Genomic DNA, 109,901 nt, shown 5'->3' with positions numbered 1-109,901 from the left:
ATCCGAATTCGGACACCTTCGGCCGTCCCGCGGTCGTGGCCCAATATTCGACCGAGCAGAACGGTGAGGACGTGAACTCCACCGGCATCTGCCCGGCGGCTCTGGGCACGAAAGACCAGCAGCCGGCGGCCTATTCGCCGGATACGCAACTGTTCTATGTGCCGACCAACCACGTCTGCATGGACTACGAACCGTTCCGCGTCAGCTATACGGCCGGTCAACCCTATGTCGGCGCGACCCTTGCCATGTTCCCGGCGCCGGAAAGCCACGGCGGCATGGGCAACTTCATCGCATGGGACAATGTCAAGGGTGAAATCGCCTGGTCCATCCCCGAGAAGTTCTCGGTCTGGTCGGGCGCCCTGGCGACGGCCGGCGACATCGTGTTCTACGGCACGCTCGAAGGCCACCTGAAGGCGATCAACGCCACGACCGGTGAAGAGCTCTACCGCTTCAAGACCCCGTCGGGCATCATCGGCAACGTGATGACCTACACGGTGGACGGCAAGCAGTATGTCGGCATCCTGTCGGGCATCGGCGGATGGGCGGGTATCGGTCTCGCGGCCGGTCTGACCAACCCGAACGACGGTCTTGGCGCCGTGGGCGGCTATGCCGCGCTCAGCGACTATACGGCGCTGGGCGGTCAGTTGACTGTCTTTGCACTGCCGAACTGATCTGTCGATCAGACTGGGAAACCGGTTGGCGCGGCCCTTCAACGGGCCGCGCCAATCACGAAAAACAGGGGAGTGACATGAAAATACTGACACGTTTCATTGCGAGCGCCGCCTTGGCCGGCCTGCCAATGACCGTTCTCGCCGCCAACTGGTTCGACCAGCCGGTGGACCCGGGCGCCGATCACCCCGATGTGCCGGTGGCCTATTCCGAAGATGGGCGCTACTACACCGAAGATGACATCCCGACCTACAATGTCGGCGAAGACGGCACGGTGGATTGGCTGACCTTTTCCGGCTTTCGCCGCTATCATGCGGAATGCCATGTCTGCCACGGTCCGGATGGCGAAGGTTCGACCTATGCGCCGAAGATCAAGAATTCGGCGGTGCATATGGGCTACTACGATTTTTATGATGTCGTCGTGAATGGCCGCCAGGTGGGGAATTCGGTGATGCCTCATTTCGGTGAGAACCCGAACGTCATGTGTTATCTCGACGACATCTATGTCTATCTCAAGGCCCGTGGCATGGACGCCGTGCCGCGTGGGCGCCCGGCCCAGAAGGAAGCGAAAAGCGACAGCGTCCGAGAGGCCGAAGATGCCTGCATGGGGAGCTAGCGGCACCGTCGTCCCGATCCTGGCTGCCGCGCTCTGGGTTCTCGGGCCGGATACCGGCCTGTCGCAGACGTCGGACCTGGTGTCCAAAACCGCCTTTCGTGTCTGTGCCGACCCGGCCAACGATCCGATGTCCAGCAAGCAGGAGACGGGATACGAGAACAGGCTGGCCGATCTGTTCGCCGGCCAGCTTGGACTGCCGGTCGAATATACCTGGTATCCGATGGCGACCGGGTTCATCCGCAACACGCTGCGCGACAACAAATGCGACGTGGTGATCGGCTATGCCCAGGGTCACGAACTCGTGCTGAACACCAATCACTATTTCACCTCCGCCTATACGCTCGTAACGCGCAAGGGCAGTCCGATCGACGGGGTGGATACCCTGTCGGACCCGCGGCTGAAGGGGACGCACCTCGGGGTGGTGGCCGGATCGCCGCCGGCGACGCATATGGCGCGCAACGGCCTGATCGCGGGGGCGCGGCCCTATGACCTGATGGTCGATCGCCGGCACGAATCGCCGATCCTCGACATGCTGAACGATCTGAACGCGGGCGAGCTGGACGGCGCTCTCTTGTGGGGGCCGATCAGCGGCCCGCTGGTCAAGGCCGGTTATCCGGATCTTGTCGTGACGCCGCTGATCAAGGAAACGCTGCCGCCGCGCCTGTTCTTCCGGATCACGATGGGCGTGCGCCAGGGCGAAAAGGTCTGGGCGCGCAAGCTGAATTCGCTGATCCGCAGGAACCAGGCGGAGATCGATGCGATCCTGACAGAGGCGGGGGTGCCGCTGCTCAACGACATGGGGACCGGGCCGCTGGGAGAGGCGAATTGATCCGGGCGCTGGCAGTCATCCTTCTGACCCTGCCGGCGCCGGTTTCCGCGCAAACGGTTCCCGAACCCACCGACTATCGTCAGGACGATTACCGGTCCCCGGTTCCGGAGACCCTGCGCGGCGGAACCGTCGTGGATGCGCAGACGGCCCATGAACTCTGGCAGTCGGGCACGGTGGCCTTTGTCGACGTTCTGCCGCGGGCGCCAAAACCCGCCGGTCTTCCGGAAGGGACGATCTGGCGCGACAAGCCCAGGTATTCCATTCCCGGCGCGATCTGGCTGCCCAATGTCGGATACGGGGGGCTGGCGGCGGTCACGGATGCCTATTTCAGGGCCGGGCTTGCCAAGGCGACGGCGGGGCAGGCCGATGCGCCGGTCCTGTTCTTCTGCCTCGCGGATTGCTGGATGTCCTGGAACGCGGCCAAACGCGCCATCGAGGACTATGGCTACACCAACGTCTACTGGTTTCCCGAAGGCACCGATGCGTGGGAATTCCTGGACTATCCGACCGAAAAGGTCGAACCGGAACCCGAACCGTGAAGCCGGCTAGAAGCCCGCGACCGATGCCTGGCCGCGGGACACCGTGCCATCCGTATCCGTCATCGTCACGGCGACCGCCCGTGCCGCCGCCGGGATGGAGATCGCGACCTGCGGGTTCTCGCTCAGCGAGATGCTGCCGGTGATCCGCGCGAAGGGTGTGTCGTCGATGTCCACGTCGAGCGTGTGGACATAGCGGGCAGGGATGAACAGCAGCGATATCTGGTCCATCTGCATGCCGGAATGGCTGGGATGGCTGATCGCGATGCCCAGCGTCCCGGCGGCCTCCGTTCCCGCCTGGGTCAGCCGGGCGGTCAGGTCGGGCGCGGTCACGTCCAGCTGCATCCTGCCAAGACTGGCGAGCGCCTTCTCGGGGTCGGTTCCGGGCGGGGCGGCGCAGGCGCCGGTGCCCGAGGTCTTGACGAAACTTTCGCTCATCAGCAGCCGGTTGTCGCTGGTTCTCGCCACCACATGCACCGGCGTCGGTCCGTTGACCCGCATCGTCGCCTCGAAGTCGAACTGCGGCAGCGGCTGGTGCAGGTCGAAGACGGCGGAAACCGGCATCGGGTTTTCATCCAGAATGACCGTGACGCTTTGGATCGTCTGCCCTTCGGGCGCGCGCAGGCTGGCGGCGATCCGGGTCCGGGTGTCATCCTGCGTGCGATAGGGCGTGTCGATCCGGATCGCGTTCCCTGCCAGGGTCAGGCTCTGATCCGCATAAAGCGCCGCGCGCAGGTCCGGCCAGCTCGGGTCGTTGGCCTGCGCTGATGTGGCGAGCCCCGCCGTGGCGGTTGCGAGGACGATGAGAGGACGTTTCAGCATCAATTCATCCTTTCAGAAAGCGTGGCGACAAAACGTCCGAAGGCTCTTGGGCCATCGCCGGTTTCAATCTCGCCGACGACGGTCCGCTGCTCCACGTCGACGAGGCTGACCGTGTTGGAAAACCAGTTCGCAACGATAACCGTTTCTTCGTCGCCTGTCACGTCGATGCCTTCCGGGTATTCGCCCACCGGAATGGTCGACAGGGGGGTCAGAGTCGCCAGGTCAAACACCGTCACGTTGTCGCTGTACTGGTTGGTGACAAATCCCGCCCCCTTGGCAAAGGCGATGCCGTAAGGCCGGTCCCCCACGGGAACGGTGCCCAGGACGGTCCCCGACTCGGGGTCCAGCACCGTCACCGAATTGGAGCCGACATTGCCGGCAAAGACGCGGCCACCGGGTCCGAAGGCGATGCCGAAGGGGCGCAGGCCGACCGCGATCCGGTGGCGCAAGCCCAATGTGGCGAGATCGAAGACCGATACCTGGTTCGCATCCCGGTCCGCGGAGACGAGCAGGCGTCCATCGCCGGAAACGGCCAGGCCCGCCGGGGCGCTGCCCGTGGTCAGGGTTGCCAGAACCGCCATATCCGCCGATCCGATGACCCAGATCCGGGCGTTATACCAGTCGGACACGAAGATGCGCTCGCCTGACGGCGCGACGGCGATGCCGATCGGGCCGCCGTCCAGCACCACCTGGCCGAGTTCCGCGCCGCTCGCCGCATCCAGCTTGCGCACGGTCTTGCTGTCAGGGCTGACGGTGAAAAGGGTTTGCGACGGCGCATGGACCGCGATGCCTGCGGGCTGGCCCGGAATCGGAATGCGCCGGAGTTCCGCGCGTTCCGCAATGTCCAGGATGCTCAGTTCGCTGCTGTTCTGATTGGTCACGAAGGCAAGGTCCCCTGCCGCCACCGAAGTGGCGACAAGGGCGGGGAGAACCACGAAGGTCTTGAACCTAGTTGCTGGCAAATCGGGCGGCGAGCGCATCCAGTCCTGCCTGATAGACCGCAGTGACGGCGGCGACGGCCGCCTCGTCATTCAATTCGGGCGGGGGGTCGTTGTTCGGATAGCCACGGTAGAAAGCGCCCCGCCATTCGATCTGCGCCCCGCCTGCGGCCAGCGGCTTGACCGTCAGGTGCGAGGAATAGTTCGTGACCGGAAGCACTTCGACCGCCACATCGGTGATCCGGTAGGAATAGCTCATCTTCTCGTCGCTGAACTTGTAGAGCTCTTCCGAAATCGTCGGGCCGTCGGCAGCCCCGAGAGTCAGGACGCGGGTGGCTTCGATCTCGTTGCCGCCTTCGCCGGTGGTCGAATGCACCGCCGGATGCCAGCTCATGTCCTGAAAATTGCCGATGATCGCCCAGACCTCTTCCGGCGCCGCCGCCACATCGGTGGTCAGCGTGACCTTCTGGCGTGTCGGTCCATGCGCAAACGCCATGGCGGGGAGGAGGAGCCCGACAAGAATGGCGATTCGTCTGCTGGTTCTCATGCGCACCTCCCACTGCCTGACCGGTTGCCGGAGTCGGGAAACCGGATGCCCCGTCATGTGCTCCGTCGCGTTCCGGACACATACATCCTAGGCGGGAACGGCACGGCTGCAATGAGCCATAAGTATCGGTTTTGAACTGGCCCTCGTCTGGGGCAAGATACCGGGGGGAGGCATTCTGAAATGATGGGTCGGTTCCTTTTGGCGTTGGCTGGCTGCGCATTGATCGGGGCCGGTCCGGTCCGGGCGCTCGAAGTGGTTTCGGGTGTCCTGCGGGTGGACTATCCGTCCCAGCTGCCGATTTCCCGCTACGATCTGCGCCCCGACGATCTGGGGTTCGCCGGTGCGGTCCTGGCGACCGAGGACAACCAGACAACCGGACGGTTTCTCGGCATGGAGTTCCTTTCCGAAAGCGTCGCAGCGACACCCGAGTCCGCACCGGACGCGCTGGACCGGATGATCGCCGACGGAATCCGGCTGATCGTGGTCATGGCGGAAGCCGGCGATCTTCTCGCGCTGGCGGATCGGGCGGGCGACGACGTTCTGATCCTGAACGCCTCGGCCCGGGACACCGCGTTGCGCGACGACCAATGCCGCGCCAATATCCTGCATGTCGCACCCAGCGAAGCGATGATGGCGGATGCCGTCGCCCAGTTCGCGCTGTGGAAACAATGGCGGCGCTGGTTTCTTATCGAAGGTTCCAACCCTGCGGACCGGATGCTCGCGGACGCCTATCGGCGCGCTGCCGACAAGTTCGGCGCGACCATTGTCGAAACCCGCGTGTTCGAGGACACTGGCGGTTCGCGTCGCACCGATACCGGCCACGTTCTTGTGCAGCGGCAGATCCCGGTCCTGACCCAGAACGCCAGGGAACACGACCTGATCATCGCCGCCGACGCCTCTGACGTTTTCGGATTGTATCTGCCGTTTCACGCCTGGGATCCCCGGCCGGTGATGGGCGCCGGCGGCCTGCATCCGGTGACGTTTCATGCCGCGCACGAAGCCTGGGGCGCGACGCAGTTCCAGCGGCGCTTCGAAAAGCTCGCGACACGCTATGTCCAGGAAGAGGATTACCAGGTCTGGCTGGCCCTGAGGGTGATCGGCGAGGCGGTCATCCGCACCAACAGCAACGATCCCGGCGTCCTGCGGGACTATATCCTGAGCGACGCGTTCGAACTCGCGGCGTTCAAGGGACGACCGGTCGATTTCCGGCCCTGGAACGGGCAGATGCGCCAGCCGGTCCTGTTGACCGACAACAAGTTGACGGTCAGCGTGTCACCGCAGGAAGGATACCTGCACCAGAGATCGACGCTGGATACGCTGGGACTCGACGAACCGGAATCCGCCTGCATGGCATTTGAAGAATGAGGGTAGCGATGAAACAACTGGCCGCCTTGACCGCCCTGGGGCTTGCATTGGCGTCGCCCGCCTTTGCCAGCAAGGTCTATGTCAGCAATGAAAAGGGCAACACGATCACCGTGATCGACAGCGCCACATGGGAGGTTCTGACGGAATTTCCCGCAGGAAACCGCCCGCGCGGAATCGGGATCAGCCCGGACGGCAAGCATCTTTACGTCTGCGCGTCCGACGACGACACGGTGCGGGTCTTCGATGCCGAAACCTACGAGGAACTCTGGACCCTGCCATCCGGTCCCGACCCGGAACTGTTCACCATGCATCCCGACGGCAGCCTGCTCTACATCGCCAACGAGGATGACAATCTCGTCACGGTGGTGGACACGGCGAGCCACACGATCGTCGCGGAAATTCCGGTCGGCGTCGAACCGGAAGGCATGGCGATCAGCCCGGACACGCGGTTCGTGATCAATACCTCCGAAACCACGAACATGGCGCATTTCATCGACACGACCGATTACGAGATCAAGCACAACATCCTGGTCGATCAACGCCCGCGCTACGCGGTCTACACGGACGATGGCACGGGCCTGTTCGTCAGTTCGGAAATCGGTGGCACGGTCAGCGTCATCGATCCCAACGCCGATGGCGGTCCGCAGTTGCTGACCAAGATCGGATTCGAGGTCGCTGGCGTGCAGCCGGAGTGGTTGCAGCCGGTCGGAATGCAGGTCACGGCCGACAACAAGTGGCTGTTCGTGGCCCTCGGGCCGGCCAACAGGGTCGCGGTTGTCGATGTTGCAACCAACGAGGTGGTCAAATACATTCTCGTCGGACAGAGGGTCTGGCAATTGGGGTTCACCCCGGATCAGAAATACCTGATCACGACAAACGGCAACTCCAACGATGTGACGATCATTGATGTCGACGCCCAGAAGGCGGTGAAGTCCGTGCAGGTCGGGCAGCAACCCTGGGGCGTCGTGGTGGCCCCGGACTGATCCGGGCCGGAAAGGCAGGAGGTCGAGGTGAGACAGGTATTCGGCATCGTCGCGGCGCTGGTTCTCGGGATCTGGACGTCGGTGGCGGCGGCGGGGTCCGAGACACCCGTCGTGCGGGTTGCGGTGCTCCAGATCGGCACGGTCAACTGGGAACTCGACACGATCGAGCGCAACGGTTTCGACGCCGCGAACGGATTCGACCTGACAGTGCTGCCCTTTGCCGACAATGGCGCGACGCGGGTCGCCTTTGAAGGCGGAGAAGCCGATGCCGCCGTGGTCGACTGGATCTGGGTCGCCCGCCAGCGGGCGGCGGGCAAGGATTACGTGTTCATTCCCTATTCCAGGGCGGTCGGCGGGCTGGTGGTGCCCGACACCAGCCCTGCGCGAACCCTGGCGGACATGGCCGGAAAGAAGATCGGGATCGCCGGCGGCCCCCTGGACAAGAGCTGGCTGATCCTGCGGGCCTATGCGCGGCAGGAATTCGAACTGGACCTGGAAGGAGAGACCGAACAGGTCTACGGCGCGCCGCCGCTGATCTACAAGACCGCGGTGGCCGGAGAGACCGATGGCGCCATCAACTTCTGGCACTTTCTCGCCCGGATGAAAGCCGAAGGAATGCGCGAGCTGATCTCGGTCTCCGACGCGTCCGTGGCTTTGGGCCTTGATCCCGATGTGCCGCTTCTGGGCTACGTGATGAAAGAAAGCTTTCTCGCCGCGCATCCCGGCATCGCCGAAGCGTTCCATGCGGCGACGCGGCAGTCGAAGTCGCTGCTGGCGCGGGACGACGATGCCTGGCAGCCGCTGCGCGACAGGATGAATGCGCAAACCGAGGCTCAGTTCACGGCGCTGCGCGAGGATTTCCGCGCCGGCATTCCGCCGGATGCGCCGGTCGATGCGGACAGCGCGGACCGGCTGTTGCGCCTGATGGCGGAACTCGGCGGCGAGGCGCTGGTCGGCGCGGCGGTGACGCTGCCGCCCGGTGTCTTCGCAAGGACCCGGTGAAGGGGGCCAACGATCCGTGAACGTGCGCCTCGCGTCCCTGATCGGGCTGCTTCTGCTCTGGATCGCCGCCGCCTGGATCGGAAACGACCCCGAGGTCCTGCCGATGCCTGGCGCGCTCCTGTCGCCGTTCTGGGCCGAACTTGCATCGGGCACCTTGCCCTACCATCTGGCGATGACCCTGATCCGGGTGCTCTGGGCCTTTGCCCTGGCGATGGCCGCCGGTGTGACGTTGGGTCTGGTGATGGGGCTGTTTCCCAGGGTCGATGCCTGGCTCGATCCGTGGCTGGTGGTGTTCCTGAACCTGCCGGCGCTGGTCCTGATCGTGCTCTGCTACCTTTGGGTCGGGCTGAACGAGACCGCGTTGATCCTCGCCGTGACGCTCAACAAGATCCCGAACGTGACGACCATCGTGCGCGAGGGCGCGCGGGCGCTCGACCCTGACCTCAAGGCGATGGCGCAGGTCTACCGGATGCCGCGCGCAACCTATCTGCGCCATGTGGTGATGCCGCAGCTTGCGCCCTTCGTGGCGGCGGCCGCGCGGTCCGGAGTCGCGGTGATCTGGAAAATCGTTCTCGTCGCCGAATTCCTCGGCCGTTCCAGCGGCATAGGCTTTCAGATCCATCTCTATTTCCAGCTTTTCGATGTGGTGCACGTGCTGATCTATTCGCTGTCCTTCATCGCGGTGATGCTGCTGGTGGAATGGACGATGCTGCAACCCTGGGAACGCCGGGTGCGGCGCTGGAGAACTGCGTGATTTCCGTCGACGTGATCCGCAAGTCCTTTGGCGACTCTCATGTCCTGCGCGATATCCGGTTCGCGGTCGAAAAGGGCGAAACCGTCGCGATACGGGGGCCGTCCGGGATCGGCAAGACGACGCTGCTGCGTCTGATCGCGGGCATCGATACCGCGTTCGAAGGAGAAATACGACGTCCCGACGCCATGGCCATCGTGTTTCAGGAACCGACGCTATTGCCGTGGCGCACCGTGTCGCAGAATATCACGCTGGTGCATCCCGAGCTTGACCGCGACAGCGCCCGCGCCGCGTTGGAGAAAGTCGGCATCGGAGACAAGGCCGACCTGTTTCCGGGCCAGTTGTCGCTGGGGCAGCAACGCCGGCTGTCCCTGGCCCGCGCCTTCGCCGCGCGGCCCGACCTGCTGATTCTGGATGAACCCTTCGTGTCGCTGGACCCTCTGTTGGCCGAAGAGATGCTGACCCTGACCGAAGCGCTGATCCGCGAATACCGGCCGGCGACGATCTTCGTGACCCATGACGCTGACGAGGCCGCCCGGCTGAGCGACCGCATCCTGACGCTGGGCGGCGCCCCGGCGACGCTGGTCTAGGACCGCACCCCGGAGAACCGGTTTTCCCAGTCTTCGCGCTGCTCGTCGGTGATCTTGGCGAAGAGCACGTCCGGCACCGTGAACGCGTGTCCGGCGGGCAGGGTGGACAGGGCATCCGCCACATCGTCGGGCCAGCCGGTGTCCTGCGTGTTCATCGCACCGAGCATCGCTGCGCTCGCGGCCGGGATGAACGGCGCGCTGAGCACGGCGTAAAGCCGGATCAGGTTCAGACCCAGGCGCACCTGCATCGCCGCGCGGTCCGGGTCTTCCTTGATGGTGGACCAGGGGGCCGCGCTTTGCAGATATTCGTTTCCGGCAACCCATATAGCGCGCAGTTCCTGCGCCGACTTGCGCACTTCCATCGCGTCCATATGGCCCTCGTAGGCGCGGATGCGGCGGGTCAGTTCGGACAGAAGAGTTTCTTCCTGCGCGCCGTATGCGCCACCGTCCGGCACGGTCTCGCCGAACTTGCTGCGGCAGAACTTGGTGATCCGGCTGACGAAATTTCCCAGAACGTCGGCGAGATCCTTGTTCACCGACTGCTGGAAGTTCTCCCAGGTGAATTCGCTGTCGCTGCTTTCCGGCGCGTGGCTGAGCAGCCACCAGCGCCAGTAATCGGCCGGCAGGATGTCCAGCGCCTGGTCCATGAACACGCCGCGCCCCTGGCTGGTGGAGAACTGGCCGCCGTCATAGTTCAGATAGTTGAACGACTTCAGGTGATCGACCATCTTCCATGGCTCGCCCGATCCCAGCAGGGTGGTCGGGAAAGACAGCGTGTGGAAGGGCACGTTGTCCTTGCCCATGAACTGCACATAGCGCACGTCGCCGGCCCCCTTGTCGGTGCGCCACCAGCGTTCCCAGTCATTGCCGGTCGCCTCGGCCCATTCGGCGGCGCAGGCGATGTATTCGATGGGGGCGTCGAACCAGACATAGAACACCTTGCCTTCCATGCCCGGCCAGTCCTGATCGCCCTTTCGAACCGGGATGCCCCAGTCCAGATCGCGGGTGATGCCGCGGTCCTGCAAACCATCGCCGTCATGCAGCCATTTCCTGGCGATCGAGGTGGTCAGGATCGGCCAGTCGGTCTTGGTGTCGATCCACTTGTCCAGATCGTCCCGAAGCGCGGATTGGCGCAGGTAGAGATGCTTGGTCTCGCGCACCTCAAGGTCGGTCGAACCCGAAATCGCGCTGCGCGGATCGATCAGGTCGGTCGGGTCCAGCTGCTTGGTGCAGTTCTCGCACTGGTCGCCCCGCGCCTTGTCATAGCCGCAATTGGGGCAGGTGCCCTCGATATAGCGGTCGGGCAGGAAACGGCCATCGGCCCTGGAATAGACCTGTTTCTCGCTGACTTCGCGGATCAGGCCGTTCTCTGCCAGAACGCCCGCGAAATGTTGCGTCAGCCTGTGGTTCTGCGGGCTGGAGGAGCGACCGAAATGGTCGAAGCTCAGCCCGAAGCGGCGCGCGATATCGGCCTGCACCTCGTGCAGTTCGGCGCAATATTCCGCCACCGGCTTGCCCGCCTTGGCGGCGGCCAGTTCGGCAGGCGTGCCGTGTTCGTCGGTGGCGCAGAGAAACAGGACTTCATTGCCGCGCCCGCGCATGTATCGGGCGAAGAGATCGGCGGGCAACTGGCTGCCGACCAGGTTCCCGAGGTGCTTGATTCCATTGATATAGGGCAGGGCCGAGGTGATGAGAATGCGTGCCATGTGTCCGTCCGCGTATTGGTCGGCGTTGTGTAGCGCAGGCCGTGGTGGGCGTCACCCCGTCTTTTTCGACCGTGGGAGGGGCTTTGTCCGACATATCGGACGGCGGAACCGGAAATCCCTATACGCCCGGCCCCTGATCTCTGTCCCTTTGACGCCGGAACAGGCGGCCGACCAGGAACGAGGTGCGTGGCGAATAGATATAGGGCGTGCGCTCCGTGCTCGTCGGGCGCACCCACATCCGGGTCAGTCCGAAGATCACGAGGACCAGGTGCCCGGCCGCGATCATGGTGAACATGGCGTGCGGGCCGAACGCGCCAATCAGGACAGAGGCGACGGCGGGGGCGGCGATCGCCCCGAGGGCGAAGAAGAACATCAGCGCCGCCGACAGTTCCACCCGTTCGGAACTTTGGGCGAAATCATGCGCATGGGCCGCGGCCACCGAATAGATCGGAAAGGTCGTGGCGCCGAACACGAAGGCGCTGAACATGACGCCGGACTGTCCGAAATCCGGTGCGCCCATGGTCAGGACCGAACTGGCGATAGCGGCGACCGACAGCCAGATCAGCACCCATCGGCGGTCGAACCGGTCCGCCAGCCAGCCCACCGGGTATTGCGCCAGCGCCCCGCCAAGGACGAAGGTGGCGAGGAACCAGCCGATCTGGCCCGCCGACAGGCCGACTTCCTGCCCATAGACGGGGCCGACCATGCGGAACGATGCCGAAGACAGGGCCGCGACCACGACGCCCGCCGCCGCCAGCGGTGACATCTGCACGGCCAGCATCGGACGCAGGCGGGGGGCGTCCGGGGTGTCCGGCTGTTGCGCCGTGGTCAGCGTCAGCGGCAGCAGAGCGGCGCAACAGAGGATCGCGAGGATGTTGTAGGACACGTAGCTCGCCGGTTCGAGAACGCCGATCAGAAGCTGGGCGAAAAGCGATCCGGTCATGTCCACGACCCTGTAGGCGCCCATCGCCCGCCCGCGGCTTTCGTTCGTGACCTTGGATTGCAGCCATGCCTCGATGACCGTGTAGCAGCCGGCCACGCAGAGGCCCGACATGATCCGCATCAGGGCCCAGGCAAAGGGATCGACGATCAGCATATGCGCCAGCAGCCCGATCGCGCCGGTCGCGGTGAAGGCGGCGAAGGCGCGGGAATGGCCGACACTGCCCATCAGCCGCGGCGCCCACCAGCAGCCGATGAAAAAGCCGAGGAAATGCGCGGAGCCCAGCATCCCGATCTCGGTCGTCGTGAAGCCCAGGGCCAGCCCCGACAACGCATCCAGAGGGCCGACGCCGCCCGAGGACAGTTGCAACAGGACCACTGACAGAAACAGGGCGGCAAAGGAGATCAGCAATCGCATGTCGGACCCACCATGACCGCCGGGGGCGGGTTGGCTTGGTTGTTTTCGACGCAAGCGTGTCGTTTTCGTCCAAGGTCATTCCGCCGCCCGTATGACGGCCTTGATGTCGAGCGTCACCGCGTCGCCGACGAGGTCCGCGAAACCTGCGGCGCCAAAGGCGGACCGGCTGATCTGGCCGTCCAGCAGCACGGTCAGGCTGCGCAGGTCGTCAGGCGCGCTGCCGGGAGGACGGTAGAGACCAGCGTTCAGGGCGATGGGCCGGGTGACATCGCGCAGGGTCAGATCCCCGGCGATTTCCGCCCCGCCGGACAACCGCCCATCCGGCGCCAGCCGGACCGACCGGGAACGGAAGCGGATGAACGGAAACCGGGCCGCGTCCAGAACGTCGCGTCCGATCATGGCCTGGGTGGCGAAGACCAGACCGGTGCTGGCGCGGGCGACATCCAGCCAGACGTCGACACGCGAATTCGCCAGGTTCCGTGTGTCGATCTGCACATCCGCCTGTTTGACCGGCATCGACCCGGATTGCGGCAACCCGTTCAGCGAGAACCGGAAAGCGACGCTGGAGGCGGCCGCGTCCAGCAGGTAGCGCGTCCGTTCGGCGGCGGCGCGCCGACCGATGGTCAGGCTCCCCAGGGCAATCACCAGCGCGCGGCGGTTCAGGCGGATCATGCGAATCTCCTGCCCCGTCTTACGCGGTTTCGGGGCGGCGCGGTCGAATTATTTCGACCTTGCCGCGCCGCAGGCTTCGTGCACCCGCGCCATGGCAAGCGCGACCTCGGGATGCAGCGCAAGCGCCGGGCGGGGGCGTTCGGTGGAAGGTGACAGAAGATGAGTCGCCATGGTTTCAATCTGCGTGTTCATGTCTTGTTTTCAACGCATCATCCCGTTTTCGAATTGCCCCCGACGCGGCAGGCGGTAGGCTGCACACCGGCAGGAAAAGGAAGTTGACGATGAAAATGAACCCGCTGGGCCGCACCGGTCTGACCGTGACGGAACTGTGTCTGGGCACGATGACCTTTGGCACCCAGACGAGCGAGGCCGAAGCCCATGCCCAGATCGACCGGGCGCTGGCGGCGGGGATCAATTTCGTCGATACCGCCGAAATGTATCCGGTCAACCCGGTCTGCAGGGAAACCGTCGGCCGCACCGAGGAAATCATCGGCACCTGGAACGCGGCCAATGCGGGGCGGCGCGGCGACTATATCCTCGCCACGAAACACTCCGGCGAAGGACAGGGGTTCGTGCGCGACGGCGCACCGATCTCGGCGGCCACGATTCCGGCCACGATCGAGGGATCCCTGCGCCGGTTGCGGACCGGCTACATCGACCTCTACCAGTTCCACTGGCCGAACCGGGGCAGCTACATGTTCCGCAAGAACTGGACCTACGATCCGTCCGGGCAGAACCGCGCCGACACCATCGCAAACATGCGGGAATGCCTGGTGGCGCTACAGGACCAGGTGGACAAGGGCAACATACGCCATTTCGGGCTGAGCAACGAAAGCGCCTGGGGCACGGCGCAATGGCTGCGCCTGTCAGAGGACCATGGGCTGCCCCGTGTCGCGTCGATCCAGAACGAATACTCGCTGCTCTGCCGGCTCTACGACACGGATCTCGCCGAACTGAGCGTGAACGAGGATGTCGGCCTGCTGGCCTTCTCGCCGCTGGCGGTGGGGCTGTTGAGCGGCAAGTATCAGAACGGCGCCGTCCCGGACGGGTCGCGCAAATCTCTCAATCCGGGGCTCGGCGGGCGGGAAACCGACCGTGTGCATTGCGCGGTCACGGCTTATCTGGACATCGCGGCCCGGCACGGGATCGACCCGGTTCACATGGCGCTTGCCTGGTGCCGGACCCGGCCGTTCATGGCGTCGGCGATCTTTGGCGCGACCCGGATGGATCAGCTGGATCACGCGCTGGCATCGGTGGACGTCCACCTCGGCGACGACGTCCTGTCCGAGATCGACGCAGCCCACAGGGCGCATCCGATGCCGTTCTGACAAGGCTCAGGCGGCGGGTCTTCGCACCTGGCGCAAGGCGCGGGCGGACTCCCCATGCGCCGCCTGAAACGCGCGGGCGAAGGCCGCGGCCGAGGAAAACCCCGTCGCCAGCGCAATGTCGAGAACCGACAGGTCGGTATCGGTGACGAGACGGCGGGCCTCGGTCAGCCGCAGCGCGAGGTAATGGGCTTTCGGCGTCGTCCCGAGCCGCTGTCGAAACTGCATCTGGAGCGCACGCGGGCTGGTTCCCGCCCGCCGCGCCAGTTCGGGAATCGGCACTGGCGCGTCGAGTGTCTGTTCCATGATGGCGCTGGCCCGCGCCGTCAGCCGGGAATGATCCGGATGCGGCCCGCTTCGGATCTGGGCGCGGGACGGGTCGCTCGGGCTGTCATAGATGAACACGCCCGCAACCTGCGCCGCCAGCGTCGCCCCGCAGCGCCGTTTGATCAGATGCAGCATCATGTCGATCGCGGGCGCCGCGCCGCCGCTGGTCATGCGCGGCCCATCGATATGGAACCGGTCCTTCAGGGTGGTCACATCCGGAAAGGCCCGCGCGAAATCGTCGAGATCCTCCCAATGGGTCGTGGCGCGGTGGTGATCCAGCAGCCCGGCATCCGCCAGAACCCAGGGGCCGCCGTCGATCCCGGCCAGGGTCGCCCCGGTCGCCGCGATCCGGCGCAGGCCGGCGCGCAGGGACGGGGTCGACTGGCGTTTGAGGTCGAACCCCGCGATCACCATCAGGAAATCGCAGGACGCCAGGCGGCTGAGGGCGGCGCCCGGCACCGACAGGCCGCTGGTCAGCGTCGCCGGGGCACCGGTCGCCGTGACATAGCGCCAGTCGAACAGGCGCCGCCCGGCGATACGGTTGGCCGCCCGCATCGGATCGACACCCGCCGCGAAGCTCAGCGTGTTGCAGGCATCCAGCACCAGAACCGCTGTGTTCAGCGGATGAGAACTGGGCCGCAGGATGTTTTTTGCGGTTTTCATCAACTGCCATTCTTAAAACGTAAACTGATAGCCGCCAAGCTGGGACATTGTCGGCGCGGCGAAGGAAAGGAACCCGAGATGCCATTGGACATGAACAAAGAGGTTTTCATCACCTGCGCCGTCACCGGATCGGGCGGCACACAGGACCGAAGCCCGCATGTGCCCCGCAACCCGAAACAGATCGCCGACAGCGCCATCGCCGCGGCGAAGGCCGGGGCGGCCGTCGTCCATTGCCACGTCCGCGACCCGGACACGGGTGCGCCCAGCCGGGACGTGAAACTGTACCGCGAAGTTACCGACCGTATCCGGGATTCCGACACCGATGTGGTGCTGAACCTGACCGCGGGCATGGGGGGCGACATGGTGTTCGGTCCGACCGAGCGCCCGCTGCCGCTGCGGGAGGCGGGCACAGACATGGCGGGCGCGGCGGAGCGGGTCGCGCATGTGGCCGAATGCCTGCCGGAAATCTGCACGCTGGATTGCGGCACGATGAATTTCGCCGAAGCCGACTACGTGATGACCAACACGCCGGGCATGTTGCAGGCGATGGGGCGGATGATGACCGGCCTGGGCGTGAAACCCGAGATCGAAGCCTTTGACACCGGGCATCTCTGGTATGCGAAGCAACTGGTCAAGGACGGCGTTCTGGACAGCCCGGCGCTGGTGCAGCTCTGCATGGGGGTGCCCTGGGGCGCGCCGGACGATCTCAACACCTTCATGGCGATGGTCAACAACGTGCCCGAGGACTGGACCTTTTCGGCCTTCTCGCTCGGCCGCAACCAGATGGCCTATGTGGCGGCCGCGGTGCTGGCAGGGGGCAACGTGAGGGTCGGGCTGGAAGACAACCTGTGGTTGGACAAGGGCGTGCTGGCCGAGAACTGGCAACTGGTCGAACGTGCGTGCACGATCGTCGAGAACATGGGCGCGAGGGTGATCGGCCCGGCCGAGGTCCGCGAGAAGCTGGGGCTGGTGAAGCGGGCGCCGCTGTGATCGCCGCAAACCCGTCGACGCGACCACAACCGGGTCCATGGGGACATTGCCCCGAAGACGCACATCGCGGCGTCCGGACCGGGCGCGGGCGACGGACGTTTGCGGCCATTCTTCTGACCGCGATATCTGGAGCCTGTGCCGCGCCGAAGGACGGCGTCTATCGCGATACCGGCACGCCGATGGGGGCGACGACCCGGTTTCAGGCCGACCGCTTTGGCGGCGACTGGCAGGTCGTCGCCCGCTTCGGTGCGGTGCCGGACGGACCGCTGCGGTTCGACCCTGAACGGAGCACTTTGACGGAGGCCGCAAGCGGTCGCGTCTTTGCGGTGAACGAACGCAACGGGGTTGCTGTGATGTGGGTGGACGACGGGTTCCGCACTGCGGCGCTCGGGTCCGTCGACGGGCGGATCGGGTTCATCCTGAACCGGACGGCCCCCGTCGCGCCGGACCGGATCGCCGCGGCGCGGGACGTCATGGCCTTCTACGGCTGGAACGTCAGCCGTCTGGAAGCGTCGGACTGATCCGGCTGCGGCGGCGCGAAACCAATACCTTCCACCAACGGGGACTGAGACCATGACAGGGACTGCGGCAATCATCGGCGGGGGCGTCATCGGCGGCGGCTGGGCCGCCCGCTTTCTGCTGAACGGATGGGATGTGCGGGCGTTCGACCCCGATCCGGACGCGGAGCGCAAGATCGGCGAGGTGCTCGGCAACGCGCGCAGGTCGCTTCCGGGGCTGAGCGATGCGCCGCTGCCGCCCGAAGGCCGGCTGAGTTTTCACGACAACATCGCGTCGGCCGTGGCCGGCGCGGCCTGGATACAGGAAAGCGTGCCCGAACGGCTTGACCTGAAACACGTCACGCTCGCCGCGATCCAGGCGGCCTGCGCCGAGACGGCGATCATCGGGTCGTCCACGTCAGGATTCAGGCCGAGCCAGTTGCAGGACGGTGCCGCCCGGCCGGGCCAGATCGTCGTGGCGCACCCGTTCAACCCGGTCTACCTGCTGCCGCTGATCGAACTGGTGCCGACCGTGGCCAATCCGCCCGAGACCGTGGACGCGGCCAAAGCGCTGTTGACCTCGCTGGGGCTTTACCCGCTGCACGTCAGGCAGGAAATCGACGCCCATATCGCCGACCGGTTTCTGGAAGCGGTCTGGCGAGAAGCGCTCTGGCTGGTCAGGGATGGCGTCGCCACGACCGAGGAAATCGACAACGCGATCCGCTACGGCTTTGGCATCCGCTGGGCGCAGATGGGTCTGTTCGAAACCTATCGCGTGGCGGGCGGCGAAGCGGGGATGAAGCATTTCATCGCCCAGTTCGGTCCCTGTCTCAGCTGGCCCTGGACGAAACTGATGGATGTGCCGGAACTGACCGACGATCTGATCGGCCGGATCGCGGATCAGTCCGATGCCCAATCGGGCAGACATTCGATCCGCGATCTGGAACGCATCCGGGACAACAACCTCGTCGCGATGATGCGGGCATTGAAACAGCAGGACTGGGGCGCCGGCGCGCTGCTCAATGCGCATGATGCCGCCCTGAAACCGGGCGCGGGCCTGTCGGGAGGGGTCGACAAGCTGGAGACTCTGGACAGGCTGGTCCTGACCTTGTCCCGAGCCGTGCCGCTGGACTGGACGGATTACAACGGTCACATGACCGAATCGCGCTATCTCGATGCCTTCGCCTCTGCGACCGACCGGTTCATGGAACTGATCGGCTGCGACAGCGACTACATCGCAGACCCGGCGGGCGGCAGCTATTTCACCGCAGAAACCCATATCCGGCATCTGGACGAGGCGCTGGCGGGGACGCGGATCAGGGTCGAAACGCAGTTGCTTCTGGGGCAGGGCAAGAAACTGCACCTGTTTCACCGCATGTATGACGGCGACAGGCTGCTCGCGACGGGCGAACATTTCCTGCTGCATGTCAGCCTCGAAACCCGCAGGCCCTGCGCGCCCTCCGCCGCGATCGAGTCGGCGCTGGTCAGGCTCAGCGCCGCGCAATCAGGCCTTCCCTGGCCCGAGGGGGCCGGGGCCGCGATCCGCAAGCGGTCGTGACAGGGCGGGTTCTGATCACTGCCGGGGCATCGGACCCGCGATGGCGAAGGCCATTGACGCGGCGGGTCATGCGTTCCGGATCGCCGAGGTGGATGCCGTCGCGCCCGGGCGGGCGCCCGGCCATTGGCGCATGGGGCGGAACGACGTCGCCGACGAACCGGAAATGCGAGATCTCTTCGGGCAAGTGGCGGCGGATTGGGGCGGACTCGATACGCTCCGCGCCAATGCGGGGTTTGCCGGGCCGACCGCGCGGGTCGAGGACATTGCCCTGAGCGACTGGCGATCCTGCCTTGCGGTCAGGCTTGACAGTGTATTCCTCACCGTCAGATACGCGGCGCCACTGATGAAACCCGCCGGGCGCGGCGCGATCGTCCTGACCTCTTCCACCGCCGGGCATAGGGCCGATCGGGACCCGCAGCCGGCCCCGTGATCCCGCGCGCCCTGCTTCATCTTTGCTGAAATACTCCGGGGGTACGGGGGCTGGCCCCCGTTGAAAGGCTTGTCCGGGGTCGCCGGCCGCCCCGGATCCACTCTTCGGGCCGTCGGGTCAACCCATTCCCTGCCGCAACCGGCGCAATTCGCCCGGCAGGTCGCGGGCGGTCAGATCGGCCTCGCGCACAAGTGTGTCGAAATGCCGGGTAAAGACCTCGACCCGGTCGCGGTCGCGAAAGGCCATGTAATGCCCGCCGGCATAAAAGACGCAGAGCAGCGGTCCGAAGATCGTCAGGGGCGCGCTGTAGAGCCGCTGCGCGTCAAAGAGGTAGAGTCTCAGGCGCGGGTAAAGCTGTTCGGACAGGGCGAGAAACCGGTCGATCTGTTCCAGCCGCACCGCCAGCGGCAAGCCGCTGTAATAGCCGGTGCCCTGCGCGAAACTGGTCAGTTCGTAACGTGGAAGAGCGATCTCGTAATCCGACTGCGCGCCGCGCATCCATTCCAGCCGGTCCTCCGAGGCGCCGATGGCTTGGTCGGCGGTGCGGCCGAGATGGGGGGCGTATTCCCATTCCAGCAGGGCGCGGGTCTTCAGCATGTCCGGCAGCGCCGCCGGAACATGGCGGATCTTGTAGCCCGCCGCTTCCCCATGCCAGTCAAAGATGCGCTGATCCACCAGCGCACGCGGCGCTTCGGTCAGGCTGAGACTGCCGGCGAGCAGTTCGGCGGCGCTTTCCGGCCGGTCGGACAGGCTGAGCAGCCAGTCGGCGGACACCCCCAGCGTCGCCGCGCAGGCGCCGACCACATGTGCGTTGGGAAGCCGCGCGCCATCGCCGGTCAGCAATTGCGAGATCGTCGACCTGTCCACGCCGATCCGGCGGGCGAGGGCGCTCTGGCTGAGGTGCCTGTCCTGCATCGCACGGGCCAGCCGGGTGCGGAACCGCTCGGCTCTCTGATGTTTGTTCATTTTGTCTTGCATATGTTTATAAATATCACAATGTGGCGGGTTTGTGCACAATTATTGGAATGGTCACAGGCGTGCGACCGTGTTTACTGAATACCGGGACAATCGACAGGCTACGGAATGACGACACTGGCGGGAACGCCTCCGGCGGCGCGTGCGCGGATGGTGGAATGGGCGACTTTCGCCCTGATCACAGCCTGTTACGGCTTCTGGTTCCTTGCGGTGTTCTGGTTGGCCGACGTTTCGCTCCTGCTCACCATTGTCGTCACGATCCTGCTGGTGGCGCTGCATTCTTCGCTGACGCATGAAGCCCTGCATGGTCATCCGTTTCCGTCCAAAGCGATGAACGAGGCGCTGATGGCGCTGCCGTTGAGCCTGTTCATCCCCTACAACCGGTTCCGCGACCAGCATCTGGCGCACCATCGCGACAGCACCCTGACGGACCCCTACGACGACCCGGAAAGCAACTATCTGGACCCGGCGGTCTGGGCCGCGATGCCGCGCTGGAAGCGAGCCGTCTTAAAGGCGAACAACACGCTGCTCGGGCGGATGCTCCTGGGGCCGCTGATCGGGCAGATGACGTTCCTGAAAGCCGAATGGGCGGGCGCCCTGCAAGGCGACCGGGCGATCTGGCTGGCCTGGGGCTTGCATCTGCCCGGAGTCGCGGCGGTGCTCGCGCTGGTCATGGCGTCGGGGATGCCGGTCTGGGCCTATGTCACAGCCGCCTATTGCGCCCTGGGTGTCCTGAAGATCCGCACCTTCCTCGAACATCGCGCCCATGAACAGATCCGTGGCCGCACCGTCATCATCGAGGATCGCGGCCCGCTCGCCTTCCTGTTCCTGAACAACAACCTGCATGCGGTGCACCACATGCACCCCTCGGCGCCGTGGTATCGTCTTCCGGCGCTTTACCGCACTGGCCGGGACCGTTACCTGTCGGTGAACGACGGTTATGTCTTCCGGTCCTACGGCGAGGTGTTTCGCCGGTTTTTCTGGCGCGCGAAGGACCCGGTGCCACATCCGCTCTGGCCGAAGCCCTGAAACTGCGCCAATAGGGATCCATGGCACTCTGGATTCCCGTCACGCTGGCGGCCGCCGTCTTTCAGACGCTGCGGTTCATGCTGCAAAAAAGCCTCAGCACCACGAAGCTGTCGGCAGCGGGGGCGACCTTTGCCCGCTTCGCCTATTCGGCGCCGCTGATCGTTGCGCTTCTGGCAGGATATCTGTGGATCAGCGGCCGCGCCCTGCCGCCGCTGGTGCCGGCGTTCTGGACCTTTGCCGCGATCGGCGGGCTGTCGCAGATCCTGGCGACGATCTGCGTCGTCCTGCTGTTCAAGCAGCGGAACTTCGCGGTTGGCATCACCTTCAAGAAAACCGAGGTCATCCAGACCGCGCTGGTCGGTCTGGTCGTGCTGGGCGAAGGTGTCAGCGCCGGCGGGTTCGCCGCGATCCTGCTGGGGCTGGCGGCGGTGCTCCTGCTGTCCCGGACGCCGGATGTGGAGGGGTCGTGGCTGCGTCACCTGACCAACCGGGCATCGCTTCTGGGGTTGGGATCGGGGGTGCTGTTCGCTTTTTCCGCCGTCAGCTATCGCGGCGCCTCGCTGCAACTGGGCGACGTGGAACCGGCGTTTCGCGCCGCCATCACACTGGCCTGCGTCGCCAGCCTTCAGGCGCTGTCGATGGCGGCATGGCTCCTTCTGCGCGACCGGGCGGAACTGCGCGCGGTCTGGGATACCCGGCGGGTCGCGGTCTGGGTGGGGCTGTTTTCCATGGCCGGGTCGTTCTGCTGGTTCCTGGCCTTCACCTTGCAGAACGCGGCCTATGTCAAGGCGCTCGGACAGGTTGAACTGGTGCTCAGCCTGCTGGCCTCGGTGCTGTTCTTCCGCGAAACCGTGACGCGGCGGGAAATCGGCGGCATGGCCTTGCTCTGCCTGTCGATTCTCTTGCTCGTGCTGGCGATTTGAGTCGGTCGGGTGAGAAGCCCGATCTTGCCTGCCTACGACCTCAGGGCGTAGGCTAACGCCATGCGGCGTGGGGAGTGAGGCGGCGGGCATGACCAAGACAGCATTGATTACGGGCGCGTCGAGCGGGATCGGTCGGGCGACGGCGGTGCGCCTGGCATCCGAAGGCTGGCATATCCTGGCGCAGGGCCGCCGGGTGGAGGCCCTGCGCGAGACGCTGGACCTGGTTGCCGGGGCCGGCGGCAGCGGGGAATGTTTCCAGGCGGAAATGCAGTGCATGGAGGCGATTGCCAGCCTGTCGGAATGGGCAACGGGCAGGAACCGTCTCGACGCGCTGGTGCATTGCGCGGCCAAGTTCACCTATGGGCCGGTTTCGACCGAGCGGTTCGAGGATTGGGATCTGTCCATCGACAGTGTGCTGAGGGCCACGATCCGCCTGACGGCGCATGTGTTGCCAGCGCTGCGCCAGACCGAGGGGGCGGTTGTCTATGTCTGCGGGCCGACCAGCTGGATCGGCTGGAAGAACCACGCGATTCACTGCGCATTACGCCATGCGCAGGCGGGGTTCGCACGCGCGCTGTTCGAGGATGTGCGCGAGGACGGGGTGCGTGTGACGCTGGTGCATCCCGGTTTCGTGGATACGCCCGCGGTTGACGCCGCCGACAAGGACCGGTCGAAAATGATCCAGCTCGCCGATATCTCGGAACTGATCGCGACCGCCTTGACCCTGCCCAACACCGCCTGCGTGACCGAACTGACGGTGCGCCCGCAAAGATCGCCCTATCTCTGACTCTGTTTCCGCCCATCGGCGGCGGGTCAGTCATGCTCGGGCATCACATGGCCGCGCAGGCGCAGGAACAGGCTGGCTTCCTCGTCGTTGCGGAAATAGGGCACGCTGTCGGGCGGCGTCCTGTCGGTGACGCGCCCCTCGACCTCGGCCAGCACGACTTCGGTGATGAAGGGCAGGTCGAAGTTCCGCGCTTCGCGCAGCTTGATCCATTGCAGGTGGGAAAGCTCGTCGCAGGCGTGGGTGAAATCGTCGAGGTCGCTCTGGATATCGTCCGCATCCACCAGGAAGAAACGGGCGTCGAAACGGCGCGGACGGCCCGGCGGGGTCAGGGCGCGAAACACGAACTGAAGACCTTCGGCGGCGGGCAGATGGCCGGTTTCGGCAAAGCTGCGCCAATCGGCGGGCACCGGGTCCGGCCAGGATCCGCGGCGGCCCAGGATCAGGCCGGTTTCTTCCCAGAGCTCGCGAACGGCCGCAGCGGCAAGCGCGTGTTGCAGGTCTTCGGGGGCGTTGTCGCGCAGACGGTTCTGGCACAGGGCGGGCAGCGGGGCGGCCAGCGGCACCAGCGCGTCCGCGGCATCGACCGCACCGCCGGGGAAGACGAACTTGTTCGGCATGAAGGCCGCCTTGGAACCACGTTGCCCCATGAGAATGGACGGATCGTCATGGCGGTCGCGCAGAACGATCACCGTGGCGGCGTTTCGGATCGCGGATTTGTCTGTTGTCATGGTGCCTCGCCGGGTTGCGGAGCTGCCGGGTGTCAGAACCCGTGCATGTGGCGGGCCCACTGGAACCCGACGATGGCCCCCTTCAGTCTGGGCAGAAGGTAAAGCGACAACGCGACACATCCAACCGCAAAGATCGTGAAAAGGATGAGCGGATCGGGCCGAAAGGTTTCAAAGACCAGCAGCAGAAGCGGTGCCATCAGGTGCCCCACGATCAGGATGGTCAGATAGGCGGGACCGTCGTCGGCGCGGTGGTGGTGCAGTTCCTCGCGGCAGACCGTGCAGGTGTCGTTGACCTTCAGATAGCTGCAAAGCAGCGGTCCGCTGCCGCAATGCGGACATTTGCGACGCCAGCCTTTCAGCAGGGCGGGCCAGAGATCACGAACCTCCGGATCGCCGATCGGACTGGTGCCGTTGTCTTCGGCCTGAATATGGGTCGGATCGTATCGCATGATGTCCTTGCTCTCTCTGGCTCAAGATGGGCACGTTGAAGGCTGACGGAAAGGGTGCAGTTGGGCATTGCGGCGCGATGTCGCGTGCCCTGGCCGGGAATGTCTGTTTCCGCGGCCTGCGCACCGGCTTGAAAGGGGTATCGCCTCGCCCTGTTCATCACATTTGCGAAGACCGCGGACCTTGGCGTGTGGAACCGCTGCCAGCGGGATCGCCGGTTGAATCGGGAAAGCGGGTGGCGGAACCGGTTCGCGGGCGGGAATCCACGAGCCGCGTGCAAGGAAGCGGAACTCGACGCCGCCGCGCCGCGCAATGCGCTCGCCCGACGACCGGGCGGGACCCCGAGCCGCCGCTGCATGCCGGTGCCGGTATCAGGCCGCGGCCGGCGTGAGGGACACCTTGTTGCGCCCGCTTCCCTTGGCTTCGTAGAGTGCGCGGTCGGCCTGTCCGATCAGGGCCGTCGCGTATTGATCCGCGGTCAATCCAGAGTCCGGACCCAGCGGGCGGCCCACGACGGCGCCGATGCTGGTGGTCACATGCAGTGGCTGCGAGACGCCCGGACACTGGAACGGGTGCGCGTTGATGCGCCGGCACAGGTTTCCGGCGACGATCGAGGCCGCGGCCTGGTCGGTGTCGGGCATCACGATCAGAAACTCTTCGCCGCCGACACGGGCAATCATGTCCGTGGAGCGAAGTTCGCTTTTCAGCCTCCGTGCGGTTTCCATCAGCACCGCATCGCCGGCTTGGTGGCCGTGGTTGTCGTTGATCCGCTTGAAGTGATCCAGATCCGCCAGCATCACCGAAAAGCTTTTGCCCGTTCGCGCCGCGTTCATCGCGATGGTGGCCAGATGCGGAAGCGCATAGCGGCGATTGTAGAGCCCTGTCATCGGATCCCGGACAGCGGCCCGGAGCCCGTCGCGCACGGAATCGCGCAGGCGGTCGGAACTGGCCTTGTGATGCAACTGCGCCGTAAGCCGCAGCGCCAGCTCCTCGGGGCAGAACCCGGTTTGCAGAACGTCATGGGCACCGCGGTCCAGCGCGTCCGCAACCAGTTCCGGAGTCGTGGATGGCACCACGGCGATCAGGGCGGCCTGGCTTGTCTGGCTGCGGGCCCGAAGGTCCGCGAGCAGGCGCAGACCCATGTCGGGATAGGGGCCGGTCAGATCGACAATGATGGCGTCGGGCATGGGGTCGGACATCATGGCGTGGATGTTGCTCATCTGGTGGCTTTCCAGGCGATGGCGCACCATGCCTTTCAGCCTGGCCCGCCACAGCGCCCCGGTGGCGGAGTCGCGGGTCAGCAGGGCGACGCGGGCCGGGGCGGTGAAGGCCGCCGCCGGTTCCGCGAATCCCAGGATCGAGGACGCCCCGTCGCGCAGGCGCAGTTCGTCCGTGCTGCTTCGGGCGCGCAGCAGGCTGCGAATCCGCGCCTGAAGGATCAGGTCGTCCACCGGCTGGGTCAGCACGTCGTCGATGCCGCCTTCGAGCGCCGTCAGACGTGCGGCGCGGTCGTTCTGCGAGGTGATGGCGATGATCGGCACGTTGCGCAGGGAATCGTCCTGTTGCATCAGTCGGCGGACCGCCAGGGCGTCTCCGTCCGGCAGGGTCATCGCCGTGACGATCAGGTCCGGCTGCGCCCGCCGCGCCATCGGCAGCAACCCCTGCAGGCCATCGCTTTGGACCACATGGTAATAGGCTGCGGACAATTGCACCTTCAGCATGATGCGATTGGTGGACACGCCGTCCAGGATCAGGATTGTGCCTTGCACGCAGCGGGCCTTTCGACGCTTGTATCAATATTGTTTCAAAGTCTTTATGAGAGACGTTAACAAACCCTTTCCGACCGCGAAAAAGACACCCGCCATGCCGTATTCCGCCGATGCCGCCGAAACGCTCGCCCTGAACGCTCTGACCTGGATGGTCGGACAGGAGGATCTGCTGCCGGTTTTCCTCGGCGCAAGCGGCGCATCCGAACAGGATCTGCGCCAGCGGGCGGGCGAGCCCGAGTTTCTCGGATCGGTTCTGGATTTCCTGATGATGGACGACGCCTGGATCGTCGCCTTTTGCGATTCCCGCTCCGTGTCCTATGACGTTCCGATGCAGGCCCGCGCCGCCTTGCCCGGCGGCGCGCAGATGCACTGGACGTGATGTTGGAACCTTCGGGAAAGGAACCTGTGGTCATGGCGCCTGTTGCGGCCATCCTGTTTGACAAGGACGGAACGCTGTTCGACTTCGCCGCCACCTGGGAAGCCTGGGCGCGGTCCTTCCTGCTCCGGGCGACGGAGCGCGACCAGGATCGTGCGGCCTATGTCGGGCACCAGATCGGGTTCGACATGGCCAGTTCGCGGTTTCAGCCCGACAGCATCGTGATCGCGGGAACGCCGGCCGAGGTGGCGGCGGCGCTCGTGCCGCATCTGACGCATCTGTCCGGCGACAACATTCTTGCCATGTTGAACGAGGAAGCCGAAGCCGCGCCGCAGGCCGAGGCCGTGCCGCTGGCGCCGTTCCTGGATCGCCTGCGCGGCCTGGGGCTGAAACTGGGCGTGGCGACGAACGACGCGGAAGCGCCGGCGCTGGCGCATCTTGGCGCCGCCGGGGTCGTGGACCGGTTCGATTTCCTCGCCGGGTTCGACAGCGGCTATGGCGCCAAACCGTCGCCGGGGCAGCTTATCGCCTTTGCGCGGGCCGTTGGTGTGCATCCGGAAAACGTGGCGATGGTCGGTGACAGCACCCACGATCTGATCGCCGGACGCGCCGCCGGAATGAGGACGGTCGGAGTCCTGACCGGGATGGCCGGACCGGCCGATCTTGGCCCCTATGCGGATGTGATCCTGCCCGACATCGGGCATCTGCCCGCCTGGCTCGGGGTTTGAACGGTCCGGCGGCCTGACATTCGCCGAAATCGACGTCATCGCATGAATTGCGACAGACCCTGTCGCTATCAGAGCGGCGAGTGCCTGCGCCATGTTGCCCAATGCGGTCGGGTCAGCAGGAGAGCGGATCATGCCAGACACGGATACCCGCAAGCGACGCGGCGGCGGGCGCGCCGGGAACGCGGCCCGCCGCGGCGGTGCCGTCATCGAACAGATGCCCTGGAAACCGCCCATCAACAGGGACCGTCCCGTCGAACCGCTGACCGACGAAGGGGTGCTCGCCATTCACAACGGGGCGATGGAAATCCTCGAGGATATCGGCATCGCCATCCTCAATCCGGAAGCGCTGGAGATCTTCCGGCAAGCCGGCTGTTCCATAGACGGAAACGTCGTGCGCTGCGGGCGGGATTTCATCATGGAGATGGTCGGCAAGGCGCCGTCCGAGTTCACCCTGACCCCGCGCAATCCCGAGCGGCAGATCACGGTGGGCGGCAGGACGCTCTTGTTCGGCAACGTGTCATCGCCGCCGAACTACTGGGACATGGAGATCGGCAGGAAGGTTCCGGGCACGCGAGAAATGTGCTGTAACCTGCTGAAATTGACGCAGTATTTCAACTGCATTCATTTCGCCGGCGGCTATCCGGTGGAACCGGTCGATATTCACGCCAGCATCCGCCACCTGGATGTGGTCTATGACAAGCTGACGCTGACCGACAAGGTGATGCATGCCTATTCGCTGGGCAGGGAACGGGTCGAAGACGTGATGGAAATGGTCCGTATCGCGGGCGGACTCACGCATGAGGAATTTGACGCAACCCCCCGGATGTACACGAATATCAACTCGACCTCGCCGCTGAAGCACGACTATCCGATGCTGGACGGCTGGATGCGGATGGCCCGGCGCGGACAGGGTTGCGTGGTGACGCCGTTCACTCTGGCGGGCGCAATGGCTCCGGTGACGATGGCCGGGGCTGTCGCGCAGTCCCTGGCCGAGGGTCTGATCGCCATCGCGCTGGCGCAATATATCAATCCCGGCTGTCCCTGCGTGATCGGCACCTTCACCAGCAATGTCGACATGAAATCCGGGGCACCCGCCTTCGGCACGCCGGAATACATGCGCGCGACGCAGATGACGGGCCAGCTCGCGCGGTTCTACAAGCTGCCGATGCGCTCCTCGGGCGTCTGCGCGGCCAATGTGCCGGACGGTCAGGCGATGTGGGAGACCTCCAACAGCCTGTGGGCGGCGGTGCAATCCGGCACGCACATGGTCTATCATGCCGCCGGATGGCTTGAAGGCGGGCTGATTGCCAGCCCCGAGAAGTTCATCATGGATTGCGAAATCCTGCAGCAGATTCAACGTTACATGGATCCGGAGATCACCGCCACCGGACCCGACGAGATCGCGCTGGACGCGATCCGGGCGGTGGGCAACGACGGGCATTTCTTTGGCATCCAGCACACCCAGGACCGCTATACGACGGCGTTTTACCAGCCCTTCCTGAGCGATTGGAAGAACTATGAGGGCTGGGAGGCCGCCGGCGGCATCTGGACGCCGGAACGGGCGCATCACATGTTCAAGAGCATCATTGCCGATTTCCAGCCGCCGCCGATGGATGAGGCGATCCGCGAGGAACTCGCGGCCTTTGTCGAAAGGCGCAAGCGGGAAGGCGGTGCGCCGACGGATTTCTGACGGGTTTCGCTTCGGGACGCGTCCCGTCAGCGTTTGCGCGTGGTTCCCAGGGACCGAGCGGCTTGCGCGGCGGCGCGCAGTTCATCGGCGATTTCCTCGGCCTCTTCGGGTTCGAAATCCATCGGAATCTCTATGCCCTGCGCTTCGACGAATATGCGCACCATGCCCGAATCGGTCGGCCCGATCTGCATGTTGGCTTCGATGTCGCGTTCGGTGTTGATGCCCATGACAGGTCTCCGTGACTGCGCGACCCTGCTAGCTTGGCGACGGTTGAGAATCAAGCGGCCTTCGGGGCAGGGTGACGCATGTCCGAAGTCACCCTGCGCCCGTTTCTCGCGTCAGACGCCGCCTGGCTGGTGAAGCAGCATCAGACGCTCTACGCGCGCGACGAGGGTTTCGACGAAACCTTCGGGGCTCTGGTCGCCGACATCCTGGCCGAATTCGTGGCGCAGAACGATCCGGCGCGGGAACGCGGATGGATCGCGATGGAGGGCGAACGCCGCATCGGCAGCATCTTTTGCGTCAGGGCCGGACCGCGGACCGCCAAGCTGCGCCTGTTCCTGCTGACGCCCGAGTCGCGGGGCAAGGGGCTGGGCAAGAGGCTGCTGAAGACCTGCATGGCCTTTGCCCGAGCGGCTGGATACGACGACATGCAGCTCTGGACGCATGAAAGCCACCGCGCCGCCTGCGCGCTGTACGCGGCGGCCGGGTGGCGACTGGTGGACAGCCGTCCGGTGCATTCCTTTGGCGTCGATCTGGTGGAACAAAGCTGGCGGATTGACCTTTAAGCCTCTTGCATTCAGAATATGGGTTGTCTACATCGCCCATGCGTGCCGCCTTAGCTCAGTTGGTTAGAGCGCTTGATTGTGGATCAAGAGGTCCCCCGTTCGAGCCGGGGAGGTGGTACCATTCCCCAACCTGGTCTGATCATTCCGTATCCGGCGTGTCGATCGTAACCGTCTGGCGCAGCGCGCCGGTTGCGCGGTCGTAGATCAGGATGCGCCCGTCATTCGTCACGATCGCGTACCAGTCGGGTCCGTATGTCACGGCCGCCGCCGTGACGCCGTTGGGCAGGGCGATGCTCTCGGGCAAGGGCAATGCGGACGGCGCGGGGTCGGACGAGAAACGGATGACAAGCAGCGACACGATCACTAAAAGCCCGACAATCATCACCGCCGTCAGCGTCGTTACGAGCCGGCGCAGAAACCGCAGGTTCGCCGGTTCCGGAACCGGTTCGGAAGGATCAGACATGGTCACGCGCCAGATAGAGTTCACCATCGCGGCGGATCCGCCGCCCCGCCTTGATAAGGCGCTTTCGCGCGATGTGCCAGACGATGCGGCCCTGTCGCGGACCCGCCTAGCGCGATTGATCGCGGACGGGGCGATCCGCGTTGACGGCGAGATCCTGACCGACGCCAAGTCGAGAGTTCCGGAGGGCGCGAAAGTGGTGGTGTCGGTAGAGGACGCAGTCGACAGCCATATCGGGCCCGAGGCCATTCCGCTGGACATCGTGCATGAAGACAGCGACCTGATCGTGATCGACAAACCGGCGGGGATGGTGGTGCATCCGGCCCCCGGAACGCCGGAGGGCACGCTGGTCAACGCGCTGCTGCACCATTGCGGCGGCGATCTGTCCGGTGTCGGCGGCATCCGCCGTCCGGGCATCGTCCATCGGATCGACAAGGATACCAGCGGGTTGCTGGTGGTGGCGAAATCGGATGCGGCGCACCAGGGGCTTGCGGCGCAGTTCGAGGCGCATACGGTCGAACGCTATTACCGCGCCGTCTGTCACGGCGTCCCGGACGCCAGCGATCCACGGCTGCACGGCATCCGCGGCGCGAGTTTCGAGTCCGGAAACATCCTGCGGCTGACGACGCAGCTGGCGCGGCACCGGACCGACCGGCAGAAACAGGCGGTGGTGTTTCAGGGCGGGCGGCATGCGGTGACTCGGGTGCGGATCATCGAACCCTTCGGTGCGCCGCCGGTCGCGGCGCTGGTCGAATGCTGGCTGGAAACCGGGCGCACCCACCAGATACGGGTGCATATGGCCCATGCGGGGCATGGCCTGATCGGCGACCCGGTCTATGGCGGGCGGCGCAAGCTGGCGGCCAGGTCGGTCCCCGAGGCCGCGGTGGAGGCGGCGCGGAGCTTTCCGCGGCAGGCGCTGCACGCCGCAGTGCTGGGGTTCGTCCATCCGGTCACTGGCGAGTCCGTCCGGTTCGAATCCCCCATGCCGGCGGATATCGCCGGTCTGATAGAAACCTTGCGCGGCTGACATGAACAGCACATGCGCGTGAACGCGCCGACATGGGCCTGACTCGGTGCCGTTTCAAGTGCAATATGGGTCCCGAAGGCCTTGAAACGGTCAGATACGCTACCATATCTATGTTAACCCGCTAAACATTGGGAGGGACAAGATGGCCAATTACGCAAATCTGCCGGCACCGACGCCCGAAGGCGGGCTGAATCGCTATATGCAGGAAATCCGCAAATTCCCGCTTCTGGAGCCGGAAGAGGAATACATGCTGGCGAAACGCTGGGTCGAGGAACAGGATACCGAGGCGGCGCACAAGATGGTCACCTCCCACCTGCGCCTCGCGGCGAAGATCGCCATGGGCTATCGCGGCTACGGTCTGCCCCAGGCCGAGGTGATTTCCGAGGCCAACGTCGGGCTGATGCAGGCGGTCAAGCGGTTCGACCCCGAGAAGGGATTTCGTCTGGCCACCTACGCCATGTGGTGGATTCGCGCCAGCATCCAGGAATATATCCTGCGCAGCTGGTCGCTGGTGAAGCTGGGCACGACCTCGGCGCAGAAGAAACTGTTCTTCAACCTGCGCAAGGCCAAGGCCAAGATCGGCGCGCTGGAGGAGGGCGACCTGCACCCGGACAACGTCAGGCAGATCGCCACCGATCTGGGCGTGACCGAGGACGAGGTCATCAGCATGAACCGGCGCATGTCGGGCGGGGACGCGTCCCTGAACGCGACCGTCGGCGCCGAAGGCGAAGGCTCGATGCAGTGGCAGGACTGGCTGGAGGACGAGGACGCCGATCAGGCCGGGGATTACGAGGCGCGCGACGAGATGGAAGCGCGCCGCGAATTGCTGGCGCAGGCGCTGGACGTGCTCAACGACCGCGAAAAGGACATCCTGACCCAGCGCCGCCTGTCGGATCAGCCGGTGACGCTTGAAGACCTGAGCGGCCAGTACAACGTCAGCCGCGAGCGTATCCGGCAGATCGAAGTGCGGGCCTTCGAGAAACTGCAGAAGAAGATGCGGGATCTGGCCCGCGACAAGGGCATGCTGGGGAGCGCGTGACATACGGGGGCGGGGGCTCTGCCCCCGTCGCCTGACGGCGACTCCCCCGGAGTTTTCCTGCAAAGATGAAGCCGGGGCCGGGGAGGCGGACAATGGCGGGTGGATGGACACGCGACGGCGCGGTCAGCGAGCAGATCGAGGCGTCGATATCCGATGAACTGGCGCGGCTGAAGGCGCGGCGGGCGCCGGAGGGCGAGAGCCTGACCCATTGCGCGGAATGCGAGGAGCCGATCCCCGAGGCGCGGCGCAGGGCGATCCCCGGCGTCAAGCTGTGCATCGACTGCATGGCCGAACGCGACAGCGCCTTCCAGGCGCGGGGCGGGATCAATCGCCGGGGCAGCAAGGACAGCCAGTTGAAGTGAGCGCGCCGGGCGGTTGAGGCGGCGGTCGCGGCCTTTGGCATCGCGGCGATGAAACAGGGCCGGGACGGGCTGTGACATGTGCGCAGCTTTCCGTGCATACGCCGTCGTGCAGATCGCCGGGCCGGGCGCGCGGGGCGTGGCGGTGTCAATCCGATTTCGGCGGCGTTCGCCTGTCGCCCCGGAACCGGCGGACCAGGGGTTTCACGTCCAGGGCCGCCACCATGACGCCGAGCGGGATCATCCAGAAGCCGAGCACCGGCAGGAAGCCGACGATGCCGCCGGCGATCAGCAGCAGGCCGAGGACGAGCCGCAGGCCTGGCGGAACCCGGCTGCGGGTCCGCACCAGAAAACGGGCCATGCGCCCGCGCAGGGTGCGGCCGGTTCCGCCGTTCCGCTCCTGCGGCATGGCGGCTAGCTTTCCATGGCTTCCAGTTCGTCGATCAGGCCGGAGATCATGTCGAGCCCCTTGTCCCAGAACTTCGGATCGCTGGCGTCAAGCCCGAAGGGCGCGAGAAGCTCCTTGTGGTGCTTGGAGCCACCGGCCTTGAGCATCTCGAAATACTTGTCCTCGAAGCCCGCGTCGCCTTCGGCATAGACCGAGTAGAGCGCGTTCACCAGCCCGTCGCCGAAGGCGTAGGCATAGACGTAGAAGGGCGAATGCACGAAATGCGGGATATAGGCCCAGAAGGTTTCGTAGCCCTCCATGAACTCGAAGGCCGGGCCGAGGCTTTCGGCCTGCACGCTCATCCAGAGGGCGTTGATGTCATCGGGTGTGAGTTCGCCGCCGCGCCGCGCCGCGTGCAGCTTGCATTCGAAATCGTAGAAGGCGATCTGGCGCACCACGGTGTTGATCATGTCCTCGACCTTGCCGGCGAGCAGCACCTTGCGCTGTTCGGGGGTTTCGGCATTGTCGAGCAGCTTGCGGAAGGTCAGCATTTCACCGAAGACGGAGGCGGTTTCCGCCAGCGTCAGCGGCGTGGAGGAGAGCATTTCGCCCTGGCCCGCCGCAAGCACCTGATGGACGCCGTGACCCAGTTCGTGGGCCAGCGTCATCACGTCGCGCGGTTTGCCGAGATAGTTCAGCATCACGTAGGGGTGCACCTCGGTCACCGTGGGGTGGGCGAAGGCGCCGGGCGCCTTGCCGGGTTTCACGGCGGCGTCGATCCAGCCCCTGGAGAAGAAGGGCGCGGTGATCTCGCCCATGCGGGGGTCAAACGCATTGTAGGCCTCCATCACGGTCGTTTCGGCGCTGGCCCAATCGACGATGCGGGTGTCTTCCATGGGAAGCGGCGCGTTTCGGTCCCAGACCTGCATCTTGTCGAGCCCCAGCCATTTGCGCTTGAGTTCGTAATAGCGGTGGCTGAGTTTGGGATAGGCGGCGACGACGGCTTCACGCAGCGCTTCGACGACCTCGGGCTCCACGTCGTTTGACAGGTGGCGGCCGGTCTGGGGGGTGGGCATGCCGCGCCAGCGGTCGACGATTTCCTTCTCCTTGGCCTGGGTGTTGTGGACGCGGGCGAAGGTCTTGATGTTGTCGGCAAAGACATCGGCCAGTTCGCGGGCCGCCGCCTCGCGGGTGGCGCGGTCCTGTTCGGTCAAGAGGTTCAGCGTGCCCTCGATGTTCAGCGTCTCGCCGTCAACGGTGAATTCCAGCCCGGCGATGGTTTCGTCGAACAGCTTTTCCCAGGCGTCGCCGACGACGCCCAGATCGTGCAGGAATTTCTCGAGCTCGTCGGAGAGCTGGTAGGGTTTCATCGCGCGGATGCGGTCGAACACCGGCTTGTAGCGGGCGAGATCGGCATTGGCGGCGAAATGCGCGTCCAGAACGCCGTCATCCAGCCGGTTCAATTCGAGGGTGAAGAAGACCAGCGGGGTGGTGAAATTGGTGATCTTCTCCTGCATGTCGGAGAGGAACTTGGCCCGGCTCGCATCGGTGGTCTGCTGGTAATAGCGCAGCCCGGCAAAGGACATGATGCGCCCGGCGACGGTGCTGATGCGTTCGTTGCGCAGCACACAGTCCAAGAGCCCGGCGGCGTCGAGTTCCGCAAGCTTGCCCTCGTAGTCGCGGGCGAAATCGGCGCAGGCGGTTTCGAGCCAGTCGAGATCGCGTTTCAGTTCCGGCGCGTCCTCGCCGCTATAGAGATCGCTGAGGTCCCATTCGGGCAGGTTGCCGAGATCCTTGCCGCCACCCGTGGCGTTGGCGTCGAAATTCGGTTTGATCGTCATCGCACATTCCTTTCGCTTTTCATGGCACCTAGTGTGCCGGGTCGGGCAGATGCAAGTGTTCGGGCCGAATGCAGCGAAAAAATCCACAAATCCGGCTTTGATTCGGTATCATCTGCCGGGTGCACCGGGTCGGGCGGCATGTGGCACGGGCTGATTGCGGGTGCGAACAACAGGGGAGAGAATGGCGTGAGTATTGTAAAGAATCCGGTTGTCACCAGTATCGTGGGCGGCGTGATCGGGCTGTTGGCAGGGGTGATGATCGGCAAGGGTTCGGTCGATGGACCTTTGCATGACGCGGTGCAGCGGGCGATGGCGCCGATGACGGAATCCAGCGCCGCGCAAAGCAGCGCGATGGCGGCGCTGTCGGCGCGGATCGAGTCGCTGGAGGCGCAACTGGCCGAGGGCGCTTCGGCCTCGGAGGATCTGGTTGGAACCTTCGGGGCGCAGCTTGCGGAACTGAAGGACAGCATCGGCGGGGCGATTTCGGGCACGGCGTCCGAGCAATCGGAGGCGCTGAAGACGGCGCTGGCGGAGATCTCGACCAAGATCGCGTCGCAGGCGGAGGCGCTGAAGCAGGCGGCGGTGCGGCCCCGGCCGGACAAGGCCGAAAGCGCGGCCGCGCCGGCGCCCGCCGCCGATCCGGTGGCGATGCCGGCAGCCGGTCCGACGCTGGGCGCGGGGCAGACGGCATTGTTCGCGGACGGCGCGGTGCGGGCCTTTGTCCGCCGCGTGACGGCGGAGGGCGCGGTTCTGTCGATCAACGGCGCGTCCTCGGAGATCGGCGCGGGCGAGTCGGTGGTGGTGCGCCATGACGGCGGGACCTGCCGGGTCGGCGTGGCGCAGGTGTCGGGCGCAGGGGTGGCGTTGTCTTCGGATTGCGACGGCGGTGCCGCGCCGGAAGACGGGGTTTCGGCAACACCGGGCCAGACGGTGATGCTGGCCGATGGCGCGCTGCGGGCCTTCGTGTCGGGCGTGGTCGGCGGCGATGCCCGGCTGTCGATCAACGGCGTGGGGACACAGGTGCTCGCGGTCGGTGAAAGCGCCGAGACGGAGGTGGACGGCAGGACCTGTTCCGTCACCGTGACCGGCATTCGCGGCGGGACCGTCGGATTGACCGGCCGCTGCGACTGACGCGGCGCGGGACGGCGCGGTCTAACCGCAGGCGGCCAGCATTCGCCTGAGATCGTCGAGCGTGTTGGCCTCGGACGCGGGCTTGTCCCGCCGCCAGCGCGCCATGCGGGGAAAGCGCAGCGCGACGCCGGACTTGTGGCGCGGGCTTTCGTGGATGCCTTCGAAGGCGATTTCGAAGACATGGTGCGGCGTGACCTGCCGCACCGGGCCGAAACGCTGCTGCGTGTTCCGGCGCACCCAGGCGCTGATCTCGCGGAATTCGGCGTCGGTGAGGCCGGAATAGGCCTTGGCGAAGGGCATGAGGTCGTCGCCGTCCCAGACCGCGAAGGTGAAGTCGGTGAAGAGATTGGCGCGCCGCCCGTGGCCGGACTGCGCATAGATCATCACCGCGTCGATCGTCCGCGGATCGAGCTTCCATTTCCACCAGTCGCCCTTGCGGCGGCCGTCGAGATAGGGGCTATCCCTGTGTTTCAGCATCACGCCTTCGGCATGGGCGGCGCGCGCGCCGGCGCGGACGCGGGCGAGACCGTCCCAGGAGTCAAAGGCGATGCAGGGCGACAGGCGCAGATTGCGGTCGTCCGGCATATCGGCAAGGGCGGCGCGCAGCCGGTCCCGCCGGGTGGCGTGGGGCAGGCCGCGCTGATCTTCGCCGCCCCATTCCAGCAGGTCGTAGGCCATGAAGATCACCGGCGCGTCGCGCAGGAGACTGCGGGGAACCGTCTTGCGCCCGATCCGTTTCTGCAAGGCGTTGAACCCCATCGGGGCGTGGTTTTCCCAGGCCAGGAGTTCGCCGTCCAGCACCGTGCCATCGGGCAGGGCGTCCACGGCGCGGGCCAGTTCCGGGAAACGGTCGGTCATCAGTTCCTCGCCGCGCGACCAGACGAAATGCTGGCGGTTGCGGACGATCAACTGGCCCCGGATTCCGTCCCATTTCCATTCGGCGGTCCAGTCCTGCGGGCGTCCGAGCGTGTCGGCGTCCCGGTCCAGCGCGTAGGACAGGTAGAAGGGATAGGGGCGGGAGGCATCGGCTTGCGGGTCGGCGGCCAGGACCAGGGTTTCGAAATCGACGGTGTCGGGCGTCCAGTCGCCCATCAGCCGGTGCGCGAGGTCCGACGGATCCTGCCCGGTCGCCTCCGCGAGGGCGCGGGTCATCAGCTTCTGGCTGATCCCGATGCGGAACCCGCCGGTGATCAGCTTGTTGAACAGAAACCGTTCGGTGCTGTCGAGCCGGTCCCAGGCCGCCAGAACCCGCGCCTTGCGGGTCTCCTCCGGCAGGTTCGGCAGGTCCTTGAGGTAAGCGATCCAGTGGCTCAGGCCGTGATCGCTGCCGCCGGAGGCCGGCGGCAGGATCAGCGCGATGGTTTCGGCCAGATCCCCGACCACCGGATAGCTTTCTTCCAAGAGCCAGAGAGGCAGCCCCGCGTGATCCGCCGCCCATTCCCTAAGCTGGCGCGTGGTGACGGCGCGTTTCGGGCGGCGGCCCGAGAAGAGGGCGATGGTCCAGAGCCGGTCCTGCATCGGGGCCTCGCGGAAATAACCCGCCAGGGCCGCGACCTTGACCGAGGTGCGCGTCGACTGGTCGATCCGGGCGAAGAGGGCGGCGAAAGCCTTCATGCCGCATTCCCGCTTTCGGAATCCTCGCCGTTGAATTCCGTCGGAACGATCCGGGCGTTATATCCGCTCTCGGTCAACCATCGCGTGAAGATTTCCGTGTAACCATGTGTTGCGTAAATGTTTTCCGCTCCGATTTCCCGGATCGTCTCGTTCAACCCGCTCCAGTCCGCATGATCGGACATCACGAACCCCCGGTCCACGGACCTGCGCCGCCGCACACCGCGCATCTGCATCCAGCCGCTGGCGAATCCGGTCGAGAGCGGACCGAAACGCCGCGCCCAGGACCCGGACAGCGCCGCTGGTGGCACCAGCAGCAGGGCGCCCGGATGATCGCGCAGGTGTGTGTCCGGCGTCAGCGCCACGGTGTCGGGCAGGGCGAGCCCCTGCGCCCGCAGGACCTGGTTGGTCGCCTCGATGGCGCCATGGGTGAGGACGGGGCCGATGCCGCGATCCAACAGGGCGAGCAGGCGTTGCGCCTTGCCAAGGCTATAGGCCCCCAGAACCGGCGTCAGGCCCTCGGCGATGCAGGTGTGCCACCAGCCGTTGATCCGCTTTGCCGTCTCGGACTGGCGCGGCCAGCGGAAGACCGGCAGGCCGAATGTGCTTTCGGTGATGAAGCTGTGGCAGGCGACCGGTTCGAAAGGCTCGCAGAACCCGTCGTTCTCGGTCTTGTAGTCGCCGGAAACCACCCAGATTTCGCCGCCCAGTTCGACCCGGATCTGGGCCGATCCGGGCACATGGCCGGCCGGGTGAAAGGATACGGTGGCCTGACCGATGCGGCGCGTTTCCCCGTAGCCGACCGTATCCAGGTCGATCCGGCCAAGCCGGTGGCGCAGGACCGGCGCGGCGGCGGCCGTGGCCAGGTAGCGCCGGTGCCCCGGCCGCGCGTGATCCGCGTGGCCATGGGTGATCAGCGCCCGGTCCACCGGCCGCCACGGGTCGATGAAGAAGTCGCCGGCAGGGCAGTAGATGCCCTTTTCGGTGAATGTCAGGACAGGGGAACGCGCCATGCAGGCGATCATAGCGCGCAAACCGCGCCAGGCCAGTTCGCGCCGCTGTCAGCCGGTCAGGCCGAGATGACCCGGTCCGGGGCGGCTCCGGAGGCGAACAGCGCGTCCATCTGGTCGAAGATCCGGGACCGGATCTGCGGCCGTTCCATCAGCACCTCGTGGCGCGCGCCCTCGACCACGACGAGCCTGCCCCTGGGCCAGACCGCCATCCTGCGCCGGACCGAATCGCAGTCGATGATGGATTCGCCGGCGCCCAGGAAGGTCAGGCACGGCAGGTCCGGCGAGGCGCGCGAGGCCAGATTCCGGCACTCCATCAGGCTTTCGCGCAACCAGATCAGCGTCGGACCGCCGATGCCGAGTTCCGGGCGGGCCGCCATGTGGTCCTGCATCAGCCTGTAGGCGTCGGGATCCGTGGTCAGCGCGTTGTCCGCGAAGCCCTGCGCGGTCACGTAGCCTTCGTAGCGGGTGGTTGGCGGCAGGCGGTTGCCCAAGCCCATCATCGGCGCCACATGCGACAGGGCCCAACCGAAGGGCTTGACCGCCGGGGACATGTAGATGCCCCACATCGGTCCGGTGAAGACGCAGCTTTGCAGCGGCAGGCCATCCATCGCGGCCCGCAACCCGATGCCGCCGCCCATGGAATGGCCGATCATGTGGAAGGGTTCGGGAAGATCGGCCGCCCTGGCGACGTCGAGCATCGCCGCTACGTCCTTCTGGTAGTCGGTGAAGGCATCGACATGGCCCAGCCGGGTGTCCTCCAGCAACCGGTCGGCCAGTCCCTGGCCGCGCCAGTCGATCACCACCGTCGCAAATCCGCGCCCGGTCAGTTCGTCTGCGAGCCCGCCGTATTTCTCGATATATTCGGTCCGGCCAGGAAACATCAGGACCGTTCCGCGCGGCGCCCCGGCGGGACGCCAGAGCGCGACACGGAGGCGCACCCCATCCGAAGCGGTCGCCCAATAGGCCACCCCTCCGGACGGGACGCCAGCCAAGTCATCGAACAGCGGGGCCGGCGTCAGCGCCATCAGGCGAGAACCGCCGCCAGTTTCATCGCCATGCCCATGTCGCCGTCCACGGTCAGCTTGCCGCTCATGAACGCGCTGGTCGGGTTCATGTCGCCGTCGAAGATCGACTTGAAGGTGTCGGCATCCGCGCTCAGCGTGACGTCCGCCGCGTCGTCCGACACGCGCGCGCCCGAGGCGTCCATCACGATGGAGCCTTCGCCCGCCACGTCGAATTTGGCGGTGCCGTCGAAATCGGCGGCGGCCAGCTTGGTGTTCAGTTCGGCGGCTGCCTGTTCAAGAAATTCGCTCATGTTCACTCTCGTTGCTGTTTGACGCGCTCGTGTCTGGAAATCGGTGCGCGCTGCGTTACACTGCATGGCGATATGAGCGTAAAACAGACCCTTTTCCAACGTATCGTGGCGGCAACCTGCGCCATAGTCATGTATTCCATACCTTTGAGCGCCCAGAATGGCGACCTGGAGGACGAATCCGCCCTGTTGTCAGCGCTTGCCTCCGCCGATGCCGCGCAGGCGAAGGGGCTGGACAGGCAGTTGCAGCGGCTCTGGTCCAAAAGCGGATCGGCGTCGATGGACCTGTTGCTGGAACGGGGGCGGGATGCGCTGAAGTCCGAGGATTTCGCCGCCGCGATCGACCATCTGACCGCTCTCACCGATCATGCGCCCGAATTCGCCGAAGGCTGGAACGCGCGCGCCTCGGCCTATTTCCATTCCGAACTCTATGGTCCGGCGCTGGCCGATCTGGAACGCGCCCTGGCGCTCAACCCGAACAACTACACCGCGATTTTCGGGCTGGGCACGATTCTGGAGACCTTCGGCGACAACGCCCGCGCCTATGACGCCTATGCGCGGGCCAAGGCTATACATCCCCACTTCGAGGACGTAACCAAGGCCATGGACCGGCTGCGGTCCGAGATCGAGGGCCAGTCGCTTTAGGCCCGAACCGGGCAGGGGGCAAAGGTGACAGCGTCATCACGGGTGGCGGCGGTTCTGGGGCCGACCAACACAGGAAAGACTCACTATGCTATCGAACGGATGCTGGGCCATCGCACCGGCGTCATCGGTCTGCCGCTGCGTCTTCTGGCCCGCGAGGTCTATGATCGCATCGTCTCGGTCCGCGGCCCGTCGGTCGTGGCGCTGGTCACGGGCGAGGAACGCATCGTGCCGCCGCGCACGCAATACTGGGTCTGCACGGTCGAGGCGATGCCCGAGGGGATGGGCTGCGATTTTCTCGCCGTGGACGAGATCCAGCTCTGCGCCGATCCGGAACGCGGCCATGTGTTCACCGACCGGCTTCTGCGGTCGCGCGGGCAGCATGAGACCCTGTTCCTGGGAAGCGACACGATGCGCGGCCCGATCGCGGCGCTGGTGCCCGAGGCGCAGTTCCTGCGGCGGGAGCGGATGTCGCAGCTGGTCTACAGCGGCGCGAAAAAGATCAGCCGGATGCCCGCCCGCAGTGCCATCGTCGGGTTTTCGGTGGACAATGTCTATGCCATAGCCGAACTGATCCGCCGCCAGAAGGGCGGCGCGGCGGTGGTGATGGGGGCGCTGAGCCCGCGCACCCGCAACGCGCAGGTGGATCTCTACCAGAACGGCGACGTGGATTACCTGGTGGCGACTGACGCCATCGGCATGGGGCTGAACCTAGACATCGACCACGTGGCGTTTTCCGCCCTGACGAAATTCGACGGTCGCCGGATGCGTCCGCTCGCGCCCAACGAACTGGCGCAGATCGCCGGGCGGGCCGGGCGCGGCATGGCGAGCGGCACCTTCGGCGTCACCGGAGAGGCGCGTCCGCTGGACGACGGGGTCGCGCAGGCGATCATGGATCACCGGTTCACGCCGCTGAAGAAGCTGAACTGGCGCAGCGCGGCGTTGCAGTTCGGCAGCATCGACGCGCTGATCCGGAGCCTGGAGGTCGCGCCGGACAGCGAACACCTCGTCAAGGCGCGCGAGGCCGACGACCTGGGGGCGCTGAAATCGCTGGCGCAGGTGGACGAGGTCTTTGCCAGGGCGTCGGATGCCGCTTCGGTGCGGCTGCTCTGGGATGTGTGCCGGATCCCCGATTTCCGCGGCATCAGCCAGGCTGAACATGCCGGCCTGCTTGAAGTCATCTTCGGCCATCTGCACGAAACCGGCCATGTGCCCGACGACTGGCTGGCGCGGCAGATCAAACGGATTGACCGCCCCGACGGAGACATAGATACGCTGAGCAAGCGGCTGGCCTATATCCGCACCTGGACATATGTCGCTCAGCGCAGGGGCTGGACCCGTGACGAAAGCCATTGGCGCGGGCAGACCCGCGCTGTAGAAGACAGGGTGTCGGACGCGCTGCACGAACGTCTGACCCAGAGATTTGTGGACCGGCGCACATCCGTGCTCCTGCGCCGGCTCAAGCAGAAGGAGGCCCTTTTGGCCGAAGTGAATGACAAGGGTGAAGTGACCGTCGAGGGCGAATTCGTCGGGCGGTTGGAAGGATTCCGGTTTTCCGCCGACAAGTCGGCCGCGGCCGGGGCGGAGGAAAAGGCCGTCAAGGCGGCGTCCCTGCAGGCGCTTGCGCCGCATTTCCATCTGCGCGCAGACCGATTCTACAATGCGCCCGATACCGAAATCGACTATACCGAACAGGGCGGGTTGATGTGGGGCGAACATGCGGTCGGCAAGCTCGTCGCCGGGGCCGAGCCACTGAAACCGCTGGTCGAGGTTTTCGTCGACGACGCGGCGGGCCCGGACGTGGAGCAGAAAGTGCAGCGCCGGTTGCAGCATTTCATCGACCGCAAGGTCGCCGCGCTGTTCGAACCGCTGCTGGCCCTGCAACGGGACGAGGCGCTGTCGGGGCTGGCGCGCGGATTCGCCTTCCGCATGGTCGAAGCCATGGGCATCCTGCCACGCGCGGACATCGCGCAGGAGGTCAAGGATCTCGATCAGGACGCCCGGGGCGCGCTGCGCAAGCATGGCATCCGCTTCGGGCAGTTCACCGTCTTCATGCCGCTGTTGCTGAAACCGGCGCCGACGCGGTTGCGGCTGGTGCTGTGGTCGCTTGCCAAAGGCTTGCAGGAATTTCCCGAGGCACCGCCGCCGGGGCTGGTCACGGTGCCGACGGTCAAGGACGCGCCCGAGGGCTATCACACCATGTGCGGTTATCGCGCCGCCGGAGAGCGCGCGGTGCGGATCGACATGCTGGAACGGCTGGCCGATCTGCTGCGGGCCGAGGACAGCCGGGGCGGGTTCGAGGCCAGGCCCGACATGCTGTCGATCACCGGCACGACGCTCGAGCAGTTCGCGGATCTGATGCAGGGGCTGGGCTACAAGGGCGAGCGCGGCGAACGGGTCAAGATCAAACCCGCGCCCGCAGCGGCGAAAGCGGCACCGGAGTCGGGGGAATCCGCGCCTGAAACGGTCGCGGACGCGTCCGGACCGGAGGCGAATACCGCCCCCGCCGAAGCGGAGACGCAGCCGGATGCCGAAAGCCCGACCGGGACCGGGGCCGAAGACCGCGCCGAAGCCGCCGAAACGGAAACCGGCGCGCCGGCCGGCATCGACACGGATGCGCCGGAGATGGAAGTGTTCTACACCTTCACATGGGGCCAGCGCCCGCAGGGCGGACGCGGCAAGGGGCAGCCGCGCAGCGGCGGCAAGCCGCAGGGCAAGGGCAAGCCGCGGGCCAAGGGCAGCCCGAGGCGTGACGGTAAGCGCGAGCCGGGCCGCGACCAGGGGGCGAAATCCTTTTCCGCCCGCCCGCCGAGGCCGGAAAAGAAGATCGATCCCGACAACCCCTTTGCCGCCGCGCTGATGGGACTGAAAGACAAGACCTGACGGTGGCGGAACAGTCCGCGGACAAGCTGAGGCTGGACAAGTGGCTTTGGCATGCCCGGTTCTTCAAGACCCGGACCCAGGCGGCGCGCCTGGTCAGCGGCGGGCACGTCCGGGTGAACGGCGCCCGCGTCGGGAAACCGGCCCATGCCGTGACCATGGGCGATGTTCTGACCTTTGCCCAGGCGCGGCGGATCCGCGTGGTGCAGGTTCAGGCTCTGGGAACGCGGCGCGGACCCGCGTCCGAGGCGCAGGCCCTGTTCACCGATCTCGCGCCCGTCGCGGACTCCGGACCTGCGCCCGAAAGGGTGGGCGCGCGGCCGACGAAAAAGGACCGGCGGGCGCTGGAGTCGCTGCGGGCGGACGGTCCGTCCGATCCGGACTGACCGTAGCCGCCTATTCCGAAGCCGCCGGTCTAGGCCGCTACCTCCTTCAACCCCAGGATTTGCCGTGCCTCGGCCCAGGTCGCCACGGGGCGTTCGTTTTTGTCACAGATCTCAGCCACGCGCCGTACCAGCGCCGCGTTCGATGGAGCGAGCGTATCGCGGTCCAGGCGCACGTTGTCCTCGAGCCCGGTGCGGGCGTGGCCGCCGCTCGCCACGGCCCATTCGTTCAGGGTCAGCTGTTGCGCGCCGATGCCGGCGGCGCACCAGGGCGCGTCCGGCCCGAACAGGCGGCGGACCGTGCGGATGTAGAAGTCGAAGACCTCGCGGTCGACCGGCATCGCGTTCTTCACGCCCATGACGAACTGCACATAGGGGGTGTCCTTGATCCGCCCGTCGGCATGCATCTTCGCCGCCTGGAAGATGTGGCTGAGGTCGAAGGCCTCGATCTCGGGTTTCACATCATACGCCTTCATCTCGGACGCCAGCCAGTCCACCAGGTCCGGCGGATTCTCGTAGACCCGCGTCGGGAAGTTGTTGGAGCCGACCGAGAGCGAGGCCATGTCCGGGCGCAGCGGCAGCATCCCGCCCCGCGTCTGCCCGGCGCCCGACCGCCCGCCGGTCGAGAACTGCACGATCATGCCGGGGCAGTGCTTGTCCAGCCCGTCCTTCAGCCGGGCGAACTTTTCCGGATCCGAGGAGGGCGTCCCGTCACCGTTGCGCACATGGGCGTGCACGATGGAGGCGCCGGCCTCGAAGGCTTCCTGGGTGCTCTCGACCTGCTCGGCGACGGTGATCGGCACCGCCGGGTTGTTCGCCTTGGTGGGCAGGGAGCCGGTGATCGCGACGCAGATGATGCAGGGCTTTTGCTTGGGATCAGACATCGAAGAACACTGTTTCATCTTCGCCTTGCAGGCGGACGTCAAAGCGGTAGACGGGCATGCCATCCCGTTCCGTACGTTCTGCGATCAGCGTGCCGCGCCGGTTTTCCCATTCAATGAGGTTCAGCACCGGATCGGCGGCGTTCGCCTCCGCTTCGTCGGAGAAATACATCCGCGTGTTGAGCCCGATATTGATCCCGCGGGCGACGATCCACAGGTTCAGATGCGGTGCTTGCGTGCCGACATTGCGGCCCCGGGTCGCGCCGGGCTTGACCGTGTCAAAGCCCCATTCGCCGGTGTCGAAATCCGAAATGACCCGACCCCAGCCACGGAAACCCTCTTCGACCTCGCCGCCGCCTTCGGGATGCGCATAGTGGCCATCGGCATTGGCTTGCCAGACTTCCAGCAGTACATCCTTGATGGGTGCGCCCATGCCGTCGATGATGCGGCCTTCGACGCGAATGCGTTCGCCTTTGGCGTTGGGGCCGGTCATGTCGCGACCCAACTCCTGGCGATAGATTTCAAAGCCTGCGGCGCCGGGGGCCAACCCGATATGAACGTAGGGTCCGGCCGTCTGCGACGCGGATTCTTTCAGATATGCGAGTTCCTGAGGCATTGGTCAGTTTCCTTCCAGACGGTTCTCGAAAAGCGTCGAGCGACGCCCGCGCAGCACGATGTCGAACTTGTAGGCAATGCTGTCGAGCGGGATGGTTGCGTTCAGATCGAGCTTGGCGGTCAGCTGCTCGATGGCACCCTGATCGGGAATTGTCTGCACGATCGGGCAGATCGGGATCAGTGGATCGCCTTCGAAATAGCATTGCGTGATCAGCCGTTGCGCGAAGCCCGTACCAAAGACAGAGACGTGGATATGCGCGGGCCGCCAATTGTTGACCATGTTGCGCCAGGGGTAGGCGCCTGGTTTGACGGTGCGGAAGTAGAAATAGCCGTTCTCATCTGTCAGCGTCCGGCCGCAGCCGCCGAAGTTCGGGTCTATCGGCGCGAGATAGGTGTCCTTCTTGTGCCGATACCGCCCGCCCGCGTTGGCCTGCCAGATCTCGACAAGCGTCTTCGGAACAGGCCGCGCGTTCTCGTCCAGCACCCGCCCGTGCAGGATGATCCGCTCGCCGATCGGGCTTTCGCCGGCCTTGGCGTAGTTGGTCAGCAGGTCATTGTCGCCCGCGTCGATGTCACTATGGCCGAAGCGGGGACCGGTTATCTCGGAAACCGAGTTTTGCAGCGAGATCATCGAATAACGCGGGCTGCGCGCGACGGATGTCTTGTATCCGGGCGTAAAGGCCGGAGGCTGAATGCTCCGGTCTCGCTGATAGAACTCTCCGGGCTGGGTCATCTGTTCTCCTCCATTTCGGCGTATGTTTGTTTGGCAAGTTTGATTGCATGATTGGCCTTGGGCACGCCGGCGTAGATCGCCACGTGCAGCAGAGCCTGCATCACGTCATTCTTGGTCGCGCCCGTATTGGCGGTGGCGCGGATGTGCATCGGGATCTCCTCGAAATTCCCGGTCGCGGCGAGCAGTGCCAGCGTCAGCATGGATCGTTCGCGCCTTGAGATGCTGTCATCGGCCCAGACCGTGCCCCAGGCGCCCTCGGTGATCAGCGCCTGGAAGGGCAGGTCGAAGTCGGTCTTGGCGGCCTCCGCCCGGTCCACATGCGAATCCCCCAGAACCGAACGCCGAACAGACATCCCAGAAGCGTAACGGCTGGTCATGACGATTCTCCTTTTCCGTTTTCGAATACGCGCGCGGTCGCCGCGTCAGGGCCGGTGGCGCGCATCAGTAGGGGAGTCCCACGTAGTTCTCGGCCATCGCCTTCTGCGCGGCCTTGTTGGATCGCAGGAATTCCAGGTCGGCGACCTGCATCTTGAGGTCGAATTCCGACTGGTCGGGATAGCGGTGCATCATCGACGAGAACCACCAGCTGAAGCGTTCGGCCTTCCAGATGCGGCTCAGCGCCTTGCCGGAATAGCTGTCGATCCCGTCGGTGCTGCCGCTGGCATAGTAGCTGCGCAGCCCTTCATAGAGGTAATGCACGTCCGAGGCGGCGGTGTTCAGGCCCTTGGCGCCGGTGGGCGGCACGATATGGGCGGCGTCGCCGCAGAGGAACAGCCGGCCCCAGCGCATGGGTTCGGTCACGAAGGATCGCAGCGGGGCGATGGATTTCTCGATGCTCGGCCCGGTGACGAGCTTGTCTGCCTGGTCGGCGGGAATGCGGCGGCGAAGTTCCTGCCAGAACGCGTCGTCCGTCCAGTCCTCGGGCTTGTCGCTGAGCGAGCATTGAATGTAGTAGCGGCTGAGATTGTCGTTGCGCATCGAACAGAGCGCGAAGCCGCGTTCGGAATTGGCGTAGATCAGTTCGTGGTTGACCGGCGGCGTTTCGGACAGGATGCCGAGCCAGCCGAAGGGATAGACCTTTTCGTATTCCCGGCGCACATCCAGCGGGATCGTCTGCCGGCTGACCCCGTGAAAGCCGTCGCAGCCGGCGACGAAATCGCAGTCGATCCGCCGCTGTTTGCCGTCCACGGCATAGGTGACATGCGGGGTGTCGGAATCCGCGTCGTGGATCACCACGTTATCGACGTTGAATTCGATCTGTCCGCCGGCTTTCTCGCGCGCGTCGTAAAGATCGCGGGTCACTTCGGTCTGGCCGTAGACGATCACGGGGGTTCCGGTGTGTTCCTCGAAATCGAGCCGGAACATCTCGCCGCCGTAGGAAATCAGCGTGCCGGAATGGACGAAACCTTCGGCGTGCAGCCGGTCCGCGCATCCGGCTTCTTCCAGCAGTCTGACGAAGCCCTGTTCCAGAACGCCGGCGCGGATTCGCCCCAGAACATAGTCCTTGGTCTTGCGTTCCAGCACGATGCTGTCGATCCCACGGGTGTGCAGCAATTGCGACAGGAGCAATCCCGAAGGTCCGCCGCCGATGATCGCGATTTGGGTTTTCATCCCGTTCTCCTCCACGTGATGATTGATATTCGCATGTTGCAAGCGACAAGAAAAATGAACAATAAGGCAAAATACTTTCTGTTTTGGGTAAGTAAATGGATCGACGGATCAAGTTCCGGCATCTCGATGCCTTCAGCGCGATCGCGCGGGCGCGCAGCCTGAAACGCGCGTCCGAACAGCTGAACCTGACGCAGCCGGCGATTTCCAAGACGCTCAGGGAACTGGAAGAGATCGTGGGTGCCGTGCTGATGGAGCGCAGCCGCTCCGGCGTCGCGCTGACCCCGGAAGGAGAGGTGTTCCTGCAATTCGCGGAACAGAGCACGGCGGCGCTGCGGCATGGGCTGCGCAGCGTTCGGGCGACAAGCGGCGCGGGGGCGAGCCTGAAGATCGGCGCGCTGCCCAGCGTCGTGTCCCACCTGCTGCCGCGCATGGTCCCGGCTTTCGCCGCCCGCAACCCGGATACGCTGATCGAGATCCACGAAGGGCCGCATCACGACCTGACGACGCGGCTGCGCGCGGGCCGGCTCGACATGGTCGTGGGGCGGTTGGGGCGGCCGGAGTCGATGCAGGGGCTGTCGTTTCGTCAGCTTTACAGCGAAGAGGTCGCGGTGGTGACGGCGCGGGGCGGACCGGCGGCTTCCGTCCGCAGGCTCGGCGACCTGGAAGCGTTCCGCGTGCTCTATCCGCCGAAGGATTCGGCGATCCGGCCGCTGGTGGCGCGGCTCCTGATCTCGCAGGGCATTCCGCTGTTCGCCAACCGGATCGAATCCGCATCGCCGGCCTTTGGCCGCACGGTCACGCTTGGCGATCCGGGAACGGTCTGGTTCATCAGCCTCGGCGTCGTCGCCGGCGATATCGCCGGCGGGCTGCTGGTCCGGCTCGACCTCGACATGGCTGCCACCGCCGGAGCGGTCGGGATCATGACCCGCGCCGAAGAGGTGCCCTCCGCCGCCTCCCGCGCCTTTGCCCGCGCCCTGGTGCAGGCCGCCGCGGACCCCGGCGCGACGCCCGCGTGACCGGGCGGATCAGTTGAGGACGCGCGCCGCGATGCGCGTGCCATCCGTCAGCCCCGACGACGGGTAGAGAACGACCCGGTCGCCTTCGCTGAGACCGCTGACGACCTGCGCTTCGGTGCCGTTGTTGGGGCCGATCTCGATCTCGCGGAGCCGGGCCACCCCGTCGTTCGCGACGAAGACCGCCCAGGAGGTGCGGTTTCGGAACAGCGCGCTGGCGGGGACGATCAGGGTATCCTCGGCGTCCCAGACGACGATCCGGGCCTCGACCCGGAACCCGTGGCCGAGCCCGGCATAGTCTTCGGGCGGGCTGGAAATGGCGATGACCGTATTCACCCGCTGTTCCTCGACGCCCAGGGCCGAGAACTGGGTGACGCCGAAGGGTTCGACACGGGTGACTTCGCCGTCGAGATCGCGCGGGCCGCCCCAGTCGGTGATGATCACCGGATCGCCGGGGGCGACCTGCACCGCGTCCGTGGACAGCAGTTCGGCGACGATTTCGAGATCGTTGGCGATATTGCCGATTTCCATGATCGGCGCGCCGGCGGGCAAGGCCGTTTCGCTTTGCTGGATCACCCGGAGAATGCGCCCGTCCGCAGGCGCGTAGAGCGGGATGTCATTGGCGCCGTTGCCCATGGCTGCCGCCAGCTTCTTGTCGTCGAAACCGATCAGCTGCGCCTGCGCATTGGCGATCTCGGCCTCGCGCATGGCGATCGCGGCTTCGGCGGTGTCGACGCTGGCCTGGGCCACCCGCGCCGCCTGGCGGGCGCGGTCCAGCGCGGCGCTGGTGGAAAACCCGCGCGCGACCAGTTCTTCCGTCCGGTTGAGTTCGGTATCCGCGCCGTCGCGGTTGGCGATGGCGGCATTCAGGTCGGCGCGCGCCACCCGCAGGGCCGCGGTTGCGGCGGCGACCGCGGCCAGCGCCTGTTCGCGGGTGCGCACGTCCAGCGCGGCGGGATTGGTGGGATGCATATGCGCGACGACTGTCTTGCCGCGTTCCACCGGGTCGCCCGGTTCGACGCCGACGCGCTGCAACTGTCCGGCGACGGGGGTCGAAACGACATAGGCGTCCCGCACCTGCGTGCGGCCTTCTTCGTCGATGGTCAGGCGCATGGCGCCGCGCGTGACCTCGCCCATGTCGACCATCGACGGCTTGGGCCAGAACGCGGCGGCGAGCGCCCCGGCAACCAGCAGCAGGGCGCCGGCGGTCAGAACGATCCGGGATCTTTTTCTCGCTTTGACCATTCCGGCTACTCCCTCGTTTTCAACGCCGAAACGAGATCGGCCCTGTCGATGTCGCGTTTGACCAGCCAGCCGGAGACGGCGGCGGCGCCAATCACCACGATTGCGGCGAATCCGTGGCTCGGCGGGTCGAAGATCGTCGGGATCTGGTAGAGTTCGCTGGAAAATCCCGCCGCGATGGCGAAGGACAGATAATGTCCCAACAGACTGCCCAGCGGCAGGGCGGCCAGGGTCACGACCGCCAGCTCCCCCAGCAGGACGAAGGCGGTTTCGGCCCTGGTGAACCCGATCACCCGCAGGCTTGCCAGGTCGCGGTAGCGTTCCGCATGGGCGATGCGGGCGGCGTTGTAGACGATGCCGAAGGTGATCACGAAGGCGATCGCGCCCATCACGTAGCGAATGGCCCCGGCGCCGGTGTTCATGGTTTTCAGGAAGGCGGCCTCGGCCTCCGATTTCAGGCTGACGCCGGCGACCATCGGCATGTTCCGCAACGCGGCGTAAAGCGCAGGTGCGCGGTCCCGGTCGATGGCCAGTAGGACGCCCGACATGCGGCCGGGTTCGCCCAGGGCGCGGTTCAGGGCAGCGAGGTTCATGTAGGCGGGCGCGCCCAGCAGGCTTTCGGCCACTGCCGTCACCGGGATCTGAAGGGTCGGCTGTCGGCCTTCGCGCATCTCGACGGTCAGCCGGTCTCCGGGGCGGACGTTCAGGATGTCCGCCAGCGCCGTGGACAGGACGATGCCGCTGGCGGGCAACGGGATTTCGGCCTGCTGCGAATCCAGCGCCCGCCCGAGCCGCGCTCCGGGCGGGATGCCGGTGATGACGCCGCGATGGCTGTTCAGACCGTTGCGGAACACGGCCGGAACATGGCGCCGGGGTTCGGCCAGGATCACCGAATCGTCGCGGCGCAGTTCGAAGACTGCCATGTCCGACAGCGCATTGGTGAAACTGACGGTCACGTCGCTGCGGTCCATGACGTTGAATGTCAGGTCGATGGTGCGGTCGAAGGCGGCGTAGATCGTGATCATCGAGGCGCTCAGGGCCATGCCGCAGGCAATGCCGATCACCGCCCCCGCCATGCGCCCCGGCTGACGGGTGATCCGGCGCAGGACCATCCGCGACGGCTGATCGAGCCAGGCGTTCAAGGCCCGCCCGATGTTTCCGGCCCGGCTGTAGTCGGGCGGGGTGGGGGGGCGCATGGCGGCTGCCGGGGTGAGCAGGAACACCCGGCGCAGCACCAGCAGCCCGCCACCCGAGGCCGACAGGATGCTGACGCTGACACCCGCGGCGAAGGATGCCGGATCAAGCTGGAACAGCAGGAATGGAAACTTGTAGTAGATCACATAGACCTCGACCAGCGCCCGCCCTCCGGCGATGCCCAGCAGGCACCCGGCCAGCGCGCCGCCGACGGCGACCGCCATCACCAGCTTGAAGTAATGCACGCCTACTTCGGTGTCGGTATAGCCGAAGGCCTTCATCAATCCGATTTCCTCGCGTTCGGACTGCACCATGCGGCTGATCACGATATAAAGGAGAAAGGCGGCGACGCCGAGAAAGATCGGCGGCACCGCGGCGCTCGACGCTTCGAGCCCGGAGATTTCCTCGCTGACGAAACGGTTGGAGGTCTGGTCGGCGACCGGGTAGGCGCCGGTTCCGCCATAGGGCGCGAGCAGCCTGTCGACCGCGTCCAGAACGGCCGCCTCGTTCGCCCCGTGCGCCAGCGTCAGCAGCGCCTCGTTGAACGCGCCTTCCATGTCATAGGCGGCGGAAAGCGCTGAACGGCTCATCCAGAGGACACCGAAACGGGCATCGTCGGGGATCAGTTCGCCCGGCGCGGTCGTATAGAGAAACTCCGGGCTTTGGGCGAGGCCGACGATCCGGAACCCGTGCCGCGCCCCGTTCATCGTCGCGCTGATCCGGTCTCCGGGACGCAGGCCATGCGCCCTGGCGAAAGACCGCAGCAGCAGGATTTCATCGGCGTGATCGCTGTCTATCATCCGCCCGTCGGTGAGAAACACGTCGTTCACCCGCGGCGCGGACAGGTCCGGCAGGGACACCGCCTGCGCCTGCACCGGCAGGTCGAGGCCGGGCAGATCGACAAGCGCGCTGCCGGTCACCCGCGGTTCCACCGCGCTGACGCCATCGATGGCGGCCATGCGGTGCGCCAGGCGGTCCGGGGCGCGGGTGGCGGGGGCGAAGATGTCCGCAAGACGGTAGCGGTCATAATAGGCGTCGCGGGTCTGCACCAGCGATGTGACCAGCCCGCTCATCATCACCAGCATCGCGACGCCGACGGCGATGACCACGCCGATCGCCGCGGCCTGTCCCTTGATGCGCCAGAGGTCGCGCAGGAGCTTGCGGTCCAGCGGGCTCACCACTCGATCTCCTCCGGGGCCAACTTGGTCTCGTTGATCTCGATCTTGCGGATGCCGCCATCGGCGAAGTGGATGACCCGGTCGGCCATCGCCGCCTGGCTGGCGGCATGGGTGACGATCAGGACGGTGGCTCCCAGTTTCTCGTTGACGTTCTTCAGGACGTTCAGGACCGCCCGTCCGGTCGTGCTGTCCAGGGCGCCGGTGGGTTCGTCGCAGAGCAGGACGGTCGGGTTCTTGGCGACGGCTCTTGCGATGGCGACCCGTTGCTGTTCGCCGCCGGACAGTTGCGCCGGGAAATGGTCCACCCGGTCGTGCAGGCCGACCATCGCCAGTGCCGTGTCCGGGTCCATCGGGTCGCGGGCGATCTCGGTGACGAGTTCGACGTTCTCGCGGGCGGTCAGGCTTGGCATCAGGTTGTAGAACTGAAAGACGAAACCCACGTGGTCGCGCCGGTACCGGGTCAATTCCCTGTCCGTCATCGCCGTCAGGTTGCGGTCCCGGAAAAACGCATCGCCGCCGGTGGCGCGGTCCAGCCCTCCGATGATGTTCAGCAAGGTGGACTTGCCGCTTCCGGAGGGGCCGAGCAACACGACGATTTCACCCTTGGGGATGTCGAGGTCGACGCCCCGCAGCGCGTGCACGGCGGACCGTCCCTCTCCGTAGACTTTCGCAAGCTCCCGTGTCCTGAAGGTGAGTGTTTCCATGCAAAACCCGACGGCGCACCGTTCATTCCTGACCGAAATCAGCCGCGAGGTTCGGGGGCGCCGGCCGGGTTGTCAACATCGCCGGATCGATCACCGCGCGGACAGGGCGACGCGACCGGCGCATTTGCGGTTTGCGCATGACGGCGGGAGCCGGACGATTACGGCCGCGGCAAGGGGGCGAACACTGGCGGAACACGACCGGGCAGGTCAGGTGACAGTCCGGACGGCGGCGCGGTCTCAGCCGGGATTCGGTGATCCCAGGCGCGTCACCGACCGGCACAGATCCTGCGCCGTCGTCAGACCGCGTGTCGTGGCCTGCGCCATTTGCGGCAGGATCATCCACTCCAGCGCCCAGACCGTTCCCGAGCGTTCCTGTTCATGCACGAGTGCCTGGTGCACGCCGGCCAGTTGGGTCGCGTTGAACCGGGCGAGGGTGACGAGCAATTCCGCCAGGACCGAACGCCGAACAGACGTCCCGTAAGCGTAACGGCTGGTCATCTTTTCGGCATTCCTTTCGGGCGCATCAGGCGTTTCTGCGCGGCGATGCGGAACGGCGCGTTCGGCGCGCCATAGCCGGCATAGCCGTTCCACCGTTGCACGATCTCAAAGAACATGCCGCCGGAATAGGGCCGCGAGTAGAACTGGAAGAACGCGCCGGAGGCATCCTCGTCGTAGAGGATGTTGCCGGCCTTGAGCCGCGCCAGCATGCCGGCGTCCAGGTCGAACCGCGCGGCCAGGTCGGCATAGTAGTTGTCCGACATCGGCAAGGGTGCAAACCCGCGCGCGGCCAGGGCATCGGAAGTGGCGAAAATGTCGTCGCTCGCCAGCGCGATATGCTGCACCGATGCGCCGAAGCTGTCGGCCAGGAAATTCCCGGCCATCGTGCGGTGGGTTTCCGCGCCGTTGAGCGTGATCCGGAAGGTCCCGTCCGGGGTTTCGAGCGCCTGGCTGCGTACCAGCCCGTCCGGATCGACCACATCGACCATGGGGGATTTCCGCATCTCAAACAGCGTCGTGTAGAACAGCGACCAGCTGAGCATCTCGTCATAGCTCATGGTCTGCGCCAGGTGGTCGATGCGTTTCAGACCGGCCCCGCTGTCCTCGCCCGGAGTCTCGGTGAATTCCACCGACCATACGTCGTTCAGACCGCTGGCTTCGTCGATGAAATGCAGGACGCTGCCGCTGAGGCCGCGGATCGCCGGGATGTCGAGTTCGCCCGGTCCGATCGGCTGCCGGAAGGGATCGGCGCCCAGCCGCTGCGCCCTGTCCACGGTTTCCGTCGCGGCCTGCACGGAGATGCCGATGTCGCAGACCGTGGTGCCGTGCATGCTGTAGGCGCTGCTGGCGTAACCGCTGGTTTCCCGGTTCACGACGATCCGGATTTCGCCCTGTGCCCAGAGCGACAGGTTCTTGGCGATATGGGCGCCCGAAAGACGGAAGCCGAGGGACCGCAGCATGGTTTCCAGCGCATCCGCTTCTTCGCCCCGCGTGGCGAATTCCACGAAGGCGACGCCGTTCACGGTGGATCGGGCCGGCATCGGGGCGAGGTCGCGCACGGCCGCGGGTTCTTCGCGGCGCACATCGTCCATCAGGGCGACGAGCGACCGGTAGCCGTCCTTGGCGATCGTCTTCGGCCGCCCGCCGCGGAACTGATCGTTGAAGATCTCCAGCGAGACCGGCCCGGCGTAGCCGGTGGCCATCACCGCCTTCATGAAATCCGTGACCGCCAGGTCGCCTTCGCCGGGCATGTTGCGGAAATGCCGGGACCAGTAGAGCAGGTCCATGTCGATCAGCGGCGCATCGGCCAGCTGGACGAAGAAGATCCTGTCGCCGGGGATGCGGCGGATCGTTTCCGGGTCGATCCTGCGCGACAGCGTGTGGAAGCTGTCGAGGATCACCCCGACATTGGCATGATCGGCCCGCCGGACGATTTCCCAGGCGTCCCGGTGGTCGTTGACATGCCGCCCCCAGGCCAGGGCTTCGAAGCCGACGCGCAGGCCGCGGGCGGCGGCGCGTTCGCCCAGGGCGTGGAAGTCTTCGGCGGCCCGGTCGATGCCGCCCAGGGCCTGCGGATGGCAGGAGGAGCAGACGAGCACCAGGTCGGTGCCGAGTTCCTGCATCAGGTCGAATTTCCGCTCCGCCCGGTCGAACGCCTTGGCGCGCAAGGGTTCCGGCAGGCCCTCGAAATCCCGGAACGGCTGGAACAGGGTGATGTCCAGACCCATGGTGCGGATCAGGTCGCCGACCTCACGGGGATTGCCGTCATGGGCGATGAAATCCTGTTCGAAGATCTCGATGCCGTCGAAGCCGGCGGCGGCGATGGCCTCCAGCTTTTCGACCAGATTGCCGGAGATCGAAACCGTCGCGATCGAGGTCTTCATGGCGCTTCCTCCTGGATCGCGGCGCGCAGGGCGGCGTGGTCGAGGCCGATGCCGGTGAAGATGGACCAGGCGTCGATCCCCTGTCCGAAGAACAGTTCGTAGCCCGAAATCACCGTCAGCCCGGCGCGTTCCGCATCCATGAGAAACGGAGTCTCGACCGGGGTATAGACCGCATCGAAGGCCCAGGCCGCGCCTTTCATCGCTTCAAAGGGCAGGGCGGAGCCGCCGATGCCCACCATGCCCAGGGGCGTGCAGTTGATGATCCCGTCCGCGCCGCGCGCCGCCGCGACGGGGTCGCTGAAGGTTTCGATCCGGGTGTCCGACTCCAGCGCCCGCAGGGCGTCGGCCAGCGCCTCCGCCTTGGCGGGGTCGAGATCGACGCAGCGGATGACACGGGCCTTCAGGCCGATCAGCCCGAAGGCGACCGCCTTGCCGACGCCGCCGGTGCCGATCAGGCAGACGGTGCCCGGATTTTCCGACCCGCGCACGCTGCGGTAGGCGCTCATGAAGCCGGAGTAATCCGTGTTGAACCCTTTCGGACCCTCGGGGTCGAAGACCACGGTGTTGACGGCCCCGATGGCGCGCACCAGCGGGTCCGATACCGTCACCTTGGCCGTCACCACTTCCTTGTAGGGATAGGTGACATTGATGCCGCGAAAGCCGCCGGAACGGGCCTGTTCGAAGACTTCGTCAAACGTCAGGCCGAGGTCCTTCGGGATCAGCCGGTCATAGGTCACGTTGCGGCCGGTCAGCGTTCCGGCGGTCCGATGCAGGCGGGGGGACTTGGACCGGGTGATGTTGTCGCCGATCAGGCCGAGCTTCACGGTGGTTTCCGATGTATTTGTCATGACGTTGCCTTTCCGAATACACGGCGTTTCATGGACATCCAGAGCGGTGTCTGGCTGACGAAGATCAGGATCACCGCGACGAAGAGCACGAGCGACAGGGGGCTGGTGAATATGCCTTCGAAGAAGCGGCCGAGGTCTTCGCGTTCCGAGATGATCGCGCGCCGCCAGTTGTCGTCCAGCAGCCGCGACAGGATCACGCCCAGAATGACCGGACCCAGCGGGTAGCCGTAATGGCGCATGAAATATCCGAAGACCCCGAACCCGAGCATCCAGTAGACATCGGAGATCGAATTGTTGACCGCATAGGCCCCGACAATCGACAGCAGCAGGATCAGCGGGATGATGACCGAACGCGGCATCTCGACGATCTTGGTGAAGATCTTGATCCCGGTCAGCCCGAAGATCAGCATGAAGACATTGGCGGTCAGCAGCGCGCCGACGATGAACCAGAACATGTCCGGCTGGTCGATCATCAGCATCGGGCCGGGGTTCAGCCCATGGATGAAGAGCGCGCCGATCATGATCGCGGTCACGGCATCGCCGGGTATGCCCAGGGTCATCATCGGAATGAAGGCCCCGCCGACGGCGGCGTTGTTCGCGGTTTCCGGCGCGACGAGACCTTCCATCGCGCCTTCGCCGAAGGGGCGTTCCGGGTTCTTGGTGACGCGCTTGGCGTGGTCATAGGCCATCAAGGCCGCAATGTCGCCGCCGGTGCCGGGCAGGGCGCCGATGATCACGCCGATGCTCGATGTTTGCAGGGACAGCGGCAGGTATTTGCGGATGGTTCCGAAGGATGGGACGATCTTGCTGATCTTCTGGCGCACCGCCTTCATTCCGACGTTCTGCAACTGAAGAAGGGCTTCGGAGACCCCGAACATGCCGATCATGACGGCGATGAAGGAAATGCCGCCTTCCATGATCTGAAGATCGAAGGTGAAGCGTTCGGTGAAGGTCAGCGGGTCACGGCCCACGGCGCCGATGGCGATGCCGAGAGCCCCGGCGAATATGCCCTTGACCAGCGACCCGCTGGACAGCGACCCGACCAGCAGGATGCCGAGCACGGCCAGCAGCATGTAGTCGCGGGGCTGGAAGGTGAGCGCGAAGTCCGACACGAAGGGGGCAGCCAGCGCCAGCACCAGGATGCCGATCAGCCCGCCGAAGAACGACATGACCGTGGTCACGCCGATGGCTTGCCCGGCTTCGCCGCGTTTGGCCATCGGGTAGCCGTCCATCGCCGTCGCGATGGCCGAGGGCGCGCCGGGGATGTTGAGCAGGATCGCGGTGCGCGATCCGCCATAGACGCCGCCCATGTAGATGCCGACCATCAACGAGATCGCCGGATAGACATCCCAGGAAAAGGTGAAGGAAATCAGGATCGAGACGGCCATCGTCACCGACAGGCCGGGGATCGCCCCGATGTAGATCCCTGCGAAGGTTCCGACCCCCACCAGAACCAGCAGTTCCGGCTGCGTGAAGATCGTGAGCATGGCGAGTATCGTGTCCATCAGGAGGCCCCCCCGGAAACGAGATTGCGGAAGAACTGGATGAATTCGGCCTCGGGCAGGATGCCCGCCGGCAACAGCACGGTGAAGATCACGCGGAACACGATCCAGATGATGACGAGCGAGCCAAGCGCGACGGCAAAGGTGTAGCCCCAGCCCTTGCGGGCGAGCAGCTTGACCGAAACCACCAGGAAGATGGCGGCCGTCGGAACGAAGCCCAGCGGTTTCAGCAGCAGGCCGAAGAGAATGAGAAACCCGATGAAAACAAGAACCAGCGGTGGCAGAATGTCCTTGCCCAGGGTTTCGGTCGGCACGAGAGGAAACCGCGCGGTGCGCGCCGTCACCACCAGGGCCGCGACCGCCATGACCAGCGTGGTGGCCATCGGCACGGCGCCCGGCGCGGACAGCGCTTCAAAGCCCGAGATGCCGTAGGCGCTGTAGAGCAGGAACAGGCTCGCGACGCTCAGAAAGATCGCGAAGCCGAGTTCGCCCGGTCTGCGTTGTTCGGTGTAGCCGCCGGGCGTCGCGTCCGATGTGCCATCGTGGTGATCGCTGTCGCCCCTGAAATCCGGATCCATGGTTGTCTCCTCCCGTTGAATTGATCCGGGCTCCTATCCCGGAACGCGCGGCGCCGCCCAGCGTCATCTGGCGCGGGCGGCGCCATGTTCGGCTGGCCCTCTGGCCTGCCGCGCGGTTGGGTGCCGGCCTATTCGCCCGGACGCGCGATGCCGAAGTCTTCCGGCGACGCCTTGGTCAATCCTGCGTCCTGCAAGAGCCAGGCGGTGCCCTGCTGCCATTTGGCCAGGAAGTCCTCAGCTTCGGCGCCGCTGATTCCCATCATGGTGAAACCGCGGTTGTCCATCAGTTCGACGAAATCGGGATGCGCCGCGCCGGCGGCATAGGCTTCGCCGAGTTTGGCGACAATGTCGTCCGGGGTGCCCTTCGGGGCGAACACGCCAAAGAACGGACCCCAGGGCAGGTAGGTGTTGTAGCCTTCGTTGAAGCTTGTCACCAGCGGCACATCCGGAAGTTTCGCGTTCTGCGCGACGTCGAAGATCGCGAGCGGTTTCATCGACCCGGCGCGAATGCCCTCGATGGAGGCGCCAAGCACCGCCGGCATCACGTCGATCGCGCCGCCTTGCAGGGCGGTCAGGGCCGGTCCGTCGCCGTCATAGGGAACCGCCGTCACGTCGAGCTTGCCTTCGACGGTGTCCATCATCGCGGTGATGACGGAGGGCACGCCGCCCGGACCCGTGGACCCGATGCGCAGCTCGCCGGGATTGTTCGCGATATATTCCATCATGCCGGCATAGTCGTCGAAAGGCGCCTCGTTGTTGGCAACGAGGATCGGCGTGCCGCGCGCCAGGATGTTGATCGGCGTGAATTCGGAATAATCCTTGTCGCCCAGACCCATCACCTTGTAGAGCAGCGGGTTTTCCGCGCCCATCAGCAGGGTGTAGCCGTCCGCGTCCGAACCGGCGACATGGTTCAGGGCGATGGCGCCGACCGCGCCGGTCATGTTTTGCAGAACGACGGTTCCGCCCAGGACTTCCTCGGCATGCGGCGTCACCGAGCGCATGACCGTATCGGTCGATCCGCCGGCGCCCCACTGGATGATGCCCTGGATTTCCTTGGCCGGGTAGTCTTGCGCCGATGCGACGGTTGCGCCCAGTCCGAACGCAACGAGTGCGCCAATCAGTTTACGAGACATTTCTGTCCTCCCTTGGTGTTTTCCGGCCAGCGATTCGCTCCTCGTTTCGCTGGATTGCCTCCTTTTTTGTACTTAAGGGTTAATTTGTCAACAAAAATGTACCGCAGGGTTAAATTTGTGCTATCCAAGGGGCAGAATCAGACTTACGCATGAGGCAAGACCATGGATGGAGGAGCGGAGCGTCCGGCAAAGGCGCGCAAGACATCTTGGAAAAAGGATCCCGAGGCGGTCAGGCAGAACATCCTGGCCATCGCGACCGAAGAATTCGCGGCACATGGTCTTTCGGGGGCGAACATCAACGAGATCGCCCGCAGGACATCGACGTCCAAGCGCATGATCTACTACTATTTCGGCGACAAGGAAGGGCTTTATTGCGCTGTTCTGGAAGGGGTTTATGCATTTCTGCGCCGCAGCGAGGATCTTCTGGATGTGGCGGGACTCGATCCGGTAAAGGCCCTCCGGCGTCTGATCGAGGCGACCTTTGACGCCCATGCGAACGCGCCGCATTTCATTCGTCTGGTGATGATCGAGAACATCCACAATGCCGATTACCTGCGGAAATCCGATATCGTTCCGAACCTGAACCGGTCGATCATCGACAAGCTTTCGGATGTCTGCAGGCGCGGCAAGGCCGAGGGCTTGTTTCGGGCCGGGGCCGATCCGCTGGAACTGCACTGGCTGATCAGTTCGTTCAGCTTCTACAATGTCTCGAACCGGGCTACGTTCTCGGCGTCTTTCGGAACGTCGCTCTATTCGAAAGCCCATCAGGCGGCCCTGAAGGAACGGCTGGCGGACATGGTGATGGCCGCCGTCGTCATCGGCCATGACCCGAAATCCTGGAGCTGACATGACGGCGCCGGAAACCTGCGATCTGGTGGTGATCGGGTCGGGGGCCGCGGGATTGTCAGCCGCCGTCACCGCCGCGCATGAAGGCCTGAAGGTCGTGCTTCTCGAAAAAGCGCCGGTGATCGGAGGCACGACGGCCTGGTCCGGCGGATGGATGTGGGTCCCGCGCAATCCGCTGGCGGTGCGCGCCGGCATCGTCGAGGATATCGACGCCCCGCGGCGTTATCTCGCGCAGGTCCTGGGCAACAATTTTGACGACGCCAAGGTCGATGCCTTCCTGCGGGCCGCACCCGAGATGGTCGGCTTTTTCGAATCGGCCACGGCGGTGCGGTTCGAAGGCGGAACGCATATTCCGGATACCTATGGGCAGGTGTCCGGCGCGGGGAAAGGGGGGCGATCCGTCATTGCCGCCCCGTTCGATGGTCGCGCCCTGGGCAAGGATATCGCCCTGCTGCGGAAACCGCTGGCGGAGACGGCGTTCATGGGAATGACCATACAGGCCGGGGCCGATCTACGGGCGTTCATGACGATGACGCGGTCGCCGCGCGCCTTTGCCCATGTGAGCCGGCGGTTCGGGCGGCATCTGGTCGATCTGGCGTTGCACGGGCGCGGCATGCAGCTGCGCAACGGAAATGCGCTCGTCGCGCGGTTGCTGAAATCCGCCCGCGATCTGGGTGTCGATCTCAGGACCTCGGTGAACGTCAAGCGGCTTTGCGTCGATGGCGCGCGCGTATGCGGGGTCGAGGTGGAAACCGCCGGGGGCGCGCACCGGATCGTGACGGACGCGGGTGTCGTTCTGGCGACCGGCGGCGTTGCCCATGACATGACGCGCCTTGCGCCGCTGTCGCCGGCCGATACGCCGCCGCGCACCCTGGCGACGCCGTTCAGCACCGGCGGCGGCGCCGCCCTTGCCGAAGCGGTCGGGGCCGCATTTGACGGTTCCGTCGCGTCGGCCTCGGCCTATTGCCCGGTGTCGGAGGTGCCGAAGGGCGATGGCTCAACGGCTCTGTTCCCGCATATCATCGAACGGGGCAAACCGGGAATCATCGGGGTTCTGCGCGACGGAAAGCGGTTCTGCAACGAAGGCAACGGGTATCACGATTATGTGGTCGCGATGCTGGCCGCGACGCCGGCGGGCGAGATCCCGGAATCCTGGCTGATCTGCACCAGGGCGTTCCAGCGCCGCTATGGCCTTGGGATTTCCCGGCCCCGGCCGGTGCCTGTCGGACCCTACCTGCGATCCGGCTATATCAGGTCGGGCCGGACGGTCGCCGATCTGGCGCGCGCCTGCGGCATCGATCCGGCGGGTTTGAAGGAAACGCTGGAAACCTACAACGCCGATGCCCGAGAGGGCCGGGACCCCGCGTTCGGACGCGGCACAACGCCTTACAACCGGTTGCGGGGCGATCCGGCGCAAACGCCCAATCCCTGTGTGGCCCCGATCGAGACCGGGCCTTTCTATGCGGTGAAGGTCATTCCGGGAAGCTTCGGCACCTTTGCGGGGCTCAAGACAAACGGCGCGGCGGAAGTCCTGCGCGCCGATGGCTCGGTGATCGGCGGGCTTTATGCGGCGGGCTGCGACATGGCGAGCGTGATGGGCGGGCACTATCCGGCGGGCGGGATCAACATCGGGCCGGCGATGACCTTCGGCTACATAGCCGGCCGGCGCGCGGCGGGATCGGTCTGATGCGTCCGGTTTCGCTTGCACATCTCACCTTTCTGGACCTGCCGCCGCCGGCGCTGATCCGGCTTGCGGCAAAGGCCGGTTTCGCCGCCGTCGGCCTGCGCCTGATCGCCGTGACCGAGACGACGCCCGGCTATCGCCTGATGGACGATCCGGCGATGATGCGGGACACGCGCCGGGCCATGCGGGACACCGGAGTCACGGTGAACGACATCGAATTCGTGCGCCTGACGCCGGAGTTCGACGCCGGAACGCTCGATGCGTTCCTTGCAGCCGGGGCCGAACTGGAGGCTAGGCACATCGTCACGGCACCTTATGACCCGGATCTGGCGCGATTGACGGACAACCTTGCGGCTTTCGCGGACCGTGCCGAAGGGTTCGGCCTGCGCCCGGTGCTCGAATTCTTCCCATGGACGAACGTGCCGGATCTCCGAACCGCATTGGGCATCGTGACCGCCACCGGGAACCCGTCGATCGGGGTTCTTCTGGATACGCTACATTTTGACAGGTCCGGAAGCCGCACCGGCGACCTGACGCAGGCGGACCCGGACCGGTTTCCCTTCATCCATCTCTGCGACGCCATGGTGCAGCCGGCCTATTCCGAAGATGCGCTTTTGCGCACCGCCCGCGAGGCCCGGATGATACCCGGTCAGGGCGAGATCCCGCTGCGCGACATTCTTGGCCATGTGCCGCCCGAAGCCATGGCCGCGCTGGAAATCCCCATGGAAGCGCAACGCCCGGGTCAGACAAGGCTTGCGCTGGCGAAACAGATGATTGCGGCGGCGCGCGATCATCTGGAAAATCAGGGGCTTTGCCGCAACTAGCCCTCGGCGCGGTTTCCTTGTCGGCAGAAACGCCCCGGCTCCACGATGGAAGGCCATTCGCGCGGCCTGCTCAGAACCTGCCCGAAGCAACGGTGCGGACGATCGATCCGATCTGCATGAGTTGGTCGGAAAGCGGGTTCGTCTTTCGCCAGACCATCCCGATGGTGCGCGTCGGCCTCGGCGGCGGAAAACGGGCGACCGAGACATTGGCCAGCGGTGTTTCCAGGCCGATCGCCATCTCGGGTATCAGCGTCAGGCCCATCCCGGAACCGACAAGCTGCACCAGGGTCGACAAGGAGCTTCCTTCCATGATCTGGCGGGGTTCGGATCTGGTGAACTGGCAGAAGGACAGGGCCTGATCGCGAAAGCAATGGCCTTCTTCAAGCAGGAGCAGCCGCATGGTTCGCAGCATCCTGGGGCTTGGAACCGGCTTTCCCTCGTCTTTCAGGGGGCGAACCAGGACGAAATCTTCCTCGAACAGCGCGAATTCGCGCAGGGCCGGTTCGGAAATCGGCAGGGCCACGACGGCGAGGTCGAGCCGCCCGTCCAGTAGGCTTTCGATCAGCGAGCGGGTCAAGGCTTCGCGCAGTTCGAGATCCAGTTCCGGAAAGCGATCCGAAAGCGCACTTATGACGGCGGGAAGAAAATATGGCGCGACCGTCGGAATGATGCCCATCCGCAACCGCCCGGTCAGCGGGCCTTCGGAGGCGCGGGCGAGGTCATAGAGTTCCTCGACTCCCAGCAATATCTGCCGCGCCTTCAGCAGAAAGCCTTCTCCGACGGGTGTCAGGCGAATCTGCCGTGGCCCCCGTTCCAAGAGCGGCGCGCCAAACATAGTTTCCAGGTCCTTGATTTGCAGGGACAGCGCCGGTTGCGAGATGGAACATGCCTCGGCGGCCCGCCCAAAGTGGCTATGCCGCGCCAGAGCGTCGAAGTATCTGAGATGCTTGAGGGTCAGACCGATCATTAGCGCAGCTTATTGCAATCTTTAAAGTTTTCAATTGGATTTAATCGATGCCTCTTGTTAGAAGTGTTCCAATCTGAGACGAGAGCTCTGGTTGGTTCATCAAATACGGGAGAGAACTATGGACGGAAACAACGTGGATCGTGCTGGCGGCTGCCCCGTCATGCATGGCGGGAACACCGAGATCGGCAACAGCGTCACGAAGTGGTGGCCGCGGTCCCTGAACCTTGAAATCCTGCATCAGCATGGCGCGCGCACCAATCCGATGGATCCGGATTATTCCCACCGCGAAGCCGTCAAAGCATTGGATTTCGAAGCCGTGAAGTCGGATGTGAAAGCGCTGATGACCGACAGTCAGGACTGGTGGCCGGCGGATTGGGGCCACTATGGCGGCCTGATGATCCGCATGGCCTGGCATTCGGCCGGGTCCTACCGTCTGGGCGACGGCCGCGGCGGCGCAGGATCGGGCAACATTCGCTTCGCCCCCCTGAATTCCTGGCCGGACAACGCCAGCCTCGACAAGGCGCGCCGGCTGCTCTGGCCGGTCAAGAAGAAATACGGCAACGCGCTCAGCTGGGCCGACCTGATCATTCTCGCCGGAAACATGGCTTATGAATCCATGGGCCTGAAAACCTTCGGCTTCGGCTTCGGCCGGGAAGATATCTGGGGTCCCGAGAAGGACGTGAACTGGGGCGCTGAAAACGAATGGCTCGCGGCGAGCGAGAACCGTTATGACGATCTGGGCGATGCGTCCACGCTCTACAACCCGCTGGCGGCCGTCCACATGGGGCTCATCTATGTCAACCCCGAAGGGGTGAACGGCAATCCCGATCCGGCCCGGTCCGCGCTGCATGTGCGCGAAACCTTCGCGCGCATGGCGATGAACGACGAGGAAACCGCGGCCCTGACCTGCGGCGGCCACACGGTCGGCAAGGCGCATGGCAAGGGCGCTGCGGACAGCATCGGCGCCGAACCGGAAGGTTGCCCGGTTCACATGCAGGGATTTGGCTGGGACAATCCCGGCATGGGCGGAAAGGCGACCAATGCCTTCACCTCGGGGATCGAGGGCGCCTGGACCCAGCATCCGACCAAATGGGACATGGGGTATTTCGACTATCTGTTCGGCTATGAGTGGGAATTGACCAAGTCGCCCGCCGGTGCCAACCAGTGGAAACCGGTCGACATGCCCGAAGATCACATGCCGGTCGATCCGAGTGATCCCTCGGTGCGCCGCATGCCGATGATGACCGATGCCGACATGGCGATGAAGGTCGATCCGATCTACAATGAGATCTGCCAGAAATTCCGCGCCGATCCCGAATATTTCGCCGATACCTTCGCCCGCGCCTGGTTCAAGCTGACCCACCGCGACATGGGTCCGAAGGCGAATTACTACGGCCCCGACGTGCCGGCGGAAGACCTGATCTGGCAGGATCCGGTCCCCGCCGGGAGCACGTCCTACGATGTGGCGGACGTGAAGTCCAAGATCGCGGCAAGCGGCCTGTCGGCGGGCGAGATGATCGCGACCGCATGGGACAGCGCGCGGACTTTCCGCGGTTCGGACAAGCGCGGCGGCGCCAGTGGCGCGCGCATCCGTCTTGCTCCGCAGAAGGACTGGGAAGGCAACGAACCCGAGCGTCTTGCCAAGGTTCTGGGCATTCTCGAACCCATCGCCGCGGAAACCGGGGCCTCGGTCGCGGACGTGATTGTCCTGGCCGGCAACGTCGGTCTGGAGCAGGCAATCAAGGCGGCGGGCCAGGACGTTCAGGTGCCGTTCGCGCCGGGCCGCGGTGATTCCACCGACGACATGACCGATGCCGACAGCTTCTCGCCGCTCGAACCGCTCGCCTGCGGCTTCCGGAACTGGGAGAAGGAAAAATACGCGGTCGCACCGGAAGAACTGATGCTCGACAAGGCGCAGCTTCTGGGCCTGACGGCGGCGGAGATGACCGTTCTCGTCGGCGGCATGCGCATGCTGGGCGTCAACCACGGCGGTTCGAAACACGGCGTTTTCACCGATCGCGAAGGCCAGTTGACGAACGACTTCTTCGTCAACCTGACGGATATGGCCAACAGCTGGCATCCGGCCGAGGACGGGACCTATGAAATCCGCGACCGCAAGACCGGCGCGGTGAAGTGGACGGCGACCAGCGCGGATCTGGTGTTCGGATCGAATTCGATCCTGCGCGCCTATGCCGAGGTCTATGCCCAGGACGACAACGCCGGAAAATTCGTCCGCGACTTCGTCGCCGCCTGGACGAAGGTCATGAATGCCGATCGCTTCGATCTCGTGGCATGACGATCCGTCCGGGCGGCAATGCCGCCCGGACATCCCGCCTGTGAGCGGGGCAGGGGCGAACGATCCGTGTGTCCGGGACGGGGACGGCGCTTGTCATGGCCGGTGCCGCGCCAGTCTCTACAGCAGGTCCGTTTTCCGGATATCCTCGGCGGCGAAGTCGATTGCCGCGCGCACCTTCCGCGGCAGGGCGCGGCCTTCCAGATAGACCGCTGCGAGAGAACCGCTTTCGCCCTCGTAGCCATCCAGCAGGGTCACGAGGCGTCCGGTCGCCAGATCGTCCCGCAAGGCAAAGCGCGGGACGCAGGCAATGCCCAACCCGCGGCGCGCCAGACCGACCGCCGCACTGGCGGAATTGACGTTGAAGCGGCCGGTCACATTTGCCTGTATGTCCTGTCCGTCCCGCCGGAAGACCCAACGTCGCGGCGCGCGGCGGTTGGTGTCGACGATGCAGTTGTGCCGCGACAGGTCGTCGGGCGACGCGGGTCTGCCCGCCCGCGCCACGTAATCCGGGCTGGCGACGGTCAGGCTGCGGAACCTGCCAAGCCGCCGGACTTTGAGCGAGGCCATGTCGAACCCGCCCATCCGGAAGGCCAGGTCGATGCCCTCGGCGGCGAGATCGGCAAACCGGTCATTCAGCCGGAGATCGATCGTGACCTCCGGATTGGCGATGGCAAATCGCGCCAGCATGTCCGTGACGTAGATTTCGCCGAAGGTGACGGGCGCGGATATGCGCAGGACGCCCGACAGCCCGCGAGACCCCTCGGCGACATCGGCCAGAATGTCGTCGAGATCGTCGAGCAGGGCCGGCGCGCGGGCCAGCAGGTCGCTTCCGGCCGGCGTCAGCCCGACTTTCCGGGTGGTTCTTTGAAACAAACGCACGCCAAGGCGGGTTTCAAGTTCGGCGACATATTTCGAGGTCAGCCGGTTCGACATGCCAAGCTGGCCGGCGGCGGCGGTGAAGGAACCTGATTGGGCGGTCGCGACAAAGGCCCGAAGCTGATCGACAAGATCCATGGCTATATTGAGAACATATTATGGAAAGTCATTCTCGATATTCGCCATTTCGGACTTTGTGTGCAAGGCCTATCTATCGGGCAGGAAACAAGCTGCGCATGAAAGGATTTCGACATGACCACGCAGACCAATGCAGACTACGCCGCCTTCGCCCTCCGGGTGTCCAGCGGTCTCCTGTTCCTCGCCCATGGCTGGCTCAAGATCAGCGTTTTCACCGTCGCCGGAACGGTCGGCTATTTCGAGAGTCTCGGCCTGCCGGGAATTTTCGCCTACCTGACGATATTCGCCGAGATCGTCGGCGGTGCGGCCCTGGTTCTTGGCGTTGCCACCCGACTGGTGTCGCTGGCGTTGATCCCGGTCCTGCTTGGAGCGACCTGGGTGCATGCGGGCAACGGCTGGCAGTTCTCGGCCGAAGGCGGCGGCTGGGAGTTCCCGCTTTTCTGGACGATGGTCCAGGCCAGCATCGCGGCCCTGGGCAGCGGCGCGTTTGCGCTGCGCGTGCCCGCGCTTCAAAGGGCGTTGGGCCAGTTCGCTTGACTTTTCCGCAATCTCCCGGTCGCGTCGTCGCGGCCGGGAGATCGACAAGGAGACGGACCATGCAGACCACCAGCCTTCGGGAACTCAGGGACCGCTTTGCGCCATCCGACCGCATGCCGGTCGTGTTTCTCGGCCATGGCAGCCCGATGCATGCCATAGAGGACGGACCGTTCAGCCGCGCCTGGTCCGCGCTGGGGCGGACCTTGCCGCGCCCGAAGGCGATACTGGTCGTCTCGGCGCATTGGATGACCCGCGGTGCGACGCTGGTCGATATTTCGGACATGCCGCGCACGATCCACGATTTCCATAGGTTTCCGCAGGCCTTGTATGATCAGGAATATCCGGCGTCCGGCGCGCCGGACCTGGCGCGGGAGGTTGTCTCGATGCTGGGCAGCCATCGCGCGCAGGAAGACGACCGCTGGGGTCTTGATCACGGGGCCTGGGCGGTGCTGAAATTCCTTTACCCGGATGCCGACGTGCCGGTCTTTCAGGTGTCCATCGACATGAGCCGGGGTCTGTCGCATCAGATCGGCATCGGGCGGACCCTGTCGGCGCTGCGCGACCGGGGCATTCTGATCCTCGGCTCGGGCAATGTCGTTCACAATCTGCGCGCGATGCGCTTTGGCGGCGCGCCGCTCGACTTCGCGCTGGACTTCGATGCTCTGGTGGCCGACCGGTTGACGGATCGCGATTTCGCGGCCCTGGCCGACCGGGACGGGCTGGGGGCGCTTCTGGACGCGGCGCATCCGAGCGTCGATCACTACCTGCCCGCTCTCACGATCGCCGGTGCGTCCGATACCGGCGACGATCTGACCTTCATGACCGAATCCATCGATCTCGGATCGGTGTCCATGCGGTCCTTCATCTTTCACCCGGCCTAGGGAGGGTGCCAGATGCTGGTGGATGGCAAATGGGTTGAGAACTGGCAGCCGGTGCAGAAAGCCGATGAAGACGGGCGGTTCATCCGCCAGGTGTCGAACTTTCGGAACTGGATTACGGCGGACGGCCGTCCCGGCCCGACCGGGGAGGGCGGGTTCCAGGCCGAACCGGACCGTTACAGGCTCTACGTCGCGCTGATCTGCCCCTGGGCTTCGCGCACGCTGATCGCCCGCAAGCTGAAAGGGCTGGAAAACGTGATCCCGGTGAGCGTGGTCAACCCGGTCCTGACCGACCAGGGCTGGCGTTTCGGCGGATTTCCGGGGGCAGGGGAAGATCCGCTTTTCGGCGCCCGCTACATGCACCAGATCTATACCCGTGCGGACGCGCGGTTCACCGGCCGCGCGACGGTTCCCGTGCTCTGGGACACCAAGCGGAACACCATGGTCAATAACGAAAGCGCCGACATCCTGCGCATGTTCGATACCGCCTTTGAGGAACTCGTGCCATCGGGCCTGCGCCTCTATCCGGAGGATCTGGCGGACGAGATCGACGCCCTCAACCCGCGGATCTACGAGGCGTTGAACAACGGCGTCTACAAGGCGGGCTTCGCGTCGTCCCAGCTCGCCTATGACGAGGCGATCGACGGCATCTTCGCCATGCTCGATGAGTTGGAAACCCGTCTGACGGGGGATTTCCTGTTCGGCGACCGGCTGACCGAAACCGACATCCGGGCTTTCGTCACGCTGATCCGCTTCGATGCGGCCTATCACGGGCTTTTCAAGACCAACCGGCGGCAGATCCGGGACTATCCACGCCTTTCCGCCCTTGTCGCGCGGATGCTGCGTATTCCCGGCGTGCGGGACACCGTCGATATGGATCATATCCTGCGCGGATACTATTCGATCAGGGCGCTCAACCCCTCGGGCATCGTGCCGGGCGTGCCGGACCATGTGGCGGAACTCTTGCGCGGCTGAATGACAGGGCGGACCGGGGGCGGCGGGCGAGGCGCTGGTAGTGATCATTCTCGGCGGTCTTGGCACGCTGGTCCGAGCCGTTGCGTTGATGCTGTTACAACATGAACTCAGCGCGGTGACGACCTGCTGACACCTTGTCGTCGGAGCGATCCGGATCGCCGTCGTCATGAGCCGCGCCAACGGGATCTTCGGCTGGATCGAATCCCGCTGTCGCGCGCGGATCAAACGCCGCGTGGCCGACGCCACGCGCAACCAGGAGCCCGAGGAGGCACAGACTGCTGCTTGAGACTCGCAATCTGGATAAGAGCTTTGGCGCCGTCTACGTCACGCGTGGCTTGTCGCGCAGCTATCAGAAGAGCACGCTGTTTGACGGACTCACCGTCGAGGAGAACCGACGGAACGTCCGGCGCCGATCATTGTGAAGCCGATTCACGACAAGCTTCAGGAATTGAAAGCCGCGGGCCTGTCGATGATTATCGACAGGCAGAACTTCGGATTCGCCACGTTCCTTGCCGACGATGTGCTTGTGGTCGGCAAGGGTCGGGTGGTCTGGACCGGCAGCGCCGGCGGCATCAGGGCCGACGAGGCCGCCCGGCATACCTGGCCGGGAGTCTGAGGCGGCAGGCAAAGCGGGAGGACACGCATGCAATTCCATCTGAACGGTTTTCGCCCCGGCGACCCCGACATTTCCGAAGCCGTTCCCGGCGCTGGGGCGCATCGGGACGGTCTGCCCGCCAAGACCGATGTGCTGATTGTCGGGTCCGGTCCGGCCGGGCTGACCCTCGCGGCGCAGCTTTCGGCCTTTCCCGAGATCTCCACCTGCATCGTCGAACGCAAGCCGGGACCGATGGAGAAGGGGCAGGCCGACGGCGTGTCCTGCCGGTCGATGGAAATGTTCCAGGCCTTCGGTTTCGCCGAGGCGGTCAAACGCGAAGCCTACTGGGTGAACGAGGCGGCCTTCTGGAAGCCCGGACCCGGCGGCGGCATCGTCCGGAACGGCCGGGTGCAGGATGTCAGGGACGGCCTGAGCGAGATGCCGCACGTGATCCTGAACCAGGCGCGGGTGCATGACATGTATCTGGACGTCATGCGGAATGCGCCGTCGCGGCTGACTCCGGATTACGGGTTCGAGATGACCGACCTGTCGGTGGAGGAAGACGCCGGGGATCATCCCGTCACCGTGACGTTCCGGCCCGCCGAAGGCGCCGGGCCGGAGGTGAAGATCCGTGCGCGCTATGTCGTCGGCTGCGACGGCGCCCGCAGTTCCGTGCGCAAGGCCATAGGGCGGACGCTGACGGGGGAAGCCGCGAACCACGCCTGGGGCGTGATGGATGTGCTCTGCACCACGGATTTCCCGGACATCCGGTTCAAGTCCCTTGTCCGGTCCGCCGATCAGGGCACCATCCTGATCATCCCGCGCGAAGGCGGCTACCTGGTGCGGCTCTATATCGAGATGGACAAGCTCGCCGCCGACGAACGCGTCGCCGACCGCAAGATCCGCGTCGACGACCTGATCGCGGCGGCGCAACGGATCCTGCGGCCCTACAGCTTCGAGGTGAAGGATGTGGCCTGGTGGTCGGTTTACGAGATCGGCCAGCGTCTGTGCGACAAGTTCGACGACGTGCCGGTGGGAGCCGAAGGTGAACGTTCGCCGCGCGTCTTTATCGCGGGGGACGCCTGTCACACGCACAGCCCGAAGGCCGGGCAGGGGATGAACGTGTCGATGGGCGATACGTTCAATCTTGGCTGGAAACTGGCGGCGGTCCTGCACGGGCAGGCCGAGGCAACGCTGCTGCACAGCTATTCCGCCGAACGGCAAGGTGTGGCGCGGAACCTGATCGATTTCGACCGCGAATGGGCGAAAATCATGTCCGACAGGTCCGGATCCGAGCCGGACGAGGCGACGCCGGTGTTCCAGAAATACTTCATCGAACACGGGCGATATACGGCGGGCGTGGCGGTGCGTTATGCGCCGTCGGCCCTGACCGGAGACGGTAGCCATCAGGCGCTGGCCCACGGATTCGAGATCGGCGCGCGGTTCCATTCCGCGCCGGTGATCCGCTTCTTTGACGCAAAGCCCATGCACCTTGGCCACGTGGTGCAGGCGGACGGACGATGGCGCGTCTTCGTCTTCGTCGGGACAAAGGCGCGATCCGACGCGGATGCGCTGTTGGCGTTCCTCGCCGACGATCCCGCCGCGCCGTTGCGCCGTTTCACCCGCGCGGGGGCTGATCCGGACAGTGTGATCGACCTGCGCGCGATCTATCCCTGCCATCACCATGATCTGGACGCCGCGTCGCTGCCGGACCTGCTCCTGCCGCGCAAGGGGCGCTTTGGCCTGACGGATCACGAAAAGGTTTTCTGCGCCGACCAGCGGGCCGGGCAGGACATCTACGCGCTGCGCGGGATCGACCGAACGCGCGGCTGCATCGTCGTGGTCCGTCCCGATCAATATGTTGCGAACATTCTGCCGATCGGCGGAGGGCTGGCCCTGGCCACGTTCTTTGACGGTATCCTGCGCCCGGCAACCTGACCGTCAAGATGGGCGTCACAGGATCCTGCGCGCGGCCTTCTGTGCAAGGCGGACGCAGTTCTGGACACGCACGCCCTGTTCGTCGAGGCGGTAGCAGACAGACAGTTCGGTGCGCGCGATTTCGGTTCTATCCTGAGGAATTCCATGCCTTTTCGCGGCGCGGATGACACCGGATCGGGAACGACGCGGACAGCTTCACCGACCGCCACCCGGCTGACCGCCGGCTTGAATTTTCCGATCGGGCTTTCCTTGGCCGCAAAGACGCTGTCATCTTCCAGCCACGCACTGTCGGAGATCATAGATCTGGCCGATCAGCGGGCGGCAGCCGTCCTTTGGAATGATGAAATGCATGTTGCCGGGACGGTTCGGATGATGGCCCATGAAACGCAGCAGTTCACCGGCGGCTTCATCGACCGGATCCCCACCAGTCGCCACCGGCAACGCACGAGTATACTGTAGGTCGAACTCCTGGCTTTGAGACCGGCAGAGAGCTACGGCAGTCAGCCTTCGCATTGGTCTCTCCTCCACCGCCGGCCACAGGTGTTCCGAGGTGCAATGGCCGGGGGATCCGAAGCGATTGGTCGGCCGTCGAACATCACGTGTGCCGTGCGAAGACCTCGCTGGTGCCGTCACGTAGAATCAGGAGCGTATCGAAGGCCTCGCGCTCTTCGCCCATCTCCATGCCTGGAGAACCGATCGGCATGCCCGGAACCGTCAGCCCGAGCGCGTCCGGCCTTTCGGCGAGAAGGCGTTCGACATCGCTGGCCGGGACATGGCCTTCGATGACATATCCATCCACGATCGCCGTGTGGCAGGAGGCCAGTTCGGGTGCGATCCCGGACCGGGCCTTGAGGGAATGGAGCGTGTCCTGATCGACATCCCGGGAATCCACGGCGAATCCGGCTCGGGCGATGTGCTCGATCCATGCGGAACAGCAACCGCAGGTCGGTGACTTGTAGACCTCGATCCGGGTGGGTGCCGCATGCAGGGGCCGGGATGCGGTGGCCAAGGCCAGGGTCGTCATGATGAAATGTCTGCGGTTCATGTGATTTCTCCTGTTTCCTTTATATCTTGAGTGCCCATGTTTCAGGCCACGCGCAACCAGGTCATCATTCCGGCGGCGGAATGCTCCAGCATGTGGCAGTGAAGGAGCCAGACTCCGGGGTTGTCGGCGACGAAAGCGATCTCTGCCGTCTCGTCCCGCTCCATCAGAAGCGTGTCTCGCAAGGGACCCAATGAGCCATCTATGGCGATCTTTCTGAAATGATGACCATGCAGATGCATCGCGTGCGGCCAAGCCGTATCGTTGGTGAGCGCGATCCGTATCGTCTCTCCCCGGTCAGCCTCTATCAGAGGCGTATCGCCCATGTCAGCCATGCCGTTGAAGGCCCAGACCTTGCCGGCCGCCGCCATGTCGCGCATGCTCATCATCCGGCCTCCCATCATGGCACCGCGCATGCCTCCCATTGCGCCACCCTCCATCAGGAGGTCCGCACGCCGGGCTTCGCGCAATGACCCGAGTGCGGCCACCGGGTTGGGCGGCAGCGGAGCCGGATTGGCGAGGCGCGCGGCGCGAGCCTTTCCCCGCACAGGAAACCCCGCGATTGCGTAGCCGCCGTCCCGCTCGAAGCTGACGAGCAGGGCCTCCTCGCCGTCCTCCGCCGTGACATCGACAATCAGGTCGGCCCGCTGCGCGGGCGCGAGGGTCAGGCGGTCCAGCCGCTCCGGTGTCTCGAGCGGCATGCCGTCGAGCGCGACCACCCAGCCGTCCAGTCCACGGGTCTCCAACGCGAAGATCCGGGCATTCGCCGTGTTCACAAGCCGAAGACGCATACGTGAAAGGTGCTTGATGTCGCGCGACCATGCGCCATCACCGTTCACGGTGATCCAGTTGCCGACGCGCCCGGCATGTGCCCAGTCATGCATGGCGCCGAAATCGTCCGCGATCTGCGCCTGATCGGTCAGGCGCCAGTCGTCGATCAGCAGCACTTCGTCGAGATCGACCTCGGGTCCAGATTCGGCCTCCTCCACGATGAGCGCGCCATAGAGACCGCGCGCCATCTGTTCCCAGCTGCGATTGTGGGGGTGATACCAGTAGGTTCCGGCGTCCGGCACCGTGAAGTCGTAGAGGAAGTCGGTACCAGGTTCGACGGCGTCCTGGGTCAGGCCGGCGACGCCGTCCATAGCATTGTCGATGCGGATTCCATGCCAATGCACACTTGACGCCTGCGGCAGTTCGTTGATGAATTTCCGTGAAACCTGTCCGCCTTGAGGCACTCGAATGACAGGTCCGGGCACCGAACCGTCATAGGCCCAGACTTCGGTCTCCGGGTATTCGTCAGGAGCCAATCGGGCGCGCGTCGCGCGGGCAAAGAGGTCTTCGGTCGCTTCAGCCTGACCAATCCGCGGCAAACACAGACTCACCGTCGTGCCAAAGAGGGCCTGATGAAAGCGGCGGCGGTTCATGTGCGCCATGGAACGTCTCCTGAAGCATGTGCGGTGAGTTGCACCGTTTTCGGTTGCTGCGCTGCGATGCGCGTGTTTTCGGACGGGGACGATGTCACCGTCGTGAGGGCTGCCGTGGTCGCGGGAATGGCCGGGGTGAGCACGCTTTCTACTCCGAAGGATCGTCTGAGACGCCGCGCAACCACGGGTGCCGCGTCTTGCATCGCCGTGGTCAGCCGCAGCTTGTCAAGCGCCGCGCGACCGGACGCGCTGACAAGAAGCATGGGCTTCACAAGAAACGCGGGTTTGTGGTCATCGCGCTCCGAGAAGTCGCGATAGTCATGTGCGCCGCGCGGGCCGCCCGAGCCTGATATCCTCATGTTAGCGGATCGTATTGGCGTGCAGGCGGCTGGCTTCCGACATTTTGCCGATGTTCACGACGCCCCTCCGTCCAGAACCTTCCGCGACTCCTCGAATTCCTCTTTCGTGATTTCCCCCTTGGCGAAGCGCTCCCGCAGGATGACATGCGCGCGGTCTTCCTGCTTCTCGCCGGATCGGAGGCTGTCTGACCCAAGCAGTCGAACCACGAGAACCACCGCACCCACGAGAAGCGCGAAGAACAGAAGCATCATGACGGGTCCGTAGAACCAGCCGCCCCATCCCATCATCCCATAGTGGTCGACGTATCGTCCCTCGACAGGATAGGCGAGCGCAGCGGAAGCTTTCAGAGAACCGACAGCAGCCAGAATCGTTGTCCCGTACCACAATTTTGTGAGTTCATTTCGCGACATGACATCCCCTCCTGGCGATATGCGTGAGTGAATACCTTCCATCATAGGGGTTCCAGCAACCGGAAGGTCAAGCCCAATGCTCTGTTGGCTCTCCAGTTGCCGGAGGCGTTGGCTCCATTGCTCAACGGGAACGTTTCTATCTGGCGGTCGTCGCTACCGCATCGGGCTGGATCGTGACCATCTTCCGGTGGCCCGACGCGCCGCATGGCTCAGTCCGAGCGGCCGATCTCGACATGGTCGAGGCGGGGTGTGAGCCGACGGACGACACCTGCCTGAACCGTGTGCCCAAGGCCCGGATCGTCGAGGCCGTGCGCGAGGCGAAAGGGGAGGGGACGGCGCTATTCCCCGATCACCTGAAGAAGGGCGAGATGGCGACGAAGACCGAGCGCTTCTTGAAGGGGAGCGGATGGTTGCCGGAGCTTCATCCACTATAAAAACGGCTTCAAGCCGTTCAGACAAACTGAGCCGCCTCTCACACCGACACCGCAGAATGCCGTGCAAAGCAGCATGTGCCTCGCCTTGGTCACAATGTGCCAATCAGGCTCGGCTGGGTATAGGCTGTCTTCATGCAATCAAGGTATACCCTCGTCACGCGGTTAGGTTCCGGAGCCCGGCGTGTCGCGGCTGCGTAATCGGTGGTATAGTGGATCGCCTCAGGCATGACCCGGCGCATCTTGCCGATGCGTTCAAAGAGAACCGCCATATGATCGGGCATGAACCCGATGTATCGACCCGAGATGACGAGGACAGCCAGCATGACCTCGTTCTGCACCACCGCCTTGGGGCGCAGGCCGAGCTGCTGGCCATAGTTGAGATTGGGTGAGTTGAAGGAAATACCGGCATAGCGTGCGTCCTTCACGTGTTCCAGGGTCAGCTCGGACGGATCGCGGTCGAAAAACGGATGACTGGGTCCGCAATAGAGATACATCCGTTCGTTGTGCACGGGTATGTAGTCCAGAGCGGGCGAGGGCTTGTGCATGGCGACTATGCCGACATCCAGCTTTCCCTCGATCAACTGCGCCTCGATAATGTTGGGCGGTAGCAGAGAAAGTTGCAGATCGACATCGGGCGCACGGTCGGAAAAGAGCCGTATGCTGCTGCTGAGGCGGGCATCATTATTGGTGATGCACTGATCGAAGCAGGCAATACGCAATGTCCCGGCCAGGGTGTTGCGAACCTGGCTCACGTCGGTGGCGAAGCCACGCACCGAATCGAGCAGCGATTCGGTTGCCCGGAGCACCTGCACCCCTTCGTCGGTGAGATGGAAGCCGGCCGGGCCGCGGCTGCACAGGCGCAATCCGAGCCGCAATTCCAGATCGGACAGGTGTTTGGAAATCGTGGACCGGCCGATGTTCAGTTCGGGTTCCGCCGCGGAAACTCCGCCGCATTGCGCCACGCTTTTGAAAACACGCAGAAGTTTCAGGTCCGCATCCCCGATGTTGAGCGCAGGCAGGGGTTTCCGCATGGTCAGAATGTTTCCAAATCATCAAACATAGGTTTCACACTAATATATTTTTGAACGCTTTTCCACAGGTTAGAGAGCCCGCCATGCCCGAGCAAATTAACCTTGGGTAAACATTTTCACTCGGGAGGAAGACGTGAGCTTCATTCAACAACTTGTAAAACTCGGCACCGCCGTTTCAGTCGCAGCGATCATGGCGGCGGCACCGGTCGCCGCCAAGGAGTTCAAGATCGCGGTTGGCGACGGCGCCGGTGGCACCCAGGAGGCGCTCGGCAAGGCTTTCATCGCCGCGCTGGAAGAGGAAAGCAACGGCGCACACACTGCCACGCTCTTCCTGAATGGTCAGCTCGGTTCCGAACAGGACACCGTCAATGACGCGGCAATCGGCTTGCTGGACTTCTCGATCCTGGCGATCAACAACGTGACGCCGTTCTCGCCATCCGTGGGCACGCTGACGCTGCCCTACATCATCCTGAGCCTCGAAGACGCGGTCAAGCTGACGCAAGGCCCCGTGGGTCAGGAACTGGTCGAGAACACCATCCGTGATTCCGGCGTGCGCATTATCGGCTGGGCCTATTCCGGCTTCCGGGTTCTGACCAACTCGAAAAAGCCCGTGACCGAAGTGGCCGACCTGCAGGACTTGGTCATCCGGGTGCCCAAGAACGAGATCATGATCGCCACCTACCAGGCCTGGGGTGTGAATCCGACCCCGATGGCGTGGTCGGAAACCTTCGCCGGTCTTCAGACCAAGGTCGTGGACGGTCAGGACAACCCCTATATCACCGTCTATGCGATGAAGTTCGACGAAGTGCAGAAATACATCACCAACCTGCGCTACCTGTTCTCTATCGAGCCGCTGATCGTGTCGGAATCGGTGTTCCAGAGCCTGTCCGAAGAGGACCAGAACGCGATCCTGGCCGCCGGTCAGAAAGCGACTGATTTCTCCGAGCAATACCTGCGCGAGCAGGAAGCCCGGATCAAGGAAGAGCTCGTTTCGCGCGGGATGGAAATCTCGGACCCGGCCAATGACGAGCAGGAATTCATTGACCTTGCGACCACTGCGGTCTGGCCGAAGTTCTACGACTCCATCGGCGGCATCGAGAAGCTCAACGCCGCCCTGGCCGAAATCGGTCGCGACCCGGTCTCCGAATAAGCCTCCTCCCAGGTTTCAAACCGCCGACCGACCGGAGAAGCGCCCCGAGGCGCTTCTCCGCACCCCACAGGAGTGTCCAGATGCCGGCCAAGATTTTCAACAATATCGAAAGTATCATCTGCCGAACGCTGCTGAGCGGCTTCGTGCTGCTGCTGTTCGTTCAGATCGTATCACGCGAGGCGTTTGGCTATTCCTTCTCGTGGATCGAGGAACTGTCCGTCTACATGTTCGTCTGGTTCGTGTTCTTCGGCGCCAGTTTCGCGGCCCTGAAAGGCGCGCATAACCGGGTGACGTTCCAGTTCCGGTTCCTGCCGCACGGTTACATCAAATACATCGAAGCCTTCGCCGATCTGTTCTGGATCGCCTTCAACGTCACCTTCATCTGGCTGTCCTACGATTTCGTCTTCAACAAGATGAACAAGTTCTGGAAGAGCCAGACTCTCGGCATCGAGATGAAGTGGGTCTATATCGTCCTGCCCATCGCCTTCACCTTGATGACCATCCGCATTCTTCAGGTCAATTACATCAAGCTCGTGCGCGGCGAAGAGGTCACGGACCCCGACCAGATCGATCTTGATGCGATCAAGGCCGACACCCTGCGCGACGCGGATCCCGCGCGCAAGGAGGATTAATCATGGAAGCCGAAATCACAACCATCCTGTTCGGATCGTTCCTGCTGCTGTTGCTGATCGGTGCCCCGATCACCGTTGCGCTGGGGGTGTCCTCGCTGGTGTCCTTTCTCTATCTCGGGGAAAACCCGCTAAAATTCGTCCAGATCGCCTTTACCTCGGTGGGCTCGTTCCCGCTGATGGCGCTGCCCGCCTTCATCCTGGCCGGGGCGCTGATGGAAGCGGCGGGCATTTCCAAGCGGCTGATCAACGTCGCGGAGAGCTTTGCCGGGCCATTCACCGGCGGCATCTCGGCGGCCACCGTCATGGCCTGCCTGTTCTTCGGAGCGATCTCGGGCTCGGGTCCGGCGACCACTGCCGCCGTCGGCATGCTGATGATCCCGGCGATGATCAATCGGGGCTATGACAAAGGCTATGCCTCGGCTGTCACCGCCTCCTCCGGCGGGCTGGGCATCGTCATTCCGCCCTCAATCCCGATGGTGATCTTCGGCATCGCCGCGCTTGGCATGGCGCCGCCGGCCGAAGCCGTGGCCGAACACGGCACCTTCCAGTCGGTGTCGATCTCCAAGCTGTTCATCGCGGGCTTCGTGCCGGCCTTCCTGATCGCCTCGTCGCTTCTGTTCATGAACTACCTGCTGGCCAAGAAGCGCGGCTATTCCGGCAGTGCCGAAGGCTGGTCGCTTCAGCTGATCGGAACACAGCTCTACAAGGGCTTCTGGTCGCTGATGGCGCCGCTGGTGATCCTGGGCGGTATCTATACCGGTTTCTTCACCCCGACCGAAGCCGCCATCGTCGCAATCGCCTATACCCTTGTCGTGGGCGTGGTGATCTATCGCGAACTGACGTGGAGCGCGCTGTTCCGCTCGCTCGAAGCCACCACCTGGCTGACCGGACGCGTGCTGCTGATCCTGTTCACCGCGACCGTCTTCGGGCGTCTGCTGGTCGAAAACCAAATTCCGGCGATCATCGCGGATTCGATGCTGAGCGTGACCACGAACATCTACATCATCTGGGCGCTGATCATCTTCTTCCTGCTCTTCGTGGGCATGTTCATGGAAACGCTGGCGACGATCCTGATCCTGGTGCCGGTGATGCTGCCGGTGGCCTATAGCGTGGGAATCGATCCGATCCATTTCGGTGTGGTCATGGTCTGTGCGCTCGGCATCGGGTTCCAGACGCCGCCGCTGGGGGAAAACCTGTTCATCGCGTCAGGCATTTCCAACATCACGATCGAGGAAATCTCGCTGCGCGCTCTGCCTTTCGCCGCGATCAACACCATCGCCATCTTCATCATCGCCTACGTGCCGGAGCTGTCGCTTTGGCTGCCGCGATTGCTCGGATACTGAGGAAAGGCCCGCATCATGACACCGTCGATCACGAACATCCTGTTCGCCACCAACCTGACTCACAACTCGACCTTCGCGCTGAAGCACACGGCCAGCATCGCCCAGGCGATGGGCGCGGACATCCACGTGCTGCATGTCAACGAGCCGGTGTCGGAAGACGCCAAGATCACCTTCGACCTGTTCGTTCTGAACGAAGAGGCGCGCCAGACCGCGACGCAGCGGCGTCACGAGATGGTGCGCAGGGTGCTGGAAGAGCGCCAGGCGCGCTTCTGGGCGGTATTCGAGGGCGAGGACCGCAAGGTCCGCGACCTGGTGACATCGGTGGAAGTGACCGATGGCTACCCGGCCGAGGTGATCCTGCGCCGTGCCAAGGAACTGGGCTGCGATCTGATCGTGATGGGTGCGCATGATCACGGCCTGACTCACACCTTCCTCGGGACCGTCGCCAAGCGGGTTCTGCGCCGCTCCGACATTCCGACCCTCATCATTCCCTACCGGGACGATCCCGAAACCCCGTCGAAATGACACTCAAACCGAAAGAGACCGACATGACCCAAACCCTTGACAAGACCCTGACCGCCCAGGACCTCGCCGATACGTTCGACGCCTTCAACCGGCACGACATCGATGGCGTGATGACCCATTTCGCCGATGACTGCGTGTTCTACACCGTCGGCGGCGAGCACAAGTATGGCAACAAGGTAGAAGGCGCAGACGCCATCGCCGCCGCCTTCTCGGCCGTCTGGGCCGGCATGAAGGACGCTCACTGGGACCACCATTCGCATTTCGTGCATGGCGACCGCGCGGTGTCGGAATGGACATTCTCAGGCACCGATGCCGACGGCATGCGCATCGAGGCCGAAGGCGCCGACCTGTTCACGCTGAAGGACGGCAAGATCGTCGTCAAGCAGGCCCTGCGCAAATCCCGCCCCGCCTTCAAGGCCTAATCGCAACCCCCCGGTTCCCCGGTTTTCAAGAGGACAAGACAATGCCAGACGGCTCGATCCCTCTGAGCTGGCCGAAAGCTAGCTATGATCCCAAATACGATCCGATCCAGGATGCTGGACCGGGCCATAATCGCGAACCGGCCCCGACCTATTGGATCGGGACCGGCGGCACAGCACCGGAAGACGACGGACCCGTCACCGCTGATATGGAAGCGGATGTCGTGGTCATCGGTTCGGGTTATACCGGGCTGAGCACTGCCATTCACCTCGCCAAGGATCACGGCATGCAGCCCGTGGTGCTGGAAGCCAACAGCGTCGCCTGGGGCTGTTCCACCCGCAATGGCGGACAGGCGCAGATCTCGTCGGGGCGGCTCAAGCGGTCGCAGTGGATCAAGCGCTGGGGCGTCGACGTGGCGCGGGGCATGCACCGCGAGGTTTCCGAGGCGTTTGACCTTTTCAACCACCTGATCGCTGATGACGACATCAACTGCGATCCGCAGCCGGGCGGACATTACTACATCGCCCACCGCGACAAGGTCATGGCCGGCCTCAAGAGCGAATGTGCCGTTCTCAACGAAACATTCGGCTATGGCGCGAAGATCCTGTCGCGCGAGGAACTGCACGAGAACCATGTGCGTGACCAGGAAGCCGCCGGAGCCCTCTGGGAACCGGACGGAACCTGCATCCACGCTGCCAAGCTGGCCTATGGCTATCTGCGCATGGCGCGGCGGCTCGGCGCGCGGGTCCACACGGCGAGCCCGGTGATGGGCTGGCAGCAACAGGGCGACTGGCACTACCTGCGTACGCCTGGTGGCATCGTGAAGACGAAGTCGGTGACTATCGCGACCGCCGGTTACACCCCGGTCGGGCTGCACAAGCGCACCAAGCATCGCCTGATGCCGATCTTGTCCAACTCGATGGTGACACGCCCGCTGACACAGTCCGAACTGGATGAGTGCGGCATCAAGGTGACGTCGCCGCTGACCGATACGCGGACCCTGCGCCACTACTATCGGCTGCTGCCGGACAACCGGGTGCAGATCGGCAGCCGCAGCGCGCTGACCGGGCGCGATGCCGAGAACGAGAAGCACCTGAACCTGCTGCGCAAGGGATTGGCGCGCAAGTTCCCGGCGCTCGACGGCATTAGTCTCGACTATTCCTGGTGGGGATGGGTGGATGTCAGCCACGACATGATGCCGCGCATCGTGCAGCCGGATCCACGCACGCGGATCTTCTACGCGATGGGCTATGGCGGCAACGGCGTCATGTATTCGGCCCAGGCCGGACGGCGTATGGCGCAGCTCGTCGCGGGCAAGAAAACCGAAGCGTTCGATCTGCCGATCTTCACCTCGCCTCTGCCGAGCCACGGCGTTCTGACGCCATTCAGGCGTCTGGGCCAGCGCTTCGCCTATCTCTGGTACTATCTCAACGACGAAGTCATCTGACTTCACCAATGAACTCAAGGAGTTACAAAATGAAAATGACCACCGAAGAAGCCTTTGTCAAAACGCTTCAGATGCACGGCATCGATAATGCGTTCGGGATCATCGGGTCGGCCATGATGCCGATTTCCGACATCTTTCCCGACGCGGGCATTACCTTCTGGGACTGCGCGCATGAAACCTCGGGCGGCATGATGGCGGACGGGTTCACACGTGCGACCGGCCGGATGTCGATGATGATCGCGCAGAACGGCCCCGGGATCACCAACTTCGTGACGGCGGTAAAGACCGCCTACTGGAATCACACGCCGGTGCTGCTGGTGACGCCGCAGGCCGCGAACAAGACCATCGGTCAGGGTGGCTTCCAGGAGATGGAACAGATGAACCTGTTCGCCGATTGCGTTGCCTATCAGGAAGAGGTGCGCGACCCCAGCCGGATCGCCGAGACGCTGAACCGTGTCATCATGCAGGCCAAGCGCGCCTCCGCACCGGCGCAGATCAACATCCCGCGCGATTTCTGGACACAGGTCATCGACATCGACCTGCCGGTGATCGTGGATTTCGAACTGCCGCAGGGCGGCGAGACGGCGGTTTCGCAGGCGGCTGAAATGCTCAGCAACGCGAAGTTCCCGGTCATTCTGAATGGCGCCGGTGCCGTCCTTTCGGAAGGCGGGATCGAGGCATCACGCATTCTGGCCGAGCGTCTGGATGCGCCTGTCTGCGTGGGCTATCAGCACAATGACGCGTTCCCGGGGAACCACCCGCTCTTTGCCGGACCTCTGGGCTACAACGGCTCCAAAGCTGGGATGCAGCTGATCAGCAAGGCGGATGTGGTGTTGTGCCTGGGCACGCGACTGAACCCGTTCTCGACGCTGCCTGGCTATGGCATCGACTACTGGCCCTCGGATGCCAAGATCATCCAGGTCGACATCAACCCGGACCGCATCGGCCTGACCAAGAAGGTCAGCGTCGGTATCGTCGGCGATGCGGCAAAGGTTGCGAAGGGCATCACCGCCAAACTGGCGGACACGGCCGGTGACATCGACCGTGCGGAGCGTAAAAACACCATCGCCACCACGAAATCCGCTTGGGCGCAGGAACTCACCTCGATGAACGAGGAGCAGGACGATCCCGGCACCGACTGGAACGTCCGCGCGCGGGCCGCGAAACCTGACTGGATGAGCCCCCGCATGGCTTGGCGCGCCATCCAGGCGGCTCTCCCGGTTGAGGCGATCATCAGCTCCGACATCGGCAACAACTGCGCGATCGGCAACGCCTATCCGTCGTTCAACGAAAGCCGCAAGTACCTGGCGCCGGGCCTCTTCGGTCCCTGCGGCTACGGCCTGCCATCCATCGTCGGTGCCAAGATCGGCTGCCCGGACGTTCCCGTGGTCGGTTTTGCCGGTGACGGCGCCTTCGGCATCTCGGTCAATGAACTGACGGCTATCGGACGCGGCGAGTGGCCCGCGATCACCCAGATCGTCTTCCGCAACTACCAGTGGGGCGCGGAGAAGCGCAACTCGACGCTGTGGTTCGACGACAATTTCGTCGGCACCGAGCTGGATGAAGGCGTGTCCTACGCGGGGATCGCAAATGCCTGCGGACTCAAGGGCGTGGTTGCCCGCACCCAGGAAGAGCTGACCGCTGCGCTGAACCAGGCGATCAAGGACCAGATGGAGAACGGCGTCACCACGCTGATCGAAGCCATGATCAACCAGGAACTCGGCGATCCCTTCCGCCGCGACGCCATGAAGAAACCTGTCGCCGTCGCAGGCATCAACAAGGCCGACATGCGATCGCAAAAGGCTGGCGTCGCTGCCGAGTAACCCCTCCGGTCCCGGCCTCTTGCTGAGGCCGGGATCCATCCTCATTTCAACTGCGAGGTGCGTCATGGAACTCTCCCTGGCCCCGAAGACGGCATTCTTCAAGCTGCGCGAGGGCATGCAACACCGCATGCCAGGTTTCCTGGTGGCCGCGGTCATCGCGATTGCCGCGCAGTTCATATCCGAACATTACGGCGCTCCGGCGATGCTGTTGGCGCTGTTGCTGGGCATCGCGTTCCACTTTCTCGCCGAAGAAGGCCCATGCAAACCGGGCATCGAATTCACCGCGCGTACGGTTTTGCGCATCGGCGTCGCTCTGTTGGGCGTGCGGATCAGCGCCGAACTGATGATCGGGCTGGGCGCCGACCTGATCGGACTGGTGATCGCGGGCGTTGTGCTGACCATCGGTTTCGGTTTGCTGGGCGCGCGGCTTCTGGGGCGCGGCTGGCGTTTCGGTCTTCTGACCGGCGGGTCGGTGGCGATCTGCGGCGCTTCGGCGGCGATGGCGATTTCCGCCGTTCTGCCGCGCAACGAACATTCCGAACGCAATCTGATCTTCACCGTCCTGTCGGTCACTGTGCTGTCCACCGTGGCGATGATCGCCTATCCTATTCTGGCCCAGACCTTCGAGTTCACCGACGAGGTGGCGGGCGTCTTCCTGGGCGGCACCATTCATGATGTGGCGCAGGTGGTCGGGGCCGGGTTCTCGGTCTCGGAGGAAACCGGCGAAGTCGCGACTCTTGTCAAGCTGATCCGGGTCGCGATGCTGGCGCCGGTGGTTCTGGTGATCTCGCTGACGGTGCGCCGATATGCGCAGGAGGGCGAAACCGACGGCAAGCGACCGCCGCTGCTGCCGTTCTTCGTGATCGGCTTTCTGTTCTTCGCGACGCTGAACTCCTTCGGCCTGATCCCGGCGATGGTGTCGGACGCGATGTCCAGCCTGTCGCGGTGGGCGCTGCTGATCTCGATCGCGGCGGTCGGCATGAAGACCTCGCTCAAGCGCATTCTGGACGTGGGCGGGCAGGCGATTTTCCTGATCGTGGCGGAAACCATCTTTATCGCGGTGCTGGTGCTGGCCGGCGTGGCGCTGCTTGGACACTGAGGAGGCATCCGATGAAACCCCTTGAAATGCTGCTGGTCAACGCAGCCAAGTCGGAACGTCTGATCGTTCTGAGCGAAGGCGCCGACCCACGTGTTGTGGAAGCGGCGGTCCAGGCTCGCGCGAGAAAGATCGCGCGCCTGATTCTGGTCGGTCCGCGCGCCGAGGTAGAGTCGGCATTTGCCAGGGCCGGGAACGAGATCCTGCCGGGGATCGAGATCCACGACCCGGTCGATTCGCCCCTGCGCGACGAACTGGCGGCGCTGTATCACGAGAAACGCAAGCGCAAGGGCGTGACGCCGGAGCTGGCGCGTGAGGCCGTGTGCGACCCGCATGTCTATGCCGCGGCTCTGGTCGCTGCCGGACATGCGGATGGCACCATCGGCGGGGCCGTCGCGCCCACCGCCGACATCGTGCGCACCGCGATCCAGGTGATCGGTCCGCACAAGGATGCGAACCTGGTATCGAGCTTTTTCCTGATGCTGTTCTGCGCCAGCCATCACAGCAAGAAAGGCGCGCATGTCTTTGCCGACAGCGGGCTGGTCATCGACCCGGATGCCACGGAAATGGCGCTGATCGCGGGGGCGTCGGCACAGTCGCTGACCGATCTGACCGGCGAGACGCCGCGTGTTGCGATGTTGTCCTTTTCCACCCGCGGCAGCGCCAGCCATGCGTCGGTTTCCAAGGTCGTCGAGGCGACGGCACGGGCGAAGGCGGCCTATCCGAACCTTCTTATCGACGGCGAGTTGCAGTTCGATGCCGCTTTTGAACCGGGAGTGGCCTCCGCCAAGGCGGCGGATTCGCCGCTCAAGGGCGAGGCCAACGTGTTCATCTTTCCGAACCTCGAAAGCGGCAACATCGCTTACAAGATCGCTCAGCGGGTCGGCGGTGCTGTTGCGATCGGACCGATTCTTCAAGGCTTGGCCAAGCCCGCCAACGATCTGTCGCGCGGCTGTTCGTCCGAAGACATCCTGCACATGATCGCCGTGACGGCGGCGCAGGCGGATGCGGCGCAGCAGCGTGATCCGGAGACCACGGCATGACCCGGCACATCATCGACCTGAACGCCGACGCCAAAACCGTCCAGACCCGGCGGCTGGCAGACGAAGAGGGCCGCGTCCTGGAGGGGGATCCAGAACAGAAGATTGCGCTGCACTATTCTGATGGGAGCGGACGACTGCGTGTCGGGCAGTGGATTTCAACACCTGGAAAATGGCGGGCTTTCACGAACCGTGACGAATACTGCTATATCCTGAGCGGACGCTGTGCTCTGATCCACGAAGATGGCACGCGGCGGGAATTTACTGCAGGCAGCAGCTTTCTCATCCCCGATGGATTTCGCGGCTACTGGGAAGTCATGGAAACCACCGAAAAGCATTTCGTAATTCTGACCCGCGACGAGGACTGATACCGCTCGGCGATTGCCGGTCCCCAAGCCGCAGCAAACCTGACGGCGATGCCAGGATTTTTTTATTTTCCACCTATTGGAGATAAACCACCGGCTTCCAGCCGGTCCGCTTCAGCAACTATATTGCTGATCTCTCCTCCTGGATTTTGAAACCCGCGGAGGCGGTACGATTTCAAAATCCAGGAGGAGAGATCATGCGTTACGCGTCATCCGCGCACACGCGATTTTACCACAGGTTCCATGTCCTGTGGGTCACGAAATACCGTTACGCGGTTCTTCAGGGACCGATGCGCGAGCGTATCCGGCAGATCATCCGGCAGACCTGTGACGAAATGGGCGTTCACATCGTGCGCGGCGTACTGGCGCGAGACCACGTCCACATGTTCCTGTCGATCCCGCCGAAACTCTCGCTGTCGGATGTCATGCAGCGGATCAAGGGCCGCTCCTCACGGCGCATCCAGATGGAGTTCCCCGAACTGCGCAAACGGTACCGGGGCAGGCGCTTCCGGGCGCGCGGATATTTCTCGACCACCTCGGGCAACGTTACCGACGACATCATCATGCAGTACCTGGAATTACATTCCGCAAAATGATGACACCGGCGTCAGCCGGTGTGTCGTTCACTTTACATCTCCGGGTTTTCGTCGCCGAAGATCGGATCGCATATTATCACCGGGTTTCGGATTTTATGCCCGGAACGAAATCGATTGATTTCATTGATTCGGCTTGAAATTCGTCGCTGTGAAAGGCGATGAAATTGTTCAGGAGCGCTTTCTTCCGTGCGACTTTCCGGATCTTGGCATGAGGGAGCGTCGCTTGGCGATGCCGCTTGGGGCAACGGGCTTCCGAAGGTTCTATTTGTCGTCCCGGCGCTCGCAGTACGAAGATGCAACGACAAAACTGCTGCCGTTCAGCGAACTTGTTCGGCGGATTGACCAAGTGTTAACGGCGCGGGCGCGCGGTTAGCGGATGACTGAACTATGGCCCTGTATACCCCATGGACCGTGACGCGGACCATATGCCTGTGGTCGCGCACTCAACCGCAAGTCCTTACAGGGCTTTGATCCGAAGGATTAGACATGGCCACAACTGCATATACTCTGCTGGACACCTGGGATGCCGTCAACCGGTACACGGCCGCCGGGGAAACGGACGTCATTCTGAGCAATACGGGCGGTCGGGTCGTCACCTGGACGCTGACCACGAACAACCTGAAACCTGCTGTCGCCATTTCGCAGGGCCATCCACTGCTGCCCTACCTGAGTCAGGCCATGAAGCTGAAAGACGGCGAACGGCTCTGGATGGCCGGGGCCGGCGCGACGGCTTCCCTGGGCGTATGATCTGACGGCCGGGCTTTGGTTTTTCGGCCTGAACGGGGTTGCCACGGGATCTTTCGTGGCACCCCTTCGCTGGTGACGGGTGGCGCGCCGAAGGCCTTTTGTCCCAGCCCTGATATCAGGACAGGGCCGGCGCGCGGCCAATCTCCTGCCAACAGGGGTTGATCTTGGGGCAGCGTTCTGACCTGCTTGATCCTGGCCGGTCTGTTTCCGGTCGGGTCATGGCCGGCGGCCGGCCGCCTGCCAAGGATTCCTGGTGGAACAATGAAGCCTGAGGCAACTGTCGGCATTCTGATGCTGGATTCTCGGTTTCCGCGCCTTCCGGGGGATGTGGGCAATCCGGCAACATGGCCGTTCCCTGTCCGCTACGGTATTGTCCGCGGCGCCACTCCCGATCGGGTCGTGATGCGGCAAGATCCGGATCTTCTGGGGCCTTTCATAGATGCCGGCCGTGAACTGGTCAGGGACGGCGCGACGGGGATAACCACGACCTGCGGCTTCCTGTCGATGTTTCAGGACGAATTGGCGGTGGCGCTTTCGGTGCCGGTCGCCACGTCGTCTCTGATGCAGGTCGAGATGGTGAACCGGGTTCTGCCGGCTGGACAGCGCGCGGGGATTCTGACGATCTGCGCATCGACGCTGACGGCCGAACTTCTGGCGAAGGCCAACGTGCCCGACGACACCCCGATCGGGACGACGGAAGGCGGGCGGGAATTCACCCGTGCGATCCTGGAAAACCGGTTCGAACTGGACGTGAACCTGGCGCGGCGGGACAATGTCGCTGCCGCCCGGTCGCTTGCGGCGGCGCATCCGGACCTTGGGGCAATCGTGCTGGAGTGCACGAACATGGGGCCCTTTGCGGCGGATATCGCCGCAGACACGGGTTTGCCGGTCTATTCGATCGTCAGTTTCCTCAACTGGTTCCAGTCCGGGCTGGCACCGCCGGCCTTTGGTTAATTCAGGAGAGTGAGCCACATCCAGATCGTGAAGACCGAACTGCCCGTGGCGATCAGCACCGAAGAAGCGGCTACCCGTTTGGCCCGTCCATACATGTTTGCGAAGATATAGGCATTGACTCCGGGCGCCATGGATGCGTTCAGAATTGCCGAGCGAAACAGGTCCTGTTGCAGCGAGAGAGACTTGCCAAAGGCCCAGACCAGGGCCGGGTGGATCATAAGCGAAATCATGCAGACATAGGCGATGGTGCGCAGGTCGCCTTCGGGACGGTATTGCACGAGCAACCCGCCAAGTGCGAAGAGGGCGCAGGGCAGCGCGGCGCGGATGATCAGGCCGAGCGCGTCGTCGATGACGCCGGGGATGGGCAAACCGGTGACATTGAAGATGAACCCGAGACCGATACCCAAGATCAGCACGTTGCGGAACATCGCGCTGAAGGTGGCGCGCAGGGTTCCCAACCCGCCAGCGCCGCGGTTGCGCACGATTTCCATCGACGTGATCCCGAGCGCGTAGCAGAAAGGCGCATGAAACGCGATGATCGCGTAGTTGCCAGTCAGACTGTCCGGGCCATAGGCGCGTTCGGTGATCGGCAGACCGAGCAGCACGGAGTTCGAGAACAGGCAGCAGAAGCCGATGGCGATGCAGTCTTCCCAGTCGCGCCGGAAGAACAGGCGTCCGCCGGCGATACCGAGCAGGAAACACAGGGCCGCCCCGGTGTAGAAGCTCGCGAGAAGACGCGGGTCGAATCCGGCGGACAGGTCGATATGGGCGATGGCGCGGAACAGCAGGCAGGGAATCGCGAACTGCTGGGTAAAACGCATCAGCGCGTCGATCTGCAGATCGTTGAAGAACCGCGTGCGGGTTGCCGCATAGCCGGCGCCGATGACCAGGAAAACCGGCAGAATAACATCGATCAGGGTCTGGAACATGGGATTCCGTCATATGTTGCACCGTTGGAGGGATGCTCCAGCCCGGATATGTGCGAACAGGTGAGGCGGATGGCGGTACTCACATCGGCACGGTCAGGGTCAGACCGTCGTAGGCGCAGCTTACATGGTCCGGCGTTTCCGCGGTCACGGTGTCGAAATCCATGTCGATATGCATGTTGGTCAGAATTGCTTGCTTGGGTTTCGCCCGCTCGATCCAGTCCAGCGACTGCGCCAGATGCGCGTGCGTGGGATGCGGTGTTCGGCGCAAGGCATCGACGATCCAGCAGTCCAGATCCTGGAGTTCCGCCCAGGAGTCGTCATAGATTTCAGCCACGTCGGGCAGATAGGCCAGGCGTCCGATGCGGAAGCCGAGCGCGTCTATGGAGCCGTGTCCGACCTTGACGGGGTGAAAGGGCACCGGTCCTCCGGGACCGTCGATCTCGAACGGGCCGTCGATGGTGTTCAGCCTGAGGATCGGCGGATAGGGCGACCCCTTGGGCTGGACAAAGGCATAGCCGAACTTGCTGATCAGGTCGTTCTGGGTGTCGCCATCGGCCCAGACGGGCACACGGGCGCGCATATTGAACACGATCATCCGCAGGTCGTCTATGCCATGGACATGGTCCGCGTGGCCGTGGGTATAGACCACCCCGTCGAGCCGTCCGGTGCCGGTGTCCAGCAACTGGCTGCGCAGGTCCGGCGAGGTATCGATCAGAACGCTGGTGGTGCCGTCAGGCCCGTCGCGTTCCACCAGCATGGAGCAGCGGCGGCGGCGGTTCTTCGGATTGTTCGGATCGCAATCGCCCCAATGCCCGCCAAGGCGCGGCACACCGCCGGAGGAGCCGCAGCCGAGAATGGTGAACCGCAGGTCGGTCATCAGGCGGCGGCCTCGAACCGGGCCGCCTTGGAGAACAACCGGTCGAAATTCTCCTGGGTCCGGGCGGCGAATTCGGCGTAGCTGAGGCCGAAGACCTCGGCGCCCTTGCGGGCCGTGTGCGCGGTATACGCGGGTTCATTGCGTTTGCCGCGATGGGGCGGCGGCGCCAGGTAAGGCGCGTCGGTTTCCACGAGAATGCGGTCGATCGGGGCGGCTGCGAAGATGTCCCGCAACTCCTGGCTCTTGGGAAAGGCGGCGATTCCCGACATCGACAGGTAGAACCCAAGGTCGAGCGCCGCGCGGGCCAGACCGGCACCCGAGGAAAAGCAATGCATGACGCATGAATAGGCGCCATTGCGGTGTTCTTCGGTCAGGATGCGGGCAATGTCAGCGTCGGCATCGCGTGCATGGATGATGAGCGGCAGGCCGGTGTCGCGGGCCGCCGCGATATGGCGGCGCAGGCTGTGCTGCTGGATCTCGGCGCTGTCGGCCGTGTAATGATAGTCCAGCCCGGTCTCTCCGATCCCGACGCATTTCGGGTGCCGGGCCAGCGCGATCAGTTCGTCGACCGTGGCCAGCGGTTCCTGCGCCGCGCTCATCGGGTGGGTGCCGGCGGCATAGAACACAGGGGCATGCGCCTCCGCGATGGCGCGCACGGCGGGTTCATTGCGCAAACGGGTGCAGATCGTGACCATGCGCGTGACGCCGGCTGCAGCGGCATTGGCGATGATCTGGTCCAGGTGGCCGTCGAAATCGGGGAAATCGAGGTGGCAGTGGCTGTCGGTGATTTCGGGTGTGTCGGTCATGGCCTCGGGGCGCGGGGGGCGCCCGCCGCAGTTTCCTGAATCTTGAAAACCGTATCTAGGACCAGCGCGGCGGGGTCAAGGTTGACCGCTTGCCCGTGGCGGCCGCGCGCGGTGATCGTCGCCGCGATATCGGCCCAGGACCGTCCCATGCGGACGGTGTCCGACAGGCGTGCGAGCACCGCCGCTTCGCCCGCCGCGGCTTCGGGGAGCGGGGCAGTGCCGCTCGCCCCGGTGCGTGCCAGCCGGACCAGCAGGATGTCGATGAGGGTCAGGAGCAGATCAAAACGGTCCGATGCGCCACGCGCCGCCGCCGCATCGGCCAGGGCGAGCGCCTGGACCCGGTCGAGCCGGGGCAGCGAAGAGAGAATCGCAACCAGTTCGCTGTAGGTCTGCAACCCGCCAAGATTGATCAATCGCAGCGCCGCGCCGACCGATCCGGAGGCCAGCGTGGCCAGATGCACCAGTTCGTCGGCAGAGCGGGGCGTTTCCAGCCCGATCTGCGCCAGCGCGGACTGCATGCCGCCGGTATCCAGCGGGCGCAGGCGCAGGGTGCGGCAGCGGGACCGGATCGTCGGCAGAAGCCCCGAAGGCTGATGCGACACCAGAAGAAGAGTGGTGCGGGCCGGGGGTTCTTCCAGCATCTTCAGCAGCGCATTGGCCGCCGATGTGTTCATTTCATCCGCGTCGTCCACGATAACGACGCGATGCCCGCCATCCGCGGCGGACAGGCCGAAAAAACGCGACAGGCGGCGGATGTCCTCGACCACGATCTCGTTGCGCATCCGGTCGGTTTTCTCGTTGACCGTGCGGGTAATGGCGGCCAGTCCCGGCTCTGCTCCGGCGAGAATGCGGCGAGCGACCGGATGTTCCGGGTCAATGTCCAGCGATGTGGCCGGAAGGGGCGCACCGAACAATCCGGCACCGGCGGCGGGGGGCGTCGCGAGCAAGAACCTGGCCATGCGCCAGGCCAGGGTCGCCTTTCCGACGCCGCGCGGGCCGGTCAGCAGCCAGGCGTGATGCATCCGGCCGGAATTGAACGCTTCGAGAAACGCATCCTGGGCGGCGTCCTGCCCGAAAAGGGTCCGGGTTTCGCGCGGATGCGGCGCGCCGGGAACCTGGTCGGGGAGGGGATGGTCTTCGCTCATGCCGGGGCAGGGGCGGCGCAGGCCAGCACGTCGGCGGCGACGGCGTCGATCGCTCGGTTGCCGTCGATTACCCGGAACCTGGCGGCGTGTTCGCGGGCCAGCGCGAGAAACCCGGCACGCATCCTGCTTTGCAGCTCCGGGCCGAAATCTTCGAACCGTTCTTCGGCGCCCTGCCTTTGGCGCGCGCGCTCAAGCCCAAGCGCCGGGTCCATGTCGATCAGCAGGGTCAGGTCGGGTTCGCGCCCGATCATCAGATCGTGCAGCGTGTCCACGAGGGCCCGAAGATCGCCGCGCGACAGGCCCTGATACATGCGTGTGCTGTCGGCGAAACGGTCGCAGATCACCACCTTTCCAGCCGTGAGCGCCGGCAGGATCAGCCGTTCCATGTGGTCGCGGCGCGCGGCGGTGAACAGCAGGATTTCGGTTTCCGCGGACCAGCGGTCCGGGTCGCCTTCCAGCACCAGCCGGCGGATTTCCTCCGCGCCGGGCGATCCGCCGGGTTCACGGGTCAGCACAACGTCCTGCCCAGCGTCACGCAGCGCCTGCGCCAGAAGCCGGGCCTGAGTCGACTTGCCCGATCCGTCGATGCCTTCGAAGGTGATGAACCGGCCGGAGGATGCGCCTGTCACATCGCCTCCGACGGACCGTTGGCGAACCGGGTGATCAGATGCCTGGCCGCGGTCTTGACCTTGACCATGAAGCCGCCGTTGGGAACATCTTCCGCCGCCACCAGCGGCCGGCGGAATTCGGGCAATCCTTCCGGCTTGACGACCAGTTCGGCCAGCATGTCGCCCTTCTGGATCGGCGCGTCGAAGGGCCCCTGGTAAACGATCTCGGCCTGGACCGTTTCATCGTTCAATGCCGGCAGCAGCACGGTCACGTCTTCCTGCGGCACCAAACCTACCGATTGTTGTGCTCCCATCCAGACATCGGCCTGGGCGATCGGGGTTTCGGCGGCGGCGATTGTCTTTTCGACAAAGTCGCGAAACGACCAGTTAACGACGGCTTCGGATTCCTGCGTCCGGGCCTCCTGACTTGGCAGGCCGGACAGCACAAATATCACCCGCCGGTCGCCTTGTTTCGCGGACCCCACGAGGCCATAGCCGGCTTCCTGCGTGTGGCCGGTTTTCAGCCCGTCCGCGCCGATGCCCAACCCCAGAAGCGGGTTGCGGTTGAACCGGTTGGCCGGAGAGCGGTCCTTGTAGTTGAATTCGGTCTGCTGGAAATACTGGTAGAACTCGGGAAATTCCTCGATCAGGTGCTGTGCGAGGATGCCGAGATCGCGCATGCTCATCCGCTGGTAGGGATGGGGCCAGCCCGAGGCATTGGCGAAGGTCGAGTGGGTCATGCCCAGTTGCTTGGCCTTTTCGGTCATCTGCTGGGCAAAGGCCTCTTCGGACCCGGCCAGGCCCTCGGCGACGACGACCGTCGCGTCATTGCCCGAGGAAACGATGATTCCCTGGATCAGCTCGTCGGCGGTTGGCCGGTCCAGTTCGTTGAGAAACATGGTCGATCCGCCCATGTTCTTGGCCCTGGTGGAGACGCTGAACTGTTCGCCAAGGCTGACGCGGTTGTCGCGCAGCGCGTCAAACAGCATGTAGAGCGTCATCAGCTTGGACATGGACGCCGGCGGCAACGGCTCGTCGGCGTTCTTGGCCAGCAACACGGTGCCCGTCGTCTGGTCAATGACGAAGGCCGAGGTGGCCGTGGTGTCGAAGGCCTGCGCGGTGAGCGGCAGGTGGCAGAACAGCAAGGCTGCGAGAAAACGTCGGAATGCGGACATTGCCAAGGTTTCTCCTTTGTCAGTTGGTTACGGTGTAGGCGTCGGGAAAACCCGTTTCCCGGACCTTGTTCAGAAGGCTGGCCTGTTCGGCTTCCGTTCGGGACGGACCGACCAGAACCCGCCAGAACGTCTTTCCACCGCTCTCCCGTTCATAGACGGTCGGAGTCATCCCGGCATTGCGGATCTTCGTCGCGGCGCGGTCGGCATTGTCTTCCTGGCCGAAGATGCCGACCTGAATGAAAGGCTGGTCCAGGTCCGAAGCGGCCGCCGGAGGCAATTCGCTGGCCACGACGGTCGCTGCGCCGGTGACGCCGGCGGTCGTTGCCAGCGGAGCCGTTTCGGCCGGTTTGGGCTTTGCCCAGGGCCAGCGGAACCCGTTCTTGCGCGCGGGTTCCGGCGTTTCGGATGCGATTTCTGCCGGGGTCGCCGTTTCGCCGGCTTCGACCGAGGTCGCGATCGGCGCTGTTGCGGCGGTCCGATGCGGTTCTGTTTCCTCGGCAGACGGGGTTTCTTCGGCAGAAATGGCGTTTTCGACATCCGGTTCCGCCGGTTCGCGGACAAGGGCGGTTACATTCAGTTGAACCGGCGCCCCCGCCAGCATCGACAGCGCCTCGGCCGCGTCCGACGACACCTGGATGCGCGGGCCGGGGATGTCGCGTTCGCGCCGGAAAAGGGCGCCGATCACCGAGGTGTCGTTGGCCGTGTTGCGGATGATGACGCGCTGGGGGTCAGTCACGTCCGGATGGGCGACCCAGACGCCGCCCAGCGACGGGCGGCCATCCCAAAGGGCTGCTTCGGTGACTTGAAATACGTCGGGCGCTTCGACGCCGTCGCCCGTCTGGCGGGCCTTTTTCCCGGTTCCGGCCACGGCGGAGTCGTCCGTGTCCGACGGTTTCAGAAAACCCGTGCCGTCCTCGCAAGCCGCGAGCAAGCCAAGGACGGCTGCCATCGCCGTCAGGCTGGACAATCGCCGAAGGCCGGTTGAGTTTCGGATCATTTCACGTTCCTTGCCTGTGTGCCGTCTCGAGGAGGCGTTCTGCCGCCGGTTGTCCGGCCGTTCTTGCTACACGTCCCGCGCTTTTGCCGCGCATCTTAGCCGGACCTCCGCCGCATGAAAAGTCCGGTGCGGATCGGCGGGCAAGTTTTCCTCGGTTTTCGCTTGCCTGCAAGACACGGTCCGCCTAAATCGGCGCAGCGACATTGGGCCGGCACCATGGTTTCGTCGATCCCGTCCGGGATCCCGCGGGGAGGTGGCAGAGTGGTCGAATGCGGCGGTCTTGAAAACCGTTGGGCGTGAGAGCGTCCCCAGGGTTCGAATCCCTGTCTCCCCGCCACCGACAATCGTCTCTATTTCCCATGTCCAGACTGTGCCGAATTTCGGCGTGATTTCCGTCGGTTGCGCGGTGGGGTCGCGGTCGGAGACGCACCTTTCTCCTCAGTTTCCGGGTCAAATTGGCGGGTGTCTCAGGTGGGCCTTGTCAGAACAAATTGGCTTGAGGCGGGCAGGGCGGTCTCGTAGCGTCGGACCATGTCCAAAGCTCACCCTTTCAAGGGCTTTCACAGCAGCCCGGAAATCATCCGCCTTGCGGTGATGTTGTACGTTCGATTTCCGCTGTCGCTTCGCAACGTCGAGGATCTGCTGCACGAGCGCGGCGTCGAAATCAGCCACGAGACCGTCCGGTTCTGGTGGCACCGTTTCGGCCCGATGTTCGCGTCCGAGATCCGCAAGCGCCGGATCGAAAGGCTGCAATCCAGCCGATGGAGATGGCACCTCGACGAGATGTTCGTGAAGGTAAATGGCGAACGGCACTATCTCTGGCGGGCCGTTGATCACGAGGGCGAGGTTCTGGAAAGCTTCGTCACGAAGACACGGGACAAGAAAGCTGCATTGAAATTCCTAAAGAAAGCAATGCGTAAGCATGGTTGTCCAGATGCATTCGTCACGGATCTGCTGCGCTCTTACGGCGCGGCGTTGAAGGACATCGGCTTGGCGAACAGGCAGGAAACCGGCCACTGGGCCAACAATCGCGCAGAGAATTCACACCTGCCATTTCGACGACGAGAACGCGCAATGCTCCGCTTCCGGCGCATGCGAAGTCTGCAGAAATTCGCCGCCGTCCATTCCTCAGTGCACAACCATTTCAATCAGGAACGCCACCTATATTCACGAGAAAACTTCAAGCTGAACCGCGCCACCGCCCTCGCCGAGTGGCGCCAGCTTTGTTCAGCATAAGTTCCGGCAGTTCGGCGAATACTGAGATTGGTTAGAAACGGTCTGACACCACCGTCCATCCCGTTACTTCAAGGCCATGCCCATCTCCGGCATTTCTTGATTCTGGGATTATTATCGGCTATATGTCAGGTTATAGATTGGAGGCCCGCGATGAGCAATACCGCACAGAAGAGAGCAATCGAGAGCTACCGCGCGCGTCTGACGCAGCGCGGCTTCAAGCGTTTTGAGGTTCTTGCGCTGGAATCCGACCGCGAATTGATCCGCTCACTCGCCCGCCAGCTGGCCGAGGAGGGGCCGGAAGCGGACCAGGCCCGGCAAACCGTAAGGGCTCTGGTTTCGGGTGAACCTCCCAAGGCTGGCAGTATCTTGTCCGCGCTCCGGCGATCGCCACTGGTCGGCGCCGATCTCGATCTGTCGCGCTCGCGCGAAGAAGGGCGTCGGGTCGATCTGTGACGCGCTGTCTGCTCGATACAAATATCATCAGCAACGTCATCAAGCCGCAGCCATCGGATGCGCTTCTGGCATGGTGGGCAGGGCAGAAGGACGATGACCTCTTCGTCGCCTCGCTTACCATCGCTGAAATCTGGCGCGGCATACTCGAAAAGCCACGTGGAAGAAAACGTGACGCGCTCGAAGCCTGGTTCCAAGGGCCGGAAGGGCCGCAGGAACTGTTCGCCGGTCGTATTCTATCCTTCGATGACAAGGCTGCACTGATCTGGGCGCGCCTGATGTCCGATGGCAAGGCTGCCGGTCGTCCCCGTAGCGCACTTGATATGATCATCGCGGCGGTCGCTGGAGCGAACGATTGCGTGGTAATCACTGACAATGAAAAAGACTTTGTCGGCTTGGAAATCACCAATCCCCTGAGGGGAGAAGACTGATGCCCGCTGTGCTGCGTAAAGATATCGAAGGGCACCATGGCTGAAACGCAGGTCGAATGGATAGGCGCCACCTGAAATCCAGTTGGCGGGTGCTCGATCATCGCCTCCGGCTGCGCACATCACCGTGGACTTTGAACAGCACACCGCAAACGCCATTGCTTGCCGAAGCGGGGCTGTGCGTCGACCGACTTAACCGGTCTTCGATTGGTTACATCTCAGCCCGCGATCATCGCCGCACCGTTTCGCCGCGGTGATCTCAGTCGTTGTCAATCGCGAGTTGCAGGCCGTCCCACTTTGCATATTTGTCGCCAGAATCGCGGATATGCGCATAGCGCTTCAGGCTGACCCAGGATCTATGCCCGCTGACAGCCGCAACATGGGGTATGTTCCAGCCCATCTCGAACAGACGTGATATGCCTTCGTGACGTAGGTCATGAAAGTGCAGGTCCTCAATGCCAAGAAGCTTGCAGGCGCGGGTGAAGTTTGCGGTTGTCGCGTCCGGAGAGTAGGGGAATATCTCCTGCTTACGCCGGGGCATGCTTTCGATGATGCGAATGGCCTCCTCGGGCAGATCGACCCAGGTATCGTTGCCGAGCTTTTCGCCGGGATGCTTCATGTCGCGAACCAACACCCTCTTGTGCTTTTCCTCGAAATCGTCCCATGTCAGCCGCGTAATTTCAGCCTGCCGGCGCGTCGAGAAAAGAGCGAACACGATGACCTTGTGCATCGGCATGGCCTGGGGCACTTTTTTTCTGCGTTCGATGAAATGCTCCAGCAGCCGGTCGAGTTCATCCAAAGTCGGTCTGCGGTCTCTCTGGGCTGAGCGCGAGATGATGCCCATGCGCCGTGCCACAGTGATTGCGTCTCTCATTTCCCGATCGTCCAACTGGAAGTCCCACATTGGCCTCGCTATGGCGAATATGGATGCGAGATGGCTGGCATAGTTGCCGACCGTCTGCGGTTGTGCCGTCAGGGACTGGAGGAACTCAATAATATCCTTGGATTTTATCGTCGAGCAGGGCAGGTCTGCGATCGGATGCGTCTTGATCGATTTGAGCACCTGAGCCTTCGTGCGACCGATCTCCTTCACGGTTTCCTGCGTATAGCGGTCAATCGCTTTGGACAATGGTGGGTCCGATGCGCTCAGCGCGTCGATTGCGCCCGGCCTGGCGAGTTCTCTCTCTCGCTTCTTCATCCAGGTGGAAGCGGCGGCTCGTCTGTCAAATGTCATCGTCTCATGATAGACGGAACCCTCGCGCATCACGCGCACGCGCGCCCTGTAGCTATGACTTCCGTCTTTGCGTTTGGTGATCGTACCCATGGTGACCTCCGGATTTGGTCCACGGATACTCTATTTGGTCCACAGGACCAAATCCAGTGTCAAAATCGCCGGATTTCGCCTGCAACGAATGGAAATCGCACGACTTAAAGGTGCTTGTAAGTGATTGAAAAAAATAAAAAACCTAACGTATCAAACGCTTCTCGGCTTGCCGTTGCCCCGATGATGGACTGGACGGATCGTCATTGCCGATACCTGCATCGCCTGTTGAGCCGGAATACGCTGCTCTACACCGAAATGGTGACGGCGCCTGCTCTGGTGCGGGGCGGGGCCCTGCATTTGCTGGACTTCAGTCCGCAGGAACACCCCGTTGCCCTTCAGCTGGGCGGTTCCGATCCGGCGGAACTGGCCGAGGCGGCTCGGATCGGGGCACAGGCCGGATACGACGAAATCAACCTCAATGTCGGCTGCCCCTCGGATCGGGTCCAGTCCGGTGCCTTCGGGGCCGTCCTGATGCTCGAGCCGGGGCTGGTCGCGGAATGCGTCGCCGCGATGCGCGAAGCCGTGGAAGTTGAGGTCACGGTGAAATGCCGGATCGGCGTGGACGACCAGGATCCGGATACCTGTCTGCCCGCGTTTCTGGAGCGCATGCGGGACGCCGGATGCAGGCGGATCACGATCCACGCCCGCAAAGCATGGTTGCAGGGGCTGAGTCCGAAGGAGAACCGTGACATTCCTCCGCTGGATTACGATCTGGTGCGACGGATGAAACAGGCGTTCCCGGATCTGCACCTGTCGATCAACGGCGGCATCACCTCGCTCGGTCAGGCGCGGTCCTTTCTGGAGCAAGGGCTCGACGGCGTGATGATCGGTCGCGCCGCCTATCACGATCCCGCCTCGATTCTCTGCGCCGCGGATCCGTTGATCTTCGGGCAGGGCGATGCGAGCGATCCTGTCGCGGCGGTGGGCGCGATGTTGCCCTACATCGACGCGCATCTGGGCAGCGGCGGCAAGCTGCACCAGGTCACGCGCCACATGCTGGGGCTTTTCGCCGGTCGTCCCGGTGCGCGGGCCTGGCGCAGGCTGCTGTCCGAAGGGGCGCACCGTCCCGGTGCCGGTTCCGCTCTCGTGCAGGAGGCGCTGGCGATGGTTGCGCCCCTGCCATCGGACCGGGAGGCGGTCTGACCGATGTCGGACGCGAGACCGGCGGAGCGCTTCGCGACCAGAGGCTGGTTGCGTTTCGATACCGATCCGGCGCTTCTGGATTGGGTGAACCATGCTCTTCCCGCGGCGCGGCGCGCCGTTTCGGACCCGGCCTTGTCGCACTGGCTGGATTGCGGCGGGACGTGGTTCGTGGGCGTCGACGCGCTGGCGAACGACGCCGAGGGCAGGGTCGGCGCTTCCGGTCCGCTGCGCGGCGGCGCGGTCGATTTCATCACGCGTCACATCGCGCCGATGCCGCCGCTGCATCGTGCCCAGGTCTCTGTCACCTATCCCGGCTATCCGCAGCCACGCCGCGGTGAAAGCGAGGCCGCGTTCCGCTACCGGGAACGGCGGGATTCGGCGCATCTGGACGGGGTGCTCGCCAGCGGACCCGAGAAGCGACGCCATGTGCGTGAACCGCATGCCTTCATTCTCGGAATTCCGCTCACCGACGCCGATCCCGATGCCGCGCCCCTGGTCGTCTGGGAGGGCAGTCACGCCATCATGCGCAATGCCCTAAAAGCCGTGTTGATGGACGGCATGTCGAGGGATCCGGCCGAGGTCGATGTGACCGACGCCTATGTCGCCGCCCGCAAACAGGTCTTTGACACCTGTGTGCGGGTGCCTTTGCCGGTGCGGACGGGGCAGGCGGTCCTGCTGCACAGGCTGCTCCTGCATGGCGTTGCCCCCTGGACACCGGACGCAAAGTCTGGCCCTGACGGCCGCATGATCGCCTATTTTCGCCCAAAGATGCCCGGCGGTGTCCGGGCATGGATCAACGATCCGTAGCAGCCCGGAAAATGCACGGCATTTTAGGCATTGCCGGCAATTGTTTCCGGAAACGTGGTTCCTGCACTGCCGAGGTGCCGATTGTTCCGCGACTGTGCGAACCGAGGTCAGGTCCTGTGCCGGCGAATCCACCCGAATGACAGCAGTCCGGCCAGCGACAGGGTGATGGCAGAGGGCAACGGAACCGCGCTCAGGGGACCCGGCGAGGTCGCTTGCGGCGCGATCCATCCGATCGGGTTGTCGGTGCTGTAGACCTCGTAGGGTTCGAAATACTGCGCCGCGCCGCTGGTGCTGCCGCCCCAGGAGAACGCGCCGCGATGATTGCCGGTAAAGCTGAACGCGTAGTCCGTGATGTTCTGATTGGCGTCGAAGGTCACAAAGCCGCCGCCGGTCACGTAGCCCTGGTAAACATCTATGTTGGACTCGTTGAAATCAATGGTTTTTCCGGCGAGTCCGCCGTCTTCGGTGATGGACAGCGTGAAATAGATCCATCCCGCCGCGTCGCCGATTTTCTTGCCGAAGGAGCCGTCTGTCCCGGTCACGAAAAGCATGCCGGATTCGTATTTGAAATCATAGGTCGACGCGGCTGCCTTGCCCGCCCACCCCATCAGCAAACCGATGCAAAGGAAGGAGAACAGAACGCCGGCTGTCTTTCGCCGCGTATGAAAATCCGAAGGTTCAATCGACGCCTCAAGGGCCAGTCTTGCAGGTTTCATGGTGCCGAACACTTTCAATGGTAAAACGATACTCGCAACACTATCAATCTACGGCACCGTATAAATCTCCATCAAGCTGCGTTTCGCAAGCCGAGCTGCCGCTATGGTGGAAACGGCGCTGCCGGACCCGGCGTTGTCTCAGAACTACGGCTTGAGACGTGCCGGCCCCTTGCCCCGTTGGCTTCAGGCGATGCGGACGATCTCGGCGGTGCCGAGGGCGTTGAAGCGGTTCATCAGTGCGATGCGAATATGGATTTCAGCGGTTTGTCGCCCAGTCCGCCGAGACCGCCGAAACCGCCGCGTGTGCCAAGGAGGGAGGCTTTGATGTCGTGTGGAACCATGCGGCGCGTGGTTACCTGCTGAGCCAGTTCCTCTCACCTTTGACGAATCTTCGAAGCGGCCGGTGGGGTCTCGCGCTGGAAAATCACGCACGTATCCTGATCGGGATCGTCCGTGCCAGACGGAAAGAGTCGCGCCCGGAGTCGCCGTGACGGTCAAGTTCCGTCAGTGTCTCAGATCAACACATCACAGCATCCGAGAGATCGTCCGCGCCGTTTCCAGCACTTTCTCGATCAACTCGGGACTGGGTTGAAGCTGCATTTCATGGCCGGACAAGTTGATGGCGCCAGTGTAACGACCATGACGAGAGACAAGTGGCGCGGCGATGGACAATGTACCGGTGGCGAGGTGCGAGCTTTGTGCAACATAGCCGCGTTCGCGGTCGGCCTTCAGCAGCGGCTTGAGCTCCTCGAGAGAGGATGGCGCGAGCGCGCTCATCTGTTCGAAGACATACCCATCGAACCGGCGGTCAAGTTCGTCTTCGGTCAGGTCCGACAAAAGCACCCGCCCCATGGTCGTCGAGAATGCGGGCAGACGTGAGCCAACAGGGACGTTTGACACCATCGAACGATCGGACAGGGCGCGGTAGACATAGATGATATTCGTTCCCTCCAGCATCGCGACATGAACCGTGAAGCCCGTCTCGTTGCGCAGCTCGTCCGCAGGGATGCGGGCCAGGTCGTAAATATCCTGCGAGGCCAGATAGCGATAGCCGAGGTCCATCACGCGAGGCGCCAGACGATAGGCGGTCTTGCGTTTGCTGAGATAGCCTTCGCGTTCCAACGTCACGACAAACCGATACGCCGCGCTGCTGGTGATCGAGAGCGCCTCGGCGATCTCGGACAGCGTCAATTCCGGGCGGTTCGCGTTGAAGCATTCCAGGATGCTGAGTCCCCGCAAAAGGGAGTTCGACCGATAGTCAGGTTCCTTCGCCAAGGCGGCTCCTCAATGGCTGCGGATTCACGTCGTTTTTCTGGCGGACAACCGGTCCGCGATGCGTGCCATCGCGCCGGCGTAATCCGCAATGATCTTTCCCTCCAGCGGATGGTGCCCGTCTGCCACCACCTTGTTCCCGCGGACCACCACATCGCCCACGCAGAAGCCCCGACCGGCGAAGACGTGAAAGTCCAGAAGCGCCTCTGGCTGGACGGCGGACAGGGCCTCTGGTTCGTGCGATGTGACTTCGACGAAACTTGCCATTCCTCCGACAGCGAGGCCCTGTTCCGGGCGGCCCGCGGCGCGGGCGCCCCCATGCGCCGCCCGGGTCCACAGGTTGGTGGCGACGTAGGGCGCGTCCATCGCGGCAAGGATGTTGCGCTGCCGGTCACGCAGACGCTGGCTGTATTCCAACTGCTGCAATTCCTGCGCCGCAAATGTGGCGATGTTGGAATCCGACCCGATGCCAAAGACGCCGCCTTGGGAAACGAAATCTGATGCCCTGAAGATACCGTCGCCAAGGTTCGCCTCGGTCATTGGACACAGACCCACCGTGGCGCCACTGCGCGCGATCAATGCAACCTCCTCGTCGTCGAGATGTGTCGCATGAATGAGGCACCAGTGGTCGTCGACCGGAGCAATGTCGAAAAGCTGCTGCACCGGGCGGCGCCCGTTCCATGCCAGTGCGTCCTGCACCTCTTTGACCTGTTCCGCGACATGGATGTGAACCGGCGTATCTGGAATCAAGTCTGCCCGGAGTTCCAATAGCCGGTCGATTTCCTGCGGGGTGGCGGCGCGGAGAGAATGTGGCGCAATGCCAAGCGTATGCCCGGCCGCCTTCGCGGGCGCACGCAGGTTGTCGAGCAGCCGCGCGTATCCGTCGAGGCTTTGGATGAACCGACGTTGCCCGTCGTTTGGTGCAAGGCCGCCAAAGTTGGAATGTGCATAGAACACCGGCAGATGTGTGAGGTCTATTCCTGTCGCTTGCGCCGAGTCAAAGATGCCGAGCGACAGCTCCTCGGGGCGGGCATAGGGCGCGCCGTCGAGATCATTGTGAACATAGTGGAATTCGACGATCCCGGTATAGCCGCCCTTGAGCAGGGCCAGATACAGGCGCGCGGCGATGGCCCGCATGTCCTCCGGCGACAGGGTGAGCGCAAAGAAATACATGATGTCGCGCCACGACCAGAAGCTGTCGATCGGATTGCGCCGCACTTCGGACAGGCCAGCCATCGCGTATTGGAACGCATGGCTGTGCAGGTCCGTGATGCCGGGCACGACCGGATTGCGGTAAACTGGCAGACCGTCCGGATTGTCATCCTCGTCCGCCGAAGTGATCGTACCGTCCGGCCCAAAGTGGACGGACAGATTGCGGACCCAGCCCGTCGGGGTCAGGGCGTATTGAAAATGGGCTCCCTTCAGGGCTTCGAATGTCATTGCGCCTGCTCCAAGTTGGGTTTGAAATCGGCAAGCACGGCGATCAACCGTGCCAGCGCGTCTTTGAGGCGGTCGGCCCGGTCCGGCAGGTAGGTCCAGGGAGCCTCTTCCATCATATAGCAGGATTGCGCGATCTCGATCTGCAATGCGTGCTCGTTCCTGGAGGGCTGGCCGTAATGCCGGGTGATGTAACCCCCCTTGAATCGCCCATTGCGAACCACGCTGAAGTTGCTGGCCTGCAAGGCAGCCAGTGCAGCATCCGACAAGGATTGCTGGCACGCCGTATCGGAATTGGTGCCGAGATTGAGATCGGGCAGACGCCCCTCGAACAGCCGGGGGATGTGGCTGCGGATCGAATGCATGTCCAACAGCACGCAAAACCCATGCGCAGCCTTGATGCGGGCAATTTCCTCGCCAAGGGCTTTGTGATAGGGCGTCCACCAGGTGGCGATGCGGTCGGTCTGCTCATCCGAATCCGGTTCCGCACCAGGCCGATAGAGCGGCGCTCCATCGAAATCGATCGTCGAAATCAGGCCGGTCGTTGCCCCCGAATACAGTGGCGTGTCGTCCGGGGGACGGTTCAGATCCACCGCGTATCGCGTCACGCGGGCTCTCATCAGGCTCGCGCCCTCTGGCAGCAGATCGCGGGCGATACGATCCATGTGCCAATCGGTATCGCTCAGAGCAAGCGCCTCGGGCTTGAGGGCGGAGCGAAGGGAATCAGGAACTTCGGTGCCGGCATGGGGCACATGCAGCAACAGCGGAGTGTTGCCTTTGATCTGTTCAAAAAGCGGGCGCTGTCCGAGGGCGGTCGATGAATCCTGCATCTCCTGTCCTTTCATATCTGAAAAGAGTTATTGACATACAAAATTACCAGGTCAAGAAATATTCATCCGACACCCGAGGGTCGCGCCGCCGGACACGGTGGTTGCGGCACTCGACAACCCTTAACGGAGGATCTCATGTCCCTTTCCCGTCGTCAGTTTCTGGGTGCGACCACGGCGAGCTTCGCTCTGCTCTCCACCTCTGCCCTTGCACAAAGCCGTACCTTCTTCGGGATCGCGACCGGCGGCACCGGCGGCACCTACTATCCGCTTGGCGGCATGCTGGCTCAGCTGATCTCGAACACCGCCGAGCTGCCCGACACCCGTCTTTCGGCCACTGCGGAAACCGGCAACGCCTCGGTGGCCAACGCCCAGTTGTTGGGCCGTGGCGAGATCGAGTCGGCCTTCGCGGCCGCGGATATTCTGGACGCCGCCTACAAAGGCGTGAACCAGTTCGAAGACGGCGCGCTGACCAACCTGCGGGCCATCGGTGCGCTCTATCCGGAAACCGTTCAGTTGGTCGTGCGTGCCGATAGCGGCATCGAGACCTTCGAGGACATCAAGGGCAAATCCGTGTCGTCCGGTTCGCCGGGCTCGGGCCAGTGGCAGCTGCTGGGCGACCTGCTCGAAGCGCATGGCCTGACCCGCGAGGATGTCTCGGAGGATTATTCCTCGTTCGCGCAGTCCGTCGACAAGATCAAGGACGGCAATCTGGACGCGTCGCTGATCACCGCCGGACTGCCGACCTCATCGGTGACGGATCTCGCAAACGGCCACGACATCCGGATCGTGCCGCTGACCGGTCCGGCGATTGCGAAATTGCAGGAAACCCAGCCGTACTACGCGAATTCGACGATTCCGGCAGGCAGCTACAAGGGCGTCGATGCAGATGTCGAAACCCTTGCAGTGCGCGCGATCTGGGCGACGCATGCGGATGTGTCCGAAGAAATCGTCTACGCCGTGACCAAGGCGCTGTACGAGAACACCGAGACACTGGGCAAAGTGCACCCGATGGGGCAGCGCATCTCGCTGGACAAGGCGCTGGAATCCGTGTCGATCCCGGTCCATCCGGGCGCAGAGAAATACTATGCCGAGAAGGGCATTTCCCAGTAATGGCGGTGCGCATTCCCTTGCGCACCATGGGAAGGGCGGTTTTGACCGCCCTTTTCGCCATGCCGGCCCTGACTGCGAAAGCAGCGGATGGGACCGTTTGGCTTTGCCTGTCTGAAACGCGTGGCGCGCAGGCGGAAATCGCCCGCCTGCCGCTTGGCGCCGACCGGACCTTTGACCTGAGCTTCATTCATTCGGTGTCGCGCACGCCCGTCATCGACAGCTATCGTGTGGAAGGCGGACAGGTCCTTCAGACGCACGAGGTTTTCGTCGCCCACGGCGCGGGACTTCCTTCGGTCGCCAATGACATGGACGCGACCGGCTGGCGGCATGAAGACGGGCGCTTCATCCTCGAAATGAACCGCCTTACCGGTCCGATTCCGCTCCGTATTCAAGCAGAGTTCAGGAACACCCTGACGGTCGGAGGCTCGGATTTGCACCTGGCCGATCTCGGCCATGCGGCCCTCACCCTTGCCCCCTGCGACGAGGAAATGTCCCAATGACCCAGGATCTTCATTCCGAAGACAACCGCGGCCACACCGCTGCCGATGGCGACCATGACTTCACGGCGGACGAAGTCGAGGCCCTTGTCCGGGAATACGACTCGGAGTCGAACTTTCGCAACCTCGTCGGCCCGACCGCCATACTGGTCACCATCACCTCAGTCGTGCTGTCCCTGTTCCACGTCTACACCGCCGGGTTCGGCCTGTTGAACGAGGTCATGCACCGCACGATCCACCTGAGTTTCGTAATGGGGCTGATCTTCCTCGTCTTTCCACGCAAGCGCGCCGCGCCGACCACCCGCCTGTGGACCGAGTCGCTGCTGTTTGCGGGGTTCTATCTCTATATCCTTTACGGCCTGGCGACCTCGCTCTCTGCAAGCACGCTGAAGACGGTCTTCGTCGCCGTCATGCTGCTGCTGATTGCCCTGACGCTGCCCTTCAACCGCAAAGGGGCCGACCCGGAAAAGGTCGCGATCCGCGACTGGATCTTTGCGGCGGCCGGGGCCGGGTTCTCCGCCTACCTGTCGGTTTTTTTCAAGTATATCTTCATCGAAAACGTCGGTAGTCCGCCCGAACCGGCCTACATGATGGGCTTCGTGGCCATCATCATGACGCTCGAGGCGACGCGGCGCACGATGGGCCCGACGCTGGCCTGGATAGGTGTATTCTGTTTGGTCTACGCGCTGGCCGGACCGTATTTGCCGGGGATCATGGCGCATCGCGGCTATTCCATCACCCGGATCATCAACCACCTCTTCGTCGGAACCGAAGGCATCTACGGCGTCGCCGTCGGCGTCGTCGCCACCTATGTCTTCCATTTCGTTCTGTTCGGCATCCTCGCCCAGATGAGCGGCCTCGGCCAACTCTTCATCGATCTTGCCACCATCGTGGCGGGCCGCGCATCCGGCGGCTCGGCGAAAGTGTCCGTGGTGTCGTCGGGCTTTTTCGGGATGATCTCCGGCTCGCCGATTGCCAACACGGTGACCACCGGGGCCTTTACCATCCCGCTCATGAAGAAATCGGGGTTTTCAGGCCGGTTCGCCGGCGCGGTCGAAGCGTCGGCCTCGTGCGGGGGGCAGATCACACCGCCGATCATGGGCGCTTCGGCCTTTGTCATGACCGAGATGCTGGGCGTGCCCTATAACGAGTTGATCCTGATCGCCATCGTTCCGGCGGCCTTCCACTATATCGCCATCCTGCTGATGGTTCACCTCGAAGCCAAGAAACTGGGGCTAACCGGTCTGTCAAAGGACAAGATCCCGCAATTCGGTGCCGTCCTGGCAAGAGCATGGCACCTGTTCATCCCGCTTGGCGTGATGGTGGCCATGCTGCTGATGCAATACACGCCCTTCCTCGCGGCCTTCTGGGGCATCATCCTGACCATCGTGTGCAGCTATGTGCCGCTGCTGATGCGCGCATTTGGCAACACGACGATGGACACCTCGACGGTGCTTACCCCTCCGCGGCTGGTGCAGGGCTTCGAAGACGGCGCGAAGTTTGCTCTCGCCATCGGTGCGGCCTGTGCCTGCGTCGGCTTCCTGCTGGGGATGACCACGCTGACCGGTCTGGGTTTCAAGTTCTCGGCGGCGGTGGTGCAACTGGCGCATGACGTGGCCGGGTTCGTCGTTGCGCTCGACTTTACCGGGCTGCTGTCCGAAAACGGGATGGCGCTGTTTTTCGGGCTGATCTTCGTGGCCATTGCCTGCATCATCATGGGGGCGGGCATCCCGACCACACCGACCTATATCATCCTCGCATCCATCGCCGCCCCGGCCTTGACCGAGTTCGGGGTGCCGCTGATCGCAACGCATTTCTTCGTCTTCTATTTCGGCGTTCTGGCGGATGTGACCCCGCCGGTGGCGCTGGCGGCATATGCCGCCGCCGGGCTCGCCCGCGCAGAGCCGATGACGACCGGGACGACCGCCTTCCGGTTGTCCATGGGCAAGGCGCTGGTGCCGTTCATGTTCATCTATGCGCCCAGCTTGCTGTTCGTGGACTTCACCTGGCTGGAGTTCACAACGGCACTGCTGTCGGGCCTGGTCGGTGTCCTTGCACTGTCCGCAGCCTATATCGGCTGGTTCCGCCGCGACCTCGCGGTATGGGAAAAGCTGGCGTTGACCATCGCTGGGCTGCTGTTGATCTCGACACATTACGTGACGATCGTGATCGGGGCGATCATCGTACTCGCCGTTCTGGCCCGCCCCGCGAAAGCGCAGCTTGGATCTGCTTAGCAGGTCCGGGCCGATTTTGTGACGGTCTCGGAATGATGCCGGCGAACACGGTGAACCCCGCCGCCGCTCTCGCCGAGTGGCGCGGCCTTCGTGCGGCATGATGGTCAGCGTCGCTGGCCTGGCAGGGACGAGTTCGAATTCGTCTGACAGCTCCCGTTTCGCTTCAGTTCTCGGGGCAAAACTGCCGGTGTCTCAGGTGGGCTGGAACGGGGGTCCGGATTGGGGCGGGTTTCCCTGTTTCGGGTCGATTTGCAGGGTGTTTTGTCGAACAGTAGAGAATCCGGTCGTTGCACCTGCTGTTTGTGCAAGCAATATCAGTTGGTTGCGATGGGTTTCCCCAAGAGATATGCACAGAAGTTGACGGGGCGGTAAAAAGCCATCGGGACGCTATTGTTTTGTGGTTATGATCGACGCGTTTGCGATGGTGTTTTTTCTGGCTTCGTTCAGCAAGGTGTCCGATACGGCTTCCGGAATTGTTGCGGTGATGTCTGTGGATCATCATGGTCGGGCGGGGCGGCTGATCCCCGCGAATTTCGTACATCTGAAGATGTTTAGACCCAGTGCGCGCAGTTGGGTGACATAGCGCATCGCGGGCATGCCGCGGATGCGCAGATGGGCAAGGTTCATCTGATGTTTCAGGCGGGCGATGCTGGCCTCGATGCCGGCGCGCCATCGGTATATGTCGTGGAAGCCGTCGCTTTGTTGATAAAGACGCTGGGCGCGGGTCTCGATCCGGCCCGGCTCATATTGGAAACGCCCGGCATCGCCTGTCTGCCGGTCGGGTTTGACAGGGCAGCGATGCTTTTCCGAGCAGGCCCGGCACAAGGTCAGATCGAAGCTTGCCTGCAATTTGGCCTTTGACCGCGAGGTGGCGACAGGCTCGGTCCCCTGAGGGCATCTTGCGACGCGGCCATCTTCGGACAGGGCGAAATCCTCCAGGGTGTAATTGCCCTGCGCACGGCCTTTGGCACTGCAGATCGGGGCCACCAAGGATACGCCGATCTGCGTGGCCAAAGCGATGTTGTCCGGGCCGCCATAAGCCGTGTCGCCCGTAAGTCTTTCGGGCAGCAGGTGGCGGTTCGCCAGATCGTCCAGGGCGTCAAGAACGCGGTGCCCATCATGGACGGTCATCTTGTGCACGGCCACATGTGTAATCAGGTCCGGCGCATCTTCCCCGGCTTCCGCAGCATCGTCTTCGCGATAGGTTTCCACGAACTGGGCCGCATACCCCATACCCTTGCGCGCGTTGTAGCTGGCGTCGGGATCGGCGGGATTGCCGACCGTGTCGCAGGGGATGTCTTTCGGCGCCCGCGGGAGCGCGCGACGTGCCGCCCCGGCGTTCTCTGTCTCGCTCAGATCGAATTGATCCATCAGC

At 64.2% G+C, this 109,901-nt stretch carries 114 protein-coding genes, 2 tRNA genes and 3 pseudogenes (1 of these 119 running past the window's edge); 63 read left to right on the top strand and 56 right to left on the bottom strand.

Features of this window, described 5'->3' with window-relative positions:
* The 4 genes from QO034_RS12275 to QO034_RS12260 all read left to right on the top strand — a co-directional run.
* Nucleotides 1–671, top strand: the final stretch of a protein-coding gene (locus QO034_RS12275) for a methanol/ethanol family PQQ-dependent dehydrogenase (RefSeq protein WP_284485828.1). 1,132 nt of this gene lie to the left of the window's left edge; only the last 671 of its 1,803 coding nucleotides appear in the window; its start codon lies beyond the left edge, outside the window; the stop codon is at nt 669–671.
* 77 nt (nt 672–748) lie between these two features.
* Nucleotides 749–1,285, top strand: coding sequence for a c-type cytochrome, methanol metabolism-related (locus QO034_RS12270; RefSeq protein WP_284485827.1), 537 nt, complete (start codon nt 749–751; stop codon nt 1,283–1,285).
* Entirely contained in the window at nt 1,266–2,114 is an 849-nt protein-coding gene (locus QO034_RS12265) for a substrate-binding domain-containing protein (RefSeq protein WP_284485826.1), read from the top strand. Before QO034_RS12270 ends, QO034_RS12265 begins: the two co-directional genes overlap by 20 nt.
* The gene (locus tag QO034_RS12260) at nt 2,111–2,653 is read left to right on the top strand and encodes a PQQ-dependent catabolism-associated CXXCW motif protein (RefSeq protein WP_284485825.1); all 543 of its coding nucleotides are present in this window, start codon (nt 2,111–2,113) and stop codon (nt 2,651–2,653) included. Before QO034_RS12265 ends, QO034_RS12260 begins: the two co-directional genes overlap by 4 nt.
* Nucleotides 2,654–2,659: 6 nt before the next feature.
* Here QO034_RS12260 and QO034_RS12255 read toward each other — a convergent pair whose 3' ends face one another.
* The 3 genes from QO034_RS12255 to QO034_RS12245 are packed head-to-tail and all read right to left on the bottom strand — an operon-like array spanning nt 2,660 to nt 4,957.
* A complete protein-coding gene (locus QO034_RS12255) occupies nt 2,660–3,472 on the bottom strand; it encodes a quinoprotein dehydrogenase-associated SoxYZ-like carrier (protein ID WP_284485824.1) in 813 nt (270 codons plus the stop codon).
* A complete protein-coding gene (locus QO034_RS12250; RefSeq protein ID WP_284485823.1) occupies nt 3,472–4,452 on the bottom strand; it encodes a beta-propeller fold lactonase family protein in 981 nt (326 codons plus the stop codon). The genes QO034_RS12255 and QO034_RS12250 overlap by 1 nt, the downstream gene beginning before the upstream one ends.
* Entirely contained in the window at nt 4,421–4,957 is a 537-nt protein-coding gene (locus QO034_RS12245; protein ID WP_284485822.1) for an SRPBCC family protein, read from the bottom strand. Before QO034_RS12245 ends, QO034_RS12250 begins: the two co-directional genes overlap by 32 nt.
* A 180-nt stretch (nt 4,958–5,137) precedes the next feature.
* On the opposite strand from QO034_RS12245, the gene QO034_RS12240 reads away from it, so the two are divergent.
* The 5 genes from QO034_RS12240 to QO034_RS12220 are packed head-to-tail and all read left to right on the top strand — an operon-like array spanning nt 5,138 to nt 9,648.
* Nucleotides 5,138–6,322, top strand: coding sequence for an ABC transporter substrate-binding protein (locus QO034_RS12240; protein ID WP_407696763.1), 1,185 nt, complete (start codon nt 5,138–5,140; stop codon nt 6,320–6,322).
* An 8-nt stretch (nt 6,323–6,330) separates the two neighbouring features.
* A complete protein-coding gene (locus QO034_RS12235; RefSeq protein WP_284485821.1) occupies nt 6,331–7,305 on the top strand; it encodes a PQQ-dependent catabolism-associated beta-propeller protein in 975 nt (324 codons plus the stop codon).
* A 27-nt stretch (nt 7,306–7,332) separates the two neighbouring features.
* Nucleotides 7,333–8,307, top strand: a complete 975-nt coding sequence (locus QO034_RS12230) for an ABC transporter substrate-binding protein (RefSeq protein WP_284485820.1) — start codon at nt 7,333–7,335, stop codon at nt 8,305–8,307.
* A gap of 16 nt (nt 8,308–8,323) precedes the next feature.
* Nucleotides 8,324–9,061 carry an ABC transporter permease gene (locus QO034_RS12225; protein WP_284485819.1) on the top strand — a complete coding sequence of 246 codons (738 nt, stop codon included), beginning with the start codon at nt 8,324–8,326 and terminating at the stop codon, nt 9,059–9,061.
* Nucleotides 9,007–9,648, top strand: a complete 642-nt coding sequence (locus tag QO034_RS12220) for an ABC transporter ATP-binding protein (RefSeq protein ID WP_284485818.1) — start codon at nt 9,007–9,009, stop codon at nt 9,646–9,648. The genes QO034_RS12225 and QO034_RS12220 overlap by 55 nt, the downstream gene beginning before the upstream one ends.
* Here QO034_RS12220 and metG read toward each other — a convergent pair.
* From metG to QO034_RS12200, 4 genes are all read right to left on the bottom strand, one after another.
* Nucleotides 9,645–11,354: a methionine--tRNA ligase gene (gene metG / locus QO034_RS12215; RefSeq protein ID WP_284485817.1), complete on the bottom strand. Its 1,710-nt coding sequence runs from the start codon at nt 11,352–11,354 to the stop codon at nt 9,645–9,647. The two genes, QO034_RS12220 and metG, sit on opposite strands and share 4 nt — an antisense overlap.
* A gap of 118 nt (nt 11,355–11,472) precedes the next feature.
* A complete protein-coding gene (locus QO034_RS12210) occupies nt 11,473–12,711 on the bottom strand; it encodes an MFS transporter (RefSeq protein ID WP_284485816.1) in 1,239 nt (412 codons plus the stop codon).
* Nucleotides 12,712–12,786: 75 nt separating this feature from the next.
* Complete coding sequence (locus tag QO034_RS12205; RefSeq protein WP_284485815.1) at nt 12,787–13,383, bottom strand: YceI family protein; 597 nt, start codon at nt 13,381–13,383, stop codon at nt 12,787–12,789.
* 48 nt (nt 13,384–13,431) lie between these two features.
* Nucleotides 13,432–13,575 carry a hypothetical protein gene (locus QO034_RS12200; protein ID WP_284485814.1) on the bottom strand — a complete coding sequence of 48 codons (144 nt, stop codon included), beginning with the start codon at nt 13,573–13,575 and terminating at the stop codon, nt 13,432–13,434.
* Between the two features lie 89 nt (nt 13,576–13,664).
* Between QO034_RS12200 and QO034_RS12195 the strand changes: the two genes are divergently transcribed.
* Nucleotides 13,665–14,711: an aldo/keto reductase gene (locus QO034_RS12195; RefSeq protein WP_284485813.1), complete on the top strand. Its 1,047-nt coding sequence runs from the start codon at nt 13,665–13,667 to the stop codon at nt 14,709–14,711.
* Between the two features lie 6 nt (nt 14,712–14,717).
* Here QO034_RS12195 and QO034_RS12190 read toward each other — a convergent pair whose 3' ends face one another.
* Nucleotides 14,718–15,698, bottom strand: a complete 981-nt coding sequence (locus tag QO034_RS12190) for a GlxA family transcriptional regulator (RefSeq protein WP_284485812.1) — start codon at nt 15,696–15,698, stop codon at nt 14,718–14,720.
* A gap of 78 nt (nt 15,699–15,776) precedes the next feature.
* Between QO034_RS12190 and QO034_RS12185 the strand changes: the two genes are divergently transcribed.
* From QO034_RS12185 to QO034_RS12170, 4 genes are all read left to right on the top strand, one after another.
* Nucleotides 15,777–16,688 carry a BKACE family enzyme gene (locus QO034_RS12185; RefSeq protein ID WP_284485811.1) on the top strand — a complete coding sequence of 304 codons (912 nt, stop codon included), beginning with the start codon at nt 15,777–15,779 and terminating at the stop codon, nt 16,686–16,688.
* 179 nt (nt 16,689–16,867) lie between these two features.
* The gene (locus tag QO034_RS12180; protein WP_284485810.1) at nt 16,868–17,209 is read left to right on the top strand and encodes a lipocalin/fatty-acid binding family protein; all 342 of its coding nucleotides are present in this window, start codon (nt 16,868–16,870) and stop codon (nt 17,207–17,209) included.
* A 52-nt stretch (nt 17,210–17,261) separates the two neighbouring features.
* On the top strand, nt 17,262–18,743 hold the full coding sequence (locus tag QO034_RS12175; protein WP_284485809.1) for a carnitine 3-dehydrogenase: 1,482 nt from the start codon (nt 17,262–17,264) through the stop codon (nt 18,741–18,743).
* A 28-nt stretch (nt 18,744–18,771) separates the two neighbouring features.
* Nucleotides 18,772–19,173 carry an SDR family oxidoreductase gene (locus QO034_RS12170; protein WP_284485832.1) on the top strand — a complete coding sequence of 134 codons (402 nt, stop codon included), beginning with the start codon at nt 18,772–18,774 and terminating at the stop codon, nt 19,171–19,173.
* Nucleotides 19,174–19,290: 117 nt separating this feature from the next.
* Here QO034_RS12170 and QO034_RS12165 read toward each other — a convergent pair whose 3' ends face one another.
* Nucleotides 19,291–20,139 (bottom strand): helix-turn-helix domain-containing protein, encoded by an 849-nt coding sequence (locus QO034_RS12165; RefSeq protein WP_407696762.1) that lies wholly within the window; start codon nt 20,137–20,139, stop codon nt 19,291–19,293.
* 117 nt (nt 20,140–20,256) lie between these two features.
* Here QO034_RS12165 and QO034_RS12160 point away from each other — a divergent pair, with 117 nt between their 5' ends.
* The 3 genes from QO034_RS12160 to QO034_RS12150 all read left to right on the top strand — a co-directional run bounded on the left by QO034_RS12160 (nt 20,257) and on the right by QO034_RS12150 (nt 22,887).
* Nucleotides 20,257–21,177, top strand: a complete 921-nt coding sequence (locus QO034_RS12160) for a fatty acid desaturase (protein ID WP_284485807.1) — start codon at nt 20,257–20,259, stop codon at nt 21,175–21,177.
* A gap of 20 nt (nt 21,178–21,197) precedes the next feature.
* Complete coding sequence (locus QO034_RS12155) at nt 21,198–22,100, top strand: EamA family transporter (RefSeq protein WP_284485806.1); 903 nt, start codon at nt 21,198–21,200, stop codon at nt 22,098–22,100.
* An 88-nt stretch (nt 22,101–22,188) separates the two neighbouring features.
* Nucleotides 22,189–22,887: an SDR family oxidoreductase gene (locus QO034_RS12150; protein WP_284485805.1), complete on the top strand. Its 699-nt coding sequence runs from the start codon at nt 22,189–22,191 to the stop codon at nt 22,885–22,887.
* Between the two features lie 26 nt (nt 22,888–22,913).
* On the opposite strand, the gene QO034_RS12145 is transcribed toward QO034_RS12150, so the two are convergent.
* From QO034_RS12145 to QO034_RS12135, 3 genes are all read right to left on the bottom strand, one after another.
* Entirely contained in the window at nt 22,914–23,615 is a 702-nt protein-coding gene (locus tag QO034_RS12145) for an NUDIX hydrolase (RefSeq protein WP_284485804.1), read from the bottom strand.
* A 32-nt stretch (nt 23,616–23,647) separates the two neighbouring features.
* Complete coding sequence (locus tag QO034_RS12140; RefSeq protein ID WP_284485803.1) at nt 23,648–24,064, bottom strand: DUF983 domain-containing protein; 417 nt, start codon at nt 24,062–24,064, stop codon at nt 23,648–23,650.
* A 369-nt stretch (nt 24,065–24,433) separates the two neighbouring features.
* Complete coding sequence (locus QO034_RS12135; protein WP_284485802.1) at nt 24,434–25,831, bottom strand: diguanylate cyclase; 1,398 nt, start codon at nt 25,829–25,831, stop codon at nt 24,434–24,436.
* 94 nt (nt 25,832–25,925) lie between these two features.
* Between QO034_RS12135 and QO034_RS12130 the strand changes: the two genes are divergently transcribed.
* The 3 genes from QO034_RS12130 (at nt 25,926) to QO034_RS12120 (ending at nt 28,625) form a co-directional block, all read left to right on the top strand.
* The gene (locus QO034_RS12130) at nt 25,926–26,210 is read left to right on the top strand and encodes a DUF3572 domain-containing protein (RefSeq protein ID WP_284485801.1); all 285 of its coding nucleotides are present in this window, start codon (nt 25,926–25,928) and stop codon (nt 26,208–26,210) included.
* Nucleotides 26,211–26,242: 32 nt separating this feature from the next.
* On the top strand, nt 26,243–26,935 hold the full coding sequence (locus QO034_RS12125) for an HAD family hydrolase (RefSeq protein ID WP_284485800.1): 693 nt from the start codon (nt 26,243–26,245) through the stop codon (nt 26,933–26,935).
* Nucleotides 26,936–27,065: 130 nt separating this feature from the next.
* Entirely contained in the window at nt 27,066–28,625 is a 1,560-nt protein-coding gene (locus tag QO034_RS12120) for a trimethylamine methyltransferase family protein (protein ID WP_284485799.1), read from the top strand.
* A gap of 26 nt (nt 28,626–28,651) precedes the next feature.
* Here QO034_RS12120 and QO034_RS12115 read toward each other — a convergent pair whose 3' ends face one another.
* Nucleotides 28,652–28,852: a DUF6324 family protein gene (locus QO034_RS12115; RefSeq protein ID WP_284485798.1), complete on the bottom strand. Its 201-nt coding sequence runs from the start codon at nt 28,850–28,852 to the stop codon at nt 28,652–28,654.
* Between the two features lie 78 nt (nt 28,853–28,930).
* Here QO034_RS12115 and QO034_RS12110 point away from each other — a divergent pair, with 78 nt between their 5' ends.
* Together QO034_RS12110 and QO034_RS12105 are read left to right on the top strand one after the other, a co-directional pair.
* Nucleotides 28,931–29,413: a GNAT family N-acetyltransferase gene (locus tag QO034_RS12110; protein ID WP_284485797.1), complete on the top strand. Its 483-nt coding sequence runs from the start codon at nt 28,931–28,933 to the stop codon at nt 29,411–29,413.
* Nucleotides 29,414–29,457: 44 nt separating this feature from the next.
* Nucleotides 29,458–29,534 (top strand) — tRNA-His (locus QO034_RS12105).
* 18 nt (nt 29,535–29,552) lie between these two features.
* Here QO034_RS12105 and QO034_RS12100 read toward each other — a convergent pair.
* Nucleotides 29,553–29,876 (bottom strand): DUF6476 family protein, encoded by a 324-nt coding sequence (locus QO034_RS12100; protein WP_284485796.1) that lies wholly within the window; start codon nt 29,874–29,876, stop codon nt 29,553–29,555.
* On the opposite strand from QO034_RS12100, the gene QO034_RS12095 reads away from it, so the two are divergent.
* The 3 genes from QO034_RS12095 to QO034_RS12085 all read left to right on the top strand — a co-directional run bounded on the left by QO034_RS12095 (nt 29,875) and on the right by QO034_RS12085 (nt 32,301).
* Nucleotides 29,875–30,900: an RluA family pseudouridine synthase gene (locus tag QO034_RS12095; protein ID WP_284485795.1), complete on the top strand. Its 1,026-nt coding sequence runs from the start codon at nt 29,875–29,877 to the stop codon at nt 30,898–30,900. The two genes, QO034_RS12100 and QO034_RS12095, sit on opposite strands and share 2 nt — an antisense overlap.
* A gap of 142 nt (nt 30,901–31,042) precedes the next feature.
* A complete protein-coding gene (gene rpoH, locus QO034_RS12090) occupies nt 31,043–31,939 on the top strand; it encodes an RNA polymerase sigma factor RpoH (RefSeq protein ID WP_284485794.1) in 897 nt (298 codons plus the stop codon).
* Nucleotides 31,940–32,031: 92 nt separating this feature from the next.
* Nucleotides 32,032–32,301, top strand: a complete 270-nt coding sequence (locus tag QO034_RS12085) for a DksA/TraR family C4-type zinc finger protein (protein WP_284485793.1) — start codon at nt 32,032–32,034, stop codon at nt 32,299–32,301.
* A 145-nt stretch (nt 32,302–32,446) separates the two neighbouring features.
* On the opposite strand, the gene QO034_RS12080 is transcribed toward QO034_RS12085, so the two are convergent.
* Both QO034_RS12080 and QO034_RS12075 read right to left on the bottom strand, forming a co-directional pair.
* Nucleotides 32,447–32,707 (bottom strand): hypothetical protein, encoded by a 261-nt coding sequence (locus tag QO034_RS12080; RefSeq protein ID WP_284485792.1) that lies wholly within the window; start codon nt 32,705–32,707, stop codon nt 32,447–32,449.
* 5 nt (nt 32,708–32,712) lie between these two features.
* Nucleotides 32,713–34,527: a M3 family oligoendopeptidase gene (locus QO034_RS12075; RefSeq protein WP_284485791.1), complete on the bottom strand. Its 1,815-nt coding sequence runs from the start codon at nt 34,525–34,527 to the stop codon at nt 32,713–32,715.
* 186 nt (nt 34,528–34,713) lie between these two features.
* Between QO034_RS12075 and QO034_RS12070 the strand changes: the two genes are divergently transcribed.
* On the top strand, nt 34,714–35,658 hold the full coding sequence (locus QO034_RS12070; protein WP_284485790.1) for a hypothetical protein: 945 nt from the start codon (nt 34,714–34,716) through the stop codon (nt 35,656–35,658).
* Nucleotides 35,659–35,679: 21 nt separating this feature from the next.
* Here QO034_RS12070 and QO034_RS12065 read toward each other — a convergent pair whose 3' ends face one another.
* Genes QO034_RS12065 through QO034_RS12050 form a run of 4 tightly spaced genes read right to left on the bottom strand, consistent with a single transcriptional unit; the run spans nt 35,680 to nt 39,597 of the window.
* Entirely contained in the window at nt 35,680–37,272 is a 1,593-nt protein-coding gene (locus QO034_RS12065; protein WP_284485789.1) for an ATP-dependent DNA ligase, read from the bottom strand.
* Nucleotides 37,269–38,282, bottom strand: coding sequence for a ligase-associated DNA damage response exonuclease (locus tag QO034_RS12060; protein ID WP_284485788.1), 1,014 nt, complete (start codon nt 38,280–38,282; stop codon nt 37,269–37,271). Before QO034_RS12060 ends, QO034_RS12065 begins: the two co-directional genes overlap by 4 nt.
* Before the next feature lie 56 nt (nt 38,283–38,338).
* Nucleotides 38,339–39,307 (bottom strand): alpha/beta hydrolase, encoded by a 969-nt coding sequence (locus QO034_RS12055; protein ID WP_284485787.1) that lies wholly within the window; start codon nt 39,305–39,307, stop codon nt 38,339–38,341.
* The gene (locus QO034_RS12050) at nt 39,307–39,597 is read right to left on the bottom strand and encodes an SCP2 sterol-binding domain-containing protein (protein WP_284485786.1); all 291 of its coding nucleotides are present in this window, start codon (nt 39,595–39,597) and stop codon (nt 39,307–39,309) included. Before QO034_RS12050 ends, QO034_RS12055 begins: the two co-directional genes overlap by 1 nt.
* 72 nt (nt 39,598–39,669) lie before the next feature.
* Between QO034_RS12050 and QO034_RS12045 the strand changes: the two genes are divergently transcribed.
* The 3 genes from QO034_RS12045 to QO034_RS12035 are packed head-to-tail and all read left to right on the top strand — an operon-like array spanning nt 39,670 to nt 43,502.
* Nucleotides 39,670–40,239, top strand: a complete 570-nt coding sequence (locus QO034_RS12045) for a tetratricopeptide repeat protein (protein WP_284485785.1) — start codon at nt 39,670–39,672, stop codon at nt 40,237–40,239.
* Between the two features lie 24 nt (nt 40,240–40,263).
* Nucleotides 40,264–43,119, top strand: a complete 2,856-nt coding sequence (locus tag QO034_RS12040; protein WP_284485784.1) for a helicase-related protein — start codon at nt 40,264–40,266, stop codon at nt 43,117–43,119.
* Between the two features lie 2 nt (nt 43,120–43,121).
* Nucleotides 43,122–43,502, top strand: a complete 381-nt coding sequence (locus tag QO034_RS12035; RefSeq protein WP_284485783.1) for an RNA-binding S4 domain-containing protein — start codon at nt 43,122–43,124, stop codon at nt 43,500–43,502.
* Between the two features lie 29 nt (nt 43,503–43,531).
* Here the strand turns inward: QO034_RS12035 and QO034_RS12030 are convergent, their stop codons facing one another.
* From QO034_RS12030 to pobA, 5 genes are all read right to left on the bottom strand, one after another.
* The gene (locus QO034_RS12030; RefSeq protein ID WP_284485782.1) at nt 43,532–44,383 is read right to left on the bottom strand and encodes a BKACE family enzyme; all 852 of its coding nucleotides are present in this window, start codon (nt 44,381–44,383) and stop codon (nt 43,532–43,534) included.
* Nucleotides 44,376–44,996, bottom strand: coding sequence for a protocatechuate 3,4-dioxygenase subunit alpha (gene pcaG / locus QO034_RS12025; RefSeq protein ID WP_284485781.1), 621 nt, complete (start codon nt 44,994–44,996; stop codon nt 44,376–44,378). The genes QO034_RS12030 and pcaG overlap by 8 nt, the downstream gene beginning before the upstream one ends.
* A 3-nt stretch (nt 44,997–44,999) precedes the next feature.
* Nucleotides 45,000–45,728 carry a protocatechuate 3,4-dioxygenase subunit beta gene (gene pcaH, locus QO034_RS12020; RefSeq protein WP_284485780.1) on the bottom strand — a complete coding sequence of 243 codons (729 nt, stop codon included), beginning with the start codon at nt 45,726–45,728 and terminating at the stop codon, nt 45,000–45,002.
* Nucleotides 45,725–46,105 (bottom strand): 4-carboxymuconolactone decarboxylase, encoded by a 381-nt coding sequence (gene pcaC / locus QO034_RS12015; RefSeq protein ID WP_284485779.1) that lies wholly within the window; start codon nt 46,103–46,105, stop codon nt 45,725–45,727. Before pcaC ends, pcaH begins: the two co-directional genes overlap by 4 nt.
* A gap of 64 nt (nt 46,106–46,169) precedes the next feature.
* On the bottom strand, nt 46,170–47,339 hold the full coding sequence (gene pobA / locus QO034_RS12010) for a 4-hydroxybenzoate 3-monooxygenase (protein WP_284485778.1): 1,170 nt from the start codon (nt 47,337–47,339) through the stop codon (nt 46,170–46,172).
* A gap of 95 nt (nt 47,340–47,434) precedes the next feature.
* Between pobA and pcaQ the strand changes: the two genes are divergently transcribed.
* A complete protein-coding gene (pcaQ, locus tag QO034_RS12005; RefSeq protein ID WP_284485777.1) occupies nt 47,435–48,355 on the top strand; it encodes a pca operon transcription factor PcaQ in 921 nt (306 codons plus the stop codon).
* A gap of 9 nt (nt 48,356–48,364) precedes the next feature.
* On the opposite strand, the gene QO034_RS12000 is transcribed toward pcaQ, so the two are convergent.
* The 9 genes from QO034_RS12000 to QO034_RS11960 all read right to left on the bottom strand — a co-directional run bounded on the left by QO034_RS12000 (nt 48,365) and on the right by QO034_RS11960 (nt 59,112).
* The gene (locus QO034_RS12000; protein WP_284485776.1) at nt 48,365–49,597 is read right to left on the bottom strand and encodes an efflux RND transporter periplasmic adaptor subunit; all 1,233 of its coding nucleotides are present in this window, start codon (nt 49,595–49,597) and stop codon (nt 48,365–48,367) included.
* 5 nt (nt 49,598–49,602) lie between these two features.
* A complete protein-coding gene (locus QO034_RS11995) occupies nt 49,603–51,966 on the bottom strand; it encodes an ABC transporter permease (RefSeq protein ID WP_284485775.1) in 2,364 nt (787 codons plus the stop codon).
* Entirely contained in the window at nt 51,963–52,670 is a 708-nt protein-coding gene (locus tag QO034_RS11990; RefSeq protein ID WP_284485774.1) for an ABC transporter ATP-binding protein, read from the bottom strand. The genes QO034_RS11995 and QO034_RS11990 overlap by 4 nt, the downstream gene beginning before the upstream one ends.
* 237 nt (nt 52,671–52,907) lie before the next feature.
* Nucleotides 52,908–53,168, bottom strand: a complete 261-nt coding sequence (locus QO034_RS11985; protein WP_284485773.1) for a hypothetical protein — start codon at nt 53,166–53,168, stop codon at nt 52,908–52,910.
* Nucleotides 53,165–55,051 (bottom strand): bifunctional sugar phosphate isomerase/epimerase/4-hydroxyphenylpyruvate dioxygenase family protein, encoded by a 1,887-nt coding sequence (locus QO034_RS11980; protein WP_284485772.1) that lies wholly within the window; start codon nt 55,049–55,051, stop codon nt 53,165–53,167. Before QO034_RS11980 ends, QO034_RS11985 begins: the two co-directional genes overlap by 4 nt.
* Nucleotides 55,048–55,899, bottom strand: coding sequence for a shikimate dehydrogenase family protein (locus QO034_RS11975; protein WP_284485771.1), 852 nt, complete (start codon nt 55,897–55,899; stop codon nt 55,048–55,050). The genes QO034_RS11980 and QO034_RS11975 overlap by 4 nt, the downstream gene beginning before the upstream one ends.
* Entirely contained in the window at nt 55,896–57,404 is a 1,509-nt protein-coding gene (locus QO034_RS11970) for a tripartite tricarboxylate transporter permease (protein WP_284485770.1), read from the bottom strand. Before QO034_RS11970 ends, QO034_RS11975 begins: the two co-directional genes overlap by 4 nt.
* On the bottom strand, nt 57,404–57,979 hold the full coding sequence (locus tag QO034_RS11965) for a tripartite tricarboxylate transporter TctB family protein (RefSeq protein ID WP_284485769.1): 576 nt from the start codon (nt 57,977–57,979) through the stop codon (nt 57,404–57,406). The genes QO034_RS11970 and QO034_RS11965 overlap by 1 nt, the downstream gene beginning before the upstream one ends.
* Nucleotides 57,980–58,107: 128 nt before the next feature.
* Nucleotides 58,108–59,112: a Bug family tripartite tricarboxylate transporter substrate binding protein gene (locus QO034_RS11960; RefSeq protein ID WP_284485768.1), complete on the bottom strand. Its 1,005-nt coding sequence runs from the start codon at nt 59,110–59,112 to the stop codon at nt 58,108–58,110.
* Nucleotides 59,113–59,274: 162 nt separating this feature from the next.
* On the opposite strand from QO034_RS11960, the gene QO034_RS11955 reads away from it, so the two are divergent.
* From QO034_RS11955 to QO034_RS11945, 3 genes are read left to right on the top strand one after another with little or no spacing between them, the layout of a single operon-like run.
* The gene (locus QO034_RS11955) at nt 59,275–59,958 is read left to right on the top strand and encodes a TetR family transcriptional regulator (protein WP_284485767.1); all 684 of its coding nucleotides are present in this window, start codon (nt 59,275–59,277) and stop codon (nt 59,956–59,958) included.
* Nucleotide 59,959: 1 nt separating this feature from the next.
* Nucleotides 59,960–61,645 carry an FAD-dependent oxidoreductase gene (locus QO034_RS11950; protein WP_284485766.1) on the top strand — a complete coding sequence of 562 codons (1,686 nt, stop codon included), beginning with the start codon at nt 59,960–59,962 and terminating at the stop codon, nt 61,643–61,645.
* Complete coding sequence (locus QO034_RS11945; protein WP_284485765.1) at nt 61,645–62,466, top strand: sugar phosphate isomerase/epimerase family protein; 822 nt, start codon at nt 61,645–61,647, stop codon at nt 62,464–62,466. Before QO034_RS11950 ends, QO034_RS11945 begins: the two co-directional genes overlap by 1 nt.
* Nucleotides 62,467–62,536: 70 nt before the next feature.
* Here the strand turns inward: QO034_RS11945 and QO034_RS11940 are convergent, their stop codons facing one another.
* The gene (locus tag QO034_RS11940) at nt 62,537–63,433 is read right to left on the bottom strand and encodes a hydrogen peroxide-inducible genes activator (protein WP_284485764.1); all 897 of its coding nucleotides are present in this window, start codon (nt 63,431–63,433) and stop codon (nt 62,537–62,539) included.
* Nucleotides 63,434–63,551: 118 nt separating this feature from the next.
* Between QO034_RS11940 and katG the strand changes: the two genes are divergently transcribed.
* Entirely contained in the window at nt 63,552–65,729 is a 2,178-nt protein-coding gene (gene katG / locus QO034_RS11935) for a catalase/peroxidase HPI (protein WP_284485763.1), read from the top strand.
* Between the two features lie 117 nt (nt 65,730–65,846).
* Here katG and QO034_RS11930 read toward each other — a convergent pair whose 3' ends face one another.
* A complete protein-coding gene (locus tag QO034_RS11930; RefSeq protein ID WP_284485762.1) occupies nt 65,847–66,743 on the bottom strand; it encodes a LysR family transcriptional regulator in 897 nt (298 codons plus the stop codon).
* A 114-nt stretch (nt 66,744–66,857) separates the two neighbouring features.
* Between QO034_RS11930 and QO034_RS11925 the strand changes: the two genes are divergently transcribed.
* The 5 genes from QO034_RS11925 to QO034_RS11905 all read left to right on the top strand — a co-directional run bounded on the left by QO034_RS11925 (nt 66,858) and on the right by QO034_RS11905 (nt 71,666).
* Nucleotides 66,858–67,280 carry a DoxX family protein gene (locus QO034_RS11925; RefSeq protein ID WP_284485761.1) on the top strand — a complete coding sequence of 141 codons (423 nt, stop codon included), beginning with the start codon at nt 66,858–66,860 and terminating at the stop codon, nt 67,278–67,280.
* Between the two features lie 59 nt (nt 67,281–67,339).
* A complete protein-coding gene (gene ygiD, locus QO034_RS11920; RefSeq protein WP_284485760.1) occupies nt 67,340–68,161 on the top strand; it encodes a 4,5-DOPA-extradiol-dioxygenase in 822 nt (273 codons plus the stop codon).
* 12 nt (nt 68,162–68,173) lie between these two features.
* Nucleotides 68,174–69,133: a glutathione S-transferase family protein gene (locus tag QO034_RS11915; RefSeq protein ID WP_284485759.1), complete on the top strand. Its 960-nt coding sequence runs from the start codon at nt 68,174–68,176 to the stop codon at nt 69,131–69,133.
* Between the two features lie 418 nt (nt 69,134–69,551).
* Nucleotides 69,552–69,749 carry a P-loop NTPase family protein gene (locus QO034_RS11910; protein ID WP_284485758.1) on the top strand — a complete coding sequence of 66 codons (198 nt, stop codon included), beginning with the start codon at nt 69,552–69,554 and terminating at the stop codon, nt 69,747–69,749.
* 27 nt (nt 69,750–69,776) lie between these two features.
* The gene (locus tag QO034_RS11905; protein ID WP_284485757.1) at nt 69,777–71,666 is read left to right on the top strand and encodes an FAD-binding monooxygenase; all 1,890 of its coding nucleotides are present in this window, start codon (nt 69,777–69,779) and stop codon (nt 71,664–71,666) included.
* A gap of 15 nt (nt 71,667–71,681) precedes the next feature.
* On the opposite strand, the pseudogene QO034_RS11900 reads toward QO034_RS11905, so the two are convergent.
* The 5 genes and pseudogenes from QO034_RS11900 to QO034_RS11880 all read right to left on the bottom strand — a co-directional run.
* Nucleotides 71,682–72,083: pseudogene (locus QO034_RS11900) on the bottom strand (dioxygenase family protein); the annotation flags it as partial.
* A gap of 178 nt (nt 72,084–72,261) precedes the next feature.
* Entirely contained in the window at nt 72,262–72,711 is a 450-nt protein-coding gene (locus QO034_RS11895; RefSeq protein WP_284485756.1) for a DUF411 domain-containing protein, read from the bottom strand.
* A gap of 41 nt (nt 72,712–72,752) precedes the next feature.
* The gene (locus tag QO034_RS11890; RefSeq protein WP_284485755.1) at nt 72,753–74,141 is read right to left on the bottom strand and encodes a multicopper oxidase family protein; all 1,389 of its coding nucleotides are present in this window, start codon (nt 74,139–74,141) and stop codon (nt 72,753–72,755) included.
* Nucleotides 74,129–74,491 carry a hypothetical protein gene (locus QO034_RS11885; protein WP_284485754.1) on the bottom strand — a complete coding sequence of 121 codons (363 nt, stop codon included), beginning with the start codon at nt 74,489–74,491 and terminating at the stop codon, nt 74,129–74,131. The genes QO034_RS11890 and QO034_RS11885 overlap by 13 nt, the downstream gene beginning before the upstream one ends.
* Before the next feature lie 54 nt (nt 74,492–74,545).
* Nucleotides 74,546–74,902 (bottom strand): SHOCT domain-containing protein, encoded by a 357-nt coding sequence (locus QO034_RS11880; protein ID WP_284485753.1) that lies wholly within the window; start codon nt 74,900–74,902, stop codon nt 74,546–74,548.
* 215 nt (nt 74,903–75,117) lie between these two features.
* Here QO034_RS11880 and QO034_RS11875 point away from each other — a divergent pair.
* Nucleotides 75,118–75,324: pseudogene (locus QO034_RS11875) on the top strand (hypothetical protein); the annotation flags it as partial.
* A 101-nt stretch (nt 75,325–75,425) separates the two neighbouring features.
* Here the strand turns inward: QO034_RS11875 and QO034_RS11870 are convergent.
* The gene (locus tag QO034_RS11870; protein ID WP_284485752.1) at nt 75,426–76,367 is read right to left on the bottom strand and encodes a LysR family transcriptional regulator; all 942 of its coding nucleotides are present in this window, start codon (nt 76,365–76,367) and stop codon (nt 75,426–75,428) included.
* A 190-nt stretch (nt 76,368–76,557) separates the two neighbouring features.
* On the opposite strand from QO034_RS11870, the gene QO034_RS11865 reads away from it, so the two are divergent.
* The 13 genes from QO034_RS11865 (at nt 76,558) to QO034_RS11805 (ending at nt 88,505) form a co-directional block, all read left to right on the top strand.
* A complete protein-coding gene (locus QO034_RS11865) occupies nt 76,558–77,517 on the top strand; it encodes a TRAP transporter substrate-binding protein (protein WP_284485831.1) in 960 nt (319 codons plus the stop codon).
* Between the two features lie 80 nt (nt 77,518–77,597).
* Nucleotides 77,598–78,149 carry a TRAP transporter small permease gene (locus QO034_RS11860; RefSeq protein WP_284485751.1) on the top strand — a complete coding sequence of 184 codons (552 nt, stop codon included), beginning with the start codon at nt 77,598–77,600 and terminating at the stop codon, nt 78,147–78,149.
* A gap of 2 nt (nt 78,150–78,151) precedes the next feature.
* Nucleotides 78,152–79,492, top strand: coding sequence for a TRAP transporter large permease (locus QO034_RS11855; protein ID WP_284485750.1), 1,341 nt, complete (start codon nt 78,152–78,154; stop codon nt 79,490–79,492).
* A gap of 15 nt (nt 79,493–79,507) precedes the next feature.
* Entirely contained in the window at nt 79,508–80,017 is a 510-nt protein-coding gene (locus tag QO034_RS11850) for a universal stress protein (RefSeq protein WP_284485749.1), read from the top strand.
* A 23-nt stretch (nt 80,018–80,040) separates the two neighbouring features.
* On the top strand, nt 80,041–80,439 hold the full coding sequence (locus tag QO034_RS11845; RefSeq protein WP_284485748.1) for a nuclear transport factor 2 family protein: 399 nt from the start codon (nt 80,041–80,043) through the stop codon (nt 80,437–80,439).
* Between the two features lie 41 nt (nt 80,440–80,480).
* Nucleotides 80,481–81,884: an NAD(P)/FAD-dependent oxidoreductase gene (locus QO034_RS11840; RefSeq protein WP_284485747.1), complete on the top strand. Its 1,404-nt coding sequence runs from the start codon at nt 80,481–80,483 to the stop codon at nt 81,882–81,884.
* Between the two features lie 29 nt (nt 81,885–81,913).
* Nucleotides 81,914–83,707, top strand: coding sequence for a sulfoacetaldehyde acetyltransferase (gene xsc / locus QO034_RS11835; protein ID WP_284485746.1), 1,794 nt, complete (start codon nt 81,914–81,916; stop codon nt 83,705–83,707).
* A 64-nt stretch (nt 83,708–83,771) separates the two neighbouring features.
* Complete coding sequence (locus QO034_RS11830) at nt 83,772–84,806, top strand: YeiH family protein (RefSeq protein ID WP_407696760.1); 1,035 nt, start codon at nt 83,772–83,774, stop codon at nt 84,804–84,806.
* Nucleotides 84,807–84,817: 11 nt separating this feature from the next.
* Entirely contained in the window at nt 84,818–85,846 is a 1,029-nt protein-coding gene (gene pta / locus QO034_RS11825; protein ID WP_284485745.1) for a phosphate acetyltransferase, read from the top strand.
* Nucleotides 85,843–86,211 carry a cupin domain-containing protein gene (locus QO034_RS11820; protein ID WP_284485744.1) on the top strand — a complete coding sequence of 123 codons (369 nt, stop codon included), beginning with the start codon at nt 85,843–85,845 and terminating at the stop codon, nt 86,209–86,211. Before pta ends, QO034_RS11820 begins: the two co-directional genes overlap by 4 nt.
* A 194-nt stretch (nt 86,212–86,405) precedes the next feature.
* The gene (gene tnpA / locus QO034_RS11815; RefSeq protein WP_284485743.1) at nt 86,406–86,804 is read left to right on the top strand and encodes an IS200/IS605 family transposase; all 399 of its coding nucleotides are present in this window, start codon (nt 86,406–86,408) and stop codon (nt 86,802–86,804) included.
* Nucleotides 86,805–87,290: 486 nt separating this feature from the next.
* Nucleotides 87,291–87,551 (top strand): hypothetical protein, encoded by a 261-nt coding sequence (locus tag QO034_RS11810; RefSeq protein WP_284485742.1) that lies wholly within the window; start codon nt 87,291–87,293, stop codon nt 87,549–87,551.
* Nucleotides 87,552–87,812: 261 nt separating this feature from the next.
* Complete coding sequence (locus QO034_RS11805) at nt 87,813–88,505, top strand: aspartate/glutamate racemase family protein (RefSeq protein WP_284485741.1); 693 nt, start codon at nt 87,813–87,815, stop codon at nt 88,503–88,505.
* Here QO034_RS11805 and QO034_RS11800 read toward each other — a convergent pair.
* From QO034_RS11800 to QO034_RS11770, 7 genes are all read right to left on the bottom strand, one after another.
* Nucleotides 88,502–89,434 (bottom strand): AEC family transporter, encoded by a 933-nt coding sequence (locus QO034_RS11800; protein ID WP_284485740.1) that lies wholly within the window; start codon nt 89,432–89,434, stop codon nt 88,502–88,504. The two genes, QO034_RS11805 and QO034_RS11800, sit on opposite strands and share 4 nt — an antisense overlap.
* 79 nt (nt 89,435–89,513) lie before the next feature.
* The gene (locus QO034_RS11795) at nt 89,514–90,311 is read right to left on the bottom strand and encodes an MBL fold metallo-hydrolase (protein ID WP_284485739.1); all 798 of its coding nucleotides are present in this window, start codon (nt 90,309–90,311) and stop codon (nt 89,514–89,516) included.
* The gene (locus tag QO034_RS11790) at nt 90,311–91,117 is read right to left on the bottom strand and encodes a TatD family hydrolase (protein WP_284485738.1); all 807 of its coding nucleotides are present in this window, start codon (nt 91,115–91,117) and stop codon (nt 90,311–90,313) included. The genes QO034_RS11795 and QO034_RS11790 overlap by 1 nt, the downstream gene beginning before the upstream one ends.
* The gene (locus tag QO034_RS11785; protein ID WP_284485737.1) at nt 91,114–92,262 is read right to left on the bottom strand and encodes a DNA polymerase III subunit delta'; all 1,149 of its coding nucleotides are present in this window, start codon (nt 92,260–92,262) and stop codon (nt 91,114–91,116) included. The genes QO034_RS11790 and QO034_RS11785 overlap by 4 nt, the downstream gene beginning before the upstream one ends.
* The gene (gene tmk / locus QO034_RS11780; protein ID WP_284485736.1) at nt 92,259–92,891 is read right to left on the bottom strand and encodes a dTMP kinase; all 633 of its coding nucleotides are present in this window, start codon (nt 92,889–92,891) and stop codon (nt 92,259–92,261) included. Before tmk ends, QO034_RS11785 begins: the two co-directional genes overlap by 4 nt.
* Nucleotides 92,888–94,045: a D-alanyl-D-alanine carboxypeptidase family protein gene (locus QO034_RS11775; protein WP_284485735.1), complete on the bottom strand. Its 1,158-nt coding sequence runs from the start codon at nt 94,043–94,045 to the stop codon at nt 92,888–92,890. Before QO034_RS11775 ends, tmk begins: the two co-directional genes overlap by 4 nt.
* A 19-nt stretch (nt 94,046–94,064) precedes the next feature.
* Nucleotides 94,065–95,042: an SPOR domain-containing protein gene (locus QO034_RS11770; protein WP_284485734.1), complete on the bottom strand. Its 978-nt coding sequence runs from the start codon at nt 95,040–95,042 to the stop codon at nt 94,065–94,067.
* Between the two features lie 247 nt (nt 95,043–95,289).
* On the opposite strand from QO034_RS11770, the gene QO034_RS11765 reads away from it, so the two are divergent.
* The 4 genes from QO034_RS11765 to QO034_RS11750 all read left to right on the top strand — a co-directional run bounded on the left by QO034_RS11765 (nt 95,290) and on the right by QO034_RS11750 (nt 97,159).
* Nucleotides 95,290–95,379: transfer RNA gene (locus tag QO034_RS11765), tRNA-Ser, on the top strand.
* A gap of 194 nt (nt 95,380–95,573) precedes the next feature.
* The gene (locus QO034_RS11760; RefSeq protein WP_284485733.1) at nt 95,574–96,278 is read left to right on the top strand and encodes an IS6 family transposase; all 705 of its coding nucleotides are present in this window, start codon (nt 95,574–95,576) and stop codon (nt 96,276–96,278) included.
* Between the two features lie 150 nt (nt 96,279–96,428).
* Nucleotides 96,429–96,731 carry a hypothetical protein gene (locus tag QO034_RS11755; protein WP_284485732.1) on the top strand — a complete coding sequence of 101 codons (303 nt, stop codon included), beginning with the start codon at nt 96,429–96,431 and terminating at the stop codon, nt 96,729–96,731.
* Nucleotides 96,728–97,159, top strand: coding sequence for a PIN domain-containing protein (locus tag QO034_RS11750; protein WP_284485731.1), 432 nt, complete (start codon nt 96,728–96,730; stop codon nt 97,157–97,159). The genes QO034_RS11755 and QO034_RS11750 overlap by 4 nt, the downstream gene beginning before the upstream one ends.
* Nucleotides 97,160–97,415: 256 nt before the next feature.
* On the opposite strand, the gene QO034_RS11745 is transcribed toward QO034_RS11750, so the two are convergent.
* A complete protein-coding gene (locus tag QO034_RS11745) occupies nt 97,416–98,480 on the bottom strand; it encodes a site-specific integrase (protein ID WP_284485730.1) in 1,065 nt (354 codons plus the stop codon).
* Between the two features lie 123 nt (nt 98,481–98,603).
* On the opposite strand from QO034_RS11745, the gene dusA reads away from it, so the two are divergent.
* Both dusA and QO034_RS11735 read left to right on the top strand, forming a co-directional pair.
* Nucleotides 98,604–99,623 carry a tRNA dihydrouridine(20/20a) synthase DusA gene (gene dusA / locus QO034_RS11740; RefSeq protein WP_407696764.1) on the top strand — a complete coding sequence of 340 codons (1,020 nt, stop codon included), beginning with the start codon at nt 98,604–98,606 and terminating at the stop codon, nt 99,621–99,623.
* A 3-nt stretch (nt 99,624–99,626) separates the two neighbouring features.
* Nucleotides 99,627–100,430 (top strand): phytanoyl-CoA dioxygenase family protein, encoded by an 804-nt coding sequence (locus tag QO034_RS11735; protein ID WP_284485728.1) that lies wholly within the window; start codon nt 99,627–99,629, stop codon nt 100,428–100,430.
* Nucleotides 100,431–100,537: 107 nt separating this feature from the next.
* Here the strand turns inward: QO034_RS11735 and QO034_RS11730 are convergent, their stop codons facing one another.
* The gene (locus QO034_RS11730; protein WP_284485727.1) at nt 100,538–101,146 is read right to left on the bottom strand and encodes a hypothetical protein; all 609 of its coding nucleotides are present in this window, start codon (nt 101,144–101,146) and stop codon (nt 100,538–100,540) included.
* A 183-nt stretch (nt 101,147–101,329) separates the two neighbouring features.
* Nucleotides 101,330–101,431, bottom strand: a pseudogene (locus QO034_RS23355) (IS5/IS1182 family transposase); the annotation flags it as partial.
* Nucleotides 101,432–101,475: 44 nt separating this feature from the next.
* On the opposite strand from QO034_RS23355, the gene QO034_RS23350 reads away from it, so the two are divergent.
* Complete coding sequence (locus QO034_RS23350) at nt 101,476–101,637, top strand: oxidoreductase (RefSeq protein ID WP_284485726.1); 162 nt, start codon at nt 101,476–101,478, stop codon at nt 101,635–101,637.
* A gap of 34 nt (nt 101,638–101,671) precedes the next feature.
* Here the strand turns inward: QO034_RS23350 and QO034_RS11720 are convergent, their stop codons facing one another.
* Genes QO034_RS11720 through hutG form a run of 3 tightly spaced genes read right to left on the bottom strand, consistent with a single transcriptional unit; the run spans nt 101,672 to nt 104,685 of the window.
* Complete coding sequence (locus QO034_RS11720) at nt 101,672–102,421, bottom strand: IclR family transcriptional regulator (RefSeq protein ID WP_284485725.1); 750 nt, start codon at nt 102,419–102,421, stop codon at nt 101,672–101,674.
* Nucleotides 102,422–102,445: 24 nt separating this feature from the next.
* Nucleotides 102,446–103,858 (bottom strand): formimidoylglutamate deiminase, encoded by a 1,413-nt coding sequence (locus tag QO034_RS11715; protein ID WP_284485724.1) that lies wholly within the window; start codon nt 103,856–103,858, stop codon nt 102,446–102,448.
* Nucleotides 103,855–104,685: an N-formylglutamate deformylase gene (hutG, locus tag QO034_RS11710; RefSeq protein ID WP_284485723.1), complete on the bottom strand. Its 831-nt coding sequence runs from the start codon at nt 104,683–104,685 to the stop codon at nt 103,855–103,857. The genes QO034_RS11715 and hutG overlap by 4 nt, the downstream gene beginning before the upstream one ends.
* A 135-nt stretch (nt 104,686–104,820) precedes the next feature.
* Between hutG and QO034_RS11705 the strand changes: the two genes are divergently transcribed.
* From QO034_RS11705 to QO034_RS11695, 3 genes are read left to right on the top strand one after another with little or no spacing between them, the layout of a single operon-like run.
* Nucleotides 104,821–105,795 carry a TAXI family TRAP transporter solute-binding subunit gene (locus tag QO034_RS11705; RefSeq protein ID WP_284485722.1) on the top strand — a complete coding sequence of 325 codons (975 nt, stop codon included), beginning with the start codon at nt 104,821–104,823 and terminating at the stop codon, nt 105,793–105,795.
* A 41-nt stretch (nt 105,796–105,836) separates the two neighbouring features.
* Nucleotides 105,837–106,295, top strand: coding sequence for a DUF1850 domain-containing protein (locus QO034_RS11700; protein WP_284485721.1), 459 nt, complete (start codon nt 105,837–105,839; stop codon nt 106,293–106,295).
* Complete coding sequence (locus QO034_RS11695; protein WP_284485720.1) at nt 106,292–108,526, top strand: TRAP transporter permease; 2,235 nt, start codon at nt 106,292–106,294, stop codon at nt 108,524–108,526. The genes QO034_RS11700 and QO034_RS11695 overlap by 4 nt, the downstream gene beginning before the upstream one ends.
* 498 nt (nt 108,527–109,024) lie before the next feature.
* Here the strand turns inward: QO034_RS11695 and QO034_RS11690 are convergent.
* A partial coding sequence (locus tag QO034_RS11690) for a transposase (protein WP_284485719.1) occupies nt 109,025–109,901 on the bottom strand: 877 nt, incomplete at its 5' end.

This window comes from Sedimentitalea xiamensis, from assembly GCF_030164465.1.
GTDB lineage: Bacteria > Pseudomonadota > Alphaproteobacteria > Rhodobacterales > Rhodobacteraceae > Sedimentitalea > Sedimentitalea xiamensis.
Note: the sequence above shows the minus strand (reverse complement) of the source record. Positions and strands in the feature narration are given on the sequence as shown.

What these genes read in the sequence shown, in the direction of transcription:
- xsc (WP_284485746.1), top strand. Translation starts at nt 81,914, where the DNA reads ATGAAAATGACCACCGAAGAAGCCTTTGTCAAAACGCTTCAGATGCAC.
- QO034_RS11955 (WP_284485767.1), top strand. Translation starts at nt 59,275, where the DNA reads ATGGATGGAGGAGCGGAGCGTCCGGCAAAGGCGCGCAAGACATCTTGG.
- QO034_RS11820 (WP_284485744.1), top strand. Translation starts at nt 85,843, where the DNA reads ATGACCCGGCACATCATCGACCTGAACGCCGACGCCAAAACCGTCCAG.
- QO034_RS11730 (WP_284485727.1), bottom strand. Translation starts at nt 101,146, where the DNA reads ATGAAACCTGCAAGACTGGCCCTTGAGGCGTCGATTGAACCTTCGGAT.
- QO034_RS11745 (WP_284485730.1), bottom strand. Translation starts at nt 98,480, where the DNA reads ATGGGTACGATCACCAAACGCAAAGACGGAAGTCATAGCTACAGGGCG.
- QO034_RS12235 (WP_284485821.1), top strand. Translation starts at nt 6,331, where the DNA reads ATGAAACAACTGGCCGCCTTGACCGCCCTGGGGCTTGCATTGGCGTCG.
- QO034_RS11970 (WP_284485770.1), bottom strand. Translation starts at nt 57,404, where the DNA reads ATGGACACGATACTCGCCATGCTCACGATCTTCACGCAGCCGGAACTG.
- QO034_RS12050 (WP_284485786.1), bottom strand. Translation starts at nt 39,597, where the DNA reads ATGAGCGAATTTCTTGAACAGGCAGCCGCCGAACTGAACACCAAGCTG.
- rpoH (WP_284485794.1), top strand. Translation starts at nt 31,043, where the DNA reads ATGGCCAATTACGCAAATCTGCCGGCACCGACGCCCGAAGGCGGGCTG.
- QO034_RS11790 (WP_284485738.1), bottom strand. Translation starts at nt 91,117, where the DNA reads ATGACCGACACACCCGAAATCACCGACAGCCACTGCCACCTCGATTTC.
- QO034_RS11760 (WP_284485733.1), top strand. Translation starts at nt 95,574, where the DNA reads ATGTCCAAAGCTCACCCTTTCAAGGGCTTTCACAGCAGCCCGGAAATC.
- pta (WP_284485745.1), top strand. Translation starts at nt 84,818, where the DNA reads ATGAAACCCCTTGAAATGCTGCTGGTCAACGCAGCCAAGTCGGAACGT.
- QO034_RS11940 (WP_284485764.1), bottom strand. Translation starts at nt 63,433, where the DNA reads ATGATCGGTCTGACCCTCAAGCATCTCAGATACTTCGACGCTCTGGCG.
- QO034_RS12095 (WP_284485795.1), top strand. Translation starts at nt 29,875, where the DNA reads ATGGTCACGCGCCAGATAGAGTTCACCATCGCGGCGGATCCGCCGCCC.
- QO034_RS11895 (WP_284485756.1), bottom strand. Translation starts at nt 72,711, where the DNA reads ATGAACCGCAGACATTTCATCATGACGACCCTGGCCTTGGCCACCGCA.
- QO034_RS11695 (WP_284485720.1), top strand. Translation starts at nt 106,292, where the DNA reads ATGACCCAGGATCTTCATTCCGAAGACAACCGCGGCCACACCGCTGCC.
- QO034_RS12210 (WP_284485816.1), bottom strand. Translation starts at nt 12,711, where the DNA reads ATGCGATTGCTGATCTCCTTTGCCGCCCTGTTTCTGTCAGTGGTCCTG.
- pcaH (WP_284485780.1), bottom strand. Translation starts at nt 45,728, where the DNA reads ATGACCCAGCCCGGAGAGTTCTATCAGCGAGACCGGAGCATTCAGCCT.
- QO034_RS12110 (WP_284485797.1), top strand. Translation starts at nt 28,931, where the DNA reads ATGTCCGAAGTCACCCTGCGCCCGTTTCTCGCGTCAGACGCCGCCTGG.
- QO034_RS11800 (WP_284485740.1), bottom strand. Translation starts at nt 89,434, where the DNA reads ATGTTCCAGACCCTGATCGATGTTATTCTGCCGGTTTTCCTGGTCATC.
- QO034_RS11805 (WP_284485741.1), top strand. Translation starts at nt 87,813, where the DNA reads ATGAAGCCTGAGGCAACTGTCGGCATTCTGATGCTGGATTCTCGGTTT.
- QO034_RS11975 (WP_284485771.1), bottom strand. Translation starts at nt 55,899, where the DNA reads ATGACAAATACATCGGAAACCACCGTGAAGCTCGGCCTGATCGGCGAC.
- QO034_RS12240 (WP_407696763.1), top strand. Translation starts at nt 5,138, where the DNA reads ATGATGGGTCGGTTCCTTTTGGCGTTGGCTGGCTGCGCATTGATCGGG.
- katG (WP_284485763.1), top strand. Translation starts at nt 63,552, where the DNA reads ATGGACGGAAACAACGTGGATCGTGCTGGCGGCTGCCCCGTCATGCAT.
- QO034_RS11770 (WP_284485734.1), bottom strand. Translation starts at nt 95,042, where the DNA reads ATGATCCGAAACTCAACCGGCCTTCGGCGATTGTCCAGCCTGACGGCG.
- hutG (WP_284485723.1), bottom strand. Translation starts at nt 104,685, where the DNA reads ATGCAGGATTCATCGACCGCCCTCGGACAGCGCCCGCTTTTTGAACAG.
- QO034_RS12200 (WP_284485814.1), bottom strand. Translation starts at nt 13,575, where the DNA reads ATGAACACGCAGATTGAAACCATGGCGACTCATCTTCTGTCACCTTCC.
- QO034_RS12060 (WP_284485788.1), bottom strand. Translation starts at nt 38,282, where the DNA reads ATGGCGCGTTCCCCTGTCCTGACATTCACCGAAAAGGGCATCTACTGC.
- QO034_RS11915 (WP_284485759.1), top strand. Translation starts at nt 68,174, where the DNA reads ATGCTGGTGGATGGCAAATGGGTTGAGAACTGGCAGCCGGTGCAGAAA.
- QO034_RS12075 (WP_284485791.1), bottom strand. Translation starts at nt 34,527, where the DNA reads ATGACGATCAAACCGAATTTCGACGCCAACGCCACGGGTGGCGGCAAG.
- QO034_RS11840 (WP_284485747.1), top strand. Translation starts at nt 80,481, where the DNA reads ATGCCAGACGGCTCGATCCCTCTGAGCTGGCCGAAAGCTAGCTATGAT.
- metG (WP_284485817.1), bottom strand. Translation starts at nt 11,354, where the DNA reads ATGGCACGCATTCTCATCACCTCGGCCCTGCCCTATATCAATGGAATC.
- QO034_RS12100 (WP_284485796.1), bottom strand. Translation starts at nt 29,876, where the DNA reads ATGTCTGATCCTTCCGAACCGGTTCCGGAACCGGCGAACCTGCGGTTT.
- QO034_RS12245 (WP_284485822.1), bottom strand. Translation starts at nt 4,957, where the DNA reads ATGAGAACCAGCAGACGAATCGCCATTCTTGTCGGGCTCCTCCTCCCC.
- QO034_RS11960 (WP_284485768.1), bottom strand. Translation starts at nt 59,112, where the DNA reads ATGTCTCGTAAACTGATTGGCGCACTCGTTGCGTTCGGACTGGGCGCA.
- pobA (WP_284485778.1), bottom strand. Translation starts at nt 47,339, where the DNA reads ATGAAAACCCAAATCGCGATCATCGGCGGCGGACCTTCGGGATTGCTC.
- QO034_RS11885 (WP_284485754.1), bottom strand. Translation starts at nt 74,491, where the DNA reads ATGAGGATATCAGGCTCGGGCGGCCCGCGCGGCGCACATGACTATCGC.
- QO034_RS12255 (WP_284485824.1), bottom strand. Translation starts at nt 3,472, where the DNA reads ATGCTGAAACGTCCTCTCATCGTCCTCGCAACCGCCACGGCGGGGCTC.
- QO034_RS12160 (WP_284485807.1), top strand. Translation starts at nt 20,257, where the DNA reads ATGACGACACTGGCGGGAACGCCTCCGGCGGCGCGTGCGCGGATGGTG.
- QO034_RS11850 (WP_284485749.1), top strand. Translation starts at nt 79,508, where the DNA reads ATGACACCGTCGATCACGAACATCCTGTTCGCCACCAACCTGACTCAC.
- QO034_RS12130 (WP_284485801.1), top strand. Translation starts at nt 25,926, where the DNA reads ATGCCGTATTCCGCCGATGCCGCCGAAACGCTCGCCCTGAACGCTCTG.
- QO034_RS11830 (WP_407696760.1), top strand. Translation starts at nt 83,772, where the DNA reads ATGGAACTCTCCCTGGCCCCGAAGACGGCATTCTTCAAGCTGCGCGAG.
- QO034_RS12000 (WP_284485776.1), bottom strand. Translation starts at nt 49,597, where the DNA reads ATGGTCAAAGCGAGAAAAAGATCCCGGATCGTTCTGACCGCCGGCGCC.
- QO034_RS11735 (WP_284485728.1), top strand. Translation starts at nt 99,627, where the DNA reads ATGTCGGACGCGAGACCGGCGGAGCGCTTCGCGACCAGAGGCTGGTTG.
- QO034_RS12165 (WP_407696762.1), bottom strand. Translation starts at nt 20,139, where the DNA reads ATGAACAAACATCAGAGAGCCGAGCGGTTCCGCACCCGGCTGGCCCGT.
- QO034_RS11930 (WP_284485762.1), bottom strand. Translation starts at nt 66,743, where the DNA reads ATGGATCTTGTCGATCAGCTTCGGGCCTTTGTCGCGACCGCCCAATCA.
- QO034_RS12155 (WP_284485806.1), top strand. Translation starts at nt 21,198, where the DNA reads ATGGCACTCTGGATTCCCGTCACGCTGGCGGCCGCCGTCTTTCAGACG.
- QO034_RS11965 (WP_284485769.1), bottom strand. Translation starts at nt 57,979, where the DNA reads ATGGATCCGGATTTCAGGGGCGACAGCGATCACCACGATGGCACATCG.
- QO034_RS11715 (WP_284485724.1), bottom strand. Translation starts at nt 103,858, where the DNA reads ATGACATTCGAAGCCCTGAAGGGAGCCCATTTTCAATACGCCCTGACC.
- QO034_RS12065 (WP_284485789.1), bottom strand. Translation starts at nt 37,272, where the DNA reads ATGAAGGCTTTCGCCGCCCTCTTCGCCCGGATCGACCAGTCGACGCGC.
- QO034_RS11860 (WP_284485751.1), top strand. Translation starts at nt 77,598, where the DNA reads ATGCCGGCCAAGATTTTCAACAATATCGAAAGTATCATCTGCCGAACG.
- QO034_RS11925 (WP_284485761.1), top strand. Translation starts at nt 66,858, where the DNA reads ATGACCACGCAGACCAATGCAGACTACGCCGCCTTCGCCCTCCGGGTG.
- tnpA (WP_284485743.1), top strand. Translation starts at nt 86,406, where the DNA reads ATGCGTTACGCGTCATCCGCGCACACGCGATTTTACCACAGGTTCCAT.
- QO034_RS12085 (WP_284485793.1), top strand. Translation starts at nt 32,032, where the DNA reads ATGGCGGGTGGATGGACACGCGACGGCGCGGTCAGCGAGCAGATCGAG.
- QO034_RS12125 (WP_284485800.1), top strand. Translation starts at nt 26,243, where the DNA reads ATGGCGCCTGTTGCGGCCATCCTGTTTGACAAGGACGGAACGCTGTTC.
- QO034_RS12045 (WP_284485785.1), top strand. Translation starts at nt 39,670, where the DNA reads ATGAGCGTAAAACAGACCCTTTTCCAACGTATCGTGGCGGCAACCTGC.
- QO034_RS11865 (WP_284485831.1), top strand. Translation starts at nt 76,558, where the DNA reads ATGGCGGCGGCACCGGTCGCCGCCAAGGAGTTCAAGATCGCGGTTGGC.
- QO034_RS12205 (WP_284485815.1), bottom strand. Translation starts at nt 13,383, where the DNA reads ATGATCCGCCTGAACCGCCGCGCGCTGGTGATTGCCCTGGGGAGCCTG.
- QO034_RS12265 (WP_284485826.1), top strand. Translation starts at nt 1,266, where the DNA reads ATGCCTGCATGGGGAGCTAGCGGCACCGTCGTCCCGATCCTGGCTGCC.
- QO034_RS11980 (WP_284485772.1), bottom strand. Translation starts at nt 55,051, where the DNA reads ATGAAGACCTCGATCGCGACGGTTTCGATCTCCGGCAATCTGGTCGAA.
- QO034_RS11775 (WP_284485735.1), bottom strand. Translation starts at nt 94,045, where the DNA reads ATGTCCGCATTCCGACGTTTTCTCGCAGCCTTGCTGTTCTGCCACCTG.
- pcaC (WP_284485779.1), bottom strand. Translation starts at nt 46,105, where the DNA reads ATGACCAGCCGTTACGCTTCTGGGATGTCTGTTCGGCGTTCGGTTCTG.
- QO034_RS11880 (WP_284485753.1), bottom strand. Translation starts at nt 74,902, where the DNA reads ATGTCGCGAAATGAACTCACAAAATTGTGGTACGGGACAACGATTCTG.
- QO034_RS12115 (WP_284485798.1), bottom strand. Translation starts at nt 28,852, where the DNA reads ATGGGCATCAACACCGAACGCGACATCGAAGCCAACATGCAGATCGGG.
- QO034_RS12190 (WP_284485812.1), bottom strand. Translation starts at nt 15,698, where the DNA reads ATGAAAACCGCAAAAAACATCCTGCGGCCCAGTTCTCATCCGCTGAAC.
- QO034_RS11990 (WP_284485774.1), bottom strand. Translation starts at nt 52,670, where the DNA reads ATGGAAACACTCACCTTCAGGACACGGGAGCTTGCGAAAGTCTACGGA.
- pcaG (WP_284485781.1), bottom strand. Translation starts at nt 44,996, where the DNA reads ATGCCTCAGGAACTCGCATATCTGAAAGAATCCGCGTCGCAGACGGCC.
- QO034_RS11855 (WP_284485750.1), top strand. Translation starts at nt 78,152, where the DNA reads ATGGAAGCCGAAATCACAACCATCCTGTTCGGATCGTTCCTGCTGCTG.
- QO034_RS11795 (WP_284485739.1), bottom strand. Translation starts at nt 90,311, where the DNA reads ATGACCGACCTGCGGTTCACCATTCTCGGCTGCGGCTCCTCCGGCGGT.
- QO034_RS12055 (WP_284485787.1), bottom strand. Translation starts at nt 39,307, where the DNA reads ATGGCGCTGACGCCGGCCCCGCTGTTCGATGACTTGGCTGGCGTCCCG.
- QO034_RS12150 (WP_284485805.1), top strand. Translation starts at nt 22,189, where the DNA reads ATGACCAAGACAGCATTGATTACGGGCGCGTCGAGCGGGATCGGTCGG.
- QO034_RS11705 (WP_284485722.1), top strand. Translation starts at nt 104,821, where the DNA reads ATGTCCCTTTCCCGTCGTCAGTTTCTGGGTGCGACCACGGCGAGCTTC.
- QO034_RS11950 (WP_284485766.1), top strand. Translation starts at nt 59,960, where the DNA reads ATGACGGCGCCGGAAACCTGCGATCTGGTGGTGATCGGGTCGGGGGCC.
- QO034_RS12270 (WP_284485827.1), top strand. Translation starts at nt 749, where the DNA reads ATGAAAATACTGACACGTTTCATTGCGAGCGCCGCCTTGGCCGGCCTG.
- QO034_RS11810 (WP_284485742.1), top strand. Translation starts at nt 87,291, where the DNA reads ATGGCCACAACTGCATATACTCTGCTGGACACCTGGGATGCCGTCAAC.
- QO034_RS11870 (WP_284485752.1), bottom strand. Translation starts at nt 76,367, where the DNA reads ATGCGGAAACCCCTGCCTGCGCTCAACATCGGGGATGCGGACCTGAAA.
- QO034_RS12080 (WP_284485792.1), bottom strand. Translation starts at nt 32,707, where the DNA reads ATGCCGCAGGAGCGGAACGGCGGAACCGGCCGCACCCTGCGCGGGCGC.
- QO034_RS11905 (WP_284485757.1), top strand. Translation starts at nt 69,777, where the DNA reads ATGCAATTCCATCTGAACGGTTTTCGCCCCGGCGACCCCGACATTTCC.
- QO034_RS12145 (WP_284485804.1), bottom strand. Translation starts at nt 23,615, where the DNA reads ATGACAACAGACAAATCCGCGATCCGAAACGCCGCCACGGTGATCGTT.
- QO034_RS12175 (WP_284485809.1), top strand. Translation starts at nt 17,262, where the DNA reads ATGACAGGGACTGCGGCAATCATCGGCGGGGGCGTCATCGGCGGCGGC.
- QO034_RS12120 (WP_284485799.1), top strand. Translation starts at nt 27,066, where the DNA reads ATGCCAGACACGGATACCCGCAAGCGACGCGGCGGCGGGCGCGCCGGG.
- QO034_RS12030 (WP_284485782.1), bottom strand. Translation starts at nt 44,383, where the DNA reads ATGTCTGATCCCAAGCAAAAGCCCTGCATCATCTGCGTCGCGATCACC.
- QO034_RS12220 (WP_284485818.1), top strand. Translation starts at nt 9,007, where the DNA reads ATGGACGATGCTGCAACCCTGGGAACGCCGGGTGCGGCGCTGGAGAAC.
- QO034_RS12140 (WP_284485803.1), bottom strand. Translation starts at nt 24,064, where the DNA reads ATGCGATACGATCCGACCCATATTCAGGCCGAAGACAACGGCACCAGT.
- QO034_RS12250 (WP_284485823.1), bottom strand. Translation starts at nt 4,452, where the DNA reads ATGCGCTCGCCGCCCGATTTGCCAGCAACTAGGTTCAAGACCTTCGTG.
- QO034_RS12195 (WP_284485813.1), top strand. Translation starts at nt 13,665, where the DNA reads ATGAAAATGAACCCGCTGGGCCGCACCGGTCTGACCGTGACGGAACTG.
- QO034_RS11785 (WP_284485737.1), bottom strand. Translation starts at nt 92,262, where the DNA reads ATGAGCGAAGACCATCCCCTCCCCGACCAGGTTCCCGGCGCGCCGCAT.
- pcaQ (WP_284485777.1), top strand. Translation starts at nt 47,435, where the DNA reads ATGGATCGACGGATCAAGTTCCGGCATCTCGATGCCTTCAGCGCGATC.
- QO034_RS12185 (WP_284485811.1), top strand. Translation starts at nt 15,777, where the DNA reads ATGCCATTGGACATGAACAAAGAGGTTTTCATCACCTGCGCCGTCACC.
- QO034_RS11945 (WP_284485765.1), top strand. Translation starts at nt 61,645, where the DNA reads ATGCGTCCGGTTTCGCTTGCACATCTCACCTTTCTGGACCTGCCGCCG.
- QO034_RS11755 (WP_284485732.1), top strand. Translation starts at nt 96,429, where the DNA reads ATGAGCAATACCGCACAGAAGAGAGCAATCGAGAGCTACCGCGCGCGT.
- QO034_RS11845 (WP_284485748.1), top strand. Translation starts at nt 80,041, where the DNA reads ATGACCCAAACCCTTGACAAGACCCTGACCGCCCAGGACCTCGCCGAT.
- QO034_RS11890 (WP_284485755.1), bottom strand. Translation starts at nt 74,141, where the DNA reads ATGGCGCACATGAACCGCCGCCGCTTTCATCAGGCCCTCTTTGGCACG.
- QO034_RS12180 (WP_284485810.1), top strand. Translation starts at nt 16,868, where the DNA reads ATGGGGGCGACGACCCGGTTTCAGGCCGACCGCTTTGGCGGCGACTGG.
- QO034_RS11985 (WP_284485773.1), bottom strand. Translation starts at nt 53,168, where the DNA reads ATGACCAGCCGTTACGCTTACGGGACGTCTGTTCGGCGTTCGGTCCTG.
- ygiD (WP_284485760.1), top strand. Translation starts at nt 67,340, where the DNA reads ATGCAGACCACCAGCCTTCGGGAACTCAGGGACCGCTTTGCGCCATCC.